The organism is Brooklawnia cerclae (assembly GCF_011758645.1).
Lineage (GTDB): Bacteria > Actinomycetota > Actinomycetes > Propionibacteriales > Propionibacteriaceae > Brooklawnia > Brooklawnia cerclae.
This window is the reverse complement of record NZ_JAAMOZ010000001.1, coordinates 2,808,855-2,902,969: the sequence shown is the minus strand read 5'-3', so window position 1 is coordinate 2,902,969 and position 94,115 is coordinate 2,808,855. Positions and strand designations below refer to the sequence as shown.

The following is a 94,115-nucleotide window of genomic DNA, read 5'->3' as shown; positions in this document are numbered from 1 at the left end:
GTTGAGCTGGTGCAGCGCCGGGCATGCCTGCGCGGGGTCGGGGGTGGGCACGTCACACCTCCGCGTTCTTCTCGGCCGCCAGCGCCTCGGACGGCAGACACTCGGTCCACTGCCCACCCAGCCGGGTCGCCTCGTCATCGCTCGGGCGTCCCATGACGAACCAGCCGAGGCCGCCAGAGACGAAGATGTGCGGGAAGAGCCAGTAACCGGTGGTCTCGACGAGATGCGGAGCGCTGGGGATCTCCGGCCTGGAGAACCAGAGGCGATCCCACTCGACGCAGAGCGGGTTGTCCCTGCGCGGGACGTAGACCCCCTTCTTGAAGCCGTTGCGCCACCCATCGGGCTTGGCCGGGAACTCGACTCCGCCGAGTCGGACACTCCACGACGTGCGGCGGATCAACCCGTTCGTCCCGCCCACCCGGCCAACGAATTCGTTGCACTGGTCCACGAACGCGTGATAGGTGCGGGTTTCGGACCTGATCGCCTCGATAGTGGCGGGGTCGGCGGTCTTCGCGTACTGATAGACGGGCATTCAGTCGCCCTCCAGGGCGGCGATGTCGGTGTCGTCCTGCACGCCAGCCGCGACGCGGGCCTCAATCTCAGCGAGACGGTCAGCGGCGCTCATCGCACACCCGCCTCGTGGGCAGCTGTCAGGGCGACGCGGGCGGCGTCCAGCCAGTAGTCGTGCCACGCGAGAGGTCCGGCAGGATCGAGTGGGTTCGGCCTGTCCCACCGGAACGCGTTCCGGTGGGGCTCCTCAATGGCGAACAGCGCCTTGGCGACGGACTCCAGCACCAGATCGTCATGCTGGCCCGAGATTTCGACAGGCTCATAGGTGGCCAAGAAGATGTCTGGCTTGCAGGGATAGAACTCGCCTGCCACGCCCCGGATGATCCAGTCGCCGTAGTCGGCCCAGTGCAGTCCTTCCAGCGTCGAGATGACGAAGCGTCCATCTCGCGGGTCGATGCTGATACCGCTGGCGGGCAGCGGCGTGCGGCCCTCGATGACGTCCAGCACGTCGAACGAGCCGAGCGTGTTCGCCTCGACCCATTGGTAGACGGCGTGGATGTCGGCGTTCGAGCCGATCAACTGCATGGCTTCGATCGCGACGGGCTTCTTGCGGAAGCTTGCCGGTGCGTTCATCGGGCACCTGCCTGGGATGGCGACTGCGCATCTGGAGCACAGGTCCGGGCCGACCCACCAGATGTGATGAGGATGGCGATGTCGGCGTCGTGCTGGTGGGCGGCGATCGCGGCGTCGAGTTCGGCTTGTGTTGTGACGGTGATTCTCACTGGTATGATCCCTTCTGAAGTGGTTGTTTCCGGCGTCCGTCTGTTGCCAAGGCTGCACGCGCACGAGCCGCCTCGGCTGCCGCGCTGGCCCTGGCTTCGGCGGCCCGGGCACGCGCCCGGCTGACCGCAGCCACATCGGCGGCGACCTGGTAGTGCTCGGACGCTGCCAGCGGGGCCATGTGCCGGGTGTCGCTGATCAGGGCGTCCACGATGCGCTGGACGGTTGTGGTGACGGGCGGGACGGTGTAGTTCTCGCTCATTGCTTGTCCTTTCATCTTTCGATCTCGCTCCATGCCCGGCACAGCGGATGTGAGCACATCCACATCGGGCCGGGCACCGGAGCGTGGGTGTCGTGCTCGGCGCGGACGGCTGAGCGCAGGGCGGTAGTTGTCGCGGCGGTCATGATGGTCGCGTCGCAGCGGTCGGCGACGACGTCCACGAGGTCCTCGATGTCGATCTGGTCGACGATGTCGTCGAGCCTGACGTCGACGTCGGCGGTCACAGTGATGGTCTGGCCGGGGATCATGACCGCTCCTTTCCTGCCGCCAGCCCGTGCAGGGTGACGGCGATGATGAGAGCGGCGCAGGCGGCCACGGTCAGGCCGTGCAGGCCGAGGGTGGCGGCGAGGATGGGGAGGGCGGACAGAAACAAGAAGCCCCGCACCGGGATGGGTGCGGGGCGATGGGGGCGGGGATCGGGTGGGGTCATGCGACAAGTCCTTCCTGTGCGCTCCACGTCCGCAGTGGCCATCCGGCTTCGGCTTCGGCCTCGATGTTCGCGGCGGTCTGCTCGTCGCCCTTCTTGGTGCGGAAGTACTTGGCGAGGCTGAGCTTCTGCTGCTGGTGCCATTCCCGCTGACGGTCGAGGCCGAGGTCAGCCGATGCGGCTTGGTCGCCGGGCACGACCGGGAGGTTGGGCGCGAGCTTCCAGGCGAGGCGGGCGGCGGCGTGTGCGTCGGCTCCGGCGTCGTGGGCGTTGTCCAGCAGGATGTCGTAGTGGCGGCACACGTCGGCGAGCTTGCGGGAGCCTCGCCTGAACGGATCGATGCCCTTGTCGATGACGAACGGATCGATGACCATCCCGTCGACCTTGAGCGGTTCGAGCCCCAGCCGCCGGAGTTCGCGGTCCAGGATCGTGATATCGAAGGATGCGTTGAAGGCGACGAGGGAGGCCCCGGCGAGCCAGGCCGCGTTGATGTGCCCGGCTATCTCGGCGATGGCCTCGGCGCGGTCCTGGCCCTCCTGGGTGGCCCGCTCGGTGGTGACGCCGTGGATGCGTGAGGCTTGCTCGGGGATCGGGCGTTCGGGCTTGAGTATCCAGCTCGTCGTCTGCCACCGCCTGCCCTCGGCGATTCCGACGGTGGCGGTGATGATGTGCGCGTCCTCCGGGTCCGCCGAGTCGGTCTCGGTGTCGAATCCCGCGATGGGGGAGTCGCGCCAGCCTGTCCAGGTCATCGGGACTCCTGCGGGAACATCGCTCCGCCGCTCGGTTCGACAACTTCGGCGTCGACGGGTTTTGAGGTGAAGACCTCTCCGGTGACCTCGTCGACGTACTCGCCTTCGGCTGTCTCGTGCGGCGCCGCCTGCTGCTCCAGCCGCGTCGGCGCTGTCCGGCCAGCGTTCTCAGCGATGACATCCTGGGCGGCGCGGAGCTGCTCGCGGCGATACTCGGCTGAGGTGGGGACCCACTTTGCGAGCTGCCGGACCGCCGACTTGAGCCACATCGCGGCAGGGTTGGTCTGCCACGGCGAGTATTCCGAGTTGGCCCCCTGCGACGAGGACTTGATGTGTGAGATGTCGTGCCTGTTGAGGACGACCACCTTGCTGGTGGCGCCGTCCTTCATGACGGCGTAGGCGTAGACGAGGCGTAGCGTGCCGCGGTCCTCGGCGTCCCAGTCGATGATGTGGACGGGTCGCTCGTCACGGCCCGGCTGGTAGCTGAACGTGTCGTCGCTGTAGACGACTTCGGCAACCACGCTGGATACCGCACCCGCCCGGTAGATCAGCTCGATGAGTCCTTGGTAGCCGACGATCCCGAGGATCTCCAGGCGTCCCTTCACTTTCCGGGGTGTCAGGTAGTACTCCTCCGTGCCGGGTTCCAGGCCGAGGCGTGAGGCGTCCAGCAGGCTGGACAGGAACGCGCCGGGGTTGTTGAGGGCCGCGACTTCCAGCTCGAACATTCCAGAATCCCGGTCGCGGCGTCCCTTCTTGAGTGCCCCCTGGGCGACACGGACCCACGTGTCGGCGTTGATATGGGAGGGCAGGACTTGGGCGAAATCCTGCTTGTATTGCGTGATAAGGGCTGTCGCTGACTGCTTCTCTGAGCGGGTGGCGACGGCGTTGCCGATGGTTGTCATGCTGCGTCTCCGTGGTGTGTGAGGGTTGCTTTGCGATCGAGGAGGAGGAATGGCGTGCCGGGCTCGCCGTCCTTGGTTGCCCGGGCGGTCCGGTAGGCGATGCGGGTGCCGTCGATGTCGGCGTGCTTCGCTTTTCCCATGAGGTCGAGGACGGTTGAGATGAGGCGGCGGCGTTCGGCGTCTGCCCTTTTTGCGTTGGCGTCTGCGGCGAGCAGATCGCGCCCTATTGATGGCGGGATCTCGATGCGGCTCCCGTCGATGTCTGGATGGAGCTGCCGGACGGCCTGGTAGGTCTCGTCTGATCCGTCGATGACCGGACGCCTTCCCTCGGCGATCGAGTCGAGGAAGGCGCGGCCTTCGCGGACCATGAGCGCCACGTCTTCCTCATCCTGGAAGACCGTGTATTCGCGGTAGTCGCAGGCGCCGATGAGGACGGCGAAGTGGCAGGCTGGCAGGCCGAGCACGTGCATGTACCAGCGGGCCTGTGTGAGGTAGTAGACCGGCACCTGGTCGGATCCGGTCTCGCCCCACTCATCGCCACGCATCGGGTGTTTGACCTCGACGAGTGCGGGGGTGTCAGACCCGTCGCGGTAGGCGAGCCCGTCCGGTGAGGCGATCTTCCAGCCGTCGAGGAGGTAGGTGGCTCCGGTGACCATCCGAGACGTGTGGTGGTCTTCGGCCCATCGCTGCCTGATGGCGTCTTCCAGCCTCCTGCCCCATTCCATCTCCGGGCTGTCCTCGGCGGCGTCGATGATCCCGGCCTTGCGGTGCCACAGGGAGAATCGGGACTCGAATGGCGATAGGCCGAGCACTGCGGCGATCTCGGATCCTCCGAGTCGGGCGGTGCGCTGGGAGTGCCACTGCGGTGATCCTGGAGTGTGGGACTCGATGCGTTCAGGCCCATCCATCACCGGACCCTCCTTCCTGCCGCGGTCACCTCGTCCTCCAGGACGGGGCAGGGGTCGTACCACATGCCGCCGTCGTTGGTCTCGATGAGGACTCTCCCGGTGCCGTGGCAGACCGGGCATGTCTGGCGGTGGAGACGCTCGGCCTCCGTGGCGATGTCGTTGAGGAGCGCCACGTGCTCGGCCTCGCGTGCGCGGTCGGAGATGTCCTCCCATGCGTCGGCGAACGCGCGGTCCTCGGTGGTGTAGCCGGGCATCATGCGCCCCCGTGGGTGGGGATCAGGTGGTGGTCCTCCCCGGCTTGGAGCAGTAGTGCAGCGCGGAGCCACGACAGCTGTGCTTCGGCCGGTCGCGGCCAGTCGTCCGGCAGGTCGTCGAGCGTTCCCTGCCAGCGGTCGTACCACTCGCCATGCTCGTCCTTGGGCAGACCAGGTGGCGGGGATACCCACCACCCGATCTCGCCGGAGTCGGCCTCGACGAACAGGATCGAGCCGTCACACTCTCCGCCGTGCAGGCGGAAGCTGATTTGGGCGGTCAGCATGCCCGGCAGCGTCTCGGTGCTCATCGCTCCTCCTTGGATGCGCGGCGGGCGGGGATGACGATCGGGTCGGGAAGACTCTGAACGTACGGGCCGACAGCCCGCTTGGACTCCGGCCCCTCCTCGACGACGATCTGGCGGATCATCTCGAAGGCGACGAGGCGTGCGTCGGACGGGTCAAGCCTGTCGGGGTTGCGGACAGCGAGTGCGACCTCGTCGGCGATGCGGGTGAGCTGGTCGTTGAGATGGTCGCGCTCGGCCATCAACTGGTCGGCGCGCTCGGCAAGGGAGTGGATGGTCTTGGCGGCGGTGTCGGTGACGGCGCTGGCGAACAGAGCCTTCGGGTCGATGACAGTGGACATGTGAGGGTCCCTTCTGTGTGGTCAGTGGCTGGTGAGGGCTCGGTCGGTGTGGGCGTCGAGCCATGCCCGGATGACCGAGCGGTGGATGTAGTAGCGGGCCTTCTTGTCGCTTCCGAGGCGCAGGCAGGTGATCTCGCGGCCCGCGCACATGTCGCGGATCGTCTTCTCGTGGCGCGGCATATAGGCGGTCGCCTCGCGCGGGGTCAGGTAGCCCGCGGCGTTGCCGGCGAACTCCAACGGGGTGGGCATCAGGCCCTCCCGTGTGCGTGCTTGCGGCGTTCGACGCGCAGGCCCGCCCAGTGCTGGAGCCGCCAGCCGATGTCGTAGACGAGGCGTTCGAGGGGGGTCATGCGAGGAGTCCCGGCTGAACCGCGTTGAGATATCCGGCACCGACGCGGCGCATCTTCTGGATGGCGTCGCTCGCGATGACGTCGTACTCGCTGGCGGCGCTCATCACATCGCCCGCCTCGCGGTAGCGGTTCAGTGCCGACTCGCGCAGGTCGTCGGAGGTCCACAGGCCGAGCGTCTTGTCATCTCCGCTCTGTGTGCCCAGCGGGTAGCTGTGGCCGAGCAGCGCTTCAACCCCGGCCGGTACCAGTTCGGGGGTTGTCGTCCACGAGTCGATGACCCATTCGAGATCCTTGCGCAGGTTGTTCGCACGCTTGCGGCGCACGCCCTGGAGCACGTTCTGCACGAGGTGGGCGGCTTCGCGATCAACATCCCGGGGCGTGTCGGCGAGCATGGCGGCAACCTCGGGGATGAGCGCCTGCCGCACGTCGTCGAGCCGCACCTGGGTTCCGGCCTCCCGGACGATCTCGTCGTAGCGGAAGGTGATGAAGTCGGCGCCGTCCTGGGTGGAGAGTTTCATTTGGTCACGCCCTTCTGGATAGTGGTGAGGAAGTCGATCGCGCCTTGTATCCGGGAGCGGGTCAGGCGCAGGGGCTGGGGCACGAAGTCGGCCTCGTGCGGGTAGAACTCGCGCAGGAAGATCGCGCCGTAGTCGGCGCCGTCCTGGAGCTTGAAGATCGCTTCGGCGATGTGCGTGCATGTGTCGCGCCAGCCCATCTCGATCTCGCGCTGGCGTTTGCGCTGCTTCTCGGTATCGGCGAGGTGGGCGGCGTGTGCCGCCTTGATGGACATGCCGCCGGACTCGACCTGTTCGAGGTACTTGCTTCGCTCCTTGGTGAGCGTGCCGAGCATCCGGTCGTTGGCTTCCTTCTCCCGGATGGTCGCCTCACGTTTGCGCTGCGCCTCGATCGCCTTGGCGCGGTGCTCGGCGTCCACGGCGTCGCGGCGTTCCTTGGCGAGTTCGTAGGCGCGGTCGAGGGGGAGGGCGCCCGATGCGACCTGTTCGACTACATCCGATGCCCAATCAATGACGACGCCGCATTGAGTAATCGCTTTGACCCACGACGATTCACTATTCGTGGAAGAACTTCCACGAATGATTCCGCGCCCCTTAGCTCCGTCCCACTTGCCATCCTTCCGGCGCCCGTCCGCGTCCAACACCAGCGCGGTCGCCATGGCCCGGGCCCCGGTGGACATGTTGCGCCGGGTCACGTTGCAGTCGATGACGTACTCGGCGAGATCGTCGCCGCCGTACTCGACAGTGGTGGGCTCAATCCCAGCCATCTCGCACGCCTTGGCGCGGTTGCGGCCGTCGAGGATCAGGCCGTCGGGAGTGACGACCACCGGTTGCCGTAGCCCGTTCTCGTGGATGGAGTCGGAGAGTTCGGCGAGCTCCGCTTCGGGCAGCATCGGGAACTTGTCGGCATATGGATGGACGCCCGTGATTGCGCTCATTCCTCACCTCCGACGAGCCTTTTGATTTCGGCGTAGGACTCTGGCGGCAGGAAGGACCTGAGCCTGCGCATCGCCTCGGCCTGCCCGATGGGTGCGGTCTTGACTAGCGCTGCGACGGCGGGCAGGTTGATGACGACCTCCGGCTGGCCGTCAACGATGGCGACGTTCCAGTCGGGCGTGGTTGGCGTCGTCATGCCGATGCCTTTCCGTCGATACCGCCGAGGGCGACATAGAGCTTCTGAAGCCCCTTCGGCGTCACGCGCATCTGCGGTGGCGGGACGACGAGCTTCTCAGTCGCGGTGTCCCAGTAGGGCTTCTGCGCCTTGGTGGCGAGCAGCCCGGCGTTGACCTTGTCCTGCATCGGATGCCACACGCTCTCGCGGCGGTATGCCCAGCCGTGCTTGCCCATCCACTTGAACAGCAGGACGGGCCCGGTGCTGATGGCCGGATCGCGGTTGAGGATCTTGGCGGCATCCGCGACCGAGTAGTCGCCTCGCGCGTCGGCCAGGAACTGCCACGCGCGGGCTGGCGGTTCGAGAACGGCCACACGCGCCTTGGTGACCTCGTGCGCCTCAACCTCGGACGCGAGCTCCCGGAGAGCCTCGGCGTACGACTGCGGGAGCGCGCGCGTCTGCTCGGCGAGCTCGGCCTCGCGGGTGCGCACCGCGAAGTACGCCTGCGCGGCGGCGATCTCGGGCTTGCGGGGGTCGCCATTCATGAAGACGAGGTAGGCGGCGAAGCGTGTCAGGTGGTAATCCCTGACCGTGCTTGGACCTACTGCGATTCCCCTTGTCGCGCCGATCTTACTGGCTTCAGTAAACTCGTGATCGGCTTCGTGCCCCTGGTTCGTCGCGGCGATCTTGGCACGCTCGATGGCTACTTCGAAGTTCTGCCACTTGTCGTAACCGGTGGCAACCATGAGGTCTCGCGCGGACCAGTACTCGCTGCCGTCAGGCCTGGTCTGCCGGATCGAATCGAAGGGTGATTGTGCGGTCGGCTGACCGACTTGGATGAGGGTCATTTGATATGCTCCTTGTTGGTCGATGAAGACGAAGACGCCCACCCGGTTGCATCGGGTGGGCGTCGTTTGCGTTGCGGGGGCGTTCAGACCCGGTTGGTCGGCCGCTCGGTGGCGTTCCACGTGCTGCGGATACTGGCGGTCGCGTGCCCGGTGGAATCGATCTGGCTGGCGATCAAGTCACCGGTCGGGTCGACGTTCGCCGACGAGTCGCCGACGATCCGGGTGAGGTGGGGTACGAACTCCTCGCGCTCGGGGATCGCGGCCACCGTCTTGAGGTAGATGGCGTGGGCCTTGCGGGGCGACAAGTACTTGCCCACTGCTCGCATCGCTTCGATGAGGGCTAGTTCGTCGGGGCAGAGCTCTTCCGATGCTTCGGGGCTCAACTTGTCCGGCTGGCCGTCCCGGGGCCCGTGACTCTGGGCCTGGGTTGTGCGCCCCCGCTCGGGGGCTCGGACGCTCATTCGTCGGCCTCTGGCCGGATGATGGAGATCTGCGGCACGCAGAGGGCTTGGGCGATGCGGGCGATCGCCTTCTGGCCGGGCTTCTTGCGCCCGACCTCGATGTTGGTGATGTAGGAGCGCGACAGCAGGGCCGCGTGCGACAGCTGCTCTTGAGTCATGCCCCGCATCTCCCGCATCTGGCGGATGGTGGCGCCGATGCGTGCAAGCTCAGGATCGAGTTCCTGGCTACTTGGTGCGAAGTTCGTCATGTCAGGAACTATATGTGAACATCAGGGAACTAGTCAAGAGGTAACCGGGAAACATGGCCAACTGATTATGAACTTGCTAGTCAGATGGAAGAACTTCGCTGTAACTACACGCGTGTATTCCAGCGTTTCGTTCCCTAGACTTCGGTTGTGCCCGCTTGATGTTTCTTTCGGGCACGTCAGACCATCGAGCCATGGAAGAACAGGGACATGCCAACAGAGGCCGGGAAGAGGGCCGCACGCCTAGCCGTGCGGCGTGCGATGGCTGGCGAGACGCAGCAGGCCTTCGCCGAACGCGCCGGGGTCGACCAGACGACGCTGGGAACATTCCTCAACGGGTCTCGCTGGCCCCGTTCGTCAACCCTGACGAAGATCGAGGACGCTTTGAGTCTGACCCCTGGCACGCTCGCGGCCTTTGGAGAAGAAGTGCTGCCCGCCCCGGACGACGGGCCGGAGCGGACGGAGGCCTCGAAGTTGACCGACGATCAGCTCCTGACCGAGCTGACCTATCGCGTGGCCCGCCTGCGCCGGCGAGTGGAGGAACTGGAGGAACCCGCCGGGCGCGAACTTGCCCGGGAGCGGGAAAGACTTGAGTTCCTGAGAACGCTGGACGCGGACGACAGGGAGGGGCAGGACATCGGCGAGGAGTGGACCGCTCTGAACTGGCTCGCCGACGAACGCGGCTGGGGTCCGGAGGATGCCAGCAACTACGAACTCCTGTGCCGGCGGCTCGACGCGCTGATCTACCAGAGACGCGCCGAGCGGGAGCGTGGATCCGCGCCCCGCCCCACCCCGCTGCGCCAGTCGTCCGGTCAATATCGCATGCGCCCCGCCTCACAGGCCGCTCACAGGGGGAGCAAAATGAAGAGCAGGATCACCAGCGCCCAGGATGCCGCCGGTGAGGAGAACCAGGACCCGGGGGCAACTGACCCCGCCTGACCGAGGGGGAAGCCGTGAAACACTCTGCCGTCGCCGTGCCGATCGCCGCTCTGGCGCTGCTGCTGGCCGGATGTGGAGGTGGCGGGTCGGGAGTGAGCGACACCCCGACCCCCACGCCGACACCAACGCCGGAGGAGTTCTCTGTGCTCGGCTATCTGACCATCGACCAGGCAGCGATCTACGCCTCGGACGGCGACTCGTGCACGGGATACGACGGATACTCCGACATCGGCGAGGGTACCCAGGTGAAGGTGAGCGATGCGTCCGGCAAGGTCATCGCCATCGGCGATCTCAGCTCCGGGACGGCCCGCGACAACTACCCGCAGCTCCAGGGGACCGACGCGTGCGAGTTCATGATCAGTGCGGTCGTCCCGGTCACCGGCGACGACATCTATGGCATCGAGGTCGGGTCTCGCGGCGTGGTGAACTTCGAGCGGGAGACGTGGGGCGATATCACCCACGTCGACCTCACTCTGGGCTGACTGTCGCACCCCTAGTCCAGACTGCTGTCATGCATCATCCGTGGCGCGGATTCCGGGGGGAGTCCGCGTGGACACTGAGGTGGGCGCCGCTCCCGGGGGATCTGCGGGGCTACACCGACTGGGACGCCCGGTGCGTCGTCCTGGACGATCATCTGCTCCAGGTGGAGCGGCGGGTGACGATCTGTCACGAGACTGTCCATATCGAGCGTGGGCCGATCCCATCGGACCCAGTGTTGGTCGCCCGTGAGGAGTCGGCGGTCGAGCAGGAGACAGCCCGGCGCCTGATCGACGTCCACGATCTCGGTGAGGCTCTGGCGTGGGCGCACAGTCTCGACGAGGCTGCTGACGAGCTGTGGGTCGACGGGGATACTCTGCGCGTCCGGCTGGAGCATCTCGATCCCGTGGAGCTCGACTATCTCCATCACCGTCTGGGGTGAGTTGTGGCCATCGACGACCTGTGGGTCCGCAGGGACGGGACTCCGACCAAGCGCAACGGCCGGGGTCTGCGCTATCGGGTCCGCGTCGAGGGCTATCCGACGTCGTCGCATCGCACCTCCAAGGAGGCCGAGCGGATCAATGCTCAGCGGATCGCTGCCGGTCCGCCGACGCCGAAGTCGACGGTGACGGTCGGGGACATGCTCGATCGCTGGCTGGCCGGGAAGCGCGCCCTGTCGCCGAATGGCTTCAAGGCGTGTTCGGCTGCCGCACGTCAGGCGCGGGAGCACTGGGGGAGCGTCCTGGCCGCGGACGTGACGCGCACGGACGTCCAGGAGTGGATCGGCTCCATGACCTCGCTGGACCTGTCGAAACGCCCCGAGGACGGGCAGCCGCAGCCGGTGCGTCCTGCTGCGGGGTCGACGCGCGCGAAGGCGCTACAGGCGCTCTCAGGGGCTCTGGAGATAGCTATCGATCTCGGAGCGATCGATGCGAACCCGTGCCGGAAGGTGTCTGCGGGGCGGCAGGCGAGGCGTGCGGTGGAGACGCTGACCCCGGCCGAGCTGGCGGGGCTGGCTGCGGCGGCGGGAAAGCGCGATGAGGCGATGGTCTGGGCGCTCGGCACGTGCGGCATCAGGATCGGCGAGGCGTGTGCGCTGGATGTCGGCGACGTGGATGTGAGGCGCCGGCGTCTGATGGTGCGCAAGGCCAAGGACGGCGAGCCCCGCGAGGTCCCGATCCCGGAGTCCGTGCTGGGCAGGCTCGCCCTCAAGGGCCGCGACCGGAGCGAGCCGCTGTTCCTGTCTCCGGCAGGGAAGCGGATTGATCCGCACAACTGGCGCCCGAGGGTGTTCGACAAGGCGGCGAAGAGGATCGGCAGGCCGGACATCACTCCGCACGTCCTGAGGCACACGGCGGCGAGCCTGGCGATCCGGTCGGGGGCGGACGTGAAGGCGGTGCAGCGGATGCTCGGGCATGCCACCGCGAAGCTGACGCTCGACACCTACGGCCACCTCTGGGACGCTGGTCTCGATGATGTGGCCACGCGGATGGACGGGCTGATCGGTGGCGGTGACGGCTAGGTGCCTGGCGAGCAGCGTTTACCGATTCTTGACACGTGCCGCCTGACTAGTCCGTCCATACGCCTTGTAAGCGAAGGGTCGAGGGTTCGACTCCCTCCGGGGGCTCCTCGGGAGTCCGGCCATCGAGGCCGGTTCGCACCGGTCGAGGGGCAAGGAAGCGAAAAGGGATCAGATTCCGATGGTGCGAATCGCTTCGCCCCAGCGGGACGCGGCCTGGCCTCCCCGGTGTCGCGTTGACAGCGAACAGCACCCCTCATAACATGTTTCTGCTGGTGGTAGCGCGGTGAATCCTGAGCGAGGCGCCGGACGCAATGGGGCGCCTGTCGTCGGTGCGCGGATCTCCACTGGTCAAAGTCGAGGGGTGTGGGTCCCATGGGGGCGGAGGGGCTGGTCCGGTGACCGGCAGCAAGCGATCACGCGGTGAGCGGCTGTCGACGGCAGCGCTCACCGTTCGCGCGATAGACCTCGTGGCCTCCGAACCGCAGGGACTGACGCTGACCGCTGTGGCGGATCGCCTCGGTATGCCGATGTCGAGTGCACACAGCCTCCTGGGGCAACTGGTCCAGGAGCAGGTCATCATGCGCCGCGATCTCGACAAGACCTACCGGCTGGCCCCCCGGTGGCTGGTGCTGGGCGAGGGTGGCGAGCAGCGGGACCTCGTCCGCGACTTCTTCGACATCGCCCGGGACGCGTCCCAACGTCTTGAGGAGACGATCCAGCTCGCGGTGAGGACCGACGACCGGGTCACCTACATCGCCTTCGTCGACTCGCCCCGGCCCGTGCGCCTCGCCTGCCGCGTCGGCAACCAGCTTCCGTTGCACGCCTGCGCCAGTGGGAAGGTGCTGCTCGCCTGGGAGACGGACGACGTCGTGGACGAGGTGCTCGCCGAGCCGCTCGAACGCCTCACGCCCCACACGGTGGTCGATCCGGCGCGTTTGCGCGAGCACCTCATGGCGGTGAGGAAAGCGGGCTACGCCTCCGAGTCCGAGGAGTCGATGCGCGGGTTGTCGTGCGTGAGCGTGCCCGTCCACGATCACACCGGGGAGGTCGTGGCGGCGCTCACCGCCAGCCTGCCGACGCCTTCGTTGCCGTGCGGGGAGATCGAGCGGGTCATGCCGGTGATCCGCGAGGCCGCGCTGACCCTCGGTCGCCCCGGCGAGGACTGAGTTCGCCGGGCGGGCTACGCGTCCAGGCCGGTGGCGGCCAGGAAGGCCTGTCCCTGCCCGCTGACGACGACCGACTCCCCGGCGGAGACGAACGCCGATTGCCCACGCCGGAGCACCAGTCCGTCCGATCCGGTGGACAGCCCGATCTCGCCGTCGGTGGCGAGGACGATGCGTCCCGAGGACTCGGCCGGAGCCTCGATCGAGCGGCCGGGGACGAGTTCGAGCCGCCACAGTGCGAACGCGCGCTCGTCGGCCGCGTAGAACCACAGGCCGGGGGCCTCCTGGCTCGGCTGGAGGACGGGCATGGGCCCCGGTGAGAAGTCGACCACCTGGACCAGCGAGTACGCGTCGATGTGCTTGCTCGTGAGCCCGCCGCGCAGCACGTTGTCGGACGTGGCCATGATCTCCACCCCGGTGCCCTCGAGGTACGCGTGCATGACGCCGGGGGCGACGTGCAGCGCCTCGCCCGGCCGAAGCCGCCGCCGGTGCAGAAGCAGTGCCGCGAGCAGGCTCGGATCACCGGGGAAGTGCTCGTCCAGCAGGACGGCGGTGCGGGCGAACTCGCCCAGCTCGCCGGGGTCGTTCACATGGTTGACGGCGGCTACGACCACGTCTGTCAGGACGGTGCGCCGCTTGTCGTCGAGGATGAGGCAGTCGAGGAAGACCTCGGCCAACGCCGCCGGGCAGGTGCGATGCCGAAGCGGGCCGATGACGGTTTCGGCGCGTCCCTCCAGGCCCAGGCCGTCGAACAGCGCCAGCGTCGCCGCGGGATCGCGGAAGCCCGCGAGCGCATCGAACTCGGTGAGGGCCACGAGCATCTCGGGCTTGGCCCAGGGATCCTTGAACGTGCGGTCGAGCGCATCCAGGGGGATGTCGGCGGCGTTCTCACGCGCGAACCCCTCGGCCGCCTGGGCGTCGTTCGGATGGGCCTGGAGGCTGAGCGGGCGTGCGGCCGACAGCAGCTTGAGAAGGAACGGGAGCCGGCCGTCGAACTCGTGACGGGCCGAGTAGCCGATCATGGCGGGATCGGCGTCGATCGCCCGATCGAGGGGGACGCCGCCGACGAGCGCCGGAGCGCTCGGGTGGGCGCCCAGCCAGTACTCCGCGACCGGGCGTCCGTCGGACGGGATGCCGAGGATCTCGGGGATCGCGTTCGGAGATCCCCAGTCGTAGCGCTTCGCTGCACCCGTCAGGGGTTGCATCATGCCTCCTCAGTAGGCCGGCGCGATTGAATGGGCCCGCCACACAGGTAGTACATGGTACGGGATGGACATGTCTGCGCGAATCCCACGAGAGGCGTCGCTGGCTGAATGACATGTTTGTGATTCGTGCTTACAATCGTGGCATGACCGAGGCAGGGCGCAAGACCGAAGAGATGTCCCAGGGGCTCTCCGAACGTGAGGCCCAGATCCTCGATTTCGAGAAGAGCTGGTGGCAGGCGCCCTCCTCGAAGGAGCAGGAGATCAGGGACCGCTTCGACGTGTCCGCTTCGCGGTATTACCAGATCCTCAACCAGTTGATCGATCGTCCCGAGGCCTTGGCCCACGATCCGTTGCTGGTCAAGCGTCTGCGCCGTCTGCGTGAGCAACGTCAGCGCAGCCGGTCGGCGTCGCGTCTTCGCATCCGCTGAGGCGGCCCGGCAGGCGCGTAACCGCCCTTGGCCAGATCCGCCCACACTTCGAACGAGTTCGCCGCGTACCACGTGCGTGTGCGCGCCCAACTCCACGCGTTGGCCAACAGGTAGAGGGGTAGGAACGGCAGCCCCAGGCATGCCGCCCACTGCCAGGCATGAGTGGCTTCGTGCTCCAGGACGAGTGGTGTACCGGTCTGCAGGTCTGCCAACGTCCGGCCTTTCACGATGACGACGCTGCCGACCGTGAACGCCCCCGCCACGGGTACGCCCAGCCGGTAGCCCTCGGCGATCCACAGGTGGTCCGGACCCTTGTGAACGCGGGCGCGACCGACCGCGGCGATGGCGAATCCGAGCGGGGTCGACAGATTCACCCAGTTGGCGACCGCTCGCAGGACGGTTGCCGGACGACGGCTGTTCACGATCAGAGCCTACGAACTTCGGGGTTCGTTTGCACTCGCATGGGGCGAGTGCTAAAAATGGGAACTGGCACTCCGTCTGTCGGAGTGCCACCGCACATGGTGGCGGGTGAGGCCGTGAACCGGCCGTCCGTCGCGGGCGCCAGCGACCATGGGCAGGCCGGGGGTTCCGGCCACACAGACAACCCAACGGGGCGCCAGCCCCCGATGCCAAAGGATTTTCCACAAGACCATGGCAAAACTCATTGAATTCGATAGCGAGGCCCGCAAGGGACTCGAGCGGGGCATGAACACCCTCGCCGACGCGGTCAAGGTGACGCTCGGCCCCAAGGGCCGCAATGTGGTGCTCGAGAAGTCGTGGGGCGCCCCCACGATCACCAACGACGGCGTGTCCATCGCCAAGGAGATCGAGCTGTCCGACCCCTTCGAGAAGATCGGCGCGGAGCTGGTCAAGGAGGTCGCCAAGAAGACCGATGACGTGGCAGGCGACGGCACCACCACCGCGACGGTCATCGCCCAGGCGATGGTGCGTGAGGGTCTGCGCAACGTCACCGCGGGCGCCAACCCCATCGAGCTGAAGCGCGGCATCGACAAGGCGGTGGCCGCGATCAGCGACCAGCTGTCCAAGGTGTCCAAGGAGATCGAGACCAAGGACGAGATCGCGCAGACCGCGTCCATCTCGGCCGGTGACTCCACGGTCGGCGAGATCATCGCCGAGGCGATGGACAAGGTGGGCAAGGAAGGCGTCATCACCGTCGACGAGTCCAACACCTTCGGGCTGGAGCTCGAGCTCACCGAGGGCATGAACTTCGACAAGGGCTACATCTCCGGCTACTTCGTCACCGATGCCGAGCGCCTGGAGGCCGTCCTGGACGACCCCTACGTGCTCATCGTCGACGGCAAGGTCAGCTCCCTCAAGGACCTGCTGCCCGTGCTCGAGAAGGTGCAGCAGACCGGCAGGCCGCTGCTCGTCATCGCTGAGGACGTCGACGGTGAGGCCCTGGCGGGCCTGGTCGTCAACAAGATCCGCGGCACCTTCAAGTCGGCGGCCGTCAAGGCTCCCGGGTTCGGCGACCGCCGCAAGGCGATCCTCGCCGACATCGCCGTCCTGACCGGCGGCCAGGTGGTCAGCGAGACCGTCGGCCTGTCGCTCGACGCCGTCGACCTGGATGTGCTCGGACGCGCTCGCACCGTCACCGTGACCAAGGACGACACCACGATCGTCGAGGGCGCCGGTGACAAGGACCAGATCCAGGGCCGCATCAAGCAGATCCGCAGCGAGATCGAGAACACCGATTCCGACTACGACCGCGAGAAGCTGCAGGAGCGCCTGGCCAAGCTCGTGGGCGGCGTCGCCGTCATCAAGGTGGGCGCGGCCACCGAGGTCGAGGTCAAGGAGCGCAAGCACCGCATCGAGGATGCCGTGCGCAACGCGAAGGCAGCCGTCGAGGAAGGCGTGCTGCCCGGCGGCGGCGTGGCCCTCATCCAGGCTGCCAAGGACATCGAGCTCACCGGTCTCACCGCCGACGAGCAGATCGGCGCACAGATCGTCCTCACGGCCGTCGAGGCTCCGCTGAAGCAGATCGCCACCAACGCCGGCCTCGAGGGCGGCGTCGTGGCCGAGAAGGTCAAGGGCCTGGAGATCGGTTTCGGGCTCAACGCGGCCACTGGCGAGTACGTCAACATGCTGACGTCGGGCATCCTCGATCCGACGAAGGTCACGCGCTCGGCGCTGCAGAACGCTGCCTCGATCGCCGGTCTGTTCCTCACCACCGAGGCGGTCATCGCGGACAAGCCCGAGAAGGCTCCCGCGGCTCCCGCCGGCGGCGAGATGGACGGCATGTACTGATCTGCGATCAGTCGTCCGCAACCTTGGAGGGGCGGTTCCCAGTCATGGGACCGCCCCTCTTCGCGTTCCGGGACGCTCGTTCGTCCGCACGGGCTCGATGGGTGCTCCTGGCCGGTGCCGCGGCCGTCCGACAGGCGTCCGACGCGCCCGCGAACGCCGATGAGCCCTCTGGCGGGCGAGTCTGAGGCACGATGGAGGCATGTCGGGGCTGCTTGAGGTGGTGGTCCTCAGTCCGGAGGACGCACGGCGCGCCGAAAAGGGCGGCGCGGATCGGCTCATGCTGGTGGGCGGGCTCACCGGCCAGGGCACGTCGCCGGAGCCGGGCATGTTCGAATACGTCCGGTCGGTGTGCACGGTGCCCATCCGCCCGCTGCTGCGGCTGCGCGAGGGTTACCGGACCGACGGTGGCGAGGTCTCGCGCCTGCACGGGCTCGTCGCCGGCTACCTCGAGGCCGGTGCCGACGGCGTGGTGCTCGGCTTCCTCAACGGATACAACCAGGTCGATCTCGAGGTGGTGACCGAACTGACGGATGCCGGCGACTGGCCGTGGACGTTCGACCACGCCATCGATCGCTGCCTCGACGTCGACGCCGCATGGGACGCGCTCAAGGGCCTGCGTGGGCTCGATCAGGTACTGACGGCGGGGTCGAGCCGGGGGCTCGGCCGGGGACTCGAGGATCTGCTGCGACGCGCCCAGGCCGACCCGGACGCGGCCGCTCTCATGATGGCCGGTGGGGGGCTCGTGCCCGAGCATCTCGCGTGGCTGACGCGGGCCGGCGTCCATGCGTTCCAGGTGGGGGCGCAGGTGCGGCCGGGTGGCTCGTTCGCCGCCGACGTGGACGCGTCCCTCGTGCACACCTGGCGCATCCTGGTCGACGCTCCCCGCAAGCCGTAGGGGGCGGCAGCCGTCAGGACGGGCCGGGGGTGAGCCCGGGCACGCTCGCGGCGAGGACCGCCTCGGCCAGGGCACGGCGGGCCGCACCGACGGCCGGGTGGGCCGCGGCGGAACGGCGTGCGCTGGAGAAGACCTCCCGGCGCGGCGCCCCTGGCAGTTCCGTGAGCGACACGGTGGGCCGCTGACCAGCCCAGACGAGATCCGGCAACAGGCCGACCGCGTTCCCGGACTCGATGAGCCGGACGTGTGCCATGAGGTCGGCGGTCTCGAAGCGGACGTCCGGTTCGAACCCGGCGCTGCGGCACACCTGCACCGACCAGTCCCGTGCGGCGGTGCCGATCGGTTCCATGACCCAGAGGGCGTCGCGGAGGTCGGCCAATCGCGGCGGGTCGTCGGTCGCCGTCGTCCCGGGCAGGGCGGGGGAGGCCGGCCGGGGTGGAACGGCCAGGCGGATCGGGTCGCGGGTCAGGGCCACGCGGTCGAGGTTGGTGAACAGCGGACGCGTCCGGCCGGGGTACTGCTCGGCGAGCACGAGGTCGAAGTCGCGCGAGGACACCTCGACCAACCCCTCCTCGGGCCCGCGCGTGACGACCTCGACCCGCAGACCGGGGTGGCGCTCGGCGAGCAGACTGAGCGCTGTGGGCACGATCGCGTAGGACGCCGACTGGAACACGGCGATCCTGATGGTCCCGCTCACCGCCGTCACCGTCCGCGCGACCTCGGCCTCCGCCTCGTCGAGGACGTCGAGCAGGCGTCTGCCGTAGCCCGCCAGTACTCGACCCTGGGGTGTGAGCTGGACCTTGCGTCCGGACGGTTGGATCAGCGACACGCCCGCCTCGCGCTCGAGCGCGCCGAGTTGCTGGGAGACCGTGGACTTGCTGTACGACAGGGCGTCCGCGACGGCGCTGAGCGTCCCGCGGCGTTCCAGTTCGACGAGCAGACGCAGCCGGTGAAGGTCGAGCACGGGGTCACCTCTCCATGATCATTCGTTTTTGCCGAACGATATCGATCATAATCATTCGCTGGACTGGATCGGTTTCGCGGCTCAGACTGGATGCCAGGGTGATGCCGCCGTCGACGTGGTGGACGAACCCCGACCCCATGGCACCGGATGCCCCCGATCCCGGCGTCCCCCCCAAACGGCCCCCCCGCACGAACGGAGCCCCACATGACCAGCATCCGCGAGACGACATCACTACCCACAGACATGAGCGATCACATCGAGGCCGTCACGGCCCTGGTACACCGTTGGCTCGCCGACGCCGCCGGGCAGCCGGTCGACTCGGCGGCGTCCCTGCTCGCATCGATCCTGAAAGACCCCCGCGGCCTCGAGTTCACCGTCGGGTTCGTCGACGGTGTCATGCGTCCCGAACGGCTGCCGGTGGCGGCACGCAATCTGTATCGCCTCGGCCCGCTGACCCCCACGAGCCTGTCCTGGCCGTTGCGCGCTGCCATCGGCGCCGGCGTTCACCTCGCACCGATCCTGCCCTGGCCCGTGATCCCGATCGCGCGCCTCGTGCTGCGCCGGCTCGTCGGGAACCTCGTCCTCGACGCGACGCCGGGGCGCCTGGGGCGGACGATCTCGACGCTGAAGCGGGACGGCAACAGGCTGAACCTCAACTTGTTGGGCGAGGCGGTGCTCGGCGAGGCCGAGGCGACGCGTCACCTGGCGGGCACTCGGGCGCTTCTCGCTCGCGACGACGTCGACTACGTCTCGATCAAGGTGTCCGCGGTCGCGAGCCAGCTGTCGATGTGGAGCTTCGAGCAGACGGTCGAGAAGGTCGTGGCGACGCTGACCCCGCTCTACGAGCTGGCCGCGACGTCCGCGACCCCCAAGTTCATCAATCTCGACATGGAGGAGTACCGCGATCTCGACCTGACGATCGCCGTCTTCACCCGGCTGCTCGACCAGCCGCAACTGGCGGATCTGGAGGCCGGGATCGTCCTTCAGGCCTATCTGCCCGACGCACTCGGCGCGTACCGGCGTCTGGAGAGCTGGGCGGCCGACCGGACCGGCCGGGGCTCGGCGCCGATCAAGGTGCGTCTGGTCAAGGGCGCCAATCTCGCCATGGAGCACGTCGACGCCGAACTGCACGGCTGGCCGCTGGCCACCTATCCCACCAAGGTCGAGGCCGACGCGAACTACAAGCGTGTGCTCGACTACGCGATGACCCCCGAGCGCACGGCGGCGATCAGGCTCGGTGTCGCCGGGCACAACCTGTTCGACGTCGCCCACGCGTGGCTGCTCGCCCAGGAGCGCTCGGTCACCGACGGGGTCGAGTTCGAGATGCTCGCGGGGATGTCCTCCGGCCAGGCCGCGGTGGTGCGCGCCGAGGTGGGCCGCCTGCTGCTCTACACCCCGGTCGTCCATCCCTCGGAGTTCGACGTCGCCATCGCCTATCTCGTGCGCCGGCTGGAGGAGAACGCCAGCAGCGCCAACTTCATGTCCGCCGTCTTCGACATCGGTGCAGACCAGGACCTGTTCGCCCGCGAGCGGTCACGGTTCGTCGCGGCCCTGGCGGTGCTGGAGTCCTCGCCGGGCGTGCCCGAGCCCAACCGCCGTCAGGACCGTGGGATCCGGCCGGCGGGCCCCGTCCCGACGCCGCCGAGCGCCGGGACGGCACCCGCGATTCCGTTCGCCAACGAGCCCGACACCGATCCGGCTCTGAGCGCCAACCGCGCCTGGGGTGCGCAGATCCTCGCCCGTGCACCCGGGTCGACCCTGGGCATGGCGACCATCGCCGAAGCGATGGTGAAGGACGAGGCCACGCTCGATCGCCTGGTGACAGCAGCCGCGCAGGCCGGCCGCGCGTGGGGCGGACGGCCCGCCGACGAGCGTGCCGCGCTGCTGCGCCGGGCGGCGTCCTCCCTGGCCTCCTCGCGGGCCGAGCTCATCGAGGTGGCGGCCTCCGAGACGGGCAAGACGATCGCGGAAGCCGACGTCGAGGTGTCCGAGGCGACCGACTTCGCCCGCTACTACGCCGAGCTGGCCACCGACCTCGATCAGGTCGCCGGGGCACGCTTCGTCCCCGACTCGCTCACCGTCGTCACCCCGCCGTGGAACTTCCCTCTGGCCATCCCGGCCGGTGGCATCCTCGCGGCGCTCGCGGCCGGGTCCGCGGTCGTCGTCAAGCCCGCACCCCAGGCCCGCCGGTGTGGTGCCGTCATCTGCGAGGCCCTGTGGCGTGCCGGGGTGCCGCGTGATCTGCTCACACTGGTCGACCTCGACGAGACCGGGCTGGGAAAGGCGCTGGTCACCCATCCGCTGGTGAGCCGGATCATCCTGACCGGCAGCTACGACACCGCCTCGCTGTTCCACTCGTGGCGTCCCGAACTACCCCTGCTCGCGGAGACGAGCGGGAAGAACGCGATCGTCGTCACGCCCTCGGCAGACCTCGAACTCGCCGCCGCCGACGTCGCCCGCAGCGCCTTCCTCCACGCGGGCCAGAAGTGTTCCGCCGCGTCCCTGGTGATCCTGGTGGGCTCGGTGGCTCGCTCCGAGAGGTTTGCCCGGCAACTCCTCGACGCCGCGTCCTCGATGCGCGTGGGCTGGCCGCAGGACGCTCGCACGCAGATCGGGCCGATCATCGAGCCGGCTGCCGGCAAGCTCCTGGGGGCTCTGACCGAGTTGGCGCCCGGTGAGCAATGGGTGCTCGAGCCGAGTCAGCTCGACGACTCCGGCAGGCTCTGGTCACCGGGAATCCGCACGGGGGTGAAGCCTGGGAGCCGCGCGCATCTGACCGAGTTCTTCGGGCCGATGCTCGCGATCATGCACGCGGAGACCCTCGAAGAGGCCATCCGGTTCCAGAACGCCACCGACTACGGCCTGACCGCGGGCATCCACTCCCTCGATCCCGAAGAGGTCTCGATCTGGGTGGACGGGGTCCAGGCAGGGAACCTCTACGTGAACCGTGGAATCACGGGCGCGATCGTGCGGCGCCAGCCCTTCGGTGGCTGGAAGCGGTCGAGCGTCGGAGCGGGGGCCAAGGCCGGGGGTCCCAACTACCTCGTCGGCCTGGGACGATGGGAACCCGACGAGGGCACGGCAGCCGTGGCCTCCGACGCGGTGCCTGCGTCCGACCTCGTCGCGCCCGTGCGTGCCCTCATCGAGGCCGCCCGACCGGACGCGGACCCCGAGCGGCTGGCATTCCTCACCGGGGCGGCGGTCTCCGACCAGGTTGCGTGGCAGGAGCGGTTCGGCCGTGTGGCGGACCCGTCGAACCTGACCTGCGAGCGCAACCTGCTGCGATACCGACCCGTTCCGGTCGCGGTGCGCCTCGGTGCCGGAGCCGACCTGATCGGCGGCCTGCGCGTGATCGGCGCGGGCCTGCGGGCGGGCAGCGAGCTGACGGTCTCGGCCGCGGACGCGCTGCCCGATCGGATCAGCGCCTTCCTGGCCTCCCAGGGCATCACGGTGACGATCGAGGACGAGCCCGCGTGGCAGGTACGCCTGGCGTCCGGCTCTCTCGGCGTCTCGCGTGTCCGGCTGGTCGGGGGCGATCCCGCGGAGACCGCGCGGGCGCTGCGTGGTGCCGCCGATGTGTCGCTCTGGAGCAACCCGGTCACCGCCGCGGGACGGATCGAACTCCTGGCGTTCGTCCATGAGCAGGCGATCGCCATCACGGCACACAGGTTCGGCAACCCGACGGCACTGCCCGATCGCGTCGTCGCGGGACTCTGAACGAATTGGTCGCCGCCGGGTGGCGGGTGGCCGGCGCTCTAGGCTGTGGCCCATGGCTGACGAGGACAGGCGTCCGATGATCCCGGTTCCCCCACCGCAGCGTCCCGTGCGAACCCGCAGGGCCTCTCGTGTGCTGATACGTGCCGGGGGCAGGGTTCTGCTGATCGCGGACTCGGACCCTGGCATCGCGGGCTCGCACTGGTGGGTCACACCGGGCGGCGGCCTGGACGCGCAGGAGAGCTGGCACGACGCGGCCGTGCGGGAGCTCCTCGAGGAGACGGGACTGCGGATCGACGCGGAGGACCTCGTCGGGCCGATCGCGGAGCGCGTGGTGCGTCACGGTTACAGCGACCAGGTGCTCGTTCAGCACGAGATGTTCTTCGCCGTCGACCTGCCGTCGCCGTTCGAGCCCGACGCCGCGGGGTTCACCGAGGAGGAGCAGGTCACCCTCACGGGGTTCGAGTGGTTCGCCGCGTCCCAGCTCGCCGACATCACCGTCTGGCCGACCCGGTTGCCGGACCTGTTCGGCGCCCGCCAGGGCGACTTCGTCGATCTCGGCGAGGTGGAGGAGTCGACCGTCCCCGTCGCGCTGGGCCATCGGGAGTCCTGAACCGGCGCGGCGCACCGCGCATCCGGGCTAGTCGCCGGCGTCCTGCTCCAGCGACTCGCCCCGGATGACCACACGATCGCCGAGCCGCGCCGACACGATCAGTTTCAACGGCACCGTCATGCGCCGGTCGGCGCGCCGTACGAGATACACAGAGCCCCGTCCGACCATCAGCACCCGGACGACGGCCATGCTGGTGGTGCCGTCCTCGTTGGCCCAGCGCAACTCGACCCAGCGGTCCTCAGCGGCCGCCTGTTCGAGCAGCGGACGCCACCGCGAGCTCACGGTCGTTGCTGCCTGCGCAGCTGCTGTCGGCTCATCAGGGCGACGCCGACCAGGCAGACCAGCGACAGCAGTTGCGCGGTCGACTGCCATTGGTCGGTGCCGATGTACCCGTAGTTCCACGGGACGAACAGGACCAGGACGAAGGCCGCGGCGAGGGTGACGAGCACTCGCCCGGCGGTGCGCCCGGCGAGCGACACCACTGCGGCGGCGATCAGGGCGATGATCGACACCTGCGACCAGATCAGGCCCGCGAGCAGAAGAGCCAGCTGGGCACCACCCGCGGGCCGCATGCCGCCGCTCACGCGGCCGGGGGCTGCTTGAGGACGCGGCTGGTAGGGGTACGGACCGCCGGCGTTCTGATTGGCGGGGGACGAGTAGGGGCCGGTCGCGTAAGGATTCGCCGGGTAGGGGCTGGCCTGGGGGCCAGGGCTCGGGTATCCGGTCGGTGCCGGATACCGCGGGGCAACGGGCATCGCGGCGACCGGGGGAGCGGCCACCGGAACCACGGCTGCCCCGTTCGGCGGGGGAAGGGTGGCAGGGTCGACCTCCGGTGCCGTTGCCTGCTCGGCGGGGGTGTTCGTCGGCAGAGGCTGGTCCGGCCGCCACTCCGCCGCCGGCTCGGGCGGCGCAGAACTCACGAAGGGTGAGGTCGGGTCGCGCGGTTCGGGAGGGGCCGGTTCGATGCTGGCAAGGGGAAGAACTTCGCCCTCGGGGGGTGAGTAGGCGTCCGGGGCGGGGGCGCCGGGAGCCTCCCGAACGGCCGGTGAGGGAACTGCCTGGCTGAGTGGGGGCACCACCGGACGCGCGAACCCGAAAGGAGGCTGCGCCTGTGTGGTCCTCGTCATCGTCCCCCCAACCTCATCCATGCCGTCCAGTCTATGGCCGAGTGGTTGCCGTCCCCGATAGTCTTGGCAGGTGCACGGGTGTGGTCGCCCGCGCCCCAGAACGACAAGTGAGGTAGCGGTGCCCAGCGGCAAGGTGCGTTTTTACGACGCAGAGAAGGGCTTTGGCTTCATCGCCAAGGACGGTGGTGGCGACGTCTATGTGCGTGCTGATGCCCTCCCCCGGGGTGTCACCGGTCTCCGGTCGGGTCAGCGCGTCGAGTTCGGGGTCATCGAGGGACGACGTGGCGAGCAGGCCCTGTCGGTCGAACTGATCGAGGCCCCGCCGTCGCTGGCGAAGGCCGCCCGCAAGAAACCCGAACAGCTCGCGGTGATGTTCGAGGATCTCATCAAGCTGATGGATCAGCTGGGCAACGGGTATCGCCACGGTCGCTACCCCAACCAGCAGCAGGCCGCCAAGGTGGCCGGTATGTTGCGCGCCGTCGCGGACGAGCTCGAACTGTGAGCACAAACGTCTCGAGGAGGACAGCCATGACCGAGGTCGACCAGATCGTCCTGGACGCGGTGGATCAGGCCCGCGCGGCCGCGGAGGAGGCCGCCGGCGACTTCGGGGTCGGGGATTACCTCGGCGTGCGCTCGGAGGACGGCGTCCGGCAGGGCACCCACTACTTCGCCTGCCCCCACCCCGCCTACACGGGCTGGCACTGGGCCGTGACGATGACCCGGGCGGCCCGGGCACGCCAGGCGACGGTCAACGAGGTCGTCCTCCTGCCGAGTGACGGATCGCTGCTCGCCCCGCCGTGGGTGCCGTGGGCCGACAGGCTCCAGGCCGGCGACCTGACCCCCGGCGCGCTCCTGCCGACTCCCGACAACGATCCTCGCCTCGAACCCGGCTACACGGGCGGCGAGCTCGCTCCCGACGCGGATCCCGCAGAGTGGTCCCAGACGCGTGCCGTCGTCACCGAACTGGGACTGGGGCGCGAACGCCTGCTGTCACCGGTCGGGCGTGAGCAGGCCGCCGAGCGCTGGCTGTCGGGCGAAGGCGGCCCGGACACGCCGGTGGCGCGACAGGCTCCGGGGGTATGCGTGGCCTGCGGTTACTTCGTCCGGTTGACGGGCTCGTTGGGTCGGGTCTTCGGGGTGTGCGCCAACGAGTACTCCTCGTCCGACGGCTCGGTGGTCTCGGTCGATCACGGATGCGGCGGACACTCCGACGTGGTCGCCGACGAGCGGGGTATCCGCCTGCCCGAGCCCGTCTTCGACACGGTCAGTCTCGACCACTCGCTGTTCGACTGACCCCGTCGGCCGTCCTCGTGCGGGTGTCGCGAGGTGGCTTCGACAGGCTCAGCCGTCGTCTCGGTCGTCAGGCCGTCGTCTCGGTCCTCACGGCCGTCGTCTCCGCCCTCACGCCGTCGGGGGCGCGATGCCGCGTGCGGCGTCGCGGGCACGCTTGTCGCGGCGCCAGAGGCAGTACACGGTGGCCACGATGCCGACGGCCAGGCCCGTGAGCGTCGTGGCCAGCCAGACGTCAGCGACGCCCAGAGTGCGGCGTCCCACCAGCAGGATCAGGGACGCCAGCGCGAATCCGGCGGTGCCGATGGCGAACACGTTCACCCCGTCCTCGTGCAGGGGCGGGAAAGGGGCCTGACGCAGCCCGGTCGTGCCTCGTGCGGGCAGTTGGTCCGGGGACTCGCTCATGGGACCAATCCTATGGGGGCATCGCAATCCCTTACCATGTCGGCCATGAGTGCGATTTCCCCGAGCGGGACACAGTCTGGGGCCGCCGACGGCGACCTCAGCGGTTTGGACAAGTGGTTCGAGATCACCAAGCGGGGCTCGAGCGTGGCCCGCGAGGTGCGTGGTGGGCTGGTGACGTTCTTCACCATGGCCTACATCATTGCGCTGAATCCCCTCATCATCGGCACAGCCGTCGACAAGAACGGCAACCTCGTGTCGGGGGCGCCGAAGTTCACGGACGCGGCGATGACGGTCGTCGACGGTGCTGCGGTGGGACAGTCCATCGCCATGGTCGCCGCCGTGACGGCGCTCATCGCCGGAATCATGACCATCCTCATGGGTGTGGTCGGGCGCTTCCCGATCGGCCTGGCCACCGGGCTGGGGCTGAACGCGATGCTCGCCTACGTCATCGCCCCCACCATGACCTGGCCGCAGGCGATGGGCCTGGTGGTCTGCGAGGGCATCGTGATCACCATCCTGGTCCTCACGGGCTTCCGGGAGGCGGTCTTCCGCGCGGTGCCGCCCACCCTGCGTATCGCCATCAGCGTGGGCATCGGCCTGTTCATCACGCTGGTCGGCCTGGCCGACGCCGGCATCATCCGGGCGGGTGATCCCCTGGTGCAACTCGGCATCGGAGGCTCGCTGACGGGCTGGCCCATCTTCGTCTTCGTCGTCACTCTCTTCGTGCTGCTGTTCCTCTATCAGCGCAAGGTGAAGGGCGCCATGCTGTGGGCGATCGCCGCGGGCACCGTGCTGGCGGTCATCCTCGAGGTGGCCACGTCGATCGGTGCGCAGAGCGACGACAACGTCACGGGCTGGGCTCTCAACGTGCCCGCCTTCCCGGGCTGGGACGCGTTCGCCGCACCCAACCTGGGCCTGCTGGGCCGTGTGGACGTCTTCGGCGGCTTCGCTCCCGACGGGCATGCGACCCTCGGCACCGTGCTGACCGGCGTCATGCTCGTCTTCAGCCTGCTGCTCGCCGACTTCTTCGACACCATGGGCACCGTGGTGGCCATCGGAGCCGAGGGCAACCTGCTGAACGAGTCCGGCGAGCCCCCGCACCTGCGTGAGATCCTGCTCGTCGACTCGCTCGCCGCGCTCGCGGGTGGCGCGGGGTCCGTGTCCAGCAACACCAGCTACATCGAGTCGACCGCAGGTGTCGCGGAAGGCGCCCGGACCGGCCTGGCATCGGTGGTCACCGGTGCGGCCTTCGTCCTCGCACTGTTCGTGACGCCGGTGGTCAACATGGTGCCGTCCGAGGCGGTGGCCCCGGTGCTCGTCCTGGTGGGCTTCCTCATGATGATGCAGGTGGGGCAGATCGACTGGCCCGACCTCGAGATCTCCGTCCCGGCGTTCGTCACGATCGTCCTCATGCCCTTCTCGTACTCGATCACGGTCGGGATCGGCGCCGGCTTCATCACCTACGTCGCGATGAAGATCTTCGCCGGCAAGGCGGGCAAGGTGCACGTGCTCATGTGGGTGGTCTCGGCGTTGTTCGTGATCTACTTCGCCCAGTCGCTCATCTCGGGATGGTTCTCCTGAGCCTCACGCGAACCAACTGACGACCAGATCCGGGTCGGGGCGACGAGCGTCCCCGGCCCGGATCGTCCATTCGGGGTAGTGGTTGAGGAACTCGAGCACGGCGCCCGCGAACGGTGCCGATGCCTGTCCGACATCACCGATCACGGCGGTGAGGGCCTGGCGGGTGGCCTCGGCCTGCTCGTGTTTGGCGTACCCGAACACCTGGCCGGTCATCGTGGGCAGGGGGAGCTGCGGGCTGCCCTGCATGAGGCGCTCGATCGACAGTCGGCTCGGCAGTCCCGCTGTGGCCAGGTCGAACTCGATGGAACTCATCGTCCTGGCGTCGGCGTCGAGGTCGGTTCGTCCCCATGACAGGTCGTCCAGCCAGGCCATCGCTATCTGCCAGGCGAACCCGAGCCGGTCGGGCGGGACGGAATGCCCGGCCAGGAGGATCTCGACGTCCTGTCCGGTCGGACGCGCGGGCGCGCGTGGGGGATCGACGGGCCGCTTGAGCACCGGGCCCACACGGTTCAGCAACGAGCCGCGACCGTGCCGTGCCGTGGTGGGGACGCGGAACCTGTCCTCGGCCACGACGCGCAGTCTGTCGGCGAGATCGGGAGAAGCGCCGAACATGTCACGCACCTCGGTGATGCCGATGGCAAACAGCGTCAACTGTCCCATGACCCAACGGTAGCTGTTGCATCGTGTGGCCGTGGACGCCGAGTCGCTACACTGGGCACCTGTTGTTGCATGGAGGGAGGCGGCATGGCTGCAGCACCACGACGTTGGGCCGCTGCGACCGCCATTGTCCTCCCGTTCGTCCTCGTGGCCCCTGCCGCCGCCGCTCCCGGTGACGTGATGGTCATGTCCGACTCCACGCTGACGTCGACCGGTGGACTGGCCGCCGATCCCGCCCGCGGGGTCTACTGGACGATGAACAGCCACGAGGCGTCCGGTGTCGTCCACGCCGTGGCCTCCGGCGGCCAGGTGGTGGGGCAGGTCACCTTCGACGCGGCACCCACGGCGGTCGAGGGTCTGGCGGTGCTCGACAGCCTGATCTATGTCGGCGACATCGGGGATCCCGATCTGACGCGTCAGTCGATCACGGTGTACCGCTTGGAGGGCGTCAGCCTGGGCTCCGACGCCCCCTACTCCCAGTGGACGCTGCACTATCCCGACGGGCCCCACGACGCGGAGACCATGATGGTCTCGCCCCGGGGGAACATCTACATCGTCACCAAGGGTGATCCGGGCGGCGTCTACTACGTCATCGCGCCCGACACCTACGAGGCCGACCTGACGATGGAGCGGCTGGGAGACGCCCCGGCGTGGGTGACCGACGGCGCCTTCCTGGACTCGGAGACGGCGGTCGTGCGCACCTACACCAGCGTGCTCGTGATGAACATGTTCGACTTCACGGTGTCGGCCAGCGCCGCCACGCCCAGCCAGCCCGCCGGGGAGTCCCTGTCGACCACGCTGGACGGTTCCGGGCTGCTGCTCGGGAGCAAGGACGATCTGAGCCTGGTGGAGGCCGCGTTGCCCACGTCCCTGGCCTCGTTGCCGGCAGCGCCGTCCACGCCGCCGGGGCAGGCCGCCGAGCCCAGTTCGGTGGAGACGACATCGGCACCGGACAGCCCGGCCGACACGGGTTCCGCGGCGTCCCCGTCGACCGGGACGACGTCCGCCGACAACCCGTCCTCGCTGACCCGCCGCCTGACCTCGACCAAGACGCTGGCCGCGCTCGCGTCCGCGGTCGTGGTGTCGATCGGCGCGGGCGCGCTCGCCTACTGGTGGCGTGGCCGCCGGTAGCGGCTCAGGCCTCGCCGTCGGAGGGCACCGCGACGGCTGCGGCGTCCAGTTCGACGGGGACGCGCCGAGCCTGCCGCACACACTCGTACAGCACTGCCAGACGCGCGTCCGGCACGGGCAGCACAGGATGACGCCGGGGCAGCCCGCGAAGGCCCTCCAGGCGTGGATCCGCCAGCACGGTGTCCACGCCCACCCGGTCTCCGCCGGTCACCAGCGCGTCGAGGTCGGCACGATGCGGGACGACGACCTCGAAGGCGTCCCTCGCGGCCTCGTCGTAGGCCCGGGTCGCTTGGTTGCCCCGCCGCCTGGCGTACCGCTGCTGCGACCAGCCGCCTGCTTTCGTCCGCCCCTGCACGTAGTGAACCGAGGTGCGATGAGCCACCAGGTCGGTGCCCTGCGCGACACCGACGGCGTCGGCGCCCTTGCGGACGAGCAGGAACCCCACCCGGCGATCCCGCAGCACGTGCTCGGTGAACTCGGCGACCCCCGTGCCCACGAAGGGCTCCCACCGGTTGATCAGGCGCGCGGTGGCCCCGTCGGCGGCCGTCAGTACCAGCGCGTCGTCCGATGCGGTGGACGCGATCGCGCCGTGGCGGGCCTCGAATCGGGCGACCCACCCATATAGGCGCTCGGGGTCCACGTGCGCGGTACGTGCCACTTCCATCGTGGTTCCGATGGTAGGCCGGGAATGCCCGATAGGCTTCATGCGTTGGGAGGGGCGATATGAGTGAGTTGATCGATACCACCGAGATGTATCTGCGAACGATCCTCGAATTGCACGAGGAGGGGATCGAGCCCCTTCGCGCGCGCATCGTCGAGCGGCTGCACCAGTCGGGGCCGACTGTCAGCCAGACGGTAGCCAGGCTCGAGCGTGACGGCCTGCTGTGGGTGCGCGACGATCGGAGGATCGAGTTGAGCGAGTTGGGCTGGCATCGCGCCAACTCGGTGATGCGCAAGCACCGTCTTGCGGAGTGCATGTTGTCGGACATCATCGGCATGGAGTGGGTCGACGTGCACGAGGAGGCCTGCAAGCTCGAGCACGTCATCAGCGATCTCATGGAGGAGCGGCTGGCGGTCCTGCTGGACGAGCCGGCGCTGTCGCCCTACGGCTGTCCGGTCCCCCGTCCCGAGGGATCGCCGCCCGCGGACTTCCGCAAGGGCGTCCTCCCACTCGACGACGTGCTGGGCGACAAGCCCCTCACGGTCACGCTCAGGCGCTTCAGCGAGCAGGTGCAGGCCGATGCCCCCGCGCTGACCGGGCTGGACGACGTGGGCCTGCGTCCCGGCGTCGAGTTCGAGGCCGTGAGGGTCGGTGACGCACTGGAGATCCGGACATCCGAGGGACGCGTCCGCGTCGACGGCGGGCTCGCCTCGGGGCTGTGGATCGATCCCATAGACAGCTGACCGGCGTGGGCGGTTTCGGGGGCCTGCTCGCCGAGATGGTGCGAGCGGGGTGGCCGGACGCGGTCGACTCGTTGCTGGCGGAGCACGCGGACCTGGTCGAGCAGGACGCGCATCTGGCCCGTGCGGCGCGGCTCGCTCGTGCCGCACGTCGCGTGCTGGCGCTGGACGCCGAGGACTTCGGGCAATTGTCCCGCGAGTTCGCCGACCGCCCGTGGAGCGGCGAGATCCGCCTGGCGTCCTTCCCGCGCAATCCACGTGATCGGTGCCGCGGGGCCTTCGACTCGCTCGTCCCGTTGTTCGAACTGATGCTGGAGGTCTGCCATCTGCGCGCACGGCGCAGCGAGACGGTCAACCTCGTCGTCACGCTGCACCTGATGTCGGAGTACGTGTGCCAGTTGGCCTGGGGATCCGTGCTCGGGCACGCGGGTGATCCGCTGCGCATGGGCTCGTTCGTCGCGGAACGCTGGGGGACGCGCGACACCACCTGCCCGCATTCGTCCGTGCTCCGCGCCACTGCGAGGCGTTCGCTCAACGCGTGCTCGGGCGACCAGGCCGGGTACGACACCTACCTCGACAACTTCCATTCCCGCCTCGGGCTGGCGCTCGCCCAGTGCGCGATGAACCACGAGACGATCGCGGCGGGCGAGCGTCCCGACGTCGGGCCGATGTGCCACCGCCCGTGTGGGTGGGCGGTCGGCTGGGGGACCCTCGCCGAACGGAAGGCCCTGGACGCGCGGTTGCGACTGGCCCTCATCTTCGCCGACAGCCCCGTGGTGGCGCTGCGTCACCATTCACCGGTCGGGCATTTCTTCGGCGCCCCTTCGAGCGCCGAGGTCGCCGACAGCTGGGTGCGCACCTGGGATCGGCTGACGCTACCGTGGGCGGACGGCCGCAACCCACTGACCGGGAGGACCGGTGCGGATCCGGACGAGGCATTGCCGGGGCTGGGGCTGTTGATGTCGACCATCGCCGACCGGCCGATAGAAACGGGAACCCTGCTGCGTCGTATCTGCGGTGACCTCGCCGGGGAGCTCGAATCGTCCACGAGGTGAATGCGGGGGCCCGCGGTAGTCTGGAGGCATGTCGCGCCGTCTCACCCCGACCGGGTGGGCCGATTTCATCGCCGACTTCCATCAGCGCAATCCGGGGATCGCCGAGGAGGTGCTCTCTCGCGCGCTCTCGGGCCGCCAGAACCCCTACCAGTGGATGGCGCGCGCGGTGTCGTCGGGCGCCAGGGTCGTGCTCGACATCGGGTGCGGCTCCGGACGCGTCTCGCGTGAGCTCTCGGCACCCGATCGTGTGGTCGTGGGACTCGACCTGTCGCGAAACGAGCTTCGCTTGGCCGCCGAGCGGTCGTCCGGCCCCTGGGTGCAGGCGGATGCGAGAAGGCTTCCCTTCGCCGACGGCAGTCTGGACGCCGTGACGACGGTGATGGGACTGGCGGTCATCCGGCCGATCAGCGAGGTGCTGGACGAGGTGGCCCGGGTGTTGCGTCCGGGCGGCGTATTCGTCTCGGTCGCTCCGACGATCCGTCCCCAACGTACTCGCGACGTGCGGGTGGCCGCGCGCGTCACACAGTTGCTTCGGGGGACGCCCCGGTTCCCGAGGTCGCCGGAGGTCGCCGTCGGGCGGCTCATGGAGGGCAGCGGCCTGATGGTGGCCGAGGACCGGCGGGAGCGGTACGGCTACCGCGTCACCGGGAGGGACGACGCGGAGCGCCTCCTCGGCGCGCTGTACCTGCCGGGAACCAGCCCGGAACGGATGGAACTCGCCGTCGACTACCTGACGGAGCGGGCGGGCGACGGCTTCGTCGAGATACCGATCCCGATGCGGAGGATCGTCGCGGTCAAATGAGCTTGTCGCGTCGAGTGAGTGCGTCGCATGGAAGGCCCTGGCTGTACCGAGGGTTCTGCGGGCATAGGGAAAGCGGCTGCTAGTCGAGGGGCCGAAGCCGTCTACCCACCCCCAGGAGACAAATCATCGACATAGCAGCCGCTTTCGTGACTAGATACTAGACCAGATCCGTGTGGATGCAAATGCGAATCGGCGCGGAAGTTTGTGCAATCCCGAGACCAAGGGTGCATCTGTGGAGCCGCACGCCCATTTGGTGCGCTGCGCGGGTCACGAGTAGCGTTGCCTTGGCCCATAGAGTGAGACGGTACCGCCGGGCCCCATAGCTCAGGGGATAGAGCAGAGGTTTCCTAAACCTTGTGTCGCAGGTTCGAATCCTGCTGGGGCCGCCTTTCGGCAGACGTCCGTGGACAGTCCCTGCTTCCACAGGACACGGGGGACGATCAACTGGGTCCTACCTCCGTCTGGCCGACCAAGCGGTTCGTGCAGCCTGCTCCTCAGCGGTCATCGCCGCGACGACCCGAACGCTGGTGCCCTCCGGAAAGTAGGACCGGCGCAACGCTCCAGGACGACACGGCGCGGCTCGAACTTGAAGCGCCGCCACACGTCACGTCTCGCGAACAGGCCCGGGCCACGACCCGGCATCGGCCAGGACACGAACACGATGAGCAGAATCAGCGGTATCAGATATGGCAGGACGGGCTGCATGCCCTGGAAGAGGTCACCGAGCATTGTTTGCCAGTCGAGTTTCATTCGTCCAGGTTTCTCGTCGCACCGTTCGATTCCTGTGATGATGCGGCAGGAACCTCGATGGCCACCCTACTGTGCGCCTGCATCGTCACCAGGCTCACCGACAGATGCTGGGCGAGAGGGTCGCGGTGAGCGGGCGCCGTGCCCGGGCGGGTGTCCGCTGGGGGTGAGCGGGTTCGCCTTCTGACGCGGCACATGTGGGGAGCTTGTCGTCCACGAGGGCGTCCACCCTGGTTTCTGCGCACCAGTGGCTCGGGGAGGCGGTGGAAAGCGCTTGCTCTGGCGTGTCGATGTGCGTTGACCAGGGTCGGGCCCTGCCACTGGGCCGAACCAGGCGGGTGCCGGAACTCGGGCGTACCGAAACGGTCGGGCATCGACTCGGTCGCCGTGCTGCCCTACCGTGGTCACAGTGCTCGCCGCGTCACCTCTCGTCGTCTCGTGGTGCCCGGCCACGCCTCGGGACGCCCCAGGCCTGCACGCACGAACCCTCGCGGACGCGCACCGACCCGGCGTCCCGCCCACCAGAACGAACCGGAGCAGACCTGTGACGAACGCCGACCAGACCGATTCCCGACTGCTCGTCGCGCTGGTGTCGTGGGCGCTCACGGGTGAGGAGGCGCCGGGTGAGGACGCCACGCCCGCGGGGATCGTCGCCGCACTGGCGCGTTCGGGGTGGGACGCCGCACGCATCACGGGTGACCGTGACGAGCAGCGCGCCGCCGGCCAGGCATGGCCTCGGCTGCCGGACGCGAATCGCCGCGCTGGTGTCGGGAGTGCGCAGCTGCACACCGTGGCGCAGGCCGTGTGCCACGAACTGGGCCTTGACGCGCGGCCTCGCGTCCGGGATTGGACCATGCCGCTGTCGCAGCACGACCGGGCATTGCTGGCGGAGCGCCCTCCCCACCACGGCAGCGTGGGCTGAGACGGGCGCTCCGACGAGAATCGGGACGCGGAATTCGAGGCTCGCGGAGTGTCGGGACGACACGCCGTCGGGGTGAGGATCGAGATCCCAGTTCTCGTCGGCAACCCCCGAACGGGACTACCGGCCCGCGCCCGGGGTCTGCCGCGCGATCGCCTCCCACAGCGACAGCACGGAGTACAGGAGTTCGTGACGTGGCACGGGGACGCCGGTCTCGCGTCCTGATCGGACGATGTCGCCTCCGAGCGCCTCGAGTTCGGAGGGACGGCCCTCCAGCAGGTCACGCTGCATCGAGGAGGTCGCCTGGGCCGGCATCGAGTCGGCGAACCCCAGCGTCCGCTCGACGACATCGCCGGACAGCGCGACGCCGCGGGCCCGTCCCACCGCGGCGACCTCCGCCATGGTCGCCGCGAACTCGGCACGCAGCGTCGTGCGCAGCCCGCCGACGGGCAGGCCCGACAGTGCGCCGAGGAGCCCGTAGGGGATCATGTAGACCGCCTTCTCCCACAGATCGACCCAGATGTCGTCCACTCGCGGGCTGCCGATCCCGGAGGCCTCGAAGGCGGCTCGCACCGCCTCGATCTGCGGAGTGCCGGTGGTGTCCCAGGTGCTGGTGGTGACGGTGCCGGGCCCACCCATGTGGTCGATGCGCCCGGGACGATCGATCTTCGCGTACACCCGGACGATGGCCGGGGCGACGTGCTCGCGTCCGACCAGTTCCGCCACCTGTTCCGGCGTCCGGATTCCGTTCTGCATGGTCAGGACGAGGGTCGAGGGCCCGACGAGCCGGTCGAGGTGGTAGACGACCTCGGGTAGCTGCCACGTCTTGACGGTGAGGAGCACGGCATCGACGGGGCCGATGTCATCGGCGTCGTCCGTGGCGGTCACCGTGGGCAGATCTATCTGTGACTCGCCGATGACATGCAGGCCGCCGGTGCGCAGCGCGCCGAGTGTGCGTCCCCGTACGACGAACCCCACGTCGTGCCCGGCCGCGGCCAGCTTGGCCCCGAAGTAGCCGCCCAGCCCACCGGCTCCGATGATCGCGAACTTCATCGTTCCTCCGTTTCCGACCGGCAGCCGCTGCACGGCCATTCCGACTGGGGAAACCTTACTTCGAGTCGGCCGAGTCGAGCGACGGGGTCTGGACAAAGGCGTCGTCCCGGGTTCATCATGAGATGGAAACGTTCTCGGAAACGATCTCCGTAACGTTCCCTAAAGACGCGAGGGATACGGCCAACCTTTTGCCGAACTCCTCGTCCGTCGACTGATCAGGCGACAGCGCAGTCACCTCCGCCCGGATGGCGGAGCCGAAGAAGGATGGTCCCATGAGCGAAATCACGGCGAAGGCGCCCACCGCGCCCACGCCGAAGCAGACTCCACAGAAGAACAAGGCGCTGAGAATGCTGGCCCTGATGGGGCCGGGCTTCGTCGTCGGCGCCTGGCAGTTCGGCCCGGGCAACCTGGTCTCGGCGATCCAGGCCGGCAGCCGCTACAACTACGGTCTGGTCTGGGTGATCGCCGTGTCGGTCGTGTTGATGCTCACTTTCGCCGACATGAGCATCCGCGTCGGCGTCAGGTCGTCGGGCTCCGTGGTCCAGACGATCAAGGAGACGCTGGGTAAGCCGTTCGGTGTGGCCGCTGGCCTGGGTGTCTTCGGCATCACGTTGTGCTTCTCCGTCGGCAACGCCATCGGAGCGGGCCAGGCGATCTCGCTGATCGGTTCCTCCCTCGGGATCGACACCTCGGGGAGGAGCGGCCCGTTCACGGTCGCGGTCGTCGGGACGATCGTCTGTACAGCGGTCGTCGTGGCTATCGTCTTCTTCCGCTCGGCCTACAAGGTGATCGAGAAGCTCATACTCGTGATCGTCGCCGTGATGGCCACATCGTTCGTCATCACCGCCGTCGTGGTCAAACCCGACTGGGGCGCCGCCGCAGCCGGCCTCGTCCCGTCGGTCCCGGCCAGTGCCGGTCTGCTGCTCATCGCGCTGGTGGGCACGAACTTCTCCCTCAATGCGGCCTTCTATGCCGGCTACGCATCCAAGGAGCGGGGCCTGAGACGCGATCAGTACGAGGAGACCACGCTCGCCGACACCGTCCCGGGCATCGTGGCCCCCGGCATCATGACGGCGCTGGTCATCTGCGCCGCAGCGGCCGTCTTCTACGGGACGGAGATCAAGTCGGGGACGGAGATCGCATCCCTGGCCAAGGTCATCAGTTTCCCCGGTGGGCCGCTCATCTTCTCACTGGGCTTCTTCGGGGCGGCATTCTCGGCCATGGTGGCCAACGCCACCGCCGGTGGGACCCTGCTGTCGGACGGCCTTGGCAAAGGCAACAAGGTCTCGTCCACCTCCGTCAGGATCGGCGTGCTCATCGTCCTCGCCGTCGGTGTCGCGGTCACCATCGCCACCAGCGGGAAGAACCCGGTGCAGATGATCATCCTCGCCCAGGCCCTCACGGTGTTGATCGCGCCTCTGCTGGGCGTCTTGCTCTTCATCCTGGGCAACAACGCCCGGTTGATGGGCGATCTGAAGAACACGTGGTGGCAGAACGTGCTCGGCGTGATCGGCCTGGTGGTGATCCTCCTCATGGACTACCAGCTGATCACGCAGGAGATCCTTGCGAAGCTGTAGGAAGTCGTCCTCGATGAAGAAGTGGCCCGGACGGCATCTCCGCCGCCCGGGCCACTTCTGTCGGAAGGGGTCGGATCTCGACAACTCAGACGGTCGCCGGGATCCTGGCCAGACCGAGACCAGCCTTGTCGAGCGCGGCGGCGATCTCGTCGTGTGCCCCCGGAGCCAACGGCAGGAGCGGCGAGCGGACCGTGGCGTGTTCCAGGACACCGCGATGGACCAGCGCCTCCTTCAGGCACACGGTGCCCTCCATGTGGGAGCCGCGGTGGTACACGTTCTGCGTCACCGGGAACATCCGGTTGTGGACGGCTTTCGCCGCGGGCCAGTCCTGGGCCCTGCCCGCGGCGATCAACTCCAGCAGGAGCTCGGGGGCGATGTTGCCGTAGCCGACGAGCAGGCCGTCGACGTCCATGATCGTATGGAGCAGGTATTCGTCATGGCACGACAGGATGGTGAGGTCGGGGTAGGCCTCGCGCAGGGCCGGGATCTCGGTGTCCCATCGCTTCATGTTGCGCACGCCGTTCTTCGTCCAGAAGACACCCTCCTGGCCGGCGATCTCGAGCTGAGTGTCGAGGTCGTAGGAGCACTTCGTCACATCGGGGTACTGGAACAGGATGCAGTCGAGGCCGGCCTCCTGGTAGATCGCCTTGTATCGATCCTGCGGGGCGCCCTTCTGGAAGCCGAATCGCAGCCAGCCGTGCGAGGGGTAGATGAGTCCGGCCTTGGCGCCGGCGGCCACGGCGCGGCGGGCCTCCGCGACCGCCACCTTGGTGCCCTCGCCCGTGATGCCGGCGATGACGGGAACCCGTCCGTTGGTCGAGGCTACGTACTCCTCGATCACCTGGACCTGTTCGTCGGCGGTGCAGAATGTCCCCTCACCGGCGTGGCCCAGGACGACCAGGCCCTTGACTCCGTCGAAGGAGCCCAGCCAGGAGCCGAGGCGGTGGATGGCGGCGATATCGATGTCACCGTCGCGTGTGAACGGGGTTACGGGGGCAGGAACCAGGCCTTTGAGATCAATGGGCATTGCGGTCTCCTCGTCGAGTGGTGGAACCTCATGGAATCGTTCCCGGGAACGATTCCAACTGTGGATCACACCGCTCCGAATGTCAAGACCGGACAGGGACGAACGTGTCCGTCCCTGCGCGGTCGGGCCGGGGGTGCCAAGATGGCTAGGGCTCAGGTCGACGGGAGGCGGACATGGCATCGGAGCAGGCTCGGCGAGTCACGTTGCGCGACGTCGCGGATGCCGCAGGGGTGTCACTGTCGACGGCCAGCCGCGTCCTGGACGATCGCGGCAGGGCATCCCACACGCCCACCGCCCAGCGGGTGCGTGAGACGGCCGACCAGCTGGGGTACCGGCGCAACGCCATGGCCGCGGGCTTGAGGCGGGGGGAGACATCGACGATCGGGGTCCTCGTCCCGCGTCTCACGGACACGGTGATGGCCGCGATGTTCGAGGCGATCGAGCGTACGGCGCGTCAGCGCGGGCAATTCGCTGTGGTGGCGATCAGCGGCGACGACCCCGAGCAGGAGCACGCCGCCACCCAGCGACTCCTCGATCGCGACGTGGACGGAGTGATCCTCGCCACGGCCCGGGTCGATGACACCTTGCCCGCATCCCTCAGGGAACGCGCGATCGCTCACGTGCTCGTCCTGCGCACCGACGGAGTCAGCGCCTCGGTGCTCGGCGACGACGACTACGGCGGCTATGCGGCTGTCCGCCATCTCGTCGATCTCGGGCATCGGCGGATAGGCCTAGTCTTCGGTCCGAAGTTCACCTCTACCGCCAACGATCGGCTTGCCGGGGCCAAGAGGGCCCTGGACGAGGCGGGAATCGACATCGACCCGCGTCTTGTCGTGTTTGGCGGATACGGGATCGACAGCGGTGTGTCCGGTGGCGAGGCGCTTCTTGCCCTGGACGCGGCGTCTCGTCCTACGGCGATCTTCGCTGCGAACGACAACTTGGCGGTCGGCGTGATGTCGGCCGGCTACAGGGCGGGGCTGACGCCCGGACGCGACTTCTCCCTCGTCGGCTATAACGACATCCCGCTCGCGCAACGCCTTCCGGTTCCGCTGACATCCGTCCGCGTCCCGTTCGACCAGATCGCCGCGACTGCTCTGGACGTGCTGTCGGGGCGCCGCGAGCAGGGGATCCATCGCATTCTGCCCAGTCTGATTCCTCGCGCGTCCAGCGCACACACCACAGATTGACCCGGGCCCTCCCGCGCGGGGAGACACCGCTGCGTCCGCCCCCTTCTACCGTTGGGCCGTCAGGGTCGTCGCGACGCGCGGGTAGCGTCCCGACGCGTCGACCACCACGAGGTCGGCGCGCAGCCCCTCGGCCAGCCGTCCCCGGTCGTCCAGCCCGGCGAGCCGCGCCGGGCCGCTGGTGACCAGGCCGATCGCGTGTGGCAGGTCGGTGATCTGGTCGTCGGCAGCGCGGAACGCCGCGGCGAGCAGCGCGGAAGGCAGGTAGTCGGACGACAGCACGTCGAGCAGGCCCTCGCGCAGCAGATCGGCGGCGGCGACGTTGTTGGTGTGGGAGCCGCCGCGCAGCAGGTTCGGGGCGCCACCGACGATCAGCAGACCCGCCGCGCGTGCCGCCCGCGCGGCCTCCAGGTTCACCGGGAACTCCGCCGCCACGCAGTGGAGCGAGACGAGGTGGGCGATCATCTCGGCCGAGTCGGGATCGTGGCCGAGCAACCGGATCCGGCCGTCGGTGGCCAGGCCGCCGAGCCAGGCCGTGTTCGCCTCAGCCGTCGGGGCGAACTTCTCGGCGCGTTCCATCAGCTGGGCGATCCGGGCGTCGGCCTCCTCGGCGGAGACCGCCTCCATGCCCACCCAGTACGACTTGAGCGGCTCGGGGTCGGTGTACTGGCCCTGCCCCGGGGTGTGGTCCTCGAAGCTGACCAGCGGCGCGGGCGAGGCGTCCGCGAGGGATTCGAGCCGTCGTCCCAGCGCGGCCGCGCCCTCGTCCGAGAGGATGTCGAGCCGGTGGAGGACGCGGTGATCGATGCGCTGCGCGGGGGCGGCGTCCACCACCCCGGCAAGCTCCAGGGCACGGCCTGGGGTGCGGGTGACCTTGTGGCTCTCCTTGTTCTGGAAGCCCGCCCCGTGGAACATCGTGGTGACCCCCGCCCCGACGGCGCGTCCCTCCAGTGAGACGATCGCGAACTCCCACGGCAGTTCGGCCGTGGGGCGGGGACGCTTCTCGCGCTCCAGCGCGTCCGAGTGCGTGTCGATGAGCCCGGGCGCGACGAACAGGCCGTGCCCGCGCAGCCGGGGCACGCGAGTCGTCCCGGGGACCCGTCCAACCGCGGCGAAGGCGGCGGACATGGGCTCGACGGCGGCGATCCGGCCGTCGCGGACGATGACGCGAGCGTTCTCCAGGACGCGGTCGCCGAGGACGGCTCGCACGTCCAGGAGGTCGTAGTCGGCCGGGTTCGAATCGAGGGGCCAGGGTTCGCTCATGCGGGGGTCTCCTCCAGCAGGTGCTCGGTGAGAGCGGCGTGGTGCGCGGCCAGCACGTTGTGGGGCGAGTCGTCGGCGACGATGCGGCCGTCGGCCATCACGAGGACGCGGCTGGCGAGTCGGGCGATGATCGTCATGTCATGGTAGACCGCCAGCACGGAGACGTCCTGGCTCCGGAGCTCCTCGATGAGGAGCAGGGCCTTCTCGCGGTTGGCCGGATCGAGCGCCGAGACGGGCTCGTCCAGCAGCAGCAGCCGGGGTGGGCTCACGGTGCCGGCCGCGAGGTTCACGCGCTGGCGCTCGCCACCCGACAGCACGTGGCAGTCGATGTCCCACAGGTTCTCGGCCAGGCCGAGTTTGTGCAGCGAGGCGGCGGCGGCGTCCGTGGCGTCCGGGCCGTCGAGCCCCCGGCGCTTCGCCGCGGTTGTCACGAGCTGGAGCGGCCCCGTGCGGGGTGGGGCGGCCAGGAACTGCGAGACGTAGCCGAGCTCTCGTCCCCGGATCGCGGCCATGCGCCGATCCGACAGGGACGTCAGCTCCACCGGGCCGGTGCTGGTGTGCAGCCGGACGACGCCGGCGTCGGGCAGGTAGGTGCGGTAGATGCACCGCAGCAGGCTCGACTTGCCCGCGCCGGACGCGCCGGCGAGCGCCACGTGCTCACCGCGGTCGACGTGCAGGCCGACATCGGCGAGCGACACGACCCGGCGTCCCCCCACCGCGTGCAGCGTGAAGGACTTGTGGAGGTGTTCCACCTCGAGGATCGGGGTCACATGTTCTCCTCAGTGGGTGGCGGCCGCGACGAGCCGCTGGGTGTACGGGTGGTGCGGGTCGGCGAACAGCTGGTCGGTCAGGCCGGTCTCGATGGTCTCGCCCTGGTGCATGACGATCGCCCGGTCGGTCAGCGCGCTGATCACCGCGAAGTCGTGCGACACCACGACCACGGCGATGCTCCGCTCGGCGACCAGCTCGCGCAGCAGGTCGAGGACGCCGGCCGCCACCGACGCGTCCAGGCCGGTCGTCGGTTCGTCCAGCAGCAGCACGTCAGGATCGTTGGCCAATGCCTTGGCGATCTGGACGCGCTGGCGCATGCCACCCGAGAACTGGCGCACCACGTCGTCCATTCGTCCCATCGGCACCTCGACCCGGTCGAGCAGGGCGGCCGCCCGGCGCCGGATGTCGTGGTACGACCGCCACCCGGCCGCGGTCAGCGCGTCCGCGATGTTTCCACCGGCCGAGATGCGCAGGTCGAGGCCCATCGCGGGGTCCTGGTGGACGACCGACAGCGTGCTGATGCGCAACTGGCGGCGCGCGGAGGCGTCCAACCCGAGCACGTTCGTGCGGCCCTGGTCCATCGCGGCCAGCCGGACGACACCGGTGGCGTCGACCTCCTCGCCGATGATGCACTTCATGACCGTCGACTTGCCCGAGCCCGATTCACCGATGACACCCAGAGCCTCGCCGGGTGCGACGTCGAAACTGACGTCGTGCACCGCCCGCACGGCTGTGGAACCGGGACGCGCGGGGTAGACCTTGCCCAGGTGCTCGACCGCCAGCGTCCACTCCTCGCCCGGCGCGGTCGCCGACGCGGCTGCCCCGTGGGCGAGGTCGTCGCGGCCCCGCAACGCGGTGGCGGTCGCCCGGACGCGGCGGGAGGGATCGGGATACCAGCGCGTGGGGGCGAGCGCCCGGTGATCGGCGGTGTCCACGTCGCCGGTGCGCACCCGGTTGCACCACTCGGTGTCGGAGCACAGGAACGATCCGTCGCGGGTCTGCACCATGTACGTGTCGGTCGACCCGCACAGGATGCAGGTCTCACCCGTGTGTTCCACCTCGAACGGGACGTCGTCGAACGTGACCGGCTCGACGGGGGTGTGTGGCGGGACGGCGTACAGCTTCTTGTCGCGGCCGTGACACAGGATGGTGAGCTGGTCGCCGCCCAGACGCGGGATGTCCCAGCGGGGGATCGGTGAGGGCGCCATGAGGTAACGGCCGCCTACCATCACGGGGTAGCCCGCGGCGGCGTTGACGACCCCGCCGGTGACCAGGTCCTCGTACATGCCGACCCAGATGCGCGAGTAGTCGGCCTCGGCATGCATCCGGTTGCACTCGGTGATGGAGCGTTCCACCGGGCGCAGCGGCTCCGATTGCGGAACCTGCAACACCATGATCTGGTCGGGGCGCAGCCGGTCCTCGGGGATGCGGTGGCGCGACTGGATGATCGTCGCCTCCCGGGTGTCGCCGGACGAGGCGCACCCCAGGGTGCCGACGATGAGGCGGCGCAGGTTGACCGCGTTCACGCCCTCCTCGTCGCCCTGGTCGATCACCTTGACGGTGTCGTCCTGCCCGCCGATGGAGACGGTGACCTGCAACCCGCCCGACCCCCAGCCGCGGGCGACCGGCATCTCGCGCGAGCCGAACGGCACCTGGAACCCGGGGACGCACACCGCGCTCAGCGCGGCTCGCCGCACCTCGCGCTTGCCCTGCTCGTCCAGGACGACCGGGCGCGTGGGCTGCGCGGCGGTGGCCCGGCTCAGCAGGCCGTCGATGTCAAGCATGTGAATGCTCCTTGGGTTCGCCGGCCGCATGGACGCGGATCGGGGTCGCGGTGGGCCCGGGTGCGGTGGGCGCCGCGAGTGAGGGGGCGGTGCGGTGGCCCGTCTGCACCTCGCGGGCGGCCTCCGCTCGGTCGAGCATCGACCGGAAGGTGACGTAGTGCGGCAGCTTGAGATGTTCGAGGAACCCGTTGGACGCGAGGCCGTCGGTGGTGTGCATGAGCAACTGCTGAAGGTCGGTGCCCTCTTCGGTGTCATGCAGCCGGTGCGCGGCCAGGTCCATGGCCGACATCGAGATCGCTTTGCGCTCGTTGTGCCCGAGGACGAGCCCGTAGCCGGCCTCGAACCGGGAGGGATCCTCGCCGCGCTCGTCCAGGTGGGCGACGGTCTCGCACTCGGTGAACCGCAGTTCGCCGATGTCGGTCGGCTCGCCGGTGACCGGGTGGGTCACCTCGATCGACGTCCGCACGTGGCGCACCTCGCCCAGGGTGATCGACTCGTCCGAGTAGCCGTCGGGGCCCAGGATCGAGCGGTACCACAGGTTCACCAGGCCGCCGGTCTCGCCGAGCGCCATCGCCGAGAGCATCGCTGAACGACCGGCGGGCAACCGGATCGGGTTGAGGGCCAGGTCGTAGGGCTCGGGGTCGTCGGGGTCCGACGGGCGCTCGGCCAGCAGGTCCCTGGCCCGCAGGTATTCGGTGTAGCGCTGCGGCATGCGATCGGGCTCCTCGGAGGTGGGAAGCGGGTTCGCGTCGGCGGGCGCGTCGAACGGGAGCAGGGGGGCGCTCCCGTCGCGGCGCAGCAGCCGGGCCGTGTAGTCGGGGGTCGCTCCGAGCAGCTGCGGCCCGTCCGGGCTGCGGTGCGCCGAGACGATGCGGCGCAGAAGCTGGCCGTGATCGGGGTCGACCGGCACGCTGAAGGCGAGACGCGGCAGCGTCGAGCGATGGGCGCGCAACAGATGGACGGCCTCGGGCAGGTCGCCGCCCGCCTGCAGGAAGGCGATGGCCGCGGTGCGGGCGTCCCACAGGCCCGCCTCGCCCTGCAGGCGGTCGAGCATCGGCGCGAACTGGGCGATCACCTGCTCGGGCGTCACCGGCTCACCGGGATCGTCGACCGCGGGGAAGGCGGGGTCGTCGAGCAGCCGCTCGGCGGCCACGATGGCCGAGGTCCCTCCCTTGTTGGTGCCTGCGTAGGTCATGCCGATGCTCCTTCCGGGACGGACCCGACCGATGCGTGCGATGTGCGTGGGAGCCCGGCGACGCGTCCCGCATCGTCGACCAGCAGGACGTCGATGCCCCGGGGGAAAGCGGCGCACAGTTCGGCGCGAGCGCTCCACCACTGTGGGTCGAGGCCGGCCGACATCGTGACGGAACCGTCGATCCCGGGACCGGACAGCCATACGGGAAGGCCGGCGTCCAGCGTCGTCGTCCGCTGGACGAGCAGGGCGCCTTCGTGTGGGCTCAGCGAGGTGCCGACCGGCAGGCCTCGCATGGCGGCCGGATCTGTCTCGTCGGCCAGGACGAACCGTGCTCGGCCCACGTCGCCTACGCGTGCACCGGTGAGCGCCGCGATGCCGTGAACCGCGTCCCGCGACGCAGCGGTGAGCGGTGCGACCGAGACCATCAGGTCGGTGAGCGCGAGCAGCGGCAGGTGCGTCGCGGGACGGTCGGGGGCCAGGGACCCCATGCCCAGGATCGTCCCGGGATGAGCCAAGGCCTCCAGGCAACGGCGGAACACCCGTTGTGCGGTGTCGGGGGTGAGCTCGACGGCGGTCATCACAACACCTCCTCGAATTGGACGATGGTGGGTCGTAGCCGTTCCCATTCGGCCGCACGAGCGCGCGTCAGCTCGTCGCGGCGGTCGTCGAGCAGGTGGGCGATCTCGGCTTCCAGGTCGCCCTGACGCGTCAGCTCGGCCTCGCAGACCGCCTGGGCGAGTGCCCCGCGAGGGTCCTCGCCGAGCCGTATGCCCCAGCCCCGGGCCTGGTCGAGGTGCACTTCGCAACTGGTCGCCACCGCATCGGCGAGGATGAACCGGTCGCCGGCGAGGGGCTCGCGCACCTGTACGACGATCGTTCCGACGCGAGGCGGCCTGACGATCACCAGGCCGTCGGGGCCGGCGGAGGCGAGGATGCGGTCGGCCAGGGGCGCCAGCACCTTCGCGGGGGTTCGGGCCAGGAGACCGGCGGCGACATGTCGTGGCAGGGCAATCACGTGATCCACTTAAGCCTCCGCGCGGGAAACCCCCCTTTCCCGGTGGTGAACGGGCCGTGAACAGGTGCCGAACCCCCGAACCGGTTGTCACTGTGCCGGGCCGCCGGTACGCATCATGTGAGGTCCGGTTGCTTGAGGCGACGGGAAACCACGAGAGAATCTGACGCCGGATGCCGTTGTGGGCGATTCAGTGGCGGAATATGCGAACTGGCGTCAGATTCTCTCGGAGATCAGGCGAGTCTGCAGACGATGCGCACCATGTCCATGCGTGACCACACGCGGCTGAACCACAGGGGACGGCCGGATCCGGCCTCGATGGTGAGCGACTCCACGAGCCAGGTCTGCTGCTCGGGACGCAGATCGAGCCGATCGCGAGCGGCGTAGGGGGGTTGGTCGACGGTCATGCGACACCAGGTGCGCCGCGGCTGCCATCCGGCCGCCAATGCGACTTCGGCCAGCGACTCGATGATGTGCATGCCGGGCACGCTCACCTGGTCGAGGTCGGGATCGAGGTACTCCTCGAGGTACACGCTCGGCACGTCGTCGATGTAGCCGAGGCGGGTCATGAGGTGCACGGACGTGTCCGCGGGGAGCTCCAGCGCGGCCGCCACCTCGGGGTCGTGGGTGGTGGTGTGCCCCAGCGAGAAGGTTCGCGCTGTCGACCCCTGCTCCTCGACGGTCGCGTGCAGAGAGGGGAGCTGATCGGAGGAGATCAGGTAGTCGATGCGCTTGTGAACGAAGGTGCCGTTGCCCTGCAACCGCCGGATGAGGTATTGGCGCTCGAGGATGGCCAGCGCGCGGCGGACCATCGCGCGCGTGGTGCCCCAGGTGGCCGCCAGTTCGTGTTCGGACGGCAGCCGGGTGCCCGGCTGCAGACAGGCGATCGACGAGGCGAGCGAGTCGGCGAGGCTTTCGGGGGTGGAAGCCATCATCACCTCACCATTCGCCGTACCCAGATGCTCAGAGCCTCCACGAGCAGCACGACCAGCAGGATGGCGAGCACGATCGTGGTCACCACGTCGAACCGGATCACGCGGCTGGCATTGAGCAGGAGGTAGCCGACGCCCCCGGCCCCGACGATGCCCAGCAGCGTCGCGGACCTGATGTTGACGTCGAGCAGATACAGGATGTGCGCGACGAACGCGGGCAGCGCCTGGCGAAGCGTTGCCGCGAAGAACACCTGGGCGCCGGTCGCGCCGTTGGCGCGGATCGCGTCCTGCACCCCGGTGTCGGTCTCCTCCAGGGAGTCGGCGACGAGCTTGGACAGCAGCCCGACGGCACCGATCGACAGTGCGAGGGTGCCCGCCACACCGCCGAGACCCGAGATGACGACGAAGATGATCGCCAGGATGAGTTCGGGTATGCCACGGACGACGACGATGACGACCCGGAAGAACGTGTGGAGGGCCTTGTTGGCGACCACGTTCCGAGCGGCCAGGACACCGATCGGGAGCGCGAGGACCGATCCGAGCAGCGTGGCCGCCAGACCGATCTGCACCGTCACGACCATCTGCCCGGCGACCGCGGCGACGATGTCGGGCTCGAGGTTGGGCGGGAAGAACTGGCCGAGTGTGTTGGGAAGCTTGGACAGGCCGACCCGCACGGCCTGCCACGACACGTTCACCTCGAGGGTGGACGCCGCGATGACCAGCATGACCAGCGCGAGGTTCGCGAAGCGGAGGATCCGGGCGCCGTTCCAGGGAGGATCCAGGCGGCCGGGGGAGGGATCGCGGTGGGCCAGGGAGTCGAGGAACCGCTCCCCGAACCCACGCTTGCCGGCCCCCGAGTTCATCAGGGCAGCCCGGATGGCCCCCGAGACCAGCTCGGTCGCGATGCACAACAGAAGGACCAGGAGGGCGAGCGCCATGCCGCGTTTGAAGTTCAGCGTGTTGAGGGCGTCCGACATCGCCAGGCCGATGCCCCCGACCCCGACGTACCCGAGGAGCACCGAGGTGCGCAGGTTGATGTCGAAGCGGTGCAGCGCGGTGGCGATGATCTGGGGCATGAGCTGCGGGATGACGGCGGTGAAGATGCCTTGCCAGCGGCTGCCACCGGCCGAACGGACGGCTTCCTGGGGGCCGTTGTCGAGCGATTCGATGGCGTCCGCGTAGAGCTTGCCGACCATGCCCACGGAGTGGATGCCCATGGCGAGGATGCCCGGGACGGCGCCGAGCCCGAAGACACGGAAGAAGAAGATCGCGAGCACGAGGTCGGGCACGGCACGGGCGAGGACGATGATGGCGCGCGCGGTGCCGCGGGCGAATCGTCCCGTGGTGGTGTTCCAGGCGGCGAACAGTGCGACCGGCAGCGACAGCACGACAGCCAGCACCGTCGCCAGCAGGACGATGGCCAGCGTCTCCAGGACGAGGGAGACCAGGTCGCCCAGCGGCGGGAAGCTGAGGGGGAACATGCGGCCCACGAACCGCTGGGCGTTGTCGAGCGACTGGGCCATGGACGTGGGGTCGATGCCGAGGGAGACGACCGACCAGATCGACGCGATCAACAGGACCACCATGATCGTGCTCGTGGCGATCTGGTTCACCGATGGGCGGGGGGCTTGGGGAAGCTCGGCCCGATAGGTGGCCGGCAGGGTGCTGATGGCGGTGGTCATCAGGCGTTGGCCACCGTGGGCGTGGTCTGGGAGGCGGTTCCGGTGGCGGCTGGTTCCTCGTCGTCGGAGACCGCGGCGACCCGGTCGTAGACGTGGAGGGCGTCCTCGCTGGTCATGTTGTCTCCCGGCCGGTCGAGCACCTTGCGTCCGGACTGCAGGCCGATGATGTGGTCGGCGACCTCGACGGCCGTCTGCACCTGGTGCAGCGAGCAGATGACGGTCAGGTGTTCCTCGCGGGCGATGCGGGTGATGAGCTCGAGAACCTGGGCGGACGACACGGGGTCGAGCGAGGCGACGGGCTCGTCGGCGAGCAGGATCTTGGGCTGCTGGATCAGCGCCCGGGCGATGGCGACCCGCTGCTGCTGGCCGCCCGACAGGGTGTCGGCGCGCTGGAACGCCCGGTCTGCCAGCCCGACGCGTTCCAGTTGCTCCATCGCGGTGCTCTTCACCGCCCGGGGATAGGTGAGCAGCGAGAACCGGGGGCCACGGAGCGAGCCCAGGCGTCCCGAGCACACGTTCTCGAGCACCGACATGGGGCCGACCAGATGGAAGTGCTGGAAGATGAAGCCGATCTGCTTGCGCAAGTCGCGCAGCTCACGCTCCGAGGCGGAGCCGACATCGGTGCCCAGGACGCGCACGGTGCCCGAGGTCGGGCGATGCAATCCGTTGATGTGACGCAGCATCGTGGATTTCCCCGAACCCGACAGGCCGAGCAGCACCGTCGTCCGCCCCCTCTCGAACCGCGCGTCCACGTGGTCGAGACCGAACACGGTCTCGGAGAACTGCTTGGTCACCTGGTTGAAGACGACGGGGAAATCGTCGGGCGTGGGTAGCTCGGAGATCTGCTGCGTCATGGATTGCTTGCTCCTTCGTGTAGGCGTGCCGGGGGTGGGATCGGTGCGACCCCACCCCCGGCACGGGGGATCCTGGTACGTCAGGCTGCTTCGCAGGCCTCGGACTTGGTCAGGTCGCAGACCTTGCGGATGCCGTCGTAGTCGGCGTCCGTGACCTTGGCGAAGCCCCACTTGTCCTCGGGGAGCTGACAGCTGTCGGCGTCGGTGCAATACCCCTGCTCGACCATCGAGTCGACGTTGGTGTCGAGGATGGCGGCGCTGATCTTCTCCTGCTGGTCGGCGCTCAGGGTCTCGGTGTTGATGGCCACCGGGGAGCCCATGATCATCTCCGACTCCCAGATCTTGGTGTAGTCGGCCTCGTTGAGGCTGCCCTTGTCGGACAGCGTGCTCATCATGGTGTCGTACGCGAAGGCCGCGTCGCAGCCGCCCTGGCTCAGGGTCAGCAGGGAGCCGTCGTGGCTGCCGGCCATCACCGGGGTGATGTCGGCCTCGGGGTCGATGCCGACTTCGAGCAGGCCGGCGCTCGGGTAGAGGTACCCGGAGGTGGAGGCCTTGTCGACGAAGCAGACCGTCTTGCCCTTGACATCGTCGATCGTGGTGATGCCGGAGCCGCTCTTCGTCCACAGGTACGAGGAGTAGCCGGGCTCGGCGCCTTCCTTGCTGACCATGGAGCCGACGGGCTCGATGGTCGCGCCGCTGTCCTTGGCGATCTTGTAGGAGAACGGGCCGTAGCCGGCGATGTCGATCTGACCGGAGCGCTGGCCCTCGATGACGGCCGCGTAGTTCGTGGCCTCCTGGAACTCGATGGTGACGCCGGCGTCCTTCTCGATCTTCTGCAGGAGGACGTCGTACTGAGCCTGCAGGCTCGACGACTCCTCGGAGGGCACGGCGGCGAACACGATGGTGGTCTTCTCGGCGGGGGCGTCGGACGAACCGGAGCCGGTGGAATTCGAGTCGCTACCACAACCCGCGATCGCGAGGGCCGCAAGGCCTGCGACCGCCGCAGCGGCGATTCGGGTGACAGAACGCATCTGGATTCTCCCTTGCATATCTCTTGCGCTTGGATCCCAATCAACACGTCGGGACCGACGGGGTCGTTTCATGCAGGTGAACGCCGGGCGAGTTCTGGCCGACGAGATGGGGGTATGGATAACGAAATGGTTACGCATCCTCCCGTCGTCCTGGCGCGCCCGGGCGCTAGGGTCTATGGCCAGACGCGGATGGAACCAGTGAGGGAGCGTGGCGTGCGGGCGAAGCCGGGACTCGTGGCGGTCTGTTGTGCGACCACGCTCGTGAGCGCTTGTTCGCTCACCGGCGACCCGACCGAGCGGGCGCTCGACCGCATCGTCGAGGACGCGGGAGGCCGGCTCGTCACCGCGGTGAGCCTCGGGGACGGTGCACAGGACGTGGGTGCCGTCGTCCGGCTACCGGGCGGCGACGTGGCCGTCGACGCGGAAGGACGTAGCGACCCGGCGGTGGACGGCCAACTTCGCCCGTCCGGTGCGAGTCTGGTGGACGATCTCGACCTGGACGCGCTGACCGCGCGACTCGACGCCGTGCGGGCCTCGTGCGATGCGGAACCAGGGGTGGAGGCCCAGCTCAGCCCGGCCGGGGCGTTGTTCGTGTATTCGACCTGCGCGGGTGAGCCCGGGCCCACGGTGTCGGTCGCCGGGGTCGAGGGAGCCACCGAGCTCGACTTCACCACGATCGACGGCGTGGCACAGCTGCTGCGGGAGGCTGCCGTCGCGGTGCCGGGTGCCGCCGCGTGGCAGGTGTCCATCCCAGGGCCCAGTTCGCCGCGCGGGGCGACGGCGCGGGCCGAGGGCGGGCTGTGGGGACTGCCCGACGGTTCGTCGTGTCAGGTGGTGTACGAACGGCTCGAGCGTCCGCAGTCGGGCGAGGCGCCCTGGCGCTACCGATGCGACGGCTACGGCCAGCAGAGGAGCACCAGCAGCGACGTCCAGCAGCAGTTCGTGCCGACGACGGTCGACGCGCAGGCCGTGGTGGACGCGATGGCACTCGCCGTCCAGCGCGGCGGGTTCACGCACGACGAGGTGATGTACTACGTCGTCACGGACATGCTGGTGGACGGCCCGGTGGTCATCGCGATGACCACCGACCGCTCCAGCACCGTGGCCCTGGCGTAGACGGAGCGGGCGAGGGTCAGTTCTGCTTGCTCGCGAGCAGGTCGCGGATCTCGGACAGGAGCTCCGTCTCGGTCGCCGCGGCTTCCTCGGCCTCTTCGGGCTTGCTGGTGAGTTCCTTGTATTTGTTGATCGGCAGGATGATGCCGAAGTAGATGACGACCGCGAGAAGCAGGAAGCTCACGGTCACGGTCAGGAAGGGGCCGACGGGCACCCCGCCGGGCGCGAAGTTGTCGAAGTTGGGCTCGCCGCCCAGCACCTTGGAGACCAGGCTGAGGATGATGTTGGTGAACGCCTCCACGACCTTGCCGAATGCGGTGCCCATGATGAACGCGACGGCCATCTCGATGAGGTTGCCGCGCATGACGAATTCTTTGAAGCCCTTCATGATTCTCTCCTCGTGGGGTGGAGCGCGCCCATGGGGCGCGTCAGCTGGTTGGGGCAGTACGCGCCACCCAATACACCTTGCGACGACGACCATGTCAATAGCGCCACTCAACGCAGGACGATGCTCATGCGCATCTGGCTGGCGGCAGCGGCGAGGGTCGCGGCGGTGCCGGGATCGGTGGCGACCACCACCAGCGCACCGGATTCCCCTGTGGTGAAGTCGTCGTCCGCGCTTGCGGGGAGGGCTGCCACGCGCACGTCGGTGGCCAGGTCGACGGGCCCGCCGTCGCTCGTCGACCCGACCACACTGATCCGGTCACCGACGTGGAGGAGCGCGGCGACCCCGGCATCGGTGATGCGGAAGGGCACGAGCCGCTCGTCGGCCGACGCGTCGCCGGGTCGAGCGCCCATGAGGGACGCCGCGGTGAGCACGCTGCCGGCGGTCTGGGCGCCGGTCAGTGTGGCGCCGACGGCCTCGTCCAGGCTCGTCAGCGCCGAGGCCGGGACGAACTGGCCGGGAATGTCGATCTCACGCACATCGTCGGCGGAGATCCGGTCACCGGAGGCCAGTTCGTGCGCCGCGACCACGACGGTGACCGAGTCGGGCTGTTGCGGCGCGAGCGCCGAGAGAGTGGCGAACAGGCAGACGACGGCCGAGGCGATCCCGAGCCCGCGGCGGTGCCATCGCACGGCGCGAGCCAGGTGCGCGAAACGGCCGGGACGAGCGGCGGATGCAGGCGAGGAAGAAGAGGAGGAGATCACACCCTGGTTGTGGGTGCGGGACGAGTGAGTCGGTCACTGTCCACAGGCCCGATGGACGCCGGGCCGGGCTCCCGTGGGCTCAGGCGGCGTCCTTGCCCGACGAGGATGCCGAGCCGGAGGAATCCGAGGAGGTCGACGAGGTCGAGGACGAGGAGGCGCCCGACTCCGAGGAGTGCGTCGTCTTCGCCGTCAGATCGGCGGCGGTGGACGACTTGCGGGAGTCGGTGGCGTAGAAGCCGGAGCCCTTGAAGACGATGCCCACCGAGTTGAAGACCTTGCGCAGGGGGCCGCCGCATTCGGGGCAGATGGTCAGTGGGTCGTCGCTGAACTTCTGGAATGCTTCGAGCTCGTTGTGGCAGGTCTGGCAGCGGTATTGGTAGGTGGGCATGGGTCTGCTTTCGCTGGTGTGATCGGTGTGATCGCGGGGAGGGCGGTGGCACTCTCGAGTCCCGATTGCTAATGGTACTCCGCCTCGGTGGGGGGTCCGAATCGCGGATGGCAGCGGACGGTGCGCGTCGGGGTGACGATCCAGTCGATCGGCCGGTCGTGCGGCGCCTGCGGCACGGACTCGATCTCGTCGTCGTTGAGCAGGACGATCACCGGCGTGCCGGCGGCCGCGTGGACGAGCGCCCGGTCGTACCAGCCGCCGCCGGTGCCCAGCCGGCTGCCGTCGGTGCCCGCGCGTAGCGCCGAGGCCACGACGACGATCGCCTGCGACAGGGCATCGGGCCCGAGCCCGTCCGCGGAGGGCTCGGGGATGCCGAACAGGCCGGGCCGCAGATCCTCGCGTCCGGCGTACCAGGCCCAGTCGGGTCCACCACGCCGGGTGCCGTCGGGCAGGGGCCCGAGCCTGGGGACCAGGACGGGATGCCCCGACGCGGCGAGCGCGTCCACCAGGAGCGAGGTGCCGGGCTCGGTGCCGGCCGACAGGTAACAGGAGACGGCCGCGTCCCTGCGACCGGAGGTCAGCCGCTCGACCAGCGCCAGTGCGAGGACGTCGCGGGCGCGGTCGTCGTCGCGCCGCTGTCGCTCGGTGCGCGATGCCCGGCCGCGTGTGCTGCGCTCGCGAATCTCGAGGCGCGCGGTCGGGCAAACAGGGTCGGGGGAAGCCACTCGCTTATCGTAGGGGCATGGGTCTGTTCAAACGTCGCCCCGCGGAGACCACGGTGGTCGAGCCCGTCGAGGTCGCCCCCGCCCCCGTCCTGCCGCCCCCGCCTCCGTCCGATCATGCGGGACGACGCGTGGTCGGCGATCAGCAGAAGTACCTGCTCTCGCTGGTCCAGCCGCTGCCGGCGTTCGGCATGTACCTGCTCGATGCCTGGGGCACGGCGGTGTGCGAGGACATCGTGGCCGACACGTTCCAGCCGATCGACGACCTGGTGGCGGTCGACGGATACGCGGTGAGGTCCAGCGACCTGGAGGGGGCCGATGCGAGCAGCCCCATCACGTTGCGGCTGCGGGACGACGACCGCGTCGCGAAGGTGAGCGCGGCCGTGCGGGTGCGCAGTGGCCAGGTGCTCCCGGAGGGGGCGGACGCCGTCGTCCCCGCCGGCCGGGCGGTCCTGGAGGGCACGGTGCTGACCGTCGAACGGCCGGTGGCGCCGGGCGACTTCGTCCGCAGGGCCGGGTCGGAGGTCAGGGCGGGTGTTCCCCTCATGCGCTCGGGTGAGCGGCTCGATGCCCGCCGCAGCGCCCTGTTGGCGATGGCGGGCGTCGACCGGGTGCTCGCGCGTCCCCGGCCGAGGGTCGTCGTCCTCAGCCTGGCCGACGCGGATTCCGATCCGGCCGACGTCGACTCGCACCTGCTGGCGGCCGCGGCCAAGGCCGACGGGGCACAGGTCTGGCGCGTCGGGCTGGCCACGGGCACCGACCGCGAACTGCACGACCTGATCAGCGACCAGTTGATCCGCGCCGACATCGTGGTCGCCACCGGGGCGCTGGACGGGCAGGCACAGCTTCCGCGGGTGGTGTCCACCATGGGGCCCACCGACATGGCGAGCGTGCTGATGTCGCCGGGTGGGCGCATCGGGTTCGGGTTGATCGGCGAGGACGAGATCCCCATGGTGATGCTCCCGGACGATCCCGTGGCCGCCTACGCCGACTACCAGGTCTTCGTCCGCCCGCTCGTCCGCAAGCTCATGGGCACCCCGGTCGTGCAGCGGGAGCAGGTGAGTTGCCTGGTCGGGGGCGAGCTGTCCAGCTCGCGCGGCCTGTTCGACCTGCGGTTCGGCACCGTGCGGGAGCAGTCGGGCGAGAAGGTCGTCGTCCCGATCGGGCGGCCCGACAACCCGCGTCTGGCCGATCTCGTGGCCGCCGACGCCGTCGTCGTGCTTCCCGAGGCGACGACCTCGGTGGGGTTGGGCGAACGTGTCGGCTGCTGGTTGCTGGCCGACTGACGTGCCGAGTTCCGGATCCGGACCTCACCGGGTTCCCGAGGGCGTCGTCTGGCCCGAGCATCATTCCTGGCCCGTGGTCCTGCGGGCCGGGGCGCTGGTGCTGCGCCCGATCGGCAAGCACGAGGCGATCATCTGGGACGCGTTGCGGGCGTCCAACTACTTCTGGACGCGTGAATGGGATGCCACCATGCCGCCCGCCACGACGACGCGTCCGCTGCCCTTCGACCGCTGGCTACGCCAGACGAACCAACAGGGGCGGGCGGGCACGCTCATCCCCTGGGGGATGGCGATCGATCCCGACTGGCCCTCCGATCCCCGCCCGCCCGACCGGACACGCCTGATGGGGCAGCTGACGGTGGCGAACATCGTCCTCGGATCGGCCCGTTCGGCCACGATCGGCTACTGGATCGACCGGCACTACGCCGGTCGCGGCCTGACCCCGGTGGCGGTCGCCCTGGCCTGCGACTACCTGTGGCAGGTGCTGCGGCTGCACCGTGTCGAGATCGCCATCCGTCCCGAGAACCGGCCCAGCCTGCGCGTGGTCGAGAAACTCGGTTTCCGCGAGGAGGGGCTGCGTCCCGCGTTCCTGCACATCGACGGTGACTGGCGCGATCACCGGATCTTCGCGTTGAACGCGGAGGAGGTGCCCGGCGGGTTGCTCGATCGGTACCTGGACGGACGGCCGCTCCCGGTGATCGGGAGAAGCGGCGGAACGCCGTTCGGCACGGGCGGCGAATTCGCTGCCGGCTGATTGCCCGCCACCGGCGGCGCGCCTGAATCACAACGATGTGGTTCGCCCGTACGTTGAGTGCATGCTTACGGGGGTGATCTTCGGGACGATCGTCGTCGCCTGGATCGCGTACCTGGTTCCCTGGTACCTGGGACGACGTGACCAGGGTGCACAGTTGGACGACGACGCGATCGACGGCTTCGCCGATTCGATGCACGTCGTCCGGCGGGGTAGCGACGGGTTCGGCGGTCAGGGGTTCCTGACCGATTCGGGCGCCGACGTGTCGACCCCGCTCATGCGCCGGGCCGCTCGGTTCGACCATCGACGGGCGATGCAGATCGCCGTGAAGCGCCGTCGCCTGGGTCTGGTCGTGCACCTCTCCCTCGTCGTGATCGGCGCGATCATCCCGTTCTTCGCGCCGCTTCCTCACACGTGGTCGCTCATCCCCGTGGGGCTGTTGTTCGTCTTCCTGATCCTGAGTCGGATCAGCACCGTCACCGTCAACCGGATGATCGCCGAGCGCCGTGCCAGCGTGAGCTGCACCAGCGCCGAGCCGACCGTGCTCATCTCGCCGGGGTCGGACGAGGAGACCACCGCGCTGACGGCCAACGAGACCGAGCGCTCGATCCGGCTGTCGGACTCACCCGACACCATCGGCTCGCTGTGGGACCCGATCCCCGTGACGCCGACGGCCTACACCTCTCGTCCGCTGCTGCCACGGTCGGTGCGGACGATCGACCTCGCCGCGCCGGTGGCCTCCAGCGAGGTGCGCGTCCCCGTGACCGCGGATCAGCAGCCACCCGCGGGCGTCGCGGAGCAGGCCTCGCCACAGGATGCCCAGGACGAGCAGGCGTCTGCCGTCGAGGATCCCGAGGCCCAGCAGGACGAACTGCCCGACATGCCGCGCGCTGTGGGGGAGTGAGGCCGCCCGCCGCTTTTGGCTCGCCGAGCAAGTCGTGTAGCATCAGGTGTTGCCGCACGGCATGGGGCTATAGCGCAGTTGGTAGCGCGTCTCGTTCGCAATGAGAAGGTCGGGGGTTCGAATCCCCCTAGCTCCACAGTTTTCTTAAGTTCCCGTTCGCAAGCAGTGTTACTTACGTTTGCCTGGTGTGAAGGCCTTAGGTGATTTGCTGCGGGGCCTGCTCGCCTGACCTCATGGTGAGTTGCAAAGGTCCCTGTTTCGTATGGAAAATCGCTCTGTCGTCACAAAGCGCGGGCGTAGTAGGTGCGCTGGCCAACGTCGCCGTACCTGCGACGCAGGTACGGCTTTGCGAGGAGGGGTAGTGGTGAAGCTTGAAGGCGACCAACTGCGTCAACAGTTCCTTGAGGCGAGGGCCGCGTATCTGAAGAGCAGGCGCGATCAGCGGGGTCGCGTCGTCGAGGCGTTGCGGGCGGAGGGCTTCGAGGTAAAGAACCGTGGCAACGCTGGGCGCGGTTTGACGAGCTATACGAGTGGTGGACGCCTGGAGCCGTCGTTCGATTTGTCTGGCTGGCTGTGGGTCGAGGCTCGCCGGGGTGATGTGATCGTGGTTGTGAGCCTGCAAACTCTTGATCAGGATCCGAAGTCGAAGAACATCCATGTGCTCATGGACCGGATTGGTGTAGACGTGTTTCGTGACGGCGACCCAGTCGATCCCGCCGATCCGTTGCGCGAGAAGACCACCACCCGGTTTGAGTTGCCGCTGTCCTCGGCCGACCTAGCTGGCCTTGTTGCGCTGGTGAAGCAAAGAGTGGCTGGTCTGGGATAGCTATCGTGTTCTCCCAGCACAGTGGTGGCGGGCCTCAATAGCGCTCCCCGGCTTGCATCGCTAAGTTGGGATGCGGTTGTAGAACCGTGTGCGCGTTGGAGCCATGAAGGAGATCCGCTTACCCATGAGCCAGCTGTCGATGCCCCCATTCGTCACTCTCAGAGTGAGCGCGGTGGCATAGCGATGGCTCTCAAGAAGTCAGATCTGTACAGTTCGCTCTGGGCCGGAGCGGACGAGCTTCGTGGCGGCATGGACGCCAGCCAGTACAAGGACTACGTTCTGACGCTGCTCTTCGTGAAGTACGTCTCTGACAAGGCCAAGGCCGACCCGGACAGCCTCGTCGATGTGCCGGAGGGCGGGTCGTTCGACGACCTCGTTTCGTTCCGGGGCAAGAGCGACATCGGTGACCAGGTTAACAAGGCTATCCGCAGGCTCGCCGACGCCAACGACCTCGTCGGCGTCATCAACAACGCCGACTTCGACGACCCGAACAAGCTTGGTGAAGGCAAGGCATTGGTCGACCGGCTGAGCAAGCTGATCGGCATCTTCCAGGACCTGGACTTCTCGAGTTCCAGAACCGAGGGCGACGACCTACTCGGTGACGCCTACGAGTACTTGATGCGGCACTTCGCGACGGAGTCGGGCAAGAGCAAAGGCCAGTTCTACACGCCAGCTGAGGTCTCGCGCGTGATGGCCCAGCTCGTCGGTATCCAGCCAAGGACGCCGAAGTCGGCAACTGTCTACGACCCGACCTGTGGGTCTGGTTCGTTGCTGCTCAAGGTCGCGGACGCTGCGCCGCACGGCCTGACGATCTATGGCCAGGAGAAGGACAACGCCACCTGGGCGCTGGCCAAGATGAACATGATCCTGCACGGCAACGAGACGGCCGACGTCCGTCAGGGTGACACGCTGGTCGACCCGAAGTTCCGGGACGGCGACCGCCTGGAGACCTTTGACTTCCTCGTCGCCAACCCGCCGTTCAGCGTCAAGAGCTGGACCAACGGTCTGGAGAACGAGTTCGGCCGCTTCGACGGCTACGGCCGCCCGCCGGAGAAGAACGGCGACTACGCGTTCCTGCTGCACATGGTCAAGAGCCTCAAGAGCACCGGCAAGGGTGCGGTGATCTTGCCGCACGGCGTGCTGTTCCGCGGCAACGCGGAGGCGACCATCCGCAAGGCCCTGATCCGCAAGGGCTACATCAAGGGGATCATCGGCCTGCCGGCGAACCTCTTCTACGGCACCGGGATTCCGGCCTGCATCATCGTGCTCGACAAGGAGAACGCCCAGGCCAGGACTGGCATCTTCATGATCGACGCCAGCAAGGGCTTTGTGAAGGACGGCAACAAGAACCGTCTGCGCCCGCGCGACATGCACCAGATCATCGACGTGTTCAACAAGCAGACCGAGGTCGAGCGCTACTCGCGCATGGTCCCGGTCGCTGAGATCGCCGACGCCAAGAACGACTACAACCTCAACATCCCGCGCTACATCGACAGCTCGGAGCCTGAGGACATCCAGGACCTGCACGCCCATCTCAAGGGCGGCATCCCGGACCGTGATCTCGATGCCCTGCAGCGCTACTGGGACGCCTTCCCGAGCCTGCGTGGCACGCTGTTCAAGCCGCTACGCCCTGGTTACTCGGAGCTTGCCGTCGACAAGAGCGAGATCCAGGCAACGATCACCGGCTCACCGGAGTACGAGGCCTTCGCGAGCACCACGACCGGCACGGTGACGCACTGGTGGAACGTCCACCACGACGAGCTGGTCGACATCTCTAGTAGCACCCGCCCGAATGCCCTGATCGCGCTGCTAGGCGACACCCTGCTTGAGCGCTTCCGTCCGAAGCCGCTCATCGACGAGTACGGCGTGTACGAGCAGCTCATGAGCTACTGGAACGAAACCATGCACGACGACGTCGCACTGGTGATGAGCGCGGGCTGGGACGAGGCGGCCAAGCCACGCACCGCGATCGAGAACAAGGAGCGCAAGCTCTCAGAAACACCTGACCTCATCGTCGGAGCTGGCCGAAGCGCTACCAAGTACAAGATGGACCTGATTCCACCGGCCCTGATCGTGGACCGCTACTTCGCCGACGAGAAAGCCAAGCTCGAGGAGCTCAACGCCGCGGCTGAAGCCGCCGGCCAGGCTGTCGAGGAGTTCATCGAGGAGAACTCGGGCGAGGAAGGCTTGCTCGCCGATGCCATGGACGACGACAAGATCAGCAAGGCTCTCGCCGCTGCTCGCCTGCGTATCGCCAAACGTGAGGACCCGAAGAGCGACGAGGTGAAGGCGCTGGTCGAGCTGATCGCGCTCTACGACGCTGAGGCCAACGCGAAGAAGGCGGCCAGGGACGCTCAGGTCAAGCTCGACGAAGTCACCCTCAAGCAGTACGGCAGGCTCTCGACAGGCGAGATCCACACGCTGGTCATCGACGACAAGTGGGGAGCCCGCTTCGTGCGCGGCGCCCAGGCCGAGCTGGACGCCCTAATCCGCCAACTGGTCGACCGACTCGACGTGCTCGGCGATCGCTACGCCGAGACCGTGGGCGACCTTGATGCCGAGGTTGAGCGGCTCAGCGCCAAGGTCGCGGAACACCTGGCTGTGATGGGGGTTAGGTGATGTCTGGGCTTCCTACAGCGAAGCTTGCGAACGTGACTACGCGAATCGGCAGTGGAGTTACGCCTCGCGGTGGCTCAAGTGTCTATCAACCGACTGGCAGGCCATTCATTCGAAGCCAAAATGTCGGCTGGGGGGACTTGCGCCTAGATGACCTTGCCTACATCGACGATGCAACACACGACACCTTCCCGGCAACCGAGGTCCGTGAGGGGGACGTACTCCTGAACATCACTGGTGCATCCATCGGGCGCTCTGCAGTCGCCACGGCACAACTTGATGGAGGCAATGTGAACCAGCATGTGTGCGAGATTCGCGTTCGAGGCGGACTCATGAACCCGCACTTCGTGTGCGCAGTACTGAACTCACGCATTGGACAAGACCAGATCGACTCGTTCCAGGCAGGTGGCAATCGTCAGGGCCTGAACTTTCAGCAGGTTGGGTCGATTGAAATTCCTATGCCGAGAATTGGTGAGCAGGATGCAATTGCTGAGGCGCTGACCGACGCAGATGGTCTGATCTATTCACTTCGTGAACTGATCGCCAAGAAGCGCGCCATCAAGCAGGGCATGATGCAGGAGCTCCTGACTGGTCGCACGCGACTGCCCGGGTTTGCGGGTGCGTGGACGCCGGTCATCTTTGGTGACATTGCGACCCCGTCGAAGGAGCGTTCGGATCCAAGCGTGACGAGCGGGCGTGTGGTCGAACTTGAACACATATCGGCCCGAACAGGTCGTCTGATTGGTGATTCCGATCTCGCTTCGTCAGTATCGCTGAAGACCAGATTCCTGAAGGGCGACGTCCTCTTCGGAAAGCTTCGTGCGTACCTACGCAAATACTGGCTTGCCGACAGGGATGGGTATGCTTCCACGGAGATCTGGGCATTGCGACCACGGACCGGAGTCGCGATTAGCGCGTTCTTGAGGTACGTGGTGGAACAGGATGATTTTATTGAGGCGGCGAGTACTGCCTATGGCACGCACATGCCGCGTTCCGATTGGAAAGTCGTGTCTAGATACGAACTGGAGCTGCCAACTCTCGATGAGCAGGCGGCGATCGGATTGGCTTTACAGAGTTCTGACGCCGAGATCGCGGCCCTCGAGCGTCGCCTCGAAGCCACTCGCGACATCAAGCAGAGCATGATGCAGGAGCTCCTGACCGGTCGCACAAGGCTGGTTCCAACGGAGGCAAGCGCATGAGCACCGTAGGTCAGATCGAGCGCAAGACGCAGGATCGCGTGGTCAAGCTGTTCCGGGAGCAGCTTGGGTACTCGTACCTGGATAAGTGGGAGGACCGCGAGGGTAACTCGAACATCGAGGAGGCTCTGCTTCGTGCCAATCTGCAGGCCCGTGGCGTCGACGACGACCTGATCGGCCGTGCGCTGCACGTGCTGCGCAATGAGGCTGCGGTGGGCAGCAACCGTTCGCTGTACGAAGCGAACCGCAAGGTCTACGAGCTGCTGCGCTACGGCGTGAAGGTCAAGCGTGACGTGCAGTCGAACTTCGAGACTGTCTGGCTGGTCGACTGGGCCGAGCCCGAGGCCAATGACTTCCACATCGCCGAGGAAGTCTCGATCGCGGGCGAGCACAACAAGCGCCCGGACGTCGTGCTGTACGTCAACGGCATTGCCCTGGGTGTGGTGGAGTTCAAGCGCTCGAAGGTGAGTGTCAGCGAGGGTATCCGTCAGAACATCGGCAACCAGCGGGCCGACTTCATCCGTCCATTCTTCTCGACGGTCCAGCTACTGTTCGCCGGCAACGACGTCGAGGGCCTGCGCTACGGCGTGATCGAGACGCCGGAGAAGTACTGGCTGGAGTGGAAGGAGCCACAGGACAGCCCAGTCGGCGCCGACGTCGCTGAGCCACTGGACAAGGCGTTCGTGCAGATGTGCTCGAAGGAGCGCCTTCTTGAGCTGGTCCATGACTTCGTCGTCTTCGACTCGGGTGTGAAGAAGGCCGCCCGGCACAACCAGTACTTCGGGGTGAAGGCTGCGCAGGCCCGGATCGCCAAGCGCGAGGGCGGCATCGTCTGGCACACCCAGGGCTCGGGCAAGAGCCTGACCATGGTCTGGCTGGCCAAGTGGATCCGGGAGCACCAGAAGGCTGCCCGAGTCCTGATCATCACCGACCGCACCGAGCTCGACGAGCAGATCGAGAAGGTCTTCGGCGGTGTCAACGAGGACATCTACCGCACCACCTCGGGTGCGGACCTGCTGAGCGCGATCAACAAGTCCGACCCGTGGCTGATCGGTTCGCTGGTCCACAAGTTCCGTGGCAGTGACGACGACAAGGACCTGGACGACGCTGGCGAGGAATTCATCGCCGAGTTGCACTCGCGGCTGCCGGCGAACTTCAGCCCGAAGGGCAACCTGTACATCTTCGTCGACGAGGCGCACCGTACCCAGTCGGGCAAGATGCACAAGGCGATGAAGGAGCTGCTGCCTGGGGCGATGTTCATCGGCTTCACAGGTACGCCGCTGCTCAAGGCTGACAAGGCGACCAGTATCGAGACGTTTGGCTCGTTCATCCACACCTACAAGTTCGACGAGGCTGTGGCTGACGGAGTCGTGCTCGATCTGCGCTATGAGGCTCGCAACGTCGACCAGGAGCTCAAGGGCGCCGCCCAGATCGACAAGAAGTTCGAGCACTGGACCCAGGGCATGACCGACCTGAGCAAGGCCCGGTTGAAGAAGCGCTGGGGCACCATGCAGAAGGTGTTCAGCGCCAAGAGCCGCGCCGACATGATCGTTCAGAACATCCTGTGGGACTTCGACACCCAGCCGCGCCTGGTCTCCGGGCGGGGTAACGCCATGCTGGTCGGTGAGTCGATCTACCAGGCCTGCAAGTTCTACGAGTTGTTCGTGGCCGCCGGCTTCAAGGGCAAGGTCGCGATCGTGACCAGCTACGTCCCGAACGCCTCCGACATTTCCAAGGAGGACTCGGGTGAGGGCGCGACCGAGAAGCTGCGGCAGTACGACATCTACCGGCAGATGCTGGCCGACTACTTCGGTGAGCCTGCCGACCGTGCCTCGACGCCGGAGAAGGTCGCTCAGTTCGAGAAGGAGGTCAAGGAGAAGTTCATCAAGGAGCCAGGCCAGATGCGTCTGCTCATCGTGGTGGACAAGCTCCTGACCGGCTTCGACGCGCCGAGCGCCACCTACCTGTACATCGACAAGAAGATGCGTGACCACGGCCTGTTTCAGGCCATCTGCCGGGTCAACCGCCTGGACGGTGACGACAAGACCTACGGCTACATCATCGACTACCGCGACCTGTTCAACTCCCTCGAGAACGCCATCACCGACTACACGTCGGGCGCGCTGGACGGCTACGAGAAACAGGACATCGAAGGCCTGCTCAAGGACCGCACGGACCAGGCGAAGAAGGACCTTGACGAGGCCCTCGAGCGGATCCGTGCCCTGTGTGAGCCGGTCGCTCCGCCGAAGGGCACGCTGGAGTACCAGCACTACTTCGTCGCCGACATCCCTGGCGATGCGGAGCAGATCAAGGCCAACGAGAACAAGCGCGTCGAGCTGTACAAGTCGGTCGCCTCACTCGTCCGCACCTACGGCGTGCTGGCCAACGACATGGAGACCGCGGGCTACACCGCCGCCGAGGCGAAGCAGATCAAGGACGAGGTCGCCCACTACGTCGCCGTCCGCGACGAGGTCGAGCTCGGCGCCGGCGAAAACATCGACATGAAGCAGTTCGAGGCCGGTATGCGCTCACTGCTCGACACCTACATCCAGGCCGACCCGGTCGAGGACGTGGCGATCTTCGACAAGGGCTTGGTCGAGCTGATCGTCGAACGAGGCGAGGGCGCACTCGACACCCTGCCGGCCGGGATCCGCAAGAACCCCGAGGCCGCGGCCGAGACGATCATCAACAACGTCCGCAAGACGATCGTCGACGAGCACGCCATGAACCCGAAGTACTACGACTCGATGTCCTCGCTCCTCGATGCCCTGATCCTGCAGGCCAAGCAGGAGGCGCTCGACTACAAGGAGTACCTCGCCCGGCTGCTCGAGCTGGCCACGAAGGTCGGCAAGAAGGAGTCCGACACCGTCTACCCAGCGTGGGCCAGGACTGGGGCGCAGAAGGCGCTGGTCGACTTTGGTTTTGCGCCGCCAGAGCTAGCGATCCAGGTCGACACCACCGTAATGACCTCCAAGCACCACGACTGGGTCGGCAACAAGATGAAGGAGAAGGTCGTCGTCAGGGCGCTGCACAAGATCCTTCCGGACGACTTCGACCGCTTCGATGAACTGTTTGACCTGGTGAGGGCACGCGATGAATACCGCTAACGCCTATCTCACGGTCGCTGGGCTCGGCGTGGATGTCATCTACAAGGACATCAAGAACATGCACATCTCGGTCTACCCGCCGGTAGGCCGGGTTCGTGTGGCCGCACCGCACCGTCTCGACGAGGACGCCATCCGGCTGGCCATAGTGCAGCGCCTGCCCTGGATCAAGAAGCAGCGCGAGCAGTTGCAGAACGCCGATCGTCAGACAGAACGCGAAATGATCTCCGGCGAGACCCACTACGTATGGGGTAGCCGCTACCAGTTGGACGTCTCGCACTCCGGCCGCATCGCCATCGAACCCAAGGGCAACACCCTCTGGCTGTCAGCCCCCGCCGGCACAGACGCCGACAAGCGACGCCGGATCCTCGACAACTGGTACCGGCGTGAGCTCAAGGCTGCGATCCCGGCGCTGCTGGAGAAGTGGCAGCCGGTTGTCGGCGTCAAGGTCGACTCGGTCGTCGTCCGCCACATGAAGACCAAGTGGGGAACCTGCCAGACCGCCTCGCGCGCCATCTGGCTCAACCCCGAGCTAGCCAAGAAGCACCCGCGCTGCCTCGAATACGTCGTGGTCCACGAGCTGGTCCACCTGTACGAACGCAGCCATAACCAACGCTTCACCGACTTGATGGACCGGTTCCTGCCGGACTGGCGCGCACGCCGGGATGAGCTGAACGGGGCCCCACTGGCTGATGAGGTTTGGGACACCGACTGATGCTGAAGAGGATTGACTGGATCAAGAACTGCGGATTCTTCGAGACCTTCCACTGGGATACGTCGCTGCCTGATCTCGCCCGCGGCTGGACGCGCTGTTTGCCGATGACCGGCACGCGGAGATCTAGGCAACGTGGGGTATCCACCAAGATATGATCACCACGTCTCGGGAGAAGGACCGCGGCCTGGGCAGATTCTTCCTCGCGCACACGATCGAGAAGACCAGCGTCGGCATCCCAGAGCAACCCGGATCGAACACCTCCGCGGGACCGCCCTCAGCTTGCGCAACCTCACCCACTATGTCGCGAGATCACTACTCGAAGCCAGAGGCTTCAGACCACATCTACACCCTCGACCGTGAAGAGCCGGATGTGCAAGGGAGCGTCCGGATCGATCGGCAGTTCTGCGGTGATCGTAGCCAGTCCGGGTTTGGTGGCCGGTCCGAGGTGGAGTTGCACCGTGACCGCGACCGCGTCCGAGCCACGTGGTTCGAGGCTCACCTCGTTGCCGCCGCAGCGCTGGCAGGCCGGTTGCGGTCGGCACTCGGCGAGCACGGTGGTGATGTGTTTGGCCAGTGCGTCGCCGGAGGCTGGCGGGCTGTCGGCGTACGTGGCGAAGAGGAAATACCCGGCGTCGTCCTCGTCGGTCATGCGGGTGGCATTGGCGTCGGGCCGGGGTGGTCAGCGCTTCTGCTCAGTAGCGCTCGAGTGGGTGCGTTTCGGTCGGCGGTGAGTACAACGACGCGGTCCCTTCGCAGCTATCACACGGCGTCGAGGTAGTACCAGCGTCCGTTCTCGTGGACGAATCGCGATCGCTCGTGCTGTACGCCGATACCCCCTCCGGGGATGAGGTAGGTGGCGCGGAACTCGACGATGCCCGTGTCGTCGTCCGGGCCGCCGTCCACGGTGTCGATGATCTGGAGGCCACGCCACTGAGGGTTGTCGGTGAGGTCGATCGTGGCTGGTCGGGTGGAGGAGTGCCAGGACGCGAGGAGCCAGTCGGCGTCACCGTCGCGGAACGCGGCGAAGCGTGAGCGCATGAGCGCCTCGGCGGTCCCGGGCCACGAGTCGAACTGCGAGCTGGCCATGAGGCGACCTTATCCGCAGCAGTGAGGCATGAGTGGACGATTTCGGCGACCTCGGGTGGGCCGACTTCTCCGGCAATGGTTGAACCTGTTGTCGGTGGTCGACGCTGACAGCATATTTGTCGTAGACTGTGTAGATAATTATCTAGAAAGGACACGACTAGCATGGCCAGCACCATCAGCATCGGCGAACTCCGCCAGAATCCCACGCGCATGCTTCGTGAGGTCAAGACCGGCGCCACTTACACCATCACCGATCATGGCGAGCCGGTGGCGGAGGTCACGGGTGTCCGTCGTCAGCGTTGGGTGCCGAGCGGCGAGGTCGACGCGGTGCTCCGGCAGCTGGGCGCGGATGGCGCTTGGGCCCGTGAGATCGCTGCCGACCGTGCGGCGGAGGGCATGACTGACCCGTGGGCGCACACCGCATGAAGGCGATCCTCGACACCAACCTTTTAGTGGCGGAGTCGCTCTCGCATCCTGGTTATGAGGTCGCTGTCTCGTCGCTGTCGTGGGCCGAACTCGGATACGGCATTCGCAAGACCGCGGACCCGGTCGAACGTGCACGCCGCGAGGCACGGATCGCCCGGCTTCGCACAGTTCTCGGCCCCGGCGTCCCGTTCGACGACTCCGCGGCGACCGCGTACGAGACCGTGTGCGGGCTCGTCCTTGCCGGGGGACGTGAGGTCCGTGGCCGTGCCATCGACCTCATGATCGCGGCGACAGCGGCCGCGCACGGTGCCGCTGTCATCACCCGGAACACCGACGACTTCGCCGGACTCGAAGGTTTCGTCGCGGTCGTCGCGGCCTGATCAGGCGAGATCCGCTAGCAGCGCGCAGCGTCCGGCTCGTGCCTCTCGTCCACCGTCGTGGCGACTTCGTCCTTGCCTGTGTCGCGCCGCAACCGGGGGAGCCCGACGAGCATGAGCACCGCCATGACCCACGCGAACACCACGACGACGAGGAAGCCGCCGTGCGCGCCCTGCGCGTCGATCGCGCGTCCGCCCAGGAACGACCCCGCGGACGCACCGAGGTTCATCGCCGTCGACATCCAGGTGAGGCCCTCTGTGAGCTGAACCCGGGGCACGACCTTCGAGATGATCGTATTGACGTTGGTCATCGTCGGGGCGATAGTCAGGCCCGTGATCCACATGATGATGCCGAGCATCACCAGCGAGCGGGCCAGCAGAAACGTGGACGCCCCGAGTGCCAGCAGGACGACGCCGATCGCGAACAGCTTCCACAAGGGCTGACGCCACGTCCGCGCACCGTAGATCAGGGCGGCTGTGAAGGAGCCCAGCGCGAAGAACGCCAGGAGCAATCCGGCCAGTTGGGGTGCGCCGTGTTCCTCGGTGAAGGCGACGACGGCGACGTCGTTCGCGCCGAACATTGTTCCGGCCCCGATGTAGGTGAGGGCGAGGACGACGACGACCGGGTTGAGCAGGACGGTCGGGCGCTTCTCGCCGTGCACGCGTGCGACGACGGGCGGTTCGGTCGCGCGCTGGCCGAGGAAGGCGACGCCTCCGATCGTCAGGCAGACGATCGCCAACACGAGCCCGGACGCCGGGTGGATCGCCGTGCCGAGGGTGGTGGCGAGGATCGGCCCGACGATGAAGACGAACTCGTCGATGGCGGCCTCGAGCGCGTAGGCGGTGTTGAGCTGCCGGGGTGAGGTCGCCACCAGCGACCAGCGCGATCGGACGAGCGCGCCCGGTGATCCCCAGGAGGCGCCGGACACGGCGGCTGCAATGAAGAGGACCGGGATCGGCGCGTGGCTGACGGCGGTGACGACCAAGCCGGCCAGTGCCAGCGTCGAGATCGTGAGCGCCGGGCCCATGACGCGGCGTTGCCCGTGGGCGTCGACGAGGCGCGCCAGGATCGGCGCCCCGACGACCACGCCGATCACGGAGACCGCGCTGACCGCGCCGGCCGTCGTGTAGTTCCCGTACATGGCCTTGATCAGCAGGATCGTCGAGATCCCCACCAGCGACATCGGGATGCGCAGGATGAATCCGGCCAGTGAGAAGGTCCATGCTCCGGGGAGGCGCAAGATTTCCGCGTAGTTCGAGAGCACGACTCCTAACCGTATCGACCGCGTGGCCGACCTGGCAATTTCTTGCGGTGACGGCTGGATCCTTGCAGGACGTCTCCGGCTTCACCACCATCGAGTCGAGCCCTTCGTCCATCTAGTAAGAAAAACTGGTCAGTTTAACTGATTAGTTGCTACCCTTGTGCGCATGAGTGACGAGGAAGACACGCTGCGCACCGCGCAGCGGCTGCGACTGGTCGTGGATCGCCTTCGCCGCGTGGTGCGCCAGGCCGGGCTCGTCGAGGGACTGTCTCGCACCGAGGAGGCGACGCTCAGCAGACTGGAGCGCGTCGGGCCGTTGACAACGGCCGAGCTCGCGGATCGAGAGAGGCTGCGGTCCCAGACGATGAGCACCGTGGTGCGGTCGCTGGTCGGCCGGGGGCTCGTCCGGAAGACCTCGGACCCGTCCGATCGGCGGCGTGAGAACGTCCACATCACACAGGCGGGTCTGGCCATGATGGCTTCGGTCAACGAACTGCGCGATCGGGACCTGGCGATTCTGCTGGAACGTGAACTCTCGGCGCGCCAGCGTGAGCAGATGGCGGAGACGCTGTCGTGGCTGGAGGATCTGGGTAACCGCAGATGACTTCCGAAGAACCGCAGCGTTCGGGGTTCGGCGGCCGGTTCGCGGCCCCCGTGCTGATCGGCCCGGCGTTGAACCCGATCAACACCACGATGATCTCCGTCGCACTCGTACCGATCTCGCAGGCCACCGGCGCGCCGGCCTCGGTGGTCATCTGGCTCGTCGCGGGCCTCTACCTTGTCAGCGCGATCTTCCAGCCCACGATGGGCAAGCTCGCAGACCTGTTCGGGCCGCGAAAGGTCTACATCACCGGGTTGGCCATCGCAGGGCTCGGCGGCCTGATCCCCCTGATCTCGCCCACCTTCACCGGCGCGCTCGTCTCACGGCTGGCGATCGGCATCGGCACCTCGTCGGCGTATCCGTCCGCGATGACGCTCATCAAGGACCAGTCCCTTCGCCTCGGTGTCGAGACACCGCAGATACTGCTGTCGGGCCTGTCGATATCGAGCCTCGTCACCGCCGCCATCGGCCCCGTCCTCGGCGGGGTACTCATCGAACACTTCGGTTGGCAATCGATCTTCCTCGTCAACGTGCCCTTCGCTCTGGTCGCGATCGTTCTCGTCTGCCTGTGGCTTCCTGCGGACAGCACGCGGGTCGCCGGAAGCAGTCCACGACCCGCGGGCATCCGTGCGCTCGACCTGCCGGGTATCGCATGTTTCGCGATCGCCGTCACATCGGCGTTGTTCTTCCTCCTCGACCCCGGTGGCAGGCTTTACTGGCTCGTCCCGATCGCGATCGCGGCGGCGGTCATCCTGGTTCTGTGGGAACTGCGACAGCCTGCCCCGTTCCTGGACGTGCGCATGCTCGCCCACAACGCGGCGCTCACGCGCACCTATCTGCGCCTGTTTCTCGTCTACATGTGCATCTACCTCGTCGTCTACGCCTTCACGCAATGGGTGCAGGCCGTCGCCGGGCTCTCCAGTGAGGCCGCCGGGCTCATGCAACTGCCCGCCGCGATCTGCGCGGCCGTGGCGACCGTCCTCGTCTCGCGCAGCTCACGCGTGCGCTGGCCACTCGTGATCGCGGCGGGCACGCCGATACTCGGTGGGATGCTCCTCGCCACCGTCCACGCAGACAGTCCGCTGTGGCTCCTGCTCGTCGTCGTCGCCCTGTTCGGCATCCCGCAGGGGCTCGCCTCGGTCTCCAATCAGGCCGCGCTTTATCGGCAGGCGCCCGGCGCGCAGATGGGCTCCGCGGCAGGCCTGTCCCGCACCTCGGTGCAGATAGGTGCGATCGTGGCGTCCAGCCTCATCGGACGCATCTTCGGGCCCAGCGCGAGCGACCCGGGCCTGCACGTCATCGCCTGGATCATCGTCATCATCGCCGTGGCGGCGCTGATCCTCACGCTCGCCGATCGAGCACTCCGGGACGGCGACAGGGCACCTGCGACGACGCAAGGTCGTTGAGTGAGCCGTCGTTCGGCAGGCGCTGTTCTGCCGCATCTCCCCATGCCCGCCTGGCAGGTTGAGCACTTCGTCCCCGAGCGTCACGGAGGGCGCTCGGACACGCGTTCGGATCGCGTATACGCTCGTCCTGACGATGAATCTTGATGACGCGGTGTGAGGAGGGGCGGTGCAGGACGAGACGGTCAAGTCGTTGGTGAGGGCGTTGTCTGCGGTCGCCTGCTTCGACGCTGAACACCCCACGCACACGATCACCTCGCTCGCGAACCTGGCCGGGCTGTCCCGCCCGACCGCGCGACGGATTCTGCTCACGCTGGTCGAGGAAGGATACGCGGTCGAGGTCGGCGGCGGCTACCGGTTGACTCCGCAGTTGCTGAGTCTCGGCCTGACCAGCTTCGGAGGGACGACGCTCGCGCAGGTGACCGGTCCGCGGTTGCGCACGATCGCGGACGCACTCGGAGAGGTCGCCCTGGCCGCGGTGCGCGTGGGCGGTCATCCCGCCTACCTGGCGCAGGCGGCCCCCCGCAAGATCATCCAGGTCGCACTGCCGGCCGGGCTCGCCCGGGGACGCCATGAGGGTGCTTTCGATCAGGCGCTGGTCTCCCCAGCCGACCCGGGCAGGGTGTGGACGGCGGACGGTGACCCGATCGCCGGGCTGAACTCGGCTGCCGTTCAGGTGCGGGGACGCGGGGGAGTGGTGCAGCTGGCACTGGGCTGTGTGGTGTCGGTGCCGCTGGACGAGGCCCGGCGTGCCCTGATCGGGGAGCACCTGCGTGCGAGCGCATCCGAACTCGAGGCCGACCTGGCGCACCTCGTCCACCTCGATCCCCGAGTGGAAACGGTGGGCCTGTGACCTCGTCCTCGATGCAGACTCTCGCGCGCGGGCTGAGCGTGATCCGCGCGCTCAACGCGTCCGATCAGCCTCAGGCGCTCAGTGAGGTGGCGGACGCGTGCGGCGTCCCCCGGGCGGTGGCGCGACGGATCCTCAGATCGCTGGAGACCATGGGGTTCGCCACCAGCCGGAACCGGCTGTGGTCGCTCACTCCGCGTGCGCTGGCGCTTGCCGACGCATATCTGGAATCGGCGATCCTACCGGGGGTGGCACTGGGGCCGATGCGAAGCCTCGCGGGTGCCACCCACCAGTCGACCTCGCTGGCTGTGAGGGACGGCTTCGAGGCTGTCTACGTGCAGCGCATCCCCGGTCGCAGGATCGTGCACGCGGTCATCAGGATCGGCACTCGCATACCGCTCCACGCCACCGCGATGGGCCGCGTGCTCCTGGCAGGCGAGACGGAAGAAGCGATGCGCAACCTCCTGGAGGAGATGGCTTTGCGGCCTCTCACCGGTGCGACCAGGACGAGTCCGGACGAGATCATGGCAGTGGTGGACGACGTGCGTTCGCAAGGATTCTGCGTCGTCAGAGGCGAATTCGAGCCGGAACTGGTCACCGTGGCCGTGCCGGTCCTCGGCCCTGGCGGAGCTGTGATCGCAGCGCTGAATCTGCCGACTCCGCTGACCGAGTTCGATGAGTCCCAGGTGGCCGAGAAGGTCACCGCCCTGCGGGCGACCGCGTCCGAGATCGGCGAGGCCTATACGGAGCGCGTCACACCTCCAGGATGACCGCCAGTCCCTGACCGACTCCGATGCAGATCGCTGCCATTCCGCGGCCTCCGCCCCGGCGCTTGAGCGCGTGTGCCAGGTGGCCGAGAATTCGAGCTCCGGAAGCGCCCAGCGGATGCCCGATGGCGATCGCGCCGCCGTCGACATTGACCTTCTCCGGATCGAGGCCCGGCCACAACCTGAGGCAGGCGAGCGACTGTGCGGCGAACGCCTCGTTGAGTTCGACGAGGTCGAGATCGTCCCAACCGAGGTTTGCACGGTGCAGCGCCTGCTCGGCCGCCTCCACCGGACCGATCCCGAACACCTCGGGTGAGACTCCGGCGGCTCCACGGGAGACGATCCTCGCCAGCGGGTCACCCAGGCTGTCGGCTGCATCTTCGTCACCGATGAGGACGGCGGCCGCGCCGTCGTTGAGAGGGGAACTGTTACCCGCTGTGACGGTGCCGCGCTCCGATCGAAAGGCCGGCCGGAGCCGTGCGAGGGCCTCGGCGGAGGTGTCCGGCCGGATTCCCTCGTCGCGGGCGAGTTCTGCTCCCGGCACCTGGACGATCTCGTCGTCGTACCGCCCTTCGTCCCAGGCCGCGGCGGCCAGTTGATGGGAGCGCAGCGCGAAGGCATCCTGCTCCTCGCGACTGATCGCGTACTGGTCAGCCAGGATCTCGGCTCCCTCTCCGAGGGCGACGGTGTAGGTCGTCGGCATGAGTGGGTTGGTGAGCCGCCACCCGATCGAGGTCGACTCCAGGCGGGCAGGCCCCACCGGGTATGGACGCTCGGGCTTCAACATGACCCACGGTGCGCGCGACATGGACTCGACCCCACCCGCGACGACCACCGACGCATCCCCGGCTTCGACCAGGCGGGCCGCTTGGATGCACGCCTCCAGCCCGGAGCCACAGAGCCGGTTGACGGTCGCACCAGGCACCGTCACCGGCAGACCTGCCAGCAGCCATGCCATCCTGGCGACATCCCTGTTCTCTTCCCCAGCGCCGTTGGCGTTGCCCATGAGGACGTCCTCGACATCCGCGGGGTCGAGCGAGTCGTGGCGGGCCAGAAGTTGGGTGATCGTGGTGGACAGGAGGTCGTCCGGCCGGATCGCGGCCAAGCCCTTGCCATAGCGCCCGAAGGGGGTGCGGACAGCGTCGTAGAGGTATGCGCTCATGTCACTCCTTGTTCGTGGGGACGGAGTTCGCTCGGGCGTCGACGAGGTCGAGACCGGTACGGGCGAGGAGTTCGGCGAAGTCGATGCCGTGGATGTCCACGACGTGTGCGCGTCCGTCGACCAGATGGAAGGTCGCGACGTCGGTGTAAACCCGGTTGACGCAGGCCAGCCCGGTGATGGGGTAGGTCAGCTCGGCGACCAGCTTCGGTCGGCCGTCCCGGGTGAAGAGAGTCATCATCACGTACACCTCGCGGGCACCGATGGCGAGATCCATGGCGCCACCGACGGCCGGGATCGCTCCCGGTTTGCCGGTGTGCCAGTTGGCGAGGTCTCCTGTCACCGACACCTGGTAGGCACCCATGACGCACAGGTCGAGGTGGCCGCCACGCATCATCGCGAACGAGTCGGCGTGATGGAAATAGGACGCTCCCGGCAGTTCGGTGACGGGGATCTTGCCGGCGTTGATCAAGTCGTCGTCGATCTCGCCGTCGTGCGCCTCGGGGCCCATTCCGAGCATGCCGTTCTCGGTGTGGAGGGTGACACGGCGGTCCGCGTCCAGATAGTCGGAGACCTTCGTCGGCATGCCGATGCCGAGGTTGACGAAGGAACCGACGGTGACGTCCGCCGCGACTCGTTGTGCCAACTGGTCGCGGCTCAGTGGGGTGGAGTTGCTCATGCGGTGGCCTCTGCGGTGACGACGATCCGGTTCACGTAGATCCCGGGAGTGACGACGGCCTCAGGGTCGATCCCGCCGATGTCGACCAGGTCGGCGACCTGGACGATGGTGGTGCGCGCCGCAGTGGCCATGATGGGGCCGAAGTTGCGTGCGGTCTTGCGATACACGAGATTGCCGGCGCGATCGGCCCGGGCCGCTTTGATGAGAGCGATGTCGGCTTTGATCGGGTATTCGAGAACCTGACCGCGTCCGTCGATGATCCGAGTCTCCTTGCCCTCGGCCAACAGCGTCCCGTAGCCGGTCGGAGTGAAGAAGGCACCGATGCCGGCCCCTCCGGCCCTGATCCGTTCAGCGAGGTTTCCTTGTGGAACAACCTCCAGTTCGATCTCGCCGGCGAGATATCTGGCGTCGAAGTGCCAGGAGTCGGACTGCCGGGGAAACGAACAGATGATCCTGCGGACCCGGCCGAGCCGGATGAGTTCCGCGAGTCCGACGTCGCCGTTTCCGGCGTTGTTGTTCACCACGGTGAGTTCTGTGGCGCCCTGTTCGATCAGGGCATCGATGAGTTCAACGGGCTGCCCGGCGGTGCCGAACCCACCGATCATGACGGTGGCCCCGTTGCCGATGTCCTCCACAGCCGCCCTTGCGGTCGGCATGACCTCCAGCAAGTCCTTCTCCTTCCAGCGCTCGGTGGATCTACTTGATCGAGTTCGGGTGCTTGCACAACGGGGTCGTCACGATGTCCATGTAGGGGAACATCGGGAACCCGGACAAGATCTCGTGCAGCCGGTCGTTGGATTCCACCTCGAAGATGGAGACGTTGGCATACCTGCCGGCGACCCGGTAGATCGCCTCGAACTCGCCCGCACGCTGCAGCGCCTGCGAGTACTCCTTCTCCTGGGCCTGGTAGTCGGCTTTCGTCTCGGGCGACATGGACTCCGGGAACGTGATCGACATCTGGCACATGAACTTCATCGTCTTCTCCTTCTTGTCGTTTGTTGTTCAGGAATTGAGGTGGGCGAGAACTGCTCGTCCGTACTCGTTCGGGGACTCTTGGACACTCAGATGAGCGCCAGGTATCGCGACGAACCCGGCCCCCGGGATCGCCTCGGCGATCTGCCCGGTGAGCGCCGGAGGCGTGGGCAGGTCACCAGTGGCGCCGATCACCAGGGTGGGTGCGGTGATCCGTCCCAGGGAATCGCGAAGGTCGCCATGGGCAAGGGCGTAGCAGGTGGCTGCGTAGCCTTCGGCGTCGTTGGCCAAGAACCACTCCCGCATCCGCGCGTGTAGCTCGGGATGGACGGCGGCGAAGCCCGGGGTGAGCCAACCGGCGACCACCTTGTCGACGATCGATCCCAGACCTTCGCCCCGTACTGTGGCGGCTCGATCGGACCACGACTCGGCTGTACCGATCTTCGCTCCTGTGTTCGACACCACCAGGCGGTCGAGCCGGTCGGGGTGCTCAAGGGCGAAAGTGAGCCCGATCTGCCCCCCGATCGACAGCCCCACGAGGCTCGTCCGAGCGATGCCCAGGATGTCGAGCAGGCCCACGATGTCGTCGGCGAGAGCGGACAGGGTGTAGTCACCGACAGGAGTGCTGGAGTTGCGGTGTCCCCGGGCATCGAAGCTGATGACGTGGTGGGTCGCGACCAGTTGGGTGACGAGCGGTTCCCAGAGATCAGCGTTGGTGCCGATGGAATTCGACAGGACGACTGCCGGGTTGGTTGGGTCGCCGTGGGTCTCGTAGTAGAGACTCACCGCGGGAAGTTGTGCGACGGGCATGCGATTCTCCTAGAGGTAGCACTCGCCGGCGACGTATGCCTTGCGCCAGCGGGTGATGTAGATGCGCTCGAAGAGGCTCGCCTTCGAGAACGGATCCTGGGCGATGAAGGTCTCTGCCTCGGTCCGGGACTCCACGTCCAGCAGATAGATCCCACCGGAGGCGCCGGTGCCGTCGTCGCCGATCTTGGCGCCGCAAGCGAGCAGTAGGTCGGCGTTGGCAGCCAGGAACGCAAGGTGCTCGTCGCGGGTCGCCGTCCGCAGACCGAATGAATCGGGTTTGTCGTAGGTCTCGATCAGGTAGGGCATGGCAGGTCCTTCGACGATGGTGGATCGGGTCGTTCCGGGTTATACGAGGTTGACGAGCAGCATCGCGCCGCAGTACAGGAACCCGACCCAGACCATGTCGACGACCGTGAAGCCCATGATGTCCTTCAGCTTCAGGCCCGACAGCGCCAGAGCGGGCAGGATCCAGAACGGTTGGACGAGGTCGTTCCAGGCGTTGCCGAGTTGGACCGACATCGCGGTCCAGCCGAGATCCGCGCCGAGAGTGTTGGCGGCCCCGATCATGAACGGGCCTTGAATCACCCAGTGGCCACCTCCTGAAGGGGCGAAGAAATTGATCACGAAGGATGAGACGATGCCCCAGAAGGGCAGTGTCTCCGGAGTGGAGATGCTCACGAACAGTTGTGAGATCGTCTCCACCAGCCCGGATGCGGCCATGATCGCCAGGATTCCCGCGTAGAAGGGGAACTGCAGGATGATTCCCGAGGCCATCTTCGTGCCGGCACCGAAGGCGCCGATGTAGCGCAGCGGGGTGCGCATCAGCACCATGCCCAGGAACAGGATGATGAAGTTGATGATGTTGATGTTGAGTTGCCCGCCGCGGGTGAAGTAAATGATGCCGAACACCAGCGCCATCGCGCAGACCACCCAGATCACGATCCGCGAGTTGTTGGCGCGGTACGCGAACGACTTGTCGAGGTCGACGCCGGCGGCAGGCACCGTGACAGCGGGCTCGACCTCGACGCTCGGGTCGTACTCGGTGACCGGCTTGCCCGGAGCGGGGTGGAGGAAGTAGTTCAGGATCGGCAGGGTGATGACGGTGACTGCCGAGAGGATGAGCATCGGCGGCGAGAAGATGGTCTCGGCCAACGGGATGATCCCCATGCCCTCCTCCAGCGGATGGCCTTTGGCGGAGATCACCACCGGGATCGTGGCCGACAGGCCCAGCCCGTAGAGCGTGAACCCGGAGTAGGCCGATGCGATGATCGCGGGATAGTGGATGCCCTTGATCTGGACGGCCAGTTTCTTGGCCAGCACACCACCGATCATCAGGCCGAAGCCCCAGTTGATGTACGAGCCGACCGCGCCCACGACCGTTGCCAGGGCCACCGCGCCGCGCGGGGTCTTCACCAGCGAGCACAGTTTGTCCAGCAGTTTGTCGGTGATGGGCGCTTTGGCCAGAACGTAGCCCGCGATGAGGATGAAAGCCATCTGCATCGTGAAGGAGAGAATGTCCCAGAACCCGGCGCCCCAGGCGTAGACGATGTCGATCGGGTTGGACTGTTGAACGGTGATGGCGAGGATGAAGGTGAGGACGGTCAGCCCGATGGCGAAGACGATCGGCTCGGGCAGGTACTTCCGCATCAACTCGGTGAAGAACCCGGTTACCTTGTCGAGGCCGGTTGCCTTCGTGACGGTAGGCGGGCTCTGTTCTGCTGTCTGCACGCGCGTGTTCCTTTCAAGACGTCAGTGTCTGTACGCGAAGCGAACAGTGTTCGTGTCGGCGCTTGAAACCTAGGCCAGTAGTCGCCAATCGTCAAGAGGAAGTGTAGAAACGTTCGTATCGCGTACAAAACATGTGATACTGCGGCCGGCCTCGATGCAGTGGTCAGTGCGATGGAGCCACTCTGGTCGACCAGCGGACGAGGGGCAGGCTCAACTGAGCGTCTGTGTCCCGATGACGGAGAGCAGCTGGAGCTTCTCGTGGCTCTCGCTCCCGGGGGCGGCGGTGTAGACGAGCAGGGAATGCGACTGACTCGGGTCGAGCAAGGTCTGGCAGGCCAACTCGAGCGTGCCGAGTTCGGGGTGGACGAAGTGCTTCACCTCGTTGGGGCGGACGCCGACCTCGTGGTCGTTCCAGACGTCACGGAACTCCTCGCTTCGAGCGAGGAGTAGGTCGGCGAGATGCGCCGCTCGAGAGCCGGGGCCTCGCAGCGTGACGGTCTCGCGGAGGCCCGAGACGAACATGCGGGTGAGGAACGGATGGTCGGCGGGTTCGTAGAGTTGCCTGGTGAGGGGGTCGGTGAACCACCGGTAGCCGATGCTGCGAGCCGGGCCGGCGTAGACGGTCAGGTCGCCGGTGAGCGCGACGCTGAGCGCGGTCTGACGCAGGGTCTCGCCGAGTTCGGTGACGATCTCCGCGGGGGTGTCCTGCAGCCGGTCGAAGATGCGCAGCAGACCGGGGCTGATGTGCTCGCTCGCCCCGCCGCGCTCGGGCGGGTTGTGCCCGGCGAGTCGGAACAGATGGTCGCGTTCGTCCAGCGAGAGGTGGAGTCCCTGGGCGATGGAGGCGGTCATCTGCTCGGAGGGCTGCGGGCCGCGTCCCCGCTCGAGCCGGGAGTAGTAGTCGGTCGACATGTGGCAGAGCGAGGCGACTTCTTCCCGGCGCAACCCGCTCGTCCTGCGGCGTTGCCCGCGCGGAAGGCCGACGTCCTCGGGTTGCAGCGATTCCCGGCGGCGCCGGAGGAAATCCGCCAGTCCGGTCCGGTCGATCAGCATGCGTGCCTCCTTCGGTGTCGTGTCCTTTCTAGTGTCCTCGGGCTCTCACATCCACGGCCTGATGATCCCCCCGTCGGCGGGGCGGGCGTCGTCGCGCGGCGCTGCTGTGGCACCTGAGCAGGGGAAGCGACTACCGGGCGGGTACCCGAGCCCTGGACGCGGGCTCGATCGGAGCCTGGCTCTGCGGATCAGTGGATCGAGTGGTCCTTAATCGGGACGCGGTCTTCGGTCACGGTGGAGGAGACAACACCACCGTCAGGAGTGAACACATGCCACACAGATCAATCGACATCACCGTCCCCGACGTGTCCGGTGAGCGCGCGCTCGTCACCGGGGCGAGCGACGGTATCGGCCTCGGGATCGTCATGAGGCTGGCCGCGGCCGGCGCCGAGGTGATCATGCCCGTCCGCAACCGGCGTAAAGGTGAAGCCGCGCTCGCCAGGATCAAGCAGGTGACCCCTGCCGCGAACGTGACGCTCCGTGACCTCGACCTGTCCTCGCTCGGCTCGGTCGCCGCTCTCGGCGAGACGCTGCGGCGGGAGGGCCGGCCGATCCGCGTCCTCATCAACAACGCCGGCGTCATGACTCCACCGGAGCGGCAGACGACAGCCGACGGGTTCGAACTGCAGTTCGGCACCAACCACCTCGGGCACTTCGCCCTGGTGGCGCAGCTGTTTCCGCTGCTGCGCGCGGGGCATGCGCGCGTGACTTCGCAGATCAGCGTCGCGGCGAACCAGGGTGCCGTCAATTGGGACGATCTGAACTGGGAACGCTCCTACGCCGGCATGAACGCCTACAGCCAGTCGAAGATCGCGTTCGGGCTGTTCGGGCTCGAGCTCGACCGTCGCAGCAGGGCCGGTGGCTGGGGCATCACGAGTAACCTGTCCCACCCCGGGGTCGCTCCGACAAGCCTCCTCGCCGCCCGGCCCGAACTCGGTCGCACCGACGCCACGGGCGGACGACGGCTCATCGGTGCTCTGTCCGAACGAGGCATCCTCGTCGGCACCGTCGAGAGCGCCGGGCTTCCCGCCCTGTACGCCGCCACATCTCCCGACGCCAGGGGCGGTGGTTTCTACGGGCCGCGCGGGCTCGGGCACATGGGCGGCGCACCCGGGGAACAGAGGCTCTACTCCCGCCTACGCAGCGTCGAGGACGCCCGGCGCATGTGGCAGGTCTCCGAGGAACTCACGGGGGTTCGGTTCCCGAACGACTGAGGCACTCCGGGTCCTCACGTCCCACCGACAGATCGCGGTCGTCCGCACATCAACCACGACGATGACGGAGCGGCCGTGCGCGCTGCGGTGAACGATTCGCTCGCCGCACGGCTTGGGGAAACGCTGATCAACGATCCCTGAGCCTGTCGAAGGGTCGTGGAACTGCCATCCGGCAACGGGCTTCGACAGGCTCAGCCAGCGTTGCCCACATTGATCAGTGATTCCTTAGGTCATCTCTGTCACGGCGTTCGGATCGGGACACGTGGCGGCTCAGGCCAACAGCACCTCGACGCCTGCCTCCCGGAGTTCGGCCACCGTGCCATCAGGTGCCGCCTTGTCCGTGATCAGGGTCGTGATCGCCTCGGCAGGGCAGATGCGGGCGAATGCGTGCGCGCCGAGCTTGGAGGAGTCGGCCACGACGAGGGTCTGTGCCGCACGGGCCTGGATGGCGCGGGCGATGGCTGCTTCTCCTTCGTTGTGGCAGCTCAAGCCGTACCTGACGTCCACCGCGTTGCCGCCGATGACCGCGACGTCGATGGCGATCTCCGCGAGCGCGAGTTCGGCGAGGTGACCGGTGAGCTCGTACGACTGCGGGCGGACAACCCCTCCCAACACGACCAGACGGATGTTCGGCCGTACAGCCAACTCGTTGGCGATGTTGATGGCGTTGGTGACGAGGGTGATCGCCGGCCACCGCGAGCCGGTGTGCCGTTCCGACCTGAGCGCCAGTGCGCGCGCGACCTCCGTCGTTGTCGTCCCCCCGCTGATCGCCACGACCGCACCTTCGGCGACGCGGCTGATCGCCAGATCCGCGATGGCGGCCTTCTGGGCGACGTTGCGTTCCGCGTTGTAGCGCAGGGGAAGGTCGTAGGCCGTGGAGTTCGACACGGCGCCGCCGCGCGTGCGGGTGAGCAACTGCTGTTCCGCCAGCCTGTCGACATCGCGCCGCACTGTGGCCACGGAGACGCCGAGATCCTCCGCGATGGAGGTGATCTCGGCGTAGCCCTCACGTGATATCAGGCCAAGGATGTGGTTCCAGCGGTCGCGTGCCTTCATGTAGCTGGTCGCCTTTCTTGGACTTTACGGCCACGATATCGCGAAGCCGCTTGCGGTTCAGTATTTCCGGACGAGGCCGGAGCTGCATGCCGACGTCCCGGAGCCGGTTGAAGAGTGTTAACTACTTGTAACGTTTTGATGTTAGTTGCATCGTAGCGTCATCAATACGTCAGAAAGGTGCAATACTCCTCGTGTTGCATGACGGACCGGGTGGCCGTCCCCCGTCAGTGGTTGCTGGCGGGTCGGCCCTTGTGAGAGTGGGGGAGAATGCCGATGCGCACAGGGTCCGAGACCCTCATCGCCCTTGACCACGTGTCGAAGACCTACTCGGGCATCACGGTGCTTCGTGATGCGTCGATCGAGATTCGTGCTGGGGAGGTGCTCGCGCTCGTCGGTGAGAACGGCGCGGGGAAGTCGACGCTCATCAAGATCCTGTCGGGCGCCGAGCACCCCGATCCCGGAGCGCAACTCACATATTTCGGCCAGACGCACGACGCCGTCGACCCGGTACGGACGCTGCACTGGGGCGTCTCGGTCATCTACCAGGACTTGAGCCTGTTCCCGAATCTCACGGTTGCCGAGAACCTCGGATTCACCCGTGCCCGGGAGGGCCACGGGGTCTACCGGCCGTCGGCCTGGCGTTCGGCTGCCGTGGAGGTTCTCGAAAGGCTCGGCCTCGACTTCGATGTCGACGCCCCCGTCGAGACGCTGAGCTTCGGGCAGCAACAGATGCTCGCCATCGCCAGAGCGGTCGCGACCGAAGCGCGGGTGATCGTCATGGACGAGCCCACAAGTGCCCTGTCCGCGGTGGAGACCGAGATCCTCTACCGGATCGTCGACGAACTCCGGGCGGCGCAGGTCGGCATCGTCTTCATCAGCCACAAGCTTGACGAGGTGTTTCGCATCTGTGACCGGGTGATGGTCTTGCGCGACGGACAGGTGGTCACGACGGGCGGCATCCCCGACTTCACGCAGGACGATCTGATAGCAGCGATGGTGGGTCGGCGCACCGAGTACGCCGCGTCCCGGGTCGAGGGCGAGGCGGGTGAGGAGATCCTGGGCGTCGACGACCTACTGGTCGGTGGCACGACGCAGGGGGTGTCCTTCAGCGTCCGGCGCAACGAGATCGTCGCGATCACCGGCCTCGTCGGGTCCGGGCGCACCGAACTCGCGCACACCATCTTCGGCATGACACCGGCCCGCTCGGGTCGTCTGCGCGTCGACGGCAAGGAGGTCGTCATCGGGTCGCCGGCCGATGCGCTCGCCCATGGCATCGGTTACCTGCCGGAGGATCGCAGGCTCCAGGGGATCTTCGCCGGCCACTCGATCCGGACGAACGCCACCGTCGCGGCGCTCGACAGGCTGGTCGACCGGTTCCGGCGCATCGTGCCACGCAAGGAGGACGCGCTCGTCGCCCGCTACACCCGCGACCTGGACATACGCCCCGCTCTTCCGAGCGCCGACGCGAGCACCCTCAGCGGCGGCAACCAGCAGAAGGTACTGCTCGCCCGCTGGATGGCCGCCGAACCTCGCCTGCTGATCGTCGACGAACCGACCAGCGGGGTCGACATCGGCGCCAAACGCGAGATCCACCGGCTCTTACAAGGCCTCGCGGCCTCCGGGACGGGTGTGCTGGTCATCTCGTCGGAGCTGTCCGAGGTGCTTGCACTGGCCAACCGCATTCTCGTCATGCGTGGTGGACGAATCGTGGGCGAGACAACGCCCGGTGAAAGCACGCAGGAATCGATCCTGACGCTCGAGCTGCAAGGAGACCATCAGTGAATGCCACGCTCGCTGCGATCGTCCGACGACGCGAAATCGTCATCGCCGCAAGCATCGTCGTCATATCCTGCGTCGTCGCGGTCATCTCGCCGCAGTTCATGACCGTGAGCAACATCCGCAACGTGCTCACCAGCAACGCGGTCATGGCCGTGCTCGCGCTGGGCATGACGATCGTGTTGGTCCCGGCCCACATCGACGTGTCCGTCGGGGCGCAACTCGCGGTCACCGCCGTTGTCGTCGGCGACATCGTCACGGCAGCTCAGACGCAGTCCGCCATCGTGAACACGGGCACCATGCTCCTGCTGGGCGTCGTGATCGGTTGCGTTCTCGGAGCTCTGAACGGGTTGTTCGTCGCGTTGATACGTCTTCCCGCGATCATCGTCACACTCGGTACATCGAGCATCCTGCGGGGCGTCCTGTATTCGACGACCAACGGTGCCTGGACGAGCGGCGTGCCCGCATGGTTGACGTCGTCCCAGGTGGACGGGCCTGTCGGCATCCCAGGGGTACTCATCGTGGTGGCCGTGGCAACGGTTCTGCTGGCCGTGTACATGCACCGGACCACGAGCGGACGTGACGTCGTCGCTCTCGGCGGCAACCGCGAGGCGGCATTGCGATTCGGTGTCAACGTGTCCCGCGTCGATTTCCTCGTCTTCGTGATCATGGGTGCGTTCTCGGGGCTGGCCGGGGTGCTCTATCTCGTCCAGATGGGCTCCGCGCAGCCCGGCGCGGGCGTCGGCTTCGAGATGACGGCGATCGCGGCGGCCATCCTCGGAGGTGCGAGCGTCTTCGGCGGGCGCATCCACATCGGCGGCACTCTGCTCGGCGTGCTGCTCCTGGGTGTGATCCAGAACGGCCTGGTACTCAGCGGAGTGCCCGTGTACTGGCAGGACCTCGTGAGCGGCCTGATCGTCGTCGCCGCCGTGACCGCCGCGGTGATCCAGGACCGTGCCCTTCTCATGGCGCGATTGAACTCGTCCGCTACGACCAAGGAGGAACGATGAAGCGGCTTTTCTCGAGGTACCCGACGGAGTGGGTGCTGGTGGGCCTCTTCGCGCTCCTGTTCATCGTGGTGTCCGCACTGAGTCCCAGCTTCCTCACCGCGGGCAATCTGTTCCAGCTCGCCCGGCAGATGGTGGAACTCGCGATCATCACCTGCGGTATGTCCGTGGTCATCATCACGGGCGGCATCGACCTGTCGATCGGCGCACAGGTCGGGCTCGTCGCCGTCACCATGGCCGTGCTGGTCGCACACGGGTGGCCGCTGCCCGCAGCCATGCTCGCCGGGCTGCTCGTCGCCGTCGCCGCGGGCCTGATCAACGGGGCTCTCGTGGGGGTGCTCGGGGTGCCGTCCCTCGTGGCCACACTGGGCACCAGCCTCGCCTACGGCGGCGCAGCCACGGTGATGAGTGACGGACGTGCGGTCTCCAGCTTCCCCACGTCCTATTTCGTGTTCGGTCAGAGCTTCGTCGGCCCGGTTCCAGCGCAGGTTTTCCTGATGATCGCGATCGTCATCATCACGGCCTACCTCCTGACGTCCACCCGCTGGGGACGACACGTCTACCTCATCGGGGCGAACCCGGTCGCGGCCCGCTTCGCCGGCATACGCACAGCTCGCACCCTGATGGCGACGTACGTGTTCGCCGCGCTCCTCGCCTACGTCGTGGCGGTGGTGCTGTCGAGCCGCACGGCCACCGCGCGGGTCGACCTGGGCGACGCCTACGTGCTCTCGGCCATCTCGGCGGTGGTCTTCGGGGGCATCAGCATCGCGGGTGGGCGGGGCAACGTCGTCGGCGCGATTCTCGGTGTCGCGGTGTTCACCGTGATCCAGAACGGCCTGGGACTGGCCAACGTCTCGGTCTTCATCCAGACGGTGGTGATCGGATCGATCCTCATCATCGTCCTCACCGGTCGCGAGATCGCCAAGCGCGTCCGAACTTCCCGAAGGAAAACTGCGCCCGTCTTCGGCGCAATCACAACCAGCAAGGAGAGACAAGCATGATCAAACGCCTGAGAGTGGCAGCGGTCGCTGCCACCGTCGCAGCACTCGCGGTCACCGGCTGTACGACGGGAACACCGGGGGGCACCGGGGCGAGCGCGGGGTCGTCCGACGATTCCACCTACGACGTCGCCTTCATCCCGATGGTGGTCGGCGCCCCGTATTTCGAGACCGCCAACACCGCGATGCAGGAAGCCGCCGAGGAGATCGGCGGTATCAACTGGATCTATCAGGGCCCTGATACCGCCGATGCTGCCAAGCAGTCGGAGATCGTCCAGAACATGATCACTCGCGGCGTGGACGCGATCGTCATCTCGGCCGTCGACGGCACCTCCGTGGTGCCCGTGCTCCAGCAGGCGATGGACGCCGGCATCCACGTCTACACGTGGGACGTCGACACCGACCCCGACGGCCGCGAGAACTACATCGGCATCGGGAGCATGGAAGACTTCGGCGCGCATATGGTCGACTCCCTGGTCAGCCAGATGGGTGAATCGGGCCAGTACGCGGTGATCACCGGCTCGCTCAGCGCGAACCTCCTCAACGAGCGGATCGACGCGATCAAGGCATACAGCGCCGAGACCTACCCCGGCCTCGATCTGGTCAGTGTGGAGGGCGCGGACGTCGATCCCGCCAAGGCGTACACGATCGCCCAGAACCTGCTCACCGCCTACCCCGATCTCAAGGGCATCATCTCGAACAGTTCCGAGGCGGCCGTCGGCGCGGCACGCGCGGTTCAGCAGGCCGGTAAGCAGGGCCAGGTGTATGTCACCGGCATCTCGACGCCGAACGTCATGAAGCCCTACATCGCCGACGACTCCGCTCAGATCATCAACTTCTGGGATCTGGAGAAGTACGCGAAGCTCGCGGTCTACGTCACCAAGGACCTTCTGGACGGCAAGACCTACTCCGAGGGGACGGTCTCCGGTTACGACGGGTACGACCAGTTGACCTACTCGGGCGATGTGCTCCTGTTCAACGAGTTCCTCGACTTCACGGCCGACAACATCGACGAGTACGACTACTGAGCTGTTCGCACAGTCCATGGGTCGGTGCCCGGCAGGCCTAGTGCCGGGCACCGACAGGAAGGAATCATGGCAGATCTGGTCATCGGTCTCGACGTGGGAACATCGGGCACCAAGACAGTCCTCATGGCCGACGACGGCACAGCACTGGCGTCGGCGTCCTGGCACTACGCCATCGACCGGCGCTCGCCGGTCGAGGTGGAGCAGGACGCGGAGGACTGGTGGACGGCGATCGTACGGTCGGTGCGCGCGGTGACCGACGGCATCGACCCCGCCCGAATCGGTGCACTGGCGATGTCAGTTCAGGGTGGCACGTTGGTCAACGCCGATCGCGACGGGAATCCGCTCGCCCCGGCGCGATCGTGGCTCGACTCGCGTGCCGCCGCTGCCGCACAGGCGCTGGACGCGCGCTTCGGTGCCCACGGCTTCTACGAGCGCACGGGCTGGAAGCTCGGCCCCCGATACAACGCGGCGCAGATCGCCGACATGCGCAGCCACGACCACGATCTGTTCGCGGCGACCGGCCTGTTCTTGTCCACGCATGATTTCCTCGCGATGAGGCTCACCGGGCGTCCGTGCCTCGACCGCAACAGCGCGGGCATCACGCAACTGACGAATGCCGCCGAACGCCGTTACGACCCCGACATCCTCGAGGCCATCGGCATCGACGAGTCCGTGTTACCGGGGCTCGTGGACCCTGGCGAGGCCATCGGCACCCTCACGCCCCGCGCGGCAGCCGATCTCGGATTGCCGCGGGACGTCGTGGTGGTCGCCGGGGGCCATGACCAGTACTGTGCCGCGCTCGGCGCCGGGGCACTCGACGCGTCGACCCTCGTCCTGTCGACCGGCACGGCCTGGGTCGTCCTCGGTGCCTCGGCGGTGCCGCTGCCCGACCCGAGAGAGAACCTGTCCTTCAGCGACCACGTGCTTCCCGGGCTGTGGGGCGCATTCTGCTCGCTGCTCAACGGCGGCTCGTCCCTGGAGTGGGTTCGCGGCCTGTGGGGGACGAGCGGCGAACCGCTGTCGTTCGACGCCGTCACCCAGGACGTGCTCGCCACCCCCGCGGGTTCCGACGGCCTCATGCTCGTGCCACACTTCGGGGCGACCGTCCCTGTATGGGACGAGCGGTCGCGCGGAGGCTTCGTGGGTATGGATCTCACCCACGAGCGCAGGCACTTCGTCCGCGCCACACTCGAGGGCATCTGTTACGAGGCGGCGACGCTCGTCGCTCTGCACCGCGGCGTCAATCCGCAGGTCAGCGCCGTGCGCGTGATGGGCGGAGCCACCCAGAGCCCGGTGTGGCCGCGGATCATCGCCGACGTACTGGGCGAGCCGATCGACGTGCTGCGAGAGCCCGACGCGGCCTGCCGAGGTGCGGCGATGCTCGCCGCAGCAGCCGATCCCGCGCGTATCGGGGAATGCTGTCTGCGCATGATGCCGGGCTCGACCCGGCTGGAACCAGGCCCCGACTCGGCTTTCTACCAGGACGCGGTGCCCCGGCGCGCCGCTTTCGTCTCGAGCCTGGACGCTGCCCAGCGTCAGGCGTCCACCCCGGAGAGGAACTGATCGATGGCCGTGCCCGAGATCACCGAAACCGACATACGGTTCTACGACCGATACCTGCGCGATGCGCTCCCTGAGCGGATGATGGACGGCCACGCACATGTGTGGTATGCCGACGACGTCCTGCCGGAAGGCTCGTATCCACCCCGTCGTTCGGCGGCGTGGGCCGCGCGGATCGCAGCGACCAACCCCTTGGCCGACCTTCTGGAGACCTATCGGCGTATGTTCCCGGCGCAGTCGGTCACCCCCGCCATCTTCGGCAACATCGACACCAGTACCGACGTGGACGCGAACAACGACCATGTGAGCGCAGACGCCCATGCACACAGGCTTCCGGCGTTGGCTGTCACGCGGCCCACCTGGGACGCCGCGGAGTTCGAGCGGCGGATCGATGCCGGTGGATTCGCAGGATGCAAGCCCTACCTGAACTTCGCGGACCCTTCGATCCCGAAGGACGACATCGAGATCTTCGACTTCCTGCCCCGGCATCAACTCGAGGTGGCGGATCGGCGCGGTTGGGTCGTCATGCTGCACGTCCCGCGACCGGGCAGGCTCGGTGATCCGGTCAACCTTGCCCAGCTCATGCAGATCGACCGGGACTATCCCGGTGCGCAGGTCATCGTCACCCACATCGGTCGCGCCTACGCATTGGCGGACGTCGGCGACGCCATGGCCACCCTCGAAAGGAGCGAGCACCTGCTCTTCGACATCACCGCGAACACGAACTCCGACGTCATGCGCCTGCTGCTCGCCGCCGTCGACCCATCCCGGGTGATGTTCGGGTCGGACCTCCCGATCTTCGGGCTGCGGGGTCACCGAGTGGTCGAGGACGGCCGCTACGTGAACGTCGTGCCCCGCGGGCTGTACGGCGACGTGAGCGACGATCCCTCGATGCGGGAGACCGACGATGCGGGAAGCCTGACGATGATGCTCTATGAAGAGGTTGCCGCGTTCCTGGACGCGGCGGAGTCGGCCGGGCTCGGCCACGACGAGGTGACCGCCGTCTTCTGGGACAACGCCGCCCGAACGTACGGGCCGGTCGCCGCGACCTGGACGGCACGCCCATGACCCGGCATGTGCGGGCGCCCTTCTTCGAGATCGGGGTGAAGAACTACCTGTATGGCGATGCCGTGCTGGAACTGGCGCGTGTCGCGGACGAGGAGGCGGGCCGCTACGACGTGGACGTGCTGTTCATCGCGCCGCTCGTCGAACTCCGGCGGGTCTGTGAACACACGAGTCGGCTGATCGTCCTCGCCCCGCACATGGACCTGATCGATCCCGGACGCGGGCTGTCCAAGATCCTGCCCGAGTCGGTGAGGGCGGTGGGGGCGGCCGGAGTGGTCATGAATCACATCGAGGACCCCATGTCCATCGGCATGCTCCGTCGATCGATCGAGCGGGCCCGGGAACTCGGCCTGCTCTCGTTCGTGTGTGCCGACAGCATCGAGGAAGCTGAGGCGTTGGCCCGGTTCCGTCCTGATGTCATCAACCCCGAGCCCAGCGACCGCATCGGGACCTCGGGCGGCGTCCCCCTCGGCTTCGCTGCGGATTCGACGCGGGCCGTACATGCGGTGAGCCCGCAAACGCTCGTCGAACAAGCCGCGGGTATCACCTCGCCCGAGGACGTCCACGCGCTGATCGCCTCCGGCGCCGACGGCGTCGGCGTCGCCTCCGGCATCGTGGCTGCTCCCGACCCCGTGCGCGCGGCTCGGGACATGATCGGCGCGCTCGCGCATGCGAGAGACCAAAGGATCGCGGGAACGGTTCCCGCGTCAGAAAGGAATGCGTGCCATGGCGACTAGGCGCTCTACCGTGAAGATCACCTCCGTCGGTGGGCGGCCCTCGTTCCACAGGATCACCGACGAGGTACGCGCGTTCATCGCGGAGTCCGGCATCAACGACGGGGTGTGTGTCGTCTCGACCCACCACACGACCTGCTCTGTCATGACGCAGGAAGACTCGATCGATCTCACCTACAACGGGCTCGAGTATCTTCAGCAGGATCTGTGGGACGTCTTCGAGCAACTCATCCCGACAACGCGCGCCGAGGGACAGTACCGGCATCCGGGGCCCGAGCTGACGGAGTTCTCGCGCGAGCACGGTGAGTCGAAGCCCGAGACCCTCAACACCGACGCCCATCTGCGATCGGTCTTCATCGGCAGGAGCGAGACGCTGCCGGTCGTCGATGGGACGCTCGACCTCGGCTCGTTCGGGCACATCTACTTCATCGACTTCGATCACACCCGCCCACGCGAGCGGGAGGTCTCCATCACCGTGATGGGCGATTGACAAGCTGATATTCAGAGGAACAGGGGAACAATGACGACAGTGCACGAGCATTTCACGATCCAGTCCGACCGCCGGGTGACCTTCGACGACGTCACCGACAGGGTCGTTCAGGCGGTGAAGGCCAGTGAGATGGCCGACGGCTTGGTGACGGTGTATTCGCAGCACACGACGTGCAGTGTGCTCATCCAGGAGCAGTCGGACGACGTCAACTACTGGGGCACCCAGTTCGTCCTGCAGGACATGGTGAACGGGCTCTCGCAGATCTTCCCCACCTGCACGACCGAGGGGGACTACTTGCACCCGGGGCCGGAGCACATCCGCATCGCTCAGGCCGAGCGTGCGGAGGAGCCCGTCTGGAGCCTCAACACCGACGCGCACCTGCGGTCGGTGCTCCTCGGGCGTTCTGTGGTCATCCCGCTGGTGGGCCACCAGCTTGAGCTGGGCGAGTTCGGCAGGATCTATTTCGCCGACTTCGACCAGGTTCGCGCGCGTCAGCGCACGGTGAGGGTTGCGATCGTCGGCTAGGGCGGTCGGGGGATTGCCGCGGAACCTGCCCCGCGGCCAGGATCGGCCGCTAGCGCGAATGGAGCACGAGATTGGCGATCAGGTTGTCGAGCCTGCGCACGTCGATACCTTTCCCGAGCTTCACCTTGATGTGGCCGACACGAGTCCACATCTCCAGTTCGGAATTCCAGTCGAGCGTGCCGGCGTTTTCCGACGACCACATGTCGATCCGTGAGTACGGCAGTGAGTAGATCTCGATCTTCTTTCCCATCATGCCCTGGGCGTCGCGGACGATCAGGCGCATGTTGGTGAAGATCGCGGTGTCGCGGAAGGTGCGGTAGGCGGCCACGGGCTGCTCGCCCTGGGCGAGCAGCGGCTGCACGTCCTGCGGAATCGGGCATTCGGCTACTAGCGTCCAGGCGAGAATCTCTGATGTCTCCATTGCTGGCTCCTCGGATCACGGCGCGAGGGAGGTTCCGCTCGCGGTGCCTCGTCTGTGAGGCACGAGATACGGTATCCACCGGCCAGGACAAAAGCGTGCTGACCCTGTTCACCGGCCCGGACGGCAGGTATCTCGGTGCCGCGACCCTGTCCGTTTGCTTGCCGCGCCGTGATGGTGGCGACGGTGGGGCGGATACCCGCCTTCCGAGCACAATCCTGCCTGACAGCGTGCTTTCCACCCGAGTAGCGGGTCGTCGCGGACCAGGAGACGGCGAGCATGCGTGACTGAGTTCCTTCAATTCGGTGGAACTACCGCGCCAATGAGGTGTTTTGCCTAGTCGGCGCCGAGGCTGACGCAAATTCAAGGAACTGTGTCACGCCGTCGGCCGGCAACCCTGATCGGCGGAGCGGGAGAGGCTGACGGCAAGGGCCCGATCGGCATGCGGTGTGGCTGCGCCGGACCGGCAAGCTCGTGCGAGCCTGTCATGTGTGCTCGCGGGTGCCCGGGGATCCTGATTCCCACTCGCTGGCAACGAGGAAGCGCCAAAGAGTTGATCTCGGCAGAACCGAGGCGTCCGGGGCGGTGCGTAAGCCGAGCGCCGGCGGTGCTGAACCGCGCTGTCGGCTGCAATCGACCCCGGACTCACTCGAAGGCGATCGCACGTTCCTTCGATCACTACATGGGAGTGCCATGAAGCTGCCTGCCGAAGGTGCCCATAACGATTGCTCCGATTCGTCTGACGAATGCGGGGTACGCCATCGGGTCTTCGAAGTCGAGATCGCTATGCCGGTCTGCTCGACCGTCTCGGCCAGTGATCGAGTACCTAGCCCTGGACGATCTGCTCGCGTTGGTCGGCGACCTGGGCGTCGGACCGATCCGCGACATCGGGCTCCTCGACTCCGCCGTGCACCGACCTCGAGTCAGTGTGTTCGGCGATGATGCGTATCCCGGCCTCGATGACAAAGCAGCGGTTCTTCTCGAGTCCTTGGTCCGCAATCACGCCCTGATCGACGGCGACAAACGCCTCGGCTGGCTTGTGACTGTTGTCTTCTACGGTCTGAACGGCGTCTGTCTCGACGCTCCCGACGACGATGCTTACGACGTGGTCGTGGCGATGGCCAGCGGAAACATCGCCTATCAAGAGGCGGCCATGCAGTTGGCCCAGTGGCATCAGGCCTGACGTGGCCCGATAGCGCCCGCGGAGGGCCCCCCGCCGAACCGCGCCGGTCACCTCATCTGAGCGGGACGGTCGCACTCTGCGACCCCTGCTGCACGCGCAGCTCGGGTTCGCGCGTGGCGCTGGTCGAGATCGTGACCTCCAGCCCCGACGTGCCGGCGACGCCCGCGGCGGACATCGCTGCCTGCTGTGTGGCGGCGAGGCCGGAGGCGGTCAACCCGTCGAGCGGGATGGCTGCCTCGGTTCCGGTGGCCCAGCATGCCCAGGTCAGGGCGCTGCCGTCCTTGGCGATGACGAGGGCCGGCCTGCACCCGTTGGTCGCCGAGTCGTCCGCCAGCCGGAGCGAGACGTCGTCCTCGTCGATCTGGAGCTGGGCGATGGTGGTGCTCGGATCGAGGGTCGCCACCTGGTCGAGAACCGTCTGCCAGGTCTGCTCGATCGAGGCACCGGAGTGATCGGGGAGCGGATCGCCGTTGAGCAGCACGCTGGTCGGCTCGGTCGTGAGCAGGCCACTGAAGGAGTCGTCCCCGCATCGCAGCTCGGCGGCGAAGGCGGTGGGCGTGATCGCCTCCACGTCCACCCGGTATCCGGCGGTCTGACACTGCGCGGAGAGGGTCTCGACCTGCTGCTGGATCGCCGCGCCGTCCACACTGTCGAAGGACACTGCGGGCCCGCTTGTGCTGACGGCGGTCGTCGGCTCGACGCCGTCGAGGAGATGCCAGAGTTTGAGGTCCGATCCGTCGAGGGCGTACGCGTCGAGATCCTCGGGGCCGACGCTGACCTTGGAGAACCCGTCTGCGGCCTCGGCGAGCTGCGCCAGCCGTTCTGCCACCAGGGACGACGGCTCCGGGGCGTCCGGGGGCGACTGTGTGCAGGCGCCGAGTACGAGCGTCATGGCCAGAGCCACCGCCCCCAGGACGATCGGACGCCGTGTCATTCGTCCAGCAGCTTCTGCAGTTCGTTCGCCTGCTGCGCGTTGAGGTCCTCGCCCGCGACGTAGGTGCGGATGGTGTCGTCCAGGATCTCCGAGATCTCCTTCGTGGCGGCCTTGCCGCGGACCAGAGCCTTGTCCTTGATGTGGTCGGCCAGGCTGTTCAGCCCGGACGCGGTGGTCGCCATGAAACCGGGGAACTGGTGGAACATCGTCTCGATGGCCGGTGCCGCCTCGGCCTGGTCGACCGGGGCCGTGAAGTCACCCGACAGGTCCGACCAGTGTGTGATGTGGTCCTTGAAGTACTGGGTCTGGAACGTGAGGTCGTAGTAGGACGTCTCACCCGCGCCCTTCTTGGACGACAACGGGGCCGGCTCGGGCCAGCCCACCTCGCCCTGGCCGCTGGGTTCGCTGAGGCGGTTGATGGTGTTCTTCTGCTCCTCGGTCTGGAGGATGTCGGACACCGCGGAATTGAGCGTGGACACCACGGCCTTGATCTCGTCCACCTGCAACTGCTGGAACTGGGTCACCTTTGTGCCGATCTCGCCCACGATCTGGATGACCGACGTGATGCTCCACTTGTCCGGCGCCCAGTCCTGGGCGACGAGCCCGGCGTAGTACTCGTTCTGGTCACCCTGCAACTCCGCGAAGACGATGAGGTGGTCGCCGAGAGTCTCGACGAAGTTCCCGTCCCGCGTGAGCATGGTCTCGATGCTAGTGGCTGTCGTCTCGTGGGCGTCGTGCTGGATGGCGAGGTTGTCCTCGTACGTACTGAAGGCCGAGGGGCTGCGCCAGCCGTCGATGTCGCCGGAGGTCGGCACCTGGCTGGCGCGGCTCGGGAAGATCAGCCGCGAGACCAGCGAGGAGACACCGACCCACCCCGACATGTGGCTGGCGATGCTGGCCACCGAGTCACGCATGTGGCCGGCGTCGAACTCGAACTTCTCGTCGGCGCCGTCGACGATGCCCTGGGTGTCGGCCAGCGCATCCAGGGCCTCCTGCTGACGAGGGTGATCGACGATCTCCTCCGTGATCGCTCCGCCGCCGGTCCAGATGAGCGCCTTCTCCCACCACGAGTACGGGTCGTCGCGGTACTCCACACTCGGGTTCGAATAGCTGCCCGACCAGTGGACGGTGTACTTGTACTGCCTCAGCTGCCCGATCGTGGACTTGATCGTCGCCAGGAGGCCGGCGCCCATCTCGGCGAGATCCTCGTAGCTGTCCACCAGGTCGTTGCAGGTCTGCTCGATCGCCTTGGTGGCGTCGTATGCGTCGCTCACGTCCGCCCCCTCACGCTCTCGCGAAATCGCGGACGCGGGCCCGCTCGTCTCGGAGGGCCGCCAACTCGTCCGAACCGGGGTCGGCGGCCACCAGGTCGACCCCGTCGAGCACCCGCAGTATTGCTTCCATGATCGAGTTCGTCGCGGTCCGGGACGCCCATGTGGGGTTGAGCAGGATCCTGTCGAAGCGACCGGCCGAGAAGCGCACGTCCACGTTCTGCCCTTCGGGCGCGGGACCCGGGCTCGCCTCTCCCCGGAACTCTCCTCGCACCGCCCGCCGGCTGAACTCGAGTGCCCGACGGCTGTAGGCCCGATGCATCGCCATGTACTCACGCAGCTCGTTGACCGACATGTGGCGGACGCGGGGACGCTGCGGGTCGGTGTCGTCCGACGGCTCCTGCTGCGGCATCGCGGCCTTGATCGCCTGCGAGATCGCCTCGGCGAGTTCCTCGGGAGTTCCGTGATCCTTCCAGCGCGTATTGATCAGCAACCGCTGCACCCGGTTGTCCTCGACCTCGACTTCCACCTTGTCCCGGAGAGACATCCGAGCCACCTCTCGTCCAGCTGACCGGTATTTGCCCGTGATCGTATCGACGGCGGGGGTCAGAGCCCCTGGGCCGCCTTCCCCGGGGCGGTGTGGCCGCCGATCGGGGCAGTTGGCGGTGGCGACACCGCTCGGGTGGGCACCAGCCCGCAGGTGGGCGTGACTCAGTTCCTTCAATTCGGGAGAATCGCCGAAGGAAGGGAGCGTTTCGCCTAGTCGAGGATGGGGCGGCCGCAGATTGAAGGAACTGAGTCACGCCCTCGGCGGACAACCCGGTGCACGCGGAGGAAAAGACCGGCGTCGGCCGGCTTGGCAGCCGTGGCGATCGTGCCGAAGGGGCTGCCGATCGCCGCGATCGTCTTCTTCGTCTTCTTGTGCGCCGCACCCTTCGCGTGCGGCGCATAGCGTTGTGCTGTCGGCCGACGATCGGGATCGACAGAACGGGGAGACGAATGCCAAGGCCTCATCGCCACGACGTGCGGCTGCGCTGGACCGGCAACCTGGGTACGGGAACCTCGTCGTATCGCGCCTACTCCCGTGATCTCGAGATCGACGCCGGGCAGGCGCCGACGTTGCCGGGCTCGTCGGCACCCGCTTTCCGCGGCGACCCCGCGCGATGGAATCCCGAGCAACTGTTCGTCGCCGCGCTGGCGCAGTGCCACATGCTGTGGTACCTGCACCTCGCCGCCGACGCGGGGATCGTGGTGCTCGACTACGT

105 protein-coding genes and 3 tRNA genes (1 of these 108 only partly in view) are annotated in these 94,115 nt (G+C 67.5%); 50 read left to right on the top strand and 58 right to left on the bottom strand.

The genetic code is table 11. The features are described from left to right. Positions 1-52: 52 nt before the first annotated feature. From FB473_RS13510 to FB473_RS13425, 18 genes are all read right to left on the bottom strand, one after another. Positions 53-532, bottom strand: a complete 480-nt coding sequence (locus FB473_RS13510; RefSeq protein ID WP_167168726.1) for a hypothetical protein — start codon at positions 530-532, stop codon at positions 53-55. A gap of 89 nt (positions 533-621) precedes the next feature. Further along, a complete protein-coding gene (locus FB473_RS17710) occupies positions 622-1,143 on the bottom strand; it encodes a hypothetical protein (RefSeq protein ID WP_208390570.1) in 522 nt (173 codons plus the stop codon). Positions 1,144-1,288: 145 nt separating this feature from the next. After that, positions 1,289-1,552, bottom strand: coding sequence for a hypothetical protein (locus FB473_RS13500; RefSeq protein WP_167168724.1), 264 nt, complete (start codon positions 1,550-1,552; stop codon positions 1,289-1,291). Between the two features lie 11 nt (positions 1,553-1,563). Continuing rightward, on the bottom strand, positions 1,564-1,818 hold the full coding sequence (locus FB473_RS13495; protein ID WP_167168722.1) for a hypothetical protein: 255 nt from the start codon (positions 1,816-1,818) through the stop codon (positions 1,564-1,566). After that, a complete protein-coding gene (locus tag FB473_RS13490) occupies positions 1,815-2,000 on the bottom strand; it encodes a hypothetical protein (protein WP_167168720.1) in 186 nt (61 codons plus the stop codon). Before FB473_RS13490 ends, FB473_RS13495 begins: the two co-directional genes overlap by 4 nt. After that, entirely contained in the window at positions 1,997-2,746 is a 750-nt protein-coding gene (locus FB473_RS13485) for an exonuclease domain-containing protein (protein ID WP_167168718.1), read from the bottom strand. Before FB473_RS13485 ends, FB473_RS13490 begins: the two co-directional genes overlap by 4 nt. Beyond that, complete coding sequence (locus FB473_RS13480) at positions 2,743-3,648, bottom strand: recombinase RecT (protein WP_167168714.1); 906 nt, start codon at positions 3,646-3,648, stop codon at positions 2,743-2,745. Before FB473_RS13480 ends, FB473_RS13485 begins: the two co-directional genes overlap by 4 nt. Further along, a complete protein-coding gene (locus tag FB473_RS13475; protein ID WP_167168710.1) occupies positions 3,645-4,556 on the bottom strand; it encodes a YqaJ viral recombinase family nuclease in 912 nt (303 codons plus the stop codon). Before FB473_RS13475 ends, FB473_RS13480 begins: the two co-directional genes overlap by 4 nt. Next, positions 4,556-4,810, bottom strand: a complete 255-nt coding sequence (locus tag FB473_RS13470; protein WP_167168708.1) for a zinc finger-like domain-containing protein — start codon at positions 4,808-4,810, stop codon at positions 4,556-4,558. Before FB473_RS13470 ends, FB473_RS13475 begins: the two co-directional genes overlap by 1 nt. After that, positions 4,810-5,118 carry a hypothetical protein gene (locus FB473_RS13465; RefSeq protein ID WP_167168705.1) on the bottom strand — a complete coding sequence of 103 codons (309 nt, stop codon included), beginning with the start codon at positions 5,116-5,118 and terminating at the stop codon, positions 4,810-4,812. Before FB473_RS13465 ends, FB473_RS13470 begins: the two co-directional genes overlap by 1 nt. Continuing rightward, positions 5,115-5,453 carry a hypothetical protein gene (locus tag FB473_RS13460; protein WP_167168702.1) on the bottom strand — a complete coding sequence of 113 codons (339 nt, stop codon included), beginning with the start codon at positions 5,451-5,453 and terminating at the stop codon, positions 5,115-5,117. Before FB473_RS13460 ends, FB473_RS13465 begins: the two co-directional genes overlap by 4 nt. A 21-nt stretch (positions 5,454-5,474) precedes the next feature. After that, a complete protein-coding gene (locus FB473_RS13455; protein WP_167168698.1) occupies positions 5,475-5,702 on the bottom strand; it encodes a helix-turn-helix domain-containing protein in 228 nt (75 codons plus the stop codon). A gap of 97 nt (positions 5,703-5,799) precedes the next feature. Continuing rightward, positions 5,800-6,321 (bottom strand): hypothetical protein, encoded by a 522-nt coding sequence (locus tag FB473_RS13450; RefSeq protein ID WP_167168695.1) that lies wholly within the window; start codon positions 6,319-6,321, stop codon positions 5,800-5,802. After that, positions 6,318-7,256, bottom strand: a complete 939-nt coding sequence (locus FB473_RS13445; protein ID WP_167168691.1) for a ParB/RepB/Spo0J family partition protein — start codon at positions 7,254-7,256, stop codon at positions 6,318-6,320. The genes FB473_RS13450 and FB473_RS13445 overlap by 4 nt, the downstream gene beginning before the upstream one ends. After that, positions 7,253-7,450 (bottom strand): hypothetical protein, encoded by a 198-nt coding sequence (locus tag FB473_RS13440; RefSeq protein WP_167168688.1) that lies wholly within the window; start codon positions 7,448-7,450, stop codon positions 7,253-7,255. The genes FB473_RS13445 and FB473_RS13440 overlap by 4 nt, the downstream gene beginning before the upstream one ends. Then, positions 7,447-8,277: a phage antirepressor KilAC domain-containing protein gene (locus tag FB473_RS13435; protein WP_167168684.1), complete on the bottom strand. Its 831-nt coding sequence runs from the start codon at positions 8,275-8,277 to the stop codon at positions 7,447-7,449. The genes FB473_RS13440 and FB473_RS13435 overlap by 4 nt, the downstream gene beginning before the upstream one ends. 83 nt (positions 8,278-8,360) lie before the next feature. Continuing rightward, positions 8,361-8,603 (bottom strand): hypothetical protein, encoded by a 243-nt coding sequence (locus FB473_RS13430; protein WP_167168681.1) that lies wholly within the window; start codon positions 8,601-8,603, stop codon positions 8,361-8,363. A gap of 131 nt (positions 8,604-8,734) precedes the next feature. Then, positions 8,735-8,986, bottom strand: a complete 252-nt coding sequence (locus FB473_RS13425) for a helix-turn-helix domain-containing protein (RefSeq protein ID WP_167168678.1) — start codon at positions 8,984-8,986, stop codon at positions 8,735-8,737. A 207-nt stretch (positions 8,987-9,193) separates the two neighbouring features. On the opposite strand from FB473_RS13425, the gene FB473_RS13420 reads away from it, so the two are divergent. The 6 genes from FB473_RS13420 to FB473_RS13395 all read left to right on the top strand — a co-directional run bounded on the left by FB473_RS13420 (position 9,194) and on the right by FB473_RS13395 (position 13,087). After that, positions 9,194-9,922 (top strand): helix-turn-helix domain-containing protein, encoded by a 729-nt coding sequence (locus tag FB473_RS13420; protein WP_167168675.1) that lies wholly within the window; start codon positions 9,194-9,196, stop codon positions 9,920-9,922. Between the two features lie 14 nt (positions 9,923-9,936). Continuing rightward, a complete protein-coding gene (locus FB473_RS13415; protein ID WP_167163668.1) occupies positions 9,937-10,404 on the top strand; it encodes a hypothetical protein in 468 nt (155 codons plus the stop codon). 29 nt (positions 10,405-10,433) lie between these two features. Continuing rightward, a complete protein-coding gene (locus FB473_RS13410; RefSeq protein ID WP_208390569.1) occupies positions 10,434-10,841 on the top strand; it encodes a hypothetical protein in 408 nt (135 codons plus the stop codon). A gap of 3 nt (positions 10,842-10,844) precedes the next feature. Further along, positions 10,845-11,921 carry a tyrosine-type recombinase/integrase gene (locus FB473_RS18060; RefSeq protein WP_167168672.1) on the top strand — a complete coding sequence of 359 codons (1,077 nt, stop codon included), beginning with the start codon at positions 10,845-10,847 and terminating at the stop codon, positions 11,919-11,921. A gap of 40 nt (positions 11,922-11,961) precedes the next feature. Then, positions 11,962-12,026, top strand: a tRNA-Thr gene (locus tag FB473_RS13400). A gap of 290 nt (positions 12,027-12,316) precedes the next feature. Next, positions 12,317-13,087 (top strand): IclR family transcriptional regulator domain-containing protein, encoded by a 771-nt coding sequence (locus FB473_RS13395; RefSeq protein WP_167168669.1) that lies wholly within the window; start codon positions 12,317-12,319, stop codon positions 13,085-13,087. 14 nt (positions 13,088-13,101) lie between these two features. Here FB473_RS13395 and manA read toward each other — a convergent pair whose 3' ends face one another. Then, positions 13,102-14,289, bottom strand: a complete 1,188-nt coding sequence (gene manA / locus FB473_RS13390; RefSeq protein ID WP_167169665.1) for a mannose-6-phosphate isomerase, class I — start codon at positions 14,287-14,289, stop codon at positions 13,102-13,104. A 143-nt stretch (positions 14,290-14,432) separates the two neighbouring features. On the opposite strand from manA, the gene FB473_RS13385 reads away from it, so the two are divergent. Continuing rightward, on the top strand, positions 14,433-14,717 hold the full coding sequence (locus FB473_RS13385) for a DUF3263 domain-containing protein (RefSeq protein ID WP_167168666.1): 285 nt from the start codon (positions 14,433-14,435) through the stop codon (positions 14,715-14,717). On the opposite strand, the gene FB473_RS13380 is transcribed toward FB473_RS13385, so the two are convergent. Then, complete coding sequence (locus FB473_RS13380; protein ID WP_208390568.1) at positions 14,678-15,139, bottom strand: hypothetical protein; 462 nt, start codon at positions 15,137-15,139, stop codon at positions 14,678-14,680. The two genes, FB473_RS13385 and FB473_RS13380, sit on opposite strands and share 40 nt — an antisense overlap. A gap of 229 nt (positions 15,140-15,368) precedes the next feature. On the opposite strand from FB473_RS13380, the gene groL reads away from it, so the two are divergent. Next, positions 15,369-16,985, top strand: coding sequence for a chaperonin GroEL (gene groL / locus FB473_RS13375; RefSeq protein WP_167168663.1), 1,617 nt, complete (start codon positions 15,369-15,371; stop codon positions 16,983-16,985). Between the two features lie 199 nt (positions 16,986-17,184). Then, the gene (locus FB473_RS13370; protein ID WP_167168659.1) at positions 17,185-17,880 is read left to right on the top strand and encodes a copper homeostasis protein CutC; all 696 of its coding nucleotides are present in this window, start codon (positions 17,185-17,187) and stop codon (positions 17,878-17,880) included. 13 nt (positions 17,881-17,893) lie between these two features. Here FB473_RS13370 and FB473_RS13365 read toward each other — a convergent pair whose 3' ends face one another. After that, positions 17,894-18,844, bottom strand: a complete 951-nt coding sequence (locus FB473_RS13365; protein ID WP_167168656.1) for a LysR substrate-binding domain-containing protein — start codon at positions 18,842-18,844, stop codon at positions 17,894-17,896. Positions 18,845-19,048: 204 nt separating this feature from the next. Here FB473_RS13365 and FB473_RS13360 point away from each other — a divergent pair, with 204 nt between their 5' ends. Both FB473_RS13360 and FB473_RS13355 read left to right on the top strand, forming a co-directional pair. After that, entirely contained in the window at positions 19,049-22,561 is a 3,513-nt protein-coding gene (locus FB473_RS13360) for a proline dehydrogenase family protein (protein ID WP_167168653.1), read from the top strand. Between the two features lie 52 nt (positions 22,562-22,613). Next, complete coding sequence (locus tag FB473_RS13355) at positions 22,614-23,171, top strand: NUDIX hydrolase (RefSeq protein WP_167168650.1); 558 nt, start codon at positions 22,614-22,616, stop codon at positions 23,169-23,171. Between the two features lie 27 nt (positions 23,172-23,198). On the opposite strand, the gene FB473_RS13350 is transcribed toward FB473_RS13355, so the two are convergent. Both FB473_RS13350 and FB473_RS13345 read right to left on the bottom strand, forming a co-directional pair. Beyond that, entirely contained in the window at positions 23,199-23,453 is a 255-nt protein-coding gene (locus FB473_RS13350; RefSeq protein WP_167168647.1) for a hypothetical protein, read from the bottom strand. Then, entirely contained in the window at positions 23,450-24,319 is an 870-nt protein-coding gene (locus tag FB473_RS13345; protein ID WP_167168644.1) for a hypothetical protein, read from the bottom strand. The genes FB473_RS13350 and FB473_RS13345 overlap by 4 nt, the downstream gene beginning before the upstream one ends. A gap of 97 nt (positions 24,320-24,416) precedes the next feature. Between FB473_RS13345 and FB473_RS13340 the strand changes: the two genes are divergently transcribed. Continuing rightward, positions 24,417-24,800: a cold shock domain-containing protein gene (locus FB473_RS13340; protein ID WP_167168641.1), complete on the top strand. Its 384-nt coding sequence runs from the start codon at positions 24,417-24,419 to the stop codon at positions 24,798-24,800. Positions 24,801-24,826: 26 nt separating this feature from the next. Continuing rightward, entirely contained in the window at positions 24,827-25,591 is a 765-nt protein-coding gene (locus FB473_RS13335) for a DUF3027 domain-containing protein (RefSeq protein WP_167168638.1), read from the top strand. Between the two features lie 108 nt (positions 25,592-25,699). On the opposite strand, the gene FB473_RS13330 is transcribed toward FB473_RS13335, so the two are convergent. After that, the gene (locus tag FB473_RS13330) at positions 25,700-25,993 is read right to left on the bottom strand and encodes a DUF2530 domain-containing protein (RefSeq protein ID WP_167168634.1); all 294 of its coding nucleotides are present in this window, start codon (positions 25,991-25,993) and stop codon (positions 25,700-25,702) included. A gap of 45 nt (positions 25,994-26,038) precedes the next feature. Between FB473_RS13330 and FB473_RS13325 the strand changes: the two genes are divergently transcribed. After that, positions 26,039-27,574, top strand: a complete 1,536-nt coding sequence (locus FB473_RS13325) for an NCS2 family permease (protein ID WP_243863572.1) — start codon at positions 26,039-26,041, stop codon at positions 27,572-27,574. 3 nt (positions 27,575-27,577) lie between these two features. On the opposite strand, the gene FB473_RS13320 is transcribed toward FB473_RS13325, so the two are convergent. After that, positions 27,578-28,234, bottom strand: a complete 657-nt coding sequence (locus tag FB473_RS13320; RefSeq protein ID WP_167168628.1) for a DUF7691 family protein — start codon at positions 28,232-28,234, stop codon at positions 27,578-27,580. Positions 28,235-28,318: 84 nt separating this feature from the next. On the opposite strand from FB473_RS13320, the gene FB473_RS13315 reads away from it, so the two are divergent. Continuing rightward, positions 28,319-29,362, top strand: a complete 1,044-nt coding sequence (locus FB473_RS13315; protein WP_167168625.1) for a hypothetical protein — start codon at positions 28,319-28,321, stop codon at positions 29,360-29,362. Positions 29,363-29,366: 4 nt separating this feature from the next. Here the strand turns inward: FB473_RS13315 and FB473_RS13310 are convergent, their stop codons facing one another. Beyond that, positions 29,367-30,026 (bottom strand): acVLRF1 family peptidyl-tRNA hydrolase, encoded by a 660-nt coding sequence (locus FB473_RS13310; RefSeq protein ID WP_208390567.1) that lies wholly within the window; start codon positions 30,024-30,026, stop codon positions 29,367-29,369. 59 nt (positions 30,027-30,085) lie between these two features. Between FB473_RS13310 and FB473_RS13305 the strand changes: the two genes are divergently transcribed. From FB473_RS13305 to FB473_RS13285, 5 genes are all read left to right on the top strand, one after another. Next, positions 30,086-30,766: a metal-dependent transcriptional regulator gene (locus FB473_RS13305; RefSeq protein WP_167168623.1), complete on the top strand. Its 681-nt coding sequence runs from the start codon at positions 30,086-30,088 to the stop codon at positions 30,764-30,766. Further along, a complete protein-coding gene (locus FB473_RS13300; protein WP_376837225.1) occupies positions 30,742-31,818 on the top strand; it encodes a hypothetical protein in 1,077 nt (358 codons plus the stop codon). The genes FB473_RS13305 and FB473_RS13300 overlap by 25 nt, the downstream gene beginning before the upstream one ends. Positions 31,819-31,846: 28 nt before the next feature. After that, positions 31,847-32,620 carry a class I SAM-dependent methyltransferase gene (locus FB473_RS13295; protein WP_167168620.1) on the top strand — a complete coding sequence of 258 codons (774 nt, stop codon included), beginning with the start codon at positions 31,847-31,849 and terminating at the stop codon, positions 32,618-32,620. Positions 32,621-32,933: 313 nt separating this feature from the next. Next, a tRNA-Arg gene (locus tag FB473_RS13290) sits at positions 32,934-33,006 on the top strand. A 905-nt stretch (positions 33,007-33,911) separates the two neighbouring features. Next, complete coding sequence (locus FB473_RS13285) at positions 33,912-34,289, top strand: hypothetical protein (protein ID WP_167168617.1); 378 nt, start codon at positions 33,912-33,914, stop codon at positions 34,287-34,289. Positions 34,290-34,406: 117 nt separating this feature from the next. Here the strand turns inward: FB473_RS13285 and FB473_RS13280 are convergent, their stop codons facing one another. Further along, on the bottom strand, positions 34,407-35,339 hold the full coding sequence (locus FB473_RS13280; protein WP_167168614.1) for a 2-dehydropantoate 2-reductase: 933 nt from the start codon (positions 35,337-35,339) through the stop codon (positions 34,407-34,409). A gap of 272 nt (positions 35,340-35,611) precedes the next feature. Here FB473_RS13280 and FB473_RS13275 point away from each other — a divergent pair, with 272 nt between their 5' ends. Continuing rightward, entirely contained in the window at positions 35,612-36,916 is a 1,305-nt protein-coding gene (locus FB473_RS13275) for an Nramp family divalent metal transporter (protein WP_243863570.1), read from the top strand. Between the two features lie 85 nt (positions 36,917-37,001). On the opposite strand, the gene FB473_RS13270 is transcribed toward FB473_RS13275, so the two are convergent. Then, on the bottom strand, positions 37,002-37,943 hold the full coding sequence (locus FB473_RS13270) for a dihydrodipicolinate synthase family protein (RefSeq protein ID WP_167168611.1): 942 nt from the start codon (positions 37,941-37,943) through the stop codon (positions 37,002-37,004). Between the two features lie 173 nt (positions 37,944-38,116). Between FB473_RS13270 and FB473_RS13265 the strand changes: the two genes are divergently transcribed. Beyond that, entirely contained in the window at positions 38,117-39,130 is a 1,014-nt protein-coding gene (locus FB473_RS13265) for a LacI family DNA-binding transcriptional regulator (RefSeq protein WP_167168608.1), read from the top strand. A 45-nt stretch (positions 39,131-39,175) separates the two neighbouring features. Here FB473_RS13265 and FB473_RS13260 read toward each other — a convergent pair whose 3' ends face one another. The 10 genes from FB473_RS13260 to FB473_RS13215 all read right to left on the bottom strand — a co-directional run bounded on the left by FB473_RS13260 (position 39,176) and on the right by FB473_RS13215 (position 49,651). Beyond that, positions 39,176-40,390 (bottom strand): alpha-D-ribose 1-methylphosphonate 5-triphosphate diphosphatase, encoded by a 1,215-nt coding sequence (locus FB473_RS13260; protein WP_167168605.1) that lies wholly within the window; start codon positions 40,388-40,390, stop codon positions 39,176-39,178. Then, positions 40,387-41,160, bottom strand: a complete 774-nt coding sequence (locus FB473_RS13255) for an ATP-binding cassette domain-containing protein (protein WP_167168603.1) — start codon at positions 41,158-41,160, stop codon at positions 40,387-40,389. Before FB473_RS13255 ends, FB473_RS13260 begins: the two co-directional genes overlap by 4 nt. Positions 41,161-41,169: 9 nt before the next feature. Further along, positions 41,170-42,945: an alpha-D-ribose 1-methylphosphonate 5-phosphate C-P-lyase PhnJ gene (locus tag FB473_RS13250; protein ID WP_167168600.1), complete on the bottom strand. Its 1,776-nt coding sequence runs from the start codon at positions 42,943-42,945 to the stop codon at positions 41,170-41,172. Continuing rightward, entirely contained in the window at positions 42,938-44,140 is a 1,203-nt protein-coding gene (locus FB473_RS13245) for a carbon-phosphorus lyase complex subunit PhnI (RefSeq protein ID WP_167168597.1), read from the bottom strand. The genes FB473_RS13250 and FB473_RS13245 overlap by 8 nt, the downstream gene beginning before the upstream one ends. Continuing rightward, the gene (phnH, locus tag FB473_RS13240) at positions 44,137-44,718 is read right to left on the bottom strand and encodes a phosphonate C-P lyase system protein PhnH (protein WP_167168594.1); all 582 of its coding nucleotides are present in this window, start codon (positions 44,716-44,718) and stop codon (positions 44,137-44,139) included. The genes FB473_RS13245 and phnH overlap by 4 nt, the downstream gene beginning before the upstream one ends. Beyond that, complete coding sequence (locus FB473_RS13235) at positions 44,718-45,164, bottom strand: phosphonate C-P lyase system protein PhnG (protein WP_167168591.1); 447 nt, start codon at positions 45,162-45,164, stop codon at positions 44,718-44,720. Before FB473_RS13235 ends, phnH begins: the two co-directional genes overlap by 1 nt. A gap of 221 nt (positions 45,165-45,385) precedes the next feature. Beyond that, entirely contained in the window at positions 45,386-46,087 is a 702-nt protein-coding gene (locus FB473_RS13230) for a GntR family transcriptional regulator (RefSeq protein WP_167168588.1), read from the bottom strand. Further along, positions 46,087-47,766, bottom strand: coding sequence for a phosphonate ABC transporter, permease protein PhnE (gene phnE / locus FB473_RS13225; protein ID WP_167168584.1), 1,680 nt, complete (start codon positions 47,764-47,766; stop codon positions 46,087-46,089). Before phnE ends, FB473_RS13230 begins: the two co-directional genes overlap by 1 nt. Beyond that, positions 47,766-48,620, bottom strand: a complete 855-nt coding sequence (gene phnC, locus FB473_RS13220; RefSeq protein WP_167168581.1) for a phosphonate ABC transporter ATP-binding protein — start codon at positions 48,618-48,620, stop codon at positions 47,766-47,768. Before phnC ends, phnE begins: the two co-directional genes overlap by 1 nt. Before the next feature lie 80 nt (positions 48,621-48,700). Continuing rightward, positions 48,701-49,651: a phosphate/phosphite/phosphonate ABC transporter substrate-binding protein gene (locus tag FB473_RS13215; RefSeq protein ID WP_167168579.1), complete on the bottom strand. Its 951-nt coding sequence runs from the start codon at positions 49,649-49,651 to the stop codon at positions 48,701-48,703. Positions 49,652-49,864: 213 nt separating this feature from the next. On the opposite strand from FB473_RS13215, the gene FB473_RS13210 reads away from it, so the two are divergent. Further along, complete coding sequence (locus FB473_RS13210; protein ID WP_167168576.1) at positions 49,865-50,767, top strand: hypothetical protein; 903 nt, start codon at positions 49,865-49,867, stop codon at positions 50,765-50,767. A 16-nt stretch (positions 50,768-50,783) separates the two neighbouring features. On the opposite strand, the gene mscL is transcribed toward FB473_RS13210, so the two are convergent. The 4 genes from mscL to FB473_RS13190 all read right to left on the bottom strand — a co-directional run bounded on the left by mscL (position 50,784) and on the right by FB473_RS13190 (position 53,026). Then, a complete protein-coding gene (mscL, locus tag FB473_RS13205) occupies positions 50,784-51,152 on the bottom strand; it encodes a large conductance mechanosensitive channel protein MscL (RefSeq protein WP_167168573.1) in 369 nt (122 codons plus the stop codon). A gap of 107 nt (positions 51,153-51,259) precedes the next feature. Further along, entirely contained in the window at positions 51,260-51,841 is a 582-nt protein-coding gene (locus tag FB473_RS13200; protein ID WP_167168571.1) for an SAF domain-containing protein, read from the bottom strand. 151 nt (positions 51,842-51,992) lie between these two features. Next, complete coding sequence (locus tag FB473_RS13195; protein WP_167168568.1) at positions 51,993-52,301, bottom strand: FmdB family zinc ribbon protein; 309 nt, start codon at positions 52,299-52,301, stop codon at positions 51,993-51,995. Positions 52,302-52,369: 68 nt separating this feature from the next. Next, a complete protein-coding gene (locus FB473_RS13190; RefSeq protein ID WP_167168565.1) occupies positions 52,370-53,026 on the bottom strand; it encodes a 5-formyltetrahydrofolate cyclo-ligase in 657 nt (218 codons plus the stop codon). Positions 53,027-53,043: 17 nt separating this feature from the next. Here FB473_RS13190 and FB473_RS13185 point away from each other — a divergent pair, with 17 nt between their 5' ends. From FB473_RS13185 to FB473_RS13145, 9 genes are all read left to right on the top strand, one after another. After that, positions 53,044-54,309, top strand: coding sequence for a molybdopterin molybdotransferase MoeA (locus tag FB473_RS13185; protein ID WP_167168561.1), 1,266 nt, complete (start codon positions 53,044-53,046; stop codon positions 54,307-54,309). Between the two features lie 73 nt (positions 54,310-54,382). Beyond that, positions 54,383-55,060: a GNAT family N-acetyltransferase gene (locus FB473_RS13180; RefSeq protein ID WP_341770123.1), complete on the top strand. Its 678-nt coding sequence runs from the start codon at positions 54,383-54,385 to the stop codon at positions 55,058-55,060. A gap of 61 nt (positions 55,061-55,121) precedes the next feature. Further along, positions 55,122-55,961, top strand: a complete 840-nt coding sequence (locus FB473_RS13175; RefSeq protein ID WP_167168555.1) for a hypothetical protein — start codon at positions 55,122-55,124, stop codon at positions 55,959-55,961. 63 nt (positions 55,962-56,024) lie between these two features. Beyond that, positions 56,025-56,097 (top strand) — tRNA-Ala (locus FB473_RS13170). Positions 56,098-56,322: 225 nt separating this feature from the next. Continuing rightward, entirely contained in the window at positions 56,323-56,787 is a 465-nt protein-coding gene (locus FB473_RS13165; RefSeq protein ID WP_167168553.1) for a hypothetical protein, read from the top strand. Between the two features lie 21 nt (positions 56,788-56,808). Then, positions 56,809-59,406, top strand: a complete 2,598-nt coding sequence (locus FB473_RS13160; protein ID WP_341770122.1) for a type I restriction-modification system subunit M — start codon at positions 56,809-56,811, stop codon at positions 59,404-59,406. Then, the gene (locus FB473_RS13155; protein ID WP_167168550.1) at positions 59,406-60,602 is read left to right on the top strand and encodes a restriction endonuclease subunit S; all 1,197 of its coding nucleotides are present in this window, start codon (positions 59,406-59,408) and stop codon (positions 60,600-60,602) included. The genes FB473_RS13160 and FB473_RS13155 overlap by 1 nt, the downstream gene beginning before the upstream one ends. Beyond that, complete coding sequence (locus FB473_RS13150) at positions 60,599-63,706, top strand: type I restriction endonuclease subunit R (protein WP_167168546.1); 3,108 nt, start codon at positions 60,599-60,601, stop codon at positions 63,704-63,706. Before FB473_RS13155 ends, FB473_RS13150 begins: the two co-directional genes overlap by 4 nt. 28 nt (positions 63,707-63,734) lie before the next feature. Continuing rightward, positions 63,735-64,418, top strand: coding sequence for a M48 family metallopeptidase (locus tag FB473_RS13145; RefSeq protein ID WP_341770121.1), 684 nt, complete (start codon positions 63,735-63,737; stop codon positions 64,416-64,418). A gap of 331 nt (positions 64,419-64,749) precedes the next feature. Here FB473_RS13145 and FB473_RS13135 read toward each other — a convergent pair whose 3' ends face one another. After that, positions 64,750-65,067 carry a hypothetical protein gene (locus FB473_RS13135; RefSeq protein WP_167168540.1) on the bottom strand — a complete coding sequence of 106 codons (318 nt, stop codon included), beginning with the start codon at positions 65,065-65,067 and terminating at the stop codon, positions 64,750-64,752. Between the two features lie 110 nt (positions 65,068-65,177). Further along, positions 65,178-65,504: a YchJ family protein gene (locus tag FB473_RS13130; protein ID WP_208390565.1), complete on the bottom strand. Its 327-nt coding sequence runs from the start codon at positions 65,502-65,504 to the stop codon at positions 65,178-65,180. 162 nt (positions 65,505-65,666) lie between these two features. On the opposite strand from FB473_RS13130, the gene FB473_RS13125 reads away from it, so the two are divergent. Continuing rightward, a complete protein-coding gene (locus FB473_RS13125; protein ID WP_167168537.1) occupies positions 65,667-65,930 on the top strand; it encodes a type II toxin-antitoxin system Phd/YefM family antitoxin in 264 nt (87 codons plus the stop codon). Next, on the top strand, positions 65,912-66,310 hold the full coding sequence (locus FB473_RS13120) for a PIN domain-containing protein (RefSeq protein ID WP_167168534.1): 399 nt from the start codon (positions 65,912-65,914) through the stop codon (positions 66,308-66,310). The genes FB473_RS13125 and FB473_RS13120 overlap by 19 nt, the downstream gene beginning before the upstream one ends. A 14-nt stretch (positions 66,311-66,324) precedes the next feature. Here FB473_RS13120 and FB473_RS13115 read toward each other — a convergent pair whose 3' ends face one another. Further along, a complete protein-coding gene (locus tag FB473_RS13115) occupies positions 66,325-67,572 on the bottom strand; it encodes an MFS transporter (protein WP_167168532.1) in 1,248 nt (415 codons plus the stop codon). A 163-nt stretch (positions 67,573-67,735) separates the two neighbouring features. Between FB473_RS13115 and FB473_RS13110 the strand changes: the two genes are divergently transcribed. From FB473_RS13110 to FB473_RS13095, 4 genes are all read left to right on the top strand, one after another. Then, on the top strand, positions 67,736-68,173 hold the full coding sequence (locus FB473_RS13110) for a MarR family winged helix-turn-helix transcriptional regulator (RefSeq protein ID WP_167168529.1): 438 nt from the start codon (positions 67,736-67,738) through the stop codon (positions 68,171-68,173). Next, positions 68,170-69,576: an MFS transporter gene (locus tag FB473_RS13105; RefSeq protein ID WP_167168526.1), complete on the top strand. Its 1,407-nt coding sequence runs from the start codon at positions 68,170-68,172 to the stop codon at positions 69,574-69,576. Before FB473_RS13110 ends, FB473_RS13105 begins: the two co-directional genes overlap by 4 nt. A gap of 166 nt (positions 69,577-69,742) precedes the next feature. After that, on the top strand, positions 69,743-70,426 hold the full coding sequence (locus FB473_RS13100) for a helix-turn-helix domain-containing protein (RefSeq protein WP_167168524.1): 684 nt from the start codon (positions 69,743-69,745) through the stop codon (positions 70,424-70,426). Next, positions 70,423-71,193, top strand: coding sequence for an IclR family transcriptional regulator domain-containing protein (locus FB473_RS13095; protein ID WP_167168522.1), 771 nt, complete (start codon positions 70,423-70,425; stop codon positions 71,191-71,193). The genes FB473_RS13100 and FB473_RS13095 overlap by 4 nt, the downstream gene beginning before the upstream one ends. Here the strand turns inward: FB473_RS13095 and FB473_RS13090 are convergent. The 8 genes from FB473_RS13090 to FB473_RS13055 all read right to left on the bottom strand — a co-directional run bounded on the left by FB473_RS13090 (position 71,177) and on the right by FB473_RS13055 (position 77,591). Further along, entirely contained in the window at positions 71,177-72,352 is a 1,176-nt protein-coding gene (locus FB473_RS13090) for a thiolase family protein (RefSeq protein ID WP_167168520.1), read from the bottom strand. The two genes, FB473_RS13095 and FB473_RS13090, sit on opposite strands and share 17 nt — an antisense overlap. A 1-nt stretch (position 72,353) precedes the next feature. Continuing rightward, the gene (locus tag FB473_RS13085; protein ID WP_167168518.1) at positions 72,354-73,028 is read right to left on the bottom strand and encodes a 3-oxoacid CoA-transferase subunit B; all 675 of its coding nucleotides are present in this window, start codon (positions 73,026-73,028) and stop codon (positions 72,354-72,356) included. After that, positions 73,025-73,696: a 3-oxoacid CoA-transferase subunit A gene (locus FB473_RS13080; protein ID WP_243863568.1), complete on the bottom strand. Its 672-nt coding sequence runs from the start codon at positions 73,694-73,696 to the stop codon at positions 73,025-73,027. Before FB473_RS13080 ends, FB473_RS13085 begins: the two co-directional genes overlap by 4 nt. A gap of 28 nt (positions 73,697-73,724) precedes the next feature. Beyond that, entirely contained in the window at positions 73,725-74,003 is a 279-nt protein-coding gene (gene catC, locus FB473_RS13075) for a muconolactone Delta-isomerase (RefSeq protein ID WP_167168516.1), read from the bottom strand. Positions 74,004-74,030: 27 nt separating this feature from the next. Next, positions 74,031-74,810: a 3-oxoadipate enol-lactonase gene (gene pcaD / locus FB473_RS13070; RefSeq protein WP_167168515.1), complete on the bottom strand. Its 780-nt coding sequence runs from the start codon at positions 74,808-74,810 to the stop codon at positions 74,031-74,033. A gap of 9 nt (positions 74,811-74,819) precedes the next feature. Then, positions 74,820-75,116, bottom strand: coding sequence for a YciI family protein (locus FB473_RS13065; protein ID WP_167168513.1), 297 nt, complete (start codon positions 75,114-75,116; stop codon positions 74,820-74,822). A gap of 39 nt (positions 75,117-75,155) precedes the next feature. After that, entirely contained in the window at positions 75,156-76,538 is a 1,383-nt protein-coding gene (locus FB473_RS13060; protein WP_208390564.1) for a TIGR00366 family protein, read from the bottom strand. 210 nt (positions 76,539-76,748) lie between these two features. Beyond that, positions 76,749-77,591 carry a helix-turn-helix transcriptional regulator gene (locus FB473_RS13055; RefSeq protein WP_208390563.1) on the bottom strand — a complete coding sequence of 281 codons (843 nt, stop codon included), beginning with the start codon at positions 77,589-77,591 and terminating at the stop codon, positions 76,749-76,751. 269 nt (positions 77,592-77,860) lie between these two features. Between FB473_RS13055 and FB473_RS13050 the strand changes: the two genes are divergently transcribed. Further along, the gene (locus FB473_RS13050; RefSeq protein WP_167168511.1) at positions 77,861-78,805 is read left to right on the top strand and encodes an SDR family oxidoreductase; all 945 of its coding nucleotides are present in this window, start codon (positions 77,861-77,863) and stop codon (positions 78,803-78,805) included. Between the two features lie 270 nt (positions 78,806-79,075). Here FB473_RS13050 and FB473_RS13045 read toward each other — a convergent pair whose 3' ends face one another. Next, entirely contained in the window at positions 79,076-79,861 is a 786-nt protein-coding gene (locus tag FB473_RS13045; protein WP_167168509.1) for a DeoR/GlpR family DNA-binding transcription regulator, read from the bottom strand. A gap of 273 nt (positions 79,862-80,134) precedes the next feature. On the opposite strand from FB473_RS13045, the gene FB473_RS13040 reads away from it, so the two are divergent. From FB473_RS13040 to FB473_RS13000, 9 genes are all read left to right on the top strand, one after another. Beyond that, entirely contained in the window at positions 80,135-81,643 is a 1,509-nt protein-coding gene (locus tag FB473_RS13040; RefSeq protein ID WP_167168507.1) for a sugar ABC transporter ATP-binding protein, read from the top strand. After that, positions 81,640-82,647 (top strand): ABC transporter permease subunit, encoded by a 1,008-nt coding sequence (locus tag FB473_RS13035; RefSeq protein ID WP_167168505.1) that lies wholly within the window; start codon positions 81,640-81,642, stop codon positions 82,645-82,647. The genes FB473_RS13040 and FB473_RS13035 overlap by 4 nt, the downstream gene beginning before the upstream one ends. After that, a complete protein-coding gene (locus FB473_RS13030) occupies positions 82,644-83,645 on the top strand; it encodes an ABC transporter permease (RefSeq protein ID WP_167168503.1) in 1,002 nt (333 codons plus the stop codon). Before FB473_RS13035 ends, FB473_RS13030 begins: the two co-directional genes overlap by 4 nt. Then, positions 83,642-84,670, top strand: coding sequence for an autoinducer 2 ABC transporter substrate-binding protein (locus FB473_RS13025; protein ID WP_167168502.1), 1,029 nt, complete (start codon positions 83,642-83,644; stop codon positions 84,668-84,670). Before FB473_RS13030 ends, FB473_RS13025 begins: the two co-directional genes overlap by 4 nt. Before the next feature lie 66 nt (positions 84,671-84,736). Further along, positions 84,737-86,233 carry a xylulokinase gene (locus FB473_RS13020; RefSeq protein WP_167168501.1) on the top strand — a complete coding sequence of 499 codons (1,497 nt, stop codon included), beginning with the start codon at positions 84,737-84,739 and terminating at the stop codon, positions 86,231-86,233. Between the two features lie 3 nt (positions 86,234-86,236). Beyond that, positions 86,237-87,298 carry an amidohydrolase family protein gene (locus FB473_RS13015; RefSeq protein ID WP_167168500.1) on the top strand — a complete coding sequence of 354 codons (1,062 nt, stop codon included), beginning with the start codon at positions 86,237-86,239 and terminating at the stop codon, positions 87,296-87,298. After that, positions 87,295-88,032, top strand: a complete 738-nt coding sequence (locus FB473_RS13010) for a triose-phosphate isomerase (protein ID WP_167168499.1) — start codon at positions 87,295-87,297, stop codon at positions 88,030-88,032. The genes FB473_RS13015 and FB473_RS13010 overlap by 4 nt, the downstream gene beginning before the upstream one ends. A gap of 10 nt (positions 88,033-88,042) precedes the next feature. Continuing rightward, on the top strand, positions 88,043-88,519 hold the full coding sequence (locus FB473_RS13005; protein WP_208390562.1) for a secondary thiamine-phosphate synthase enzyme YjbQ: 477 nt from the start codon (positions 88,043-88,045) through the stop codon (positions 88,517-88,519). 30 nt (positions 88,520-88,549) lie between these two features. Next, positions 88,550-89,044: a secondary thiamine-phosphate synthase enzyme YjbQ gene (locus FB473_RS13000; RefSeq protein WP_167168497.1), complete on the top strand. Its 495-nt coding sequence runs from the start codon at positions 88,550-88,552 to the stop codon at positions 89,042-89,044. A 49-nt stretch (positions 89,045-89,093) separates the two neighbouring features. Here FB473_RS13000 and FB473_RS12995 read toward each other — a convergent pair whose 3' ends face one another. After that, entirely contained in the window at positions 89,094-89,465 is a 372-nt protein-coding gene (locus FB473_RS12995) for a PH domain-containing protein (RefSeq protein WP_167168496.1), read from the bottom strand. A gap of 811 nt (positions 89,466-90,276) precedes the next feature. Here FB473_RS12995 and FB473_RS12990 point away from each other — a divergent pair. Continuing rightward, the gene (locus FB473_RS12990) at positions 90,277-90,645 is read left to right on the top strand and encodes a Fic family protein (RefSeq protein WP_167168493.1); all 369 of its coding nucleotides are present in this window, start codon (positions 90,277-90,279) and stop codon (positions 90,643-90,645) included. 52 nt (positions 90,646-90,697) lie between these two features. Here the strand turns inward: FB473_RS12990 and FB473_RS12985 are convergent, their stop codons facing one another. Genes FB473_RS12985 through FB473_RS12975 form a run of 3 tightly spaced genes read right to left on the bottom strand, consistent with a single transcriptional unit; the run spans position 90,698 to position 93,397 of the window. Then, positions 90,698-91,579, bottom strand: a complete 882-nt coding sequence (locus tag FB473_RS12985) for a hypothetical protein (RefSeq protein ID WP_167168490.1) — start codon at positions 91,577-91,579, stop codon at positions 90,698-90,700. Beyond that, on the bottom strand, positions 91,576-92,853 hold the full coding sequence (locus tag FB473_RS12980; protein WP_167168487.1) for a hypothetical protein: 1,278 nt from the start codon (positions 92,851-92,853) through the stop codon (positions 91,576-91,578). Before FB473_RS12980 ends, FB473_RS12985 begins: the two co-directional genes overlap by 4 nt. A 10-nt stretch (positions 92,854-92,863) precedes the next feature. Then, on the bottom strand, positions 92,864-93,397 hold the full coding sequence (locus FB473_RS12975; protein WP_167168484.1) for a hypothetical protein: 534 nt from the start codon (positions 93,395-93,397) through the stop codon (positions 92,864-92,866). 452 nt (positions 93,398-93,849) lie between these two features. On the opposite strand from FB473_RS12975, the gene FB473_RS12970 reads away from it, so the two are divergent. Continuing rightward, positions 93,850-94,115, top strand: the 5' portion of a protein-coding gene (locus tag FB473_RS12970) for an OsmC family protein (protein WP_167168482.1). 223 nt of this gene lie beyond the right edge of the window; 266 of the gene's 489 nt are visible here — the first part of the coding sequence; the start codon lies at positions 93,850-93,852; its stop codon lies beyond the right edge, outside the window.

Bases quoted from the DNA above. Each gene is read 5' to 3' on its own strand.
- FB473_RS13510 (WP_167168726.1), bottom strand. From the start codon at position 532: ATGCCCGTCTATCAGTACGCGAAGACCGCCGACCCCGCCACTATCGAG.
- FB473_RS17710 (WP_208390570.1), bottom strand. From the start codon at position 1,143: ATGAACGCACCGGCAAGCTTCCGCAAGAAGCCCGTCGCGATCGAAGCC.
- FB473_RS13500 (WP_167168724.1), bottom strand. From the start codon at position 1,552: ATGAGCGAGAACTACACCGTCCCGCCCGTCACCACAACCGTCCAGCGC.
- FB473_RS13495 (WP_167168722.1), bottom strand. From the start codon at position 1,818: ATGATCCCCGGCCAGACCATCACTGTGACCGCCGACGTCGACGTCAGG.
- FB473_RS13490 (WP_167168720.1), bottom strand. From the start codon at position 2,000: ATGACCCCACCCGATCCCCGCCCCCATCGCCCCGCACCCATCCCGGTG.
- FB473_RS13485 (WP_167168718.1), bottom strand. From the start codon at position 2,746: ATGACCTGGACAGGCTGGCGCGACTCCCCCATCGCGGGATTCGACACC.
- FB473_RS13480 (WP_167168714.1), bottom strand. From the start codon at position 3,648: ATGACAACCATCGGCAACGCCGTCGCCACCCGCTCAGAGAAGCAGTCA.
- FB473_RS13475 (WP_167168710.1), bottom strand. From the start codon at position 4,556: ATGGATGGGCCTGAACGCATCGAGTCCCACACTCCAGGATCACCGCAG.
- FB473_RS13470 (WP_167168708.1), bottom strand. From the start codon at position 4,810: ATGCCCGGCTACACCACCGAGGACCGCGCGTTCGCCGACGCATGGGAG.
- FB473_RS13465 (WP_167168705.1), bottom strand. From the start codon at position 5,118: ATGAGCACCGAGACGCTGCCGGGCATGCTGACCGCCCAAATCAGCTTC.
- FB473_RS13460 (WP_167168702.1), bottom strand. From the start codon at position 5,453: ATGTCCACTGTCATCGACCCGAAGGCTCTGTTCGCCAGCGCCGTCACC.
- FB473_RS13455 (WP_167168698.1), bottom strand. From the start codon at position 5,702: ATGCCCACCCCGTTGGAGTTCGCCGGCAACGCCGCGGGCTACCTGACC.
- FB473_RS13450 (WP_167168695.1), bottom strand. From the start codon at position 6,321: ATGAAACTCTCCACCCAGGACGGCGCCGACTTCATCACCTTCCGCTAC.
- FB473_RS13445 (WP_167168691.1), bottom strand. From the start codon at position 7,256: ATGAGCGCAATCACGGGCGTCCATCCATATGCCGACAAGTTCCCGATG.
- FB473_RS13440 (WP_167168688.1), bottom strand. From the start codon at position 7,450: ATGACGACGCCAACCACGCCCGACTGGAACGTCGCCATCGTTGACGGC.
- FB473_RS13435 (WP_167168684.1), bottom strand. From the start codon at position 8,277: ATGACCCTCATCCAAGTCGGTCAGCCGACCGCACAATCACCCTTCGAT.
- FB473_RS13430 (WP_167168681.1), bottom strand. From the start codon at position 8,603: ATGCGAGCAGTGGGCAAGTACTTGTCGCCCCGCAAGGCCCACGCCATC.
- FB473_RS13425 (WP_167168678.1), bottom strand. From the start codon at position 8,986: ATGACGAACTTCGCACCAAGTAGCCAGGAACTCGATCCTGAGCTTGCA.
- FB473_RS13420 (WP_167168675.1), top strand. From the start codon at position 9,194: ATGCCAACAGAGGCCGGGAAGAGGGCCGCACGCCTAGCCGTGCGGCGT.
- FB473_RS13410 (WP_208390569.1), top strand. From the start codon at position 10,434: ATGCATCATCCGTGGCGCGGATTCCGGGGGGAGTCCGCGTGGACACTG.
- manA (WP_167169665.1), bottom strand. From the start codon at position 14,289: ATGCAACCCCTGACGGGTGCAGCGAAGCGCTACGACTGGGGATCTCCG.
- FB473_RS13385 (WP_167168666.1), top strand. From the start codon at position 14,433: ATGACCGAGGCAGGGCGCAAGACCGAAGAGATGTCCCAGGGGCTCTCC.
- groL (WP_167168663.1), top strand. From the start codon at position 15,369: ATGGCAAAACTCATTGAATTCGATAGCGAGGCCCGCAAGGGACTCGAG.
- FB473_RS13370 (WP_167168659.1), top strand. From the start codon at position 17,185: ATGTCGGGGCTGCTTGAGGTGGTGGTCCTCAGTCCGGAGGACGCACGG.
- FB473_RS13360 (WP_167168653.1), top strand. From the start codon at position 19,049: ATGACCAGCATCCGCGAGACGACATCACTACCCACAGACATGAGCGAT.
- FB473_RS13355 (WP_167168650.1), top strand. From the start codon at position 22,614: ATGGCTGACGAGGACAGGCGTCCGATGATCCCGGTTCCCCCACCGCAG.
- FB473_RS13345 (WP_167168644.1), bottom strand. From the start codon at position 24,319: ATGGATGAGGTTGGGGGGACGATGACGAGGACCACACAGGCGCAGCCT.
- FB473_RS13335 (WP_167168638.1), top strand. From the start codon at position 24,827: ATGACCGAGGTCGACCAGATCGTCCTGGACGCGGTGGATCAGGCCCGC.
- FB473_RS13330 (WP_167168634.1), bottom strand. From the start codon at position 25,993: ATGAGCGAGTCCCCGGACCAACTGCCCGCACGAGGCACGACCGGGCTG.
- FB473_RS13325 (WP_243863572.1), top strand. From the start codon at position 26,039: ATGAGTGCGATTTCCCCGAGCGGGACACAGTCTGGGGCCGCCGACGGC.
- FB473_RS13320 (WP_167168628.1), bottom strand. From the start codon at position 28,234: ATGGGACAGTTGACGCTGTTTGCCATCGGCATCACCGAGGTGCGTGAC.
- FB473_RS13315 (WP_167168625.1), top strand. From the start codon at position 28,319: ATGGCTGCAGCACCACGACGTTGGGCCGCTGCGACCGCCATTGTCCTC.
- FB473_RS13310 (WP_208390567.1), bottom strand. From the start codon at position 30,026: ATGGAAGTGGCACGTACCGCGCACGTGGACCCCGAGCGCCTATATGGG.
- FB473_RS13305 (WP_167168623.1), top strand. From the start codon at position 30,086: ATGAGTGAGTTGATCGATACCACCGAGATGTATCTGCGAACGATCCTC.
- FB473_RS13295 (WP_167168620.1), top strand. From the start codon at position 31,847: ATGTCGCGCCGTCTCACCCCGACCGGGTGGGCCGATTTCATCGCCGAC.
- FB473_RS13280 (WP_167168614.1), bottom strand. From the start codon at position 35,339: ATGAAGTTCGCGATCATCGGAGCCGGTGGGCTGGGCGGCTACTTCGGG.
- FB473_RS13275 (WP_243863570.1), top strand. From the start codon at position 35,612: ATGAGCGAAATCACGGCGAAGGCGCCCACCGCGCCCACGCCGAAGCAG.
- FB473_RS13270 (WP_167168611.1), bottom strand. From the start codon at position 37,943: ATGCCCATTGATCTCAAAGGCCTGGTTCCTGCCCCCGTAACCCCGTTC.
- FB473_RS13265 (WP_167168608.1), top strand. From the start codon at position 38,117: ATGGCATCGGAGCAGGCTCGGCGAGTCACGTTGCGCGACGTCGCGGAT.
- FB473_RS13260 (WP_167168605.1), bottom strand. From the start codon at position 40,390: ATGAGCGAACCCTGGCCCCTCGATTCGAACCCGGCCGACTACGACCTC.
- FB473_RS13250 (WP_167168600.1), bottom strand. From the start codon at position 42,945: ATGCTTGACATCGACGGCCTGCTGAGCCGGGCCACCGCCGCGCAGCCC.
- FB473_RS13245 (WP_167168597.1), bottom strand. From the start codon at position 44,140: ATGACCTACGCAGGCACCAACAAGGGAGGGACCTCGGCCATCGTGGCC.
- phnH (WP_167168594.1), bottom strand. From the start codon at position 44,718: ATGACCGCCGTCGAGCTCACCCCCGACACCGCACAACGGGTGTTCCGC.
- FB473_RS13230 (WP_167168588.1), bottom strand. From the start codon at position 46,087: ATGATGGCTTCCACCCCCGAAAGCCTCGCCGACTCGCTCGCCTCGTCG.
- phnE (WP_167168584.1), bottom strand. From the start codon at position 47,766: ATGACCACCGCCATCAGCACCCTGCCGGCCACCTATCGGGCCGAGCTT.
- phnC (WP_167168581.1), bottom strand. From the start codon at position 48,620: ATGACGCAGCAGATCTCCGAGCTACCCACGCCCGACGATTTCCCCGTC.
- FB473_RS13215 (WP_167168579.1), bottom strand. From the start codon at position 49,651: ATGCGTTCTGTCACCCGAATCGCCGCTGCGGCGGTCGCAGGCCTTGCG.
- mscL (WP_167168573.1), bottom strand. From the start codon at position 51,152: ATGAAGGGCTTCAAAGAATTCGTCATGCGCGGCAACCTCATCGAGATG.
- FB473_RS13195 (WP_167168568.1), bottom strand. From the start codon at position 52,301: ATGCCCACCTACCAATACCGCTGCCAGACCTGCCACAACGAGCTCGAA.
- FB473_RS13185 (WP_167168561.1), top strand. From the start codon at position 53,044: ATGGGTCTGTTCAAACGTCGCCCCGCGGAGACCACGGTGGTCGAGCCC.
- FB473_RS13175 (WP_167168555.1), top strand. From the start codon at position 55,122: ATGCTTACGGGGGTGATCTTCGGGACGATCGTCGTCGCCTGGATCGCG.
- FB473_RS13155 (WP_167168550.1), top strand. From the start codon at position 59,406: ATGTCTGGGCTTCCTACAGCGAAGCTTGCGAACGTGACTACGCGAATC.
- FB473_RS13150 (WP_167168546.1), top strand. From the start codon at position 60,599: ATGAGCACCGTAGGTCAGATCGAGCGCAAGACGCAGGATCGCGTGGTC.
- FB473_RS13135 (WP_167168540.1), bottom strand. From the start codon at position 65,067: ATGACCGACGAGGACGACGCCGGGTATTTCCTCTTCGCCACGTACGCC.
- FB473_RS13130 (WP_208390565.1), bottom strand. From the start codon at position 65,504: ATGGCCAGCTCGCAGTTCGACTCGTGGCCCGGGACCGCCGAGGCGCTC.
- FB473_RS13125 (WP_167168537.1), top strand. From the start codon at position 65,667: ATGGCCAGCACCATCAGCATCGGCGAACTCCGCCAGAATCCCACGCGC.
- FB473_RS13110 (WP_167168529.1), top strand. From the start codon at position 67,736: ATGAGTGACGAGGAAGACACGCTGCGCACCGCGCAGCGGCTGCGACTG.
- FB473_RS13105 (WP_167168526.1), top strand. From the start codon at position 68,170: ATGACTTCCGAAGAACCGCAGCGTTCGGGGTTCGGCGGCCGGTTCGCG.
- FB473_RS13090 (WP_167168520.1), bottom strand. From the start codon at position 72,352: ATGAGCGCATACCTCTACGACGCTGTCCGCACCCCCTTCGGGCGCTAT.
- FB473_RS13085 (WP_167168518.1), bottom strand. From the start codon at position 73,028: ATGAGCAACTCCACCCCACTGAGCCGCGACCAGTTGGCACAACGAGTC.
- catC (WP_167168516.1), bottom strand. From the start codon at position 74,003: ATGAAGTTCATGTGCCAGATGTCGATCACGTTCCCGGAGTCCATGTCG.
- pcaD (WP_167168515.1), bottom strand. From the start codon at position 74,810: ATGCCCGTCGCACAACTTCCCGCGGTGAGTCTCTACTACGAGACCCAC.
- FB473_RS13065 (WP_167168513.1), bottom strand. From the start codon at position 75,116: ATGCCCTACCTGATCGAGACCTACGACAAACCCGATTCATTCGGTCTG.
- FB473_RS13055 (WP_208390563.1), bottom strand. From the start codon at position 77,591: ATGCTGATCGACCGGACCGGACTGGCGGATTTCCTCCGGCGCCGCCGG.
- FB473_RS13050 (WP_167168511.1), top strand. From the start codon at position 77,861: ATGCCACACAGATCAATCGACATCACCGTCCCCGACGTGTCCGGTGAG.
- FB473_RS13045 (WP_167168509.1), bottom strand. From the start codon at position 79,861: ATGAAGGCACGCGACCGCTGGAACCACATCCTTGGCCTGATATCACGT.
- FB473_RS13040 (WP_167168507.1), top strand. From the start codon at position 80,135: ATGCGCACAGGGTCCGAGACCCTCATCGCCCTTGACCACGTGTCGAAG.
- FB473_RS13030 (WP_167168503.1), top strand. From the start codon at position 82,644: ATGAAGCGGCTTTTCTCGAGGTACCCGACGGAGTGGGTGCTGGTGGGC.
- FB473_RS13025 (WP_167168502.1), top strand. From the start codon at position 83,642: ATGATCAAACGCCTGAGAGTGGCAGCGGTCGCTGCCACCGTCGCAGCA.
- FB473_RS13020 (WP_167168501.1), top strand. From the start codon at position 84,737: ATGGCAGATCTGGTCATCGGTCTCGACGTGGGAACATCGGGCACCAAG.
- FB473_RS13015 (WP_167168500.1), top strand. From the start codon at position 86,237: ATGGCCGTGCCCGAGATCACCGAAACCGACATACGGTTCTACGACCGA.
- FB473_RS13010 (WP_167168499.1), top strand. From the start codon at position 87,295: ATGACCCGGCATGTGCGGGCGCCCTTCTTCGAGATCGGGGTGAAGAAC.
- FB473_RS13000 (WP_167168497.1), top strand. From the start codon at position 88,550: ATGACGACAGTGCACGAGCATTTCACGATCCAGTCCGACCGCCGGGTG.
- FB473_RS12995 (WP_167168496.1), bottom strand. From the start codon at position 89,465: ATGGAGACATCAGAGATTCTCGCCTGGACGCTAGTAGCCGAATGCCCG.
- FB473_RS12985 (WP_167168490.1), bottom strand. From the start codon at position 91,579: ATGACACGGCGTCCGATCGTCCTGGGGGCGGTGGCTCTGGCCATGACG.
- FB473_RS12975 (WP_167168484.1), bottom strand. From the start codon at position 93,397: ATGTCTCTCCGGGACAAGGTGGAAGTCGAGGTCGAGGACAACCGGGTG.